Consider the following 112671-nt stretch of genomic DNA (forward strand, 5'->3'; position numbering starts at 1 on the left):
GGTTTTTTCATATCCAGACGCCCCAGTCTCGAGAGAGATCGGGGCTTCGCTATTACCAGAACCCCAGCTTCGAAAGAGGCTGGGGTTTCGTTGTTTTTGGGTCAGCCTCCTTGAGGCGGGCCTGGCGGCCGGATAGACTGCCTGCCTTCAACAGGAGGTGATCGTGATTCCCCAGCACTTGTTGCTCTACTGTCGTCCCGGCTTCGAGTCGGATCTGTGCGCCGAGATCCAGGACAAGGCGGGGCAGGCGGGCTGGGACGGCCACGCCGAGGCCGAAGCGGATAGCGGCTATGTGTGCTTCGTGGTGGCCGGTGACGAGGCCGTCAATGGCCTGCATCGCGATGTACCGCTGGCCTCGCTGGTATTTGCTCGTCAAAGCCTGGTGGCGCTGCCTCCACTCATGGGGATGGCGCGTGAGGATCGTCTGACGCCGATCGTCGAGCAGGTCGTGGCCAGCGGCTGGAACTTCGAGTCGCTGTGGCAGGAGACCCCGGACACCAATGACGGCAAGGCGCTGAGCGGATTGGCCAAGGCATTGGCGCGGCCACTTGAATCGGCGCTGAAGAAGCGTGGGGCGCTGCGTCGCAAGGCCGGTGGCAGGCGCCTGCACCTGTGGTGGACGGCCGGCGATAGCGTGCAGCTGGGGATGAGCTTTCCCAACAACCGCAGTGAGCATCCCGGCGGTATCCTGCGCTTGCGCTCCCCCCGAGAGGCGCCCAGCCGTTCGACACTGAAGCTCGAGGAGGCATGGCACGTCTTCGTGCCTCGCGACGAATGGGAGGCGCGCCTCAATGACAGCATGCAGGCGGCTGACCTCGGTGCGGCACCGGGTGGCTGGACCTATCAGCTGGTGCGCAAGGGCATGTACGTCTACGCCATCGACAACGGCCCGATGGACAAGGGGCTGATGGCCACCGGCCAGGTCGATCATCTGCGCGAGGATGGGTTCGTGTGGGAGCCGCCCAACCGTCTCGACTGGCTGGTCTGCGACATCGTCGACAAGCCGGTAAGGGTGACCGAGATGATCGAGCGCTGGCTGGTGCGACGCTGGTGTCGCGAAGCGGTGTTCAATCTCAAACTGCCGATGAAGCAGCGCTGGGCGGAAGTGCAGCGCTGCCTGGGGCGTTTGGCGGCCTCACTCGAGGAGGCCAACGTGACAGCTGAGATTCGCTGCCGACAGCTGTATCATGACCGGGAAGAGGTCACGGTGCATGTGCGGCTGCTGAACTGAGTCACTCAGCGATGCTCGTAGACGCGGATATGCTCCTCGTCGGCGAGTAACGGCTTAACGCGCTGCATGACGCGCTCACGCTCACTGCTATGCAACCAGTCTTTCCAGGCGCTGAGGTCGCGCCACTGGGTGATCAGCAGGCGCCGCTCGGGATGATGGCGTTCGCAGAGGCTTTCACCAGCGATGAAGCCGCGCGCACTGACCGATGCGCGCATGGCCTCCCGGGCCGCTTGCTCGTACTCCTCTTCGAGGCCGGGCATGATACGGCGCTCGATGACGATCTTGATCATGTAACTGCTCCATTCACCTGCTGACTCATCTACCCGAGAGGATACGAGAACGACCATGGCCGACCAAGTCGACGACCTGCCCAGCCACGACGTAGAACTGGATACCACCGGCCTGTATTGCCCCGAGCCGATCATGATGATGCATAACCGCGTGCGTGATATGCAGGCTGGGCAGGTCCTCAAGGTAATTGCCAGCGACCCCGCCACGACCCGCGACATTCCCAAGTTCTGTAGCTTCCTGGGGCATGAGCTGCTGGTTCAGCGTGAAGTGAGCGATGGCGATTTCCTCTATTACGTGCGGCTCGGTTAAGCGTCAGCACCAGGCGCTGCCGCCGGTTAGCGTGCCACCATCAGGGCCAAGGCCTCGAGGGTCGTGGGATCCTCGTCCTTGATGCGATTGGCAATGACGCGCTGAAAGAAATACACCATCCGATGTCGGCTATGCCCGGGGTATAGACAGGCATCGCCGGGCAGCACAGGGGTCGACTCGACCTTGTTCTCGTCGACCAGCAACGCCTCGACCTGACCGTCGCTATAGAGGCGCCAGCCGAATACCTGCTTGAGCTGCCACGGCTGGCCGTCTTCATCCATGCACAGCGCATGGGTGCCCTGGGTGTCCGGCAGCTGCTGAATCAGCGTCGAGGCATCGGTTTCTTCGTAGTCGAAGTAGGCCGCGGCATGCTCGAGCTCGTACTGCTTGTGCTCGGGTGGATGGGTGAAAATCTCTTCGGTTTCGGGATCGCGAAATCCGACGAAGTGCCCATATTCGGGGTCGTCCAGCTGATGGCAGGGCGTCAGCGCCTCCATCCACGGTACCAGTCCTACGACCTCGCCATCGTCTCGCAGGCCCCAGGCCAGCAGCGGCATGCCATACAGCGTGTCCGGATCGGAGGCGAGATGATAGAGCATCTCGAGGCCATCCAGTTCGGGCGCCAGGCGCACCAGGCGACGCTTGGCGTGCAGCCGTTGTCGCATGACCTCCAGGTCGATGACCTGGGCAGGACGGGGGGACAGTGGGATTCCCATGATTACCCTCCTTGAGCGCGTTATAACGGCAGTGGAACGGCCTGAATTCACTATTAGCACAGTCCTGTGCGTAAAGTTAACCCCGCGTGCCATCTTCCTGACGTTGCTGGGTCAACGCACACTGCGCCGACCAGCGCTCGAGCAGTGCTCGATGAGTCGCCAGTGCATGAGTATAACGCGGCCAGGGGGGCGTATCGTTACCATTGGCGGCGACGTCTGCAAGCCATGCCTCGCGGTAATGTTCGAGGGCCGGGCGCGATACGGGATGGATATCGAACAGGGCGTTGACCGCCGTCAACCAGCGCTCCGCCACGTCATCCAAGCGAGTCAGGTAGTCGCTGACGTCACTGCGCAGCGCGCTGCCGTGGAAGTCGTCGAGCTGGCGGCAGGTTGTCGGGTTCTCGAGGGCATCGGCGAGCAGGCGATTGCTCTCCTCGAGGCGCTGACTGGTGAGCATCAGGCTGCGCAGCACGCGGGCGGTGAGCGGTTCTCGGCTGAGTACCTGCAAGTGGTCGGCGAGCGTCGAGCCACTGGGCTGCCAGTCGGGGTCGAACTGGTGCTGGACCGACTCATGCAGATAGTCGAGGGCCGCCAGGTGGGCGTCGATATCGATCTCTGGCGTGACTGGCAGTGGGCGGCTGGCGCGCGAAAAGTTGCCGACCCATTCACTGGAGCCAAACAGGGCGTTCCAGGTGGCCCAGGGCAGATGCTCGGTCTTGGTCTCGGTGAGGCGGATCAGGCGCTCGCGGTCGGCCTCGGCGAGGTTGTCCGCCACCTCCGAGCCCGAGCAGGCATGCAGCAGACGCCATAGTTCCAGCTCATACAGCCAGCGCTGGCTGGGGACGGCGACCCGGCCCAGCTGATTGTTGCGCTCGGCGACCAGCGAGGTGATCTGACACTCACGCAGCGCGTAGACGTTGAGCAGGCTCTCGCGCAGGTCAGGGATGTCGAACAGACGTTGATCCTGGTCGGGGAAGGCACCGATATTGGCCGGCGGCTGCGGCTCGGGGGGCTCGACCTCGAGGGCCTCTGCCAGCCGCTGCTGATAGTCGCCGAGCAGGTCGTCGGCGTCGCTGCTGCCGCAGCCGGCAAGCATGATGCCGAGCCCTGCGATGAGTGCTCCTCGTCGCGCAAGGGGCAGGGCGTCAGCTGCGAGGAATCTGCCATCGTCCATCTTTCACCGCCTTGCTGATCCGATCCAGGCGCAGCCCCAGTAGCACTGCCGCCATCGTGAGGCCCAGCACCAACCCGATCCAGTAGCCGTAGATTCCCAGCGGATCGAGCCAGGCGCCGAGGCCGCGGGTACCCAGCCAGTGGCCACCCAGCAGGCCCACCAGCCAATATGACACCAGGGTGATGGCCATGATGATGCGGGTATCCTTGTAGCCGCGCAGCGCGCCGGCCATGTTGATCTGTAGCGCATCGGAGACCTGGTAGATCATCGCCAGCACGATCAGCGACAGCGCCAACTGCTGGACCTCGACATTGTGAGTGTAAAGCGCGATCACCGGTTCCGAGGCGAACCACAGAATCAGGTTATTGATACCGGCGATCAGTACGCACACCACGATACCGTTCCAGGCCACGAAGCGGGTCAGCTCTGGCTTGCCGGCGCCGAGGGTATTGCCGACCCGCACCGTCAGTGCCATGCCCAGCGAGAGTGGTAGCATGAACAGGATCGAGGTGAAGTTGAGTGCCACCTGGTGGCCGGCCACCACCACCTCGCCGAAGCTGGCGATGAACAGTGCGATCAGCGTGAACAGGGTGACCTCGACGAAGATCGCCACGCCGATCGGCACTCCGACGTAGAGTAGCTCGCCGATCATGGCACGGCGCGGCGGTGTTGGAGAGTGCCATAGCGTGACCGGCGCATAGGCCCGCGAACGCCGTGTATACAGCAGCATGGCCAGGCTCATCACCCACATCGACAGCCCGGTAGCGATGCCGCAGCCCAAGGCACCGAGAGCCGGGAAGCCGGCAAGCGGCCCCGCCAGGTTCGGGCCGAACAGCGACACCAGGCCATCGCCGCCGTAGATCAGCAGGTAGTTGGCGGGCACGTTGACGGCCAGGCCAACCAGGCTGATCCACAGCGAAGGGCGGGTATGGTTCATGCCATCGGAGAAGGCCCGCAGCGCCTGGAATAGCGCCACCCCGGGCATGCCGAAGGCGACTGCCGACAGGTAGGCGGCAGACAGCTCGGCGACGTTCTCGGGGACGTTCATCAGCCGGAAGATCGGCATCACCGTGAACCACAGCAGCAGCCCAGCCACCAGGCCGAGGGCCAGGGCCACCCACAGCGCCTGATGGACGTTGGGGCGAATGCGCTCGACGTTACCGCCGCCCAGCAGTTGGGCGACGATCGGCGTCAGCCCCATCAGGGTGCCGGTCATGAACAGCATCAGCGGCAACCACAGGCTTGATCCCACCGATACCGCCGCCAGGTCGGCGGCGCTCAGGCGACCGGTCATCATCACGTCGGTGACGCCCATGCCGGCCTGGGCCAGTTGGGCGCCGCAGATCGGTAGCGCCAGGCGCATCAGCAGGCGGGTTTCGGTGCGCGAGCGTGCCAGCAGCGAAGAGCGGGACTGCACCAAGGGGAAATACTCCTTCTCTAAGGTACCGGGCACCCGATCCCGGTGCCCGAATAAGGCCCAGGGCTATCGCAGATGGCAAGCACCGCTCGGGACTGATCCGTCGACAGGCCTGCGACCACCCTGGCGTGAGATCTGACTGCTTGGTCAGATTTGTCCGGGCCTGATAGTCTAGCAAGGCATAGGGATTTCCGCCCGCCTGCCGGAGCTTTATACTGCGCAACGTGAATAACCGAGCGGAGACCCTCGTGACCCACCGGTTGGACGATATCATTGCGCTGTTCGACGGGCTGTTCATGCCCGACTATCGTACTCGCCTGGTGCGTGGCGGCGACGAGCCGCTCTATCTGCCGGCGGATGAGCGCTGCGACTACCATCGGGTCATCTTTGCGCGCGGTTTTTATGCCAGTGCGCTGCATGAGATCAGCCACTGGTGCATTGCCGGGGCGCGGCGTCGCCGGCTGGAGGATTACGGCTACTGGTACCTGCCAGACGGCCGCGATGCCGACCAGCAGCAAGCCTTCGAGAATGCCGAGGTGGCGCCCCAGGCGCTGGAGCTGCTGTTGGCCGAGGCCTGTGGGCACCCTTTCAACGTCAGCGTCGACAACCTGGGCGAGCTGGAGGTGGACCGTGATGCCTTCCAGCGCCGTGTCGAGGCGCGCGCCGCGCGCTACCGCGAGGAGGGGTTGCCGTCACGAGCGGCTGCGCTGGTGGCTGCGTTGAGGGCCTATTATCACCACGGCTACTCGCTTGAGGCGGCCATCGATTTGGGTCTCACATCTGCGCCACTCCCTGTGTAGGAGCGACTTCAGTCGCGATGCAGCGCGCAGCGCTGCCGGGGTAGAGCAACCCCATCGTGACTAAAGTCACTCCCACATTGGCCTTGGCGCCACCTTCCTTTGTAGGAGCGACTTCAGTCGCGATGCAGCGCGCAGCGCTGCCATGCCGGAGCCACCCAACCCCAATCGTGACTGACGTCACGCCTACCTTAACTCTCTTCCGCCAGACGCTGATGCAGTGCCAGCATTACCTGCACCTCCTGCTCGGGGCGCATCGGCTCCATGCCCAGCTCGCCGAATAGCTCGCTGCGCGCGCGCGCCCACTCGCCGGGGCCGAGATCGACATACAGCGACTCGGCGGGGGCCAGCTCGACGAAGGGGTCGAGGCCGAAGACATCGAACAGACGCGACAGCGCGGCTTCGTCGTCGCTGACGCCGGCGGTGTAGAGGGTGGCGCTGAAGTGGTCGTTCTCCAGCTCGCGGATCACGTCCAGCGGGCTTACGCCGAGGTTTTCGAGCTCCTCGAGGCTGTAGTCGCCGAGCGAGATCAGCTCGTCGTTGAGCCAGTCGTCGTCGGGCTGGATCAGGGTGTGCTTGACCTGTCCATCGGCCAGGGCCCAGGCAATGGCCAGCGGCAGGCCGCCATCCTCACCGGTCTCGACGGCAATGAAGCCGGGAAAGTCGTCCATGTCAGGTCTCCTCGTGGAGCGCGTTAAGGCCAAAGAAACGTCGAGCCGTACTGCTGGTGGCTGCGGCCAGGCTGGCCTCGTCGTCGCCGCGCCAGTGAGCGATCTCGGCGGCAATCCAGGGTAGCAGAGCAGGCTCGTGGCGCCGTCCCTTGAGTTTGGCAGGTAAATGGCGCGGCAGCAGGTAGGGGCAGTCGGTTTCCAGCATCAGCCGGTTGGCGGGAATCTCGCCGACCAGCTCGCGCAGGTGGTGGCCGCGGCGCTCGTCGCAGATCCAGCCGGTCAGGCCGATATGCAGGTCGAGGTCCAGGTAGCCATAGAGCGTCGCGCGCTCGCCGGTGAAGCAGTGTACGACTGCCTGAGAAATATCGTCACGCCAGGCCTTGAGGATCTCCAGCATGCGGCTGCCGGCATCGCGCTCGTGGATGAACAGCGGCAGGCCGCTCTCCACGGCCAGGCCCAGCTGGGCCTCGAAGGCATGCTCCTGTTCGGCGGGGGTGGAGAAATTGCGGTTGAAGTCGAGGCCACATTCGCCCACCGCGACCACCTCGGGCTGACGGTGCAGCTCGCGCATGTCGGCCTCCAGGGCGCTGTCCCACTGGCTGGCATCGTGGGGGTGCACGCCGGCGGTAGCGTACAGGCTGGGCGCGCGGCCAAGGTGGCGACGGGCCAGCTCGACCGCCTGTATGGCGTGCTCGCGGTCGGTGCCGGTGAGAATCAGCTCGCCCACATTGGCCGCCCGGGCACGCCGCAGCACGGCGTCGAGGTCGTGGCTGAAGCTCGCATGAGTGAGGTTGGCGCCGATATCCACCAGCGGAGCGGGGCTGACCCGCTGCAGCGCCTCGGGCAGAACGTCGTCGAAGGTGTCGGTTGGCTCGGACACGCCAGGCTCCCTTGGTAAATCGAGGGCGCATTGTACCTGCAAGGCAGTAGTGGCGACCACGCCGAGGCGGGCATGCGTTACACTAGCCCCCTTAGCGCATGTAAACGAGGTGGTAAACGCGTGACCCTGCTACGACTGGAACAGCTGCAACTCGCCTATGGCAACCACGTACTGCTCGACGGCGCCGACCTGGTCCTGGAGAAAGGCGAGCGACTGGCGCTGGTAGGCCGCAACGGCACCGGCAAGTCGACCCTGCTCAAGCTGATCAACGGCGAGATCCAGGCCGACGGCGGCAGCATCTGGCGTGCGCCGGGGCTCAAGATCGGCGTGCTGGCCCAGGATCTGCCGAACGCTTCCGGCGAGACGATCTTCGATGTGGTCGCCCAGGGCCTGCCTGAGGCGGGTGGGCTGCTCGCCGAGTATCACCACCTGGTCGAGGACCCGGATCCCGACATGAAGCGCATGGCGACGCTACAGACCCAGCTCGAGGCGATCGACGGATGGTCCTTCCATCAGCGCATCGATACCGTGCTGACGCGTCTGGGGCTACCCGCCGACAGCCCGATGGAGGCGCTCTCCGGCGGCTGGCGGCGGCGCGTGGCGCTGGCCCGGGCGCTGGTCGCCGAGCCCGACCTGCTGCTGCTCGACGAGCCCACCAACCATCTCGACCTCGACACCATCGCCTGGCTCGAGGAGCAGCTCCTCGCCTTCGGCGGTGCGGTGCTGTTCATTACCCACGACCGTACCTTCCTGTCACGCTTGGCCACGGCGATCCTCGAACTCGACCGCGGCCGCCTGGGGCGCTATCCCGGCAACTATGCCGAGTACCAGGCACGCAAGCAGCACGAACTGGAGATCGAAGCGCGCGAAAACGCCGAGTTCGACAAGAAACTGGCCCAGGAAGAGTCGTGGATTCGCCAGGGGATCAAGGCACGACGCACCCGCAACGAGGGCCGGGTGCGGGCGCTGGAGCAGATGCGCCGCGAGCGCAGCCAGCGCCGCGAGCGCCAGGGCAACGCCTCGCTGACGGTGGACAGCGGCGAGCGCAGCGGCAAGCGGGTGGTCGAGCTCAAGGGCGTCAGCCAGCACTTCGGCGACGACTGGGTGATCCAGGATCTCAGCCTGGAGATCCAGCGCGGCGACCGCATCGGCCTGATCGGCCGCAACGGCGCCGGCAAGACCACGCTGCTCAAGATCTTGCTCGGTGAGCTTGCGCCCAGCCAGGGCGAGGTCAAGATGGGTACCAACATCAAGGTCGCCTATTTCGACCAGCTGCGCGCCGGGCTCGAGCCGAACAAGAGCGTCTACGACAACGTCGCCCAGGGTAGCGACCGGGTCAGCGTCGGCGGCAAGGACAAGCACGTCATCAGCTATCTGCAGGACTTCCTGTTCACCCCCGAGCGCGCTCGCCAGCCGGTCAAGGCGCTGTCCGGCGGCGAGTCCAACCGGCTGCTGCTGGCCAAGCTGTTCACACAGCCGGCCAACGTGCTGGTGCTCGACGAGCCGACCAACGACCTCGACGTCGAGACCCTCGAGCTGCTCGAGGAGCTGCTGCTCGACTTCGACGGCACCCTGCTGCTGGTCTCCCACGACCGGACCTTCATGGACAACGTGGTGACCGGAGTGCTGGCCTTCGAGGGTAACGGCATCGTGCGTGAATACGTCGGCGGCTACAGTGACTGGGTGCGCCAGGGCGGCAAGCTGCCGCCGGCGCCGTGGGATTTCGACGCTGCCAAGGGTAGCCATGAGGCCAAGCGCGAGGTTCAGGCGCCTGCCGCCGACGTGTCGCCGAGTCCTGCTTCCGGCAAGGCGGTCAAGCTCTCCTACAAGCTGCAGCGTGAGCTGGACAATCTTCCGGCCGAGATCGAGCGGCTGGAAGATGCCGTGGCGGCCTTCGAGGCCAAGGTGGGGGATCCGGCTTTCTACCAGGGCGAGGCCGCCGATGTCACTGCCACCCTGGAGGCGTTGGCGGCAACCCAGAATGAGCTGGATGCCGCCATGGAGCGGTGGATGGAGTTGGAGGCGATGGCGGCGGGGGAGTAAGCGGCGATCAACCTATCATCGCTCGTTACGCGTACTCTCAGCGTCCCCAATCGCTGAGTCGAGAGACATGCTGGTTCACTCGTCGGTTTCGCCATCCTTGCCGACGCGCACGGCCAGCACGTCGCACTTGGCGCCGTGCAGCACGCCGGTGGAGGTGGAGCCGAGCAGCAGCGCGAAGCCGTGACGACCGTGGGAGCCGACCACGATCAGGTCGACGTTGTGCTCCTCGGCGAAGCGATGGATCTCGGTATCCGGCATGCCCACCACCACGTGCTGGTTCTCGGCCGGCACGTTATGCGGGTCGGCGATTTCGGCCAGGCGATGCTTGGCGTGATCGTCGAGCTGGTCCTGAATGCTGGTCAGGTCCATGGGGATATCACCGCCATAGGCGAAACCCAGCGGTTCCAGGGTATGCATGATCGATAGCTTGGCGCCATTGCGCTCGGCGATGGGCAGCGCTCGTTCGAGCACCTTGTGGGAATCCTTGGTAAGGTCGACGGCGACCAGCACGTGACGATATTCGTTGCTCATGGGGCACCTCCCGTGGCGAGGTTGGTGGAATGCTCTGAAGTGGCAGAGTGACTTGTCATGCCTCCCACTCTAGGCCGGCTGGCGGCGTCTCACAACGATCTATATCAACGTTTTAGCATCTTTTGCAGGGGATGGGCGGCAGGCATGAACTGGTTGTTGATCGCGTTTATCGTGGCACTGATCGTATCGCCGGTGATGTGGCTCAAACCGAGCCCCAGACAGAAGCGGGTGGCGCGGCTGCGCGAGCATGCCCGTAAGGCCGGCGTCAGGGTCAAGCTGGCCGCGCCACCGCTGCACGCCGCCGGCAAGCAGATGCCCAGCTATCGCTGGGGGTATCCCAAGGAGCAGCCTGGGCCGCGCTTCGTGGCGGTGCGCGAGAGCGCCTCCAGCGGCGTGCTAAAGCCGGTGTGTCACGGCTGGCGCTGGCGAATCGAGCCGCTGCGCCCGCTGCCGGATGAGGTGTTCCAGCGGCTTGAGGCGCTGCTTACGCGCCTGCCCCAGGATGCCCTGGTGCTGGAGTCGGACGTGCACGGAGTGACGCTGTGGTGGTATGAGTCGCAGGGGCCCGAGCGCTTCGATAGCTATCTCGGCGACATGGCCGCACTGCGCGATAGCCTGGCGGGCCGGCCGGACAGGCCGAGCACCCTCAAGCCGCTGGTGTAGTGATCCGCCACGGCTGGAGTGAGCCGCGAGCGGTGGTTCAATCGTCGCTTTCGCGGGTCTGGATCGCCAGGCCGTTCTCCTCGATGCGGGTCAGGTAGTCGTCCAGGCGAGCGATGTCGCCGTCGCTGAGACCTGCCAGCATCTCCTCGCGGGCTTCCTTCACCACCGTATCGATCTGCTGCAGCAGCGGCATGGCAGCGGGTGTCAAGTGGATGCGCTTGGTGCGGCGATCCTGGTCGCAGGGGCAGCGCTCGACCAGCCCCTGCTCGGCGAGCTGGTCGAGGGTGCGCACCAGCGACGGCGCCTCGACGCCGATCACCCGCGCCAGGTCGCACTGCGGCTGGCCGTCGCCAAGGCGCCATAGGTGATAGAGCGTGATCCAGCGAGTCTGGGTCAGCTCGAGCGGGGCCAAGCGCTTGTCGATGATCGCGCGCCATAGGCGCGGCACGCGATTCAACTTGGTGCCGATGTTCTGGTGTAGAGAAAGATTGGACATAGTCAGGCCGGTTCGCAGGCGAATCAATGAATTGTCCGAACCGCGCGCCTGCAATGCAAGCCTTATGCGCTTCTGTGCTTATTCATTTCATCGTTAATACGCTTTTGCTTGGACCACTACCCGCCGGGCACCAGTCGGCGGAGGTCGAGTCCCGGGATACCCGGCGGCGACGTGATCTGCCCATCGGCCATGTCTGCACTTGCAGGTGAGTCGCTGACCGTGAAGCGCAGCACGCCAAGACGCTGGCCTGACGCGGTGACGATATCGATTCGCCAGCGGCCCTCGGCCTCGACGGGAAAGTTCTGCTTGCGGCTCCAGGCGCGGTAACCCTGCTGGCGGCCGCCGTGAATGGTCAACGGGATGCGGTCGATCAGTTCGCCGTCATGGCGCCATTCATGAAAGATCTCCTCCTGCAGCCCGCGCGGCGCGCGTATCGCGGTATAGGCGTACAGGCCGCTGATGGACAGCGCGTTGCGGGTCAATGCCACGCTGCCGCGGGGAGTCCGCGACTCGACGTCGAGACTCGGCGACAGCGCGCTGCCGGTCAGCCACAGGTTGACCGGCGGAACCCAGGCACGCCCCGCCCAGCCGGCGCCGGCCAACAGCAGTGCCAGGCCGAACAACGCCAGCCAGCTGCGCAGCCGCTTGGGCTGCACCAGATGCATCAGGCTGGGCAGGCTGAATATCACCATCAGTGCCAATGCATAGAACAGGCTCTCGCTGGTGGTGAGCTGCAGCATGAGCGGCAGGGTCACCAGCACCACCACGAATACGCACTGGGCATGAAAGGCGAAATAGACCCAGCGATAGCGCTCGGCGAGCTTGAAATAAAGCGGATCGAGGATGGAGAGTAAGGCCAGTCCCAGGATCAGCAGCGTGAACAGCGCCTGGCCGCTGGCCCAGACCGTCGTGGCAAGCAGGAACGGCAGGCTGAAGAACAGTGTCTCCTGGTGGATCAACTGGGCGATGAAGGTGGTCGCCCCGCGCGGCAGGGTGGGATAGCCGCGCCGCGACAGCGCGCGGCCGATCACGCTCTCCGAGAGCAGCAGTAGCCAGGCCAGCAGCATGCCCAGCGCCAGGGCGGCGCCCAGCCACTGCTGGCGGTCGACCAGGAAGAAGCTCGCCACGCCGGCGCAGAAGGCGATCGGCGGCCATATCCATAGATAGGGGCGAACGCGCTCGATCAGCCGCTCTACGCGGCGTTGGACACGGGCCAGGCGTGCCGCACGGGCCGGATTGCGTGGCGCTGACGTGCCGGGATCGGGCGTTTCGCAGGGTGTGGTCATGCCGTTGGCAATCTCCGGGAAAAGCGTAGAGGCTAGCAGCGTCACTATGACAGACGGAGTCGAGAAACGGCGACACCCGACGCATCAGGCACGACTTTGGTGGAGGGCGGCCGCCGCGGGCTTGACGCCGGCGCCAAGCTGGACCAAGCTGTCTGGCAATCAAACGGCCGTATGAAATCGTGGAGTTTCGCGGATGATCTACCAAGGCAATGCCATTACGGTGGCCAGCAACGGCGATAACATCGCCACTCTGACCTTCGACCTGAAGGACGAGTCCATCAACAAGCTCTCCAGCGCCGTGGTCACGGAGCTGGGCGAGGCGGTCCAGGCGCTGCAAGGCGCCAGCGACATCAAGGGCCTGGTCATTGCCAGCGCCAAGGACGTCTTCATCGTCGGTGCCGATATCACCGAGTTTCACGGCATGTTTGCCAAGGGCGAAGGCCAGATTGCCGAGATGCTCGAGCAGGTGCACGGCATCTTCAACGCCATCGAGGACCTGCCGTTCCCCACCGTCACCGCCATCAATGGCCTGGCGCTGGGCGGCGGCTGTGAGGTCACCCTGACCACCGACTTCCGGGTGATGGGCGACAAGGCCAAGATCGGCCTGCCCGAGACCAAGCTGGGCATCCTGCCAGGCTGGGGTGGCTGCGTGCGCCTGCCGCGTATCGTGGGTGCCGACAACGCCATCGAGTGGATCGCCGGCGGCACCGAGAACCGTGCCGATGCCGCGCTCAAGATAGGCGCGGTGGATGCCGTAGTATCCAACGAGCAGCTGCAAGCGGCGGCGCTGGACATCCTGGCCCGTGCAAACCGTGGCGAACTCGACTACCAGGCGCGCCGCGACGAGAAAACCGGCCCGCTCAAGCTCAACCCCATCGAGCAGATGATGGTCTTCGAGACCGCCAAGGGCTATGTCGCCGGCAAGGCGGGGCCGCACTATCCGGCGCCCATCGAGGCGATCAAGGTGATCCAGAAGGGCGCCGGCGAGGAGCGCGGCCGCGCCCAGGCGATCGAGGCCAAGGCCTTCGCCAAGCTGGCGCTGACCGATGTCTGCTACAACCTGGTGGGGCTGTTCCTCAACGATCAGGTGGTCAAGAAGAAGGCCGGCAAGTACGAAAAGCAGGCCCAGCCGGTCAAGCAGACCGCGGTGCTGGGGGCCGGCATCATGGGCGGCGGCATCGCCTACCAGAGCGCCTCCAAGGGCACGCCGATCCTGATGAAGGACATCAAGGAGGATGCCATCGAGCTGGGCCTCAAGGAGGCACGCAAGCTGTTCGGCAAGCAGGTCGAGCGCAACAAGCTGACCTCCGAGCAGATGGCCGAGAAGCTCTCCAATATCCGCCCGACACTCTCCTACGGCGATTTCGGCCACGTCGACCTGGTGGTCGAGGCGGTGGTCGAGAACCCCAAGGTCAAGGACGCGGTGCTCACCGAAGTCGAGGGGCTGGTGGACGACAAGGCGATCCTCACCTCCAACACCTCGACCATCTCGATCAACCGTCTGGCCGAGAACCTCAAGCGTCCCGAGAACTTCTGCGGCATGCACTTCTTCAACCCGGTGCATCGCATGCCGCTGGTCGAGGTGATCCGCGGCGAGAAGACGAGTGACGCCGCCGTGGCCGCCACCGTGGCCTACGCCCGTGCCATGGGCAAGACGCCGATCGTGGTCAACGACTGCCCGGGCTTCCTGGTCAACCGCGTGCTGTTCCCCTATTTCGGCGGCTTCAGCATGCTGGTCGAGCAGGGCGCCGACTTCCAGCACGTCGACAAGGTGATGGAGAAGTTCGGCTGGCCGATGGGCCCCGCCTACCTGCTCGACGTGGTCGGCATGGATACCGCGGTGCACGCCAACGAGGTGATGGCCGAGGGCTTCCCGGATCGCATGGCTCGCGATGCCAAGACCGCCATTCAGGTGATGTACGAGAATGAGCGCCTGGGCCAGAAGAACGACAAGGGCTTCTACGCCTACGAAGAGGACAAGAAGGGCAAGCCGAAGAAGGTCAGCGACGACGCGGCCTACGCCCTGGTCAAGCAAGTGGTGAAGGAAGACAAGGCGTTCAGCGACGAGGAGATCATCGCGCGCATGATGGTGCCGCTGTGCCTGGAGACGGTGCGCTGCCTGGAGGACGACATCGTCGCCACCCCGGCCGAGGCCGACATGGCGCTGATCTACGGCATCGGCTTCCCGCCGTTCCGCGGTGGCGCGCTGCGCTATATCGACGCCATGGGCGTGGCGGCCTTCGTCGAGCTGGCCGATGGCCTGGCCGCGGAGCTCGGCCCGCTCTACGCGCCCACCGATAAGCTGCGCGAGATGGCCAAGTCCGGCGACACCTTCTACGACAAGAGCGCCTGAGCTCACCACGAACAGGAGTAGTGAAAGATGAGTTTGAATCCGAGAGACATCGTGGTGGTCGACGGCGTACGCACCGCCATGGCCAAGGCCAAGAACGGCGCCTTCCGTCACGTGCGCGCCGAAAACCTGTCTGCCGCGGTGATGCAGGCGCTGTTCGATCGCAACGCCAACCTCGACCCGTCGGAAGTCGACGACGTGATCTGGGGCTGCGTCAACCAGACCCTCGAGCAGTCGATGAACATCGCCCGCAACGCGGCGATCATGACCGGCATCCCGCGTACGGTGCCGGCCCAGACCGTCAATCGCCTGTGTGGCTCATCGATGACCGCACTGCATATCGCGGCGGCCAATATCAAGGCCGGCATGGGTGACTTCTATCTCATCGGCGGCGTCGAGCATATGGAGCACGTGCCCATGGCCCACGGCGTCGACGTCAACCCGGCGGCCAGCAAGTATGCCGCCAAGGCGGCGATGATGATGGGCCTGACCGCCGAGCTGCTGGGCAAGATGCACGGCATCAGCCGCGAGGAGCAGGACAAGTTCGGCGTACGCTCCCACCAGCGCGCCCAGGCGGCGCTGGATGACGGCCGCTTCGACAACGAGATCATCGGCGTCGAGGGGCATGACGGCAACGGCTTCCGGGTGCGGGTCGACCGCGACGAAGTGATTCGCGCCGATGCCAGCCTCGAGTCGATGGCCGGCTTGAAGCCGGTCTTCGATCCGCGCAACGGTACCGTCACCGCGGGCACCTCCTCGGCGCTCTCGGTGGGTGCTTCGGCGATGGCAGTGATGAGCTATGAGCGCGCCCAGGCGCTGGGCCTCGAGCCGATCGCCAAGGTGCTCTCCACCGGCGTGGCCGGCTGCGACGCCTCGATCATGGGCTACGGCCCGGTGCCGGCCTCGCAGAAGGCGCTCAAGGCCGCCGGCCTGACCGCCGACGACATCCAGACCGTCGAGCTCAATGAGGCCTTCGCTGCTCAGGGCCTGCCGGTACTCAAGGACCTCGGTTTCCTCGATGCCATGGACGACAAGGTCAACCTCAACGGCGGCGCCATTGCCCTTGGCCATCCGCTGGGCTGCTCGGGGTCGCGGATCTGCACCACGCTGCTCAACGTCATGCAGCAGCAGCAGACCAGCCTCGGCCTGGCCACCATGTGTATCGGCATGGGGCAGGGCGTGGCGACGGTGTTTGAACGCCTACGCTAAGCGTAACCCACAATAAGCGCTTGAAACGGCACCCTACGGGGTGCCGTTTTGCGTGATGTGTCAGACGCTTGCGTGCTCAGTCTGCGGTGTTGTTGTCAGATTCAGCCTCGTCTTCATCCGCGATCCAGCCCTGCTCGCGGTAGTATCGCAGGGCGCCGTCGTGCAGTGGCGCGGAGAGTCCTTCGCTGATCATTTGCTCCGGGGTCAGTTCGTCAAAGGCTGGGTGATACGCCTTGAGCGTTTCGAGGTCATCGAACACAGCAGCCACCAACTGATAGATCAGCTCATTCTCTGTATTCGCTGAGGCGACCAGGGTGGCGCGCACGCCAAAGGTATGTATTTCCGGTTGATCATCGGCGTAGACCCCCGCTGCAATGGCGGCCGGCGTAAAGTAGGGAAGCGCATCGACCAGCCGATCGATCTCCTCGCCTTCGACATCGACCAGCATCGCATCACACAGGCGGATGGCCTGCGCCACCGAGTCGTTGGGGTGACCCACGGTGTACACCATGGCGTCGACGTTGCCATGGCATAGCTCCAACGACTGCTGGTCGGCCGGTAAGTCGTTGGCCAGGCTGAAGTCATCCAGCGACCAGCCCTTGGCCTCCAGTAGGGTCATCATGGTGCCGCGCTGACCGGAGCCTGGGTTCCCGACGTTGACAGCCCGCTGGTATAGATCGTCGAAGTGTTGGATACCGCTGTCTCTTCGGACGACTAGCGTAAAGGGCTCGCCGTGGAGCGAGAACAGTGAACGCAAGCTGTCATCGGCGCCGATCTCGGCAAAGCCCTGCTCGCCGGTAACGGCATAGTGCTGAAGGTCGGACTGGGCCAGTGCGACGTTGACGACACCCTCGCGCACGTTAGCGAGATTCTCGGCTGAGCCGTCGCTCGTCTGGGCGTCACACGGATTCGTCAGCATGCGGCACAGCGTGCGTCCGGCGAGGTGGTAGACGCCCGCTGGGCTGGCGGTGCCGATGGTGATTCGTGTCTCCTCGGCCTGGGCCACCGGGGGGAGGAGCGTAAAGGCGACCATGCTGGCAGCGATGCAACAGGAGGGTTTCCAGCGCGATGAGCATTTGTCATTCGATGGGCTCAGGACGATAGGCATGGTGAACTCCTGGAGCGGCCATCGGCCTGCCGATAGGCTAGGCGGGTCGAGGGCGAAGTCTTGACATCGTTGGCTGGCGAAGCGAGCGTCTATTCAGAGCATAGTGGGCTCTCGGCGTTTGGGGAAACGCCGTGTCGGCAGTGGTTGGGCTCACAGAATACCGGCATCGAGTCCGGCGGCCAGGCTCATGGCCAGTTCCTCGACCTGCTCGAGGAACGCCTCCTGCCACTCGCCGTGCAGGATCAGCGGCGCCTGCACCCATTTCCAGCCCATGCCGCCGACGATGCCCTCCACCGCGCGGTGGGTGCCGGTGCCGTCGAGGCCGGCGCGCACATAGAGGGCGCAGGGCAGGCCCCGCTTCTCCTCGAGTAGCGGGTAGTAGCTGCGGTCGAAGAAGTCCTTCAGCGCGCCGCTCATGTAGCCGAGGTTCTCGGTGGTGCCGAGCAAGATGGCATCGCAGGCCAGCACGTCCTCGGGACCTGCCTCCAGCGGCGGCTTGACCACGACCTCAACGGCCTCGATCTCGGGGTGGCGTGCACCGCGTTCGGCGGCCTCGCGCAACGCCAGGGTATTGGCGGAGGGGGTATGGGCGACGATCAGCAGGGTTTTCATCCCGCTAGCCTAGCAGCCACGCGGGAATGGCAAAACGCCACGGCGGTTTGCCGTGGCGTTGCGGGCCTGGGGGGCGCGACTCAGCGCTTGGGCCAGGCCTTGGGGTCGACCTTGTCGGCCAGCTTGGGGAAGCGGCTGGGATCGAACACCGGCTCCAGGCCGGCGCTGAGCTGGCGATCGTAGTCGCGCAGCAGGGCGAAGGCGATCGGCGATAGCAGCAGGATCGCTACCAGGTTGATCAGCGCCATCATGCCCATGGACAGGTCGGCGAAATTCCAGATCGCGCCGAGGCTCGCCACCGAGCCCACCATCACCATGGCCAGCACCGCCAGGCGGTAGATCAGCACCGCCAGCGGGGCGCGGCGCCCGGCCAGATACTCGATGTTGGACTCACCGTAGGAGTAGTTGGCGATCACCGAGGTGAAGGCGAACAGCAGGATCGCCACGGCAATGAACATGCTGCCCCACTCGCCGACGTGGCTAGACAGTGCGATCTGGGTCAGCTGGATGCCGTTGGCCTCGTCGCTGGCCATGACGTCCGGTCCGGCCATGATGATGATCGCCGCGGTGGCGGTGCAGATCACCAGGGTGTCGAGAAACACCCCGAGCATCTGGATGAAGCCCTGGGCGGCGGGGTGATTGGGCTTGGTGGTGGCGGTGGCCGCAGCGTTGGGCGCCGAGCCCATGCCCGCCTCGTTGGAGAACAGGCCGCGCTGGATGCCGTTGATGATCGCCTGTGAGACCGCATAGCCGATGGCGCCCCCGGCGGCTTGCTCGAGGCCGAAGGCGCTCCTGATGATGGTCATGAACGCCGCTGGCAGGTCGCTGACGTTGAGCGCCACCACCACCAGTGCCAGCAACAAATAGAGCAGCGCCATCAGCGGCACCACCAGCTCGGCGACGCGGGCGATCGATTTCAGGCCGCCGAAGATAATCGGCGCCACCACCGCCATCAGCATCAGGCCCATGGCCCAGGTCGGAATCGAGAAGGCTTGTTCCATGGCCTGGGCGATGGAGTTGGCCTGGACGCTGTTGAAGGCCAGGCCAAAGGCGATGATCAGGCACACCGAGAAGGCCACCGCCAGCCAGCGCAGCCCCAGGCCGCGCTCGATGTAGCGCGCCGGGCCCCCGCGGAAGGTATTGTCGCCGTGGTCGGTCTTGTAGGCCTGGGCCAGGGTCGACTCGACGAAGCTGGTGGCCATGCCGACCATTGCCGTCATCCACATCCAGAAGATCGCACCGGGACCGCCGAAGTAGATCGCCACCGCCACGCCGGCCAGGTTACCGGTGCCGACCCGCGCCGCCAGGCTGGTGGAGAGCGCCTGAAACGACGAGATACCGCCGCTGGCTTCGCGGGAGTGACGCAGCAGCTTGAACATATGGCCGAAGTAGCGGATCTGGATGCCGCGGGTCATGACCGTGAAATAGAGGCCGGTGCCGATCAGCAGATAGATCAGCACGCTGCCCCATAGCAGGCCATTGCCGGCGTCGACCCATCCGCTGAGAAACCCGGGTAGCGTGAAATTCATGACGCTCGCCTTCCTTTGCTAATGAATGAAAGGGCGACATTCTTCATGCTAGGCAAAAAATCGCAATAGCGTTGGTCTTGATGAGAAACATGAATTTTTTTACGAGGCGTCGCTCGTCACGTACTCCACGCACTCCAGCGACTCGGTGGCAGTGACGATCTGCTCCAGCTCGTCGCAGAAGGCGCTCAATGCTTCACTGGCATGGCCCGGTGTGCGGTGCAGCTCGATGTCGACATGCCCGAGTTCCGGCAGCCCTTCGTCGGCGCCGACGATACGACACCCGTGTGGCACGCTGCGCGGGGTCTTCACCGTCAGCGCCAGGCCGGCCTGCACCGGCAGGTTGATGCCAGTGGGGGACTGGCTCGAGTAGCGCACGTCCCAGCGGCGGTCCTCGCGGCCCAGGGCGGCGAAGGCGTGGGCGCGGAAGATGCAGCCCTCGGGGTTGAGCGCCAGGGGGAGCGTCTCCCAGGCATCGAGCCGCGTGTGCTCGGCGACCACCCACACCAGCGGCTCGCGGCCGAGCAGTTGGCCCGACTGGGTCGGCATATGGCGGATCGCCAATACCACGTCCAGCAGCCCCTCCTGAAAGGCGTGCACCTGGGCGGCGCTGATGTCGCACACCACCTCCAGGCGCACGTCCGGATAGCGCGCGGCGAAACGCGGCAATAGCTCCGGCAGGTAGGTGCTGGCCTGCTCCTCCGAGGTGCCCAGGCGTATCAGCTCGCCCTTGCGCTCGGCGCCCATTACCTGGATCGCTTCATCCTGCAGCTTGAGTATGTGCCGTGCATAGGGCAGCAGGCGGCCGCCGGCCGGGGTCAGGATCACGCTACGGCTGGTGCGCTCGAACAGCGCCTCGCCCATGCGGTCCTCGAGGCGCTTGATCTGCAGGCTTACCGCCGACTGGGTGCGGTGCAGCACCTTGCCGGCGGCACTGAATCCCTCGCATTCGGCGACGGTGACGAAGGCGCGCAGCAGGTCGGTGTCCATGATCTATGAGCTCCTGAAATGCGTTTTATCTTAACCATTCATTTCTATTATCGAACCTGCCTCTCTACCCTGTCCAATACGCTAGCCAATGGCAGGAGTCATCAACATGCACGCCACCGCCCCCCGCAACGACGACAGTTCATTTAACGGCCTCGACGGGCTGATCGACTTGGTCCGCTACCCCATCGAGGACCTCGACAGCGCTGCCGGCAAGGCATTGATCGAGGAGTGCCGCGCCCAGCTCGCCGACGATGGCTGCGTGGTACTCAAGAATTTTGTGCCCGCCGCGGCCCTGGAACGGCTCGAGCGTGAGACCGAACGGCTGTCGCCGGAGGCCCACTACAACCAGACCGAGACCAACCCCTACAACAGCGATGGCGACCCCGAGCTGCCGGCCACGCACCCCAAGAATCGCTTTGACGATCGCACCAACGGCTTCGTCGCCGGCGACCGCATCGGCAGCGAGACCATCATTCGCCAGGTCTACGAGCACGCCGGTTTCCAGCGCTTCATTGCCAGCGTGGTCGGCATGCAGGAGATCCATGAGTACGCCGATCCGCTCGCCGGCCTGGTGATCAACGTGCTGCGCGAGGGTTGCCAGCACCCCTGGCACTACGACACCAACGAATTCATCGTCACCATGATGACTCGTCAGTCCCACGGCGGCGGGCGCTTCGAATACGCGCCCGGCATTCGCAGCCCCGAGGGCGAGAACTTCGCCGCCGTCGAGCGAGTGCTCGACGGCGACCGCGCTCGGCTCACCTCGCTGGCGCTGGAGCCCGGCGACCTGCAGATCTTCTTCGGCCGCTACTCGCTGCACCGCGTGACCCCGGTGGAGGGCGACAAGGAGCGCCATACGGTGATCTTCGCCTATGCCAAGGAGCCCGGTTTCATCGGCCGCCCCGAGCGTGCCCAGCGTATCTTCGGGCGCATGGCGCCGATCCACGAACAGCTCCTGCGCGAAGGCATGACGCGCACCGACAACCTGGCCGATTGAACCCTCGTTTCGAGCCGATCGCACCGCATAGAGAGATTCCATGAGCATAGTAGAATTCGAGAACCTGTCCGATAACGAGCCCGACAAGATCCCGGTGGTGCCTTCGGCGCCGATGGCCAACGGCGACAGCATCCCCACCGCCTTCGACCCCAAGCGGCTGCGCGCCGGGCGCCTGGCGCGCCTGCGCGGCATGATGGCCGAGCAGGGCTATGCCGCGGTGGTGCTGTTCGACCCCTACAATCAGCGCTATGCCACCGGCTCGCGCAACATGTTCGGCTATTTCCTGCGCAACTCCTCGCGCTATATCTACGTGCCGCTGGACGGGCCGATCATCCTCTTCGAATATCCCGGCAGCGCCCACGTCTCCACCTGGCTCGAGACCATCGACGAGGCGCGCACCTCCAAGGTGGTGTGGTCGGCGGTCAACCAGCGCGACAACCTCTCCAGTGACCCCTTCGGCGTCGAGATCGCCGAGCTGATCGAGGCCCATGGTGGCGGCAACAAGAAGATCGGGCTCGACCGCTGCGCGCTCAACCTGGCGCGCTCGCTGGAGGCCCAGGGGCTCGACGTCTACGACTGCATGCAGGACACCCTGCACTGTCGGCGCATCAAGACGCCGGAGGAGATCGCCTGCCTGGCTCAGTCGATGGCCGGCAGCGAGGCCGCGGTGGCCGAGGTGGAAGCCGCCATCAAGCCGGGTATGCGCGAGAACGATCTGTTCGCGATCCTCTACGGCGAGGTAATCCGCCAGGGTGGCGAGTTCATCGAGACCCGGCTGCTGTCCTCGGGGCCGCGCACCAACCCCTGGTTCAATGAAGCCAGCGACCGGGTGATCCGCGCCGGCGAACTGGTCGCGCTGGACACCGACACCATCGGCTGCCACGGCTACTACTCGGACTTCTCGCGCACCTTCCACGTCGGCCCCGGCAGGCCCAGCGGCTATCAGCAGAGCCTCTACCAGATGGCCCATGAGCAGGTGCACCACAACATGGCGATCCTCAAGCCGGGCATGAGCTATCGCGAGATCGCCGAGAAAGCCTGGAAGATCCCCGAGCGCTTCCTCGACCGCCGCTACCCGTCGATCATCCACGGCGTGGGCATGCATGGCGAGACGCCGCTGGTTGCCCACCACATGGATTTCGACCGTTTCTCCAAGGACGGTATCCTCGAGCCCGGCATGGTGGTCTCGGTGGAGAGCTATATCGGTGAGGTCGACGCCGCCGACGGCGTCAAGCTTGAGGAGGAGGTGCTGGTCACCGAGACCGGCATCGAAAAGCTCAGCGGTTATCCCTTCGATGATGTGCTGCTCGGCCGCCACTTTTAATCAGGATTGACCGTTTCATGACTGCTGAATTGCCCGTTGTACCCCACCATATCGGCGGCGAAGCGCTCACCGGCGAGCGACTCATCGACGTGACCAATCCCGCCAGCGGGGCCGCCATTCGCCGTCTGAGCCTGGGGGACGCGACGCTGGTTGCCCGAGCCATCGACGCCGCGCGTGCCGCCCACCCGGCCTGGCGCGACACGCCGCCGGCCAAGCGCGCCCAGGTCATGTTCCGCTTCAAGATGCTGCTCGAACGCGATGCAGAGGCGATCTGCCGACTGATCAGCGAAGAGCACGGCAAGGTGCCGGAAGACGCCATGGGCGAGCTCAAGCGCGGCATCGAGAACGTCGACTACGCCTGCGGCGTGGCGGAGCTGCTCAAGGGCGAGTACTCCCACAATGCCGGGCCGGAGATCGATACCTGGTCGAACCACCAGCCGCTGGGTATCGTTGCTGGCATCACGCCGTTCAACTTCCCGGCCATGGTGCCGCTGTGGATGTATCCCATGGCTATTGCCTGTGGCAACGCCTTTATCCTCAAGCCCTCCGAGCAGGTGCCTTCGGCGGCGATCAAGATGGCCGAGCTGCTCGAGGAGGCCGGCCTGCCGGCGGGGATCTTCAACGTAGTCCATGGTGATCGGGAAGCCGTGGAGGCCCTGATCGATGCCCCGGAGGTGCGCGCGCTGTCGTTCGTCGGTTCTACCCCGGTGGCCAGGGCCATCTATCGCCGCGGCGCCGAGCAGGGCAAGCGCGTCCAGGCGCTGGGCGGTGCCAAGAACCACGCCGTGGTGCTGCCCGACGCCGACCTCGACAACGCCGCCAATACCCTGGTCGGCGCCGCCTTCGGCAGTGCCGGTGAGCGCTGCATGGCGATCTCGGTGGCGGTGTGCGTGGGCGATGCCACCGCCGATGCGCTGGTCGAGAAGCTCGCCGGCCAGGCTCGCGAGCTGAGAATCGGCACGGGCACCGAGCATGGCCTGGACATGGGCGCGCTGATCAACGCCAGCCACCGCGACAAGGTCGCCGGCTATCTCGAGCAGGGCGTAGCGTCTGGCGCCGAACTGCTGGTGGATGGCCGCGAGCATCCGCTGGTGGCAGCCTCGCCAGGCTATTTCCTGGGTGCCAGCCTGTTCGACCGGGTAACGCCGGAGATGAGCATCTACCGCGACGAGATCTTTGGCCCGGTGCTCTGCGTGGTGCGGGTAACGAGCTTCGACGACGCCATCGCGCTGATCAATGCCCATCAGTACGGCAACGGCACCTGCCTGTTCACCGGCGATGGTGAAGCCGCCCGGCGCTTTGCCGATAGCATCGAAGTGGGCATGGTCGGCATCAATGTGCCGCTGCCGGTACCAGTGGCGTTTCACAGCTTCGGCGGTTGGAAGGAGTCGCTGTTCGGCGACCTCCACGCCTACGGCCCCGACGCGGTGCGCTTCTACACTCGCCGCAAGGCGATCTCCCAGCGCTGGCCAAGGCCCCTGCAGCGTGACGGCGCCGATTTCTCCTTTCCCTCGAATTGACTGCTCGCCCCGTACGCTGACAAGCGTGCGGGGCGAACAGCGCCTTACCGATGGCGAGAGTTCCGGACAAGACGTTTCACACGCCGCGTGTTAGCTTTCGGTGTTCCACTGATTTGCCGGCAGGATGCTCATGTCCCTGGAAAGCGCGCTGTTCTATCTCTTTGCCATCTTCGTCTTCGCCGTGACCCCGGGACCCGGGATCTTCGCCTTGCTGGCGCGGGGAATGGCGTCTGGTGCGCGCTCCTGCGTCTCCCTGGCCCTGGGCATGACAGTGAGTGACCTGATCTACCTGCTGCTGGCCTTCTACGGCCTGGCCGCCATCGCCGAGAACTGGAGCGAGGCGTTTACGCTGGTCCGCTATCTCGGCGCTGCCTACCTGTTCTATCTGGGCTGGAAGATGTGGACCGCCCCGGTAAAGGCCGAACCGCTGGCCCCGGAACAGCGGCGCGTGGATGTCGTTAAAGGCTTCCTGCAGGGCTTTCTGATCTCTGCCTCCAATCCCAAGGTGATCCTCTTCTATATCGCTTTTCTGCCTACCTTTATCGATCTTACCGTGCTGGGCAGCGCCGACATGGGGCTGGTGGTCGGCCTCACCTTCATCGGGCTGATGACAGGGCTGATGCTGGTGGCGTCCGGCGCCTCCAGTGCACGCCGCTTTCTGCAGACCGAGCGCGCCATGAAAGGCGCCAATCGCTCCGCCGGCTCGCTGATGGTCGCCGCCGGGGCATTCCTGGTCGCCAAGGGCTGAGGTGGCTTACGCTTGCGTGATCCTTCCGGTGTTGACGAAAATGTGGGTTCAAGCGGATGCCTCACCAGAGGAGCAGCCATGGACGTTGACGAAGATAAGTTTGATGAGGCCGTACTGGCGCTACTGTACTTGACGTTGCACGATCCGGGACGTGCCTGGGAATCCTTCGATTGGGATGCGATGGGAAGGCTGCATGAGAAAAGACTGATCGAAAGCCCGGTAGGTAAAGCAAAGTCTGTGCTGCTCACCGATGAGGGCTTGAAGGAATCCGAACGTTTGTTTCACAAGCTATTCTCAAAAGATGCTTGAGCCTGAGCGTTTTAATGATTAGCGCCCACTGAGCACTCGTTCTTGGCTCGATACGTGCGCTCTACGATCTACCACTACGACATCTTGGTACAGGTACCTGACACGGTATGTGCTGCTAACCGGAAGGATAAGGCTGATATGAGCGACAAGGCGGTCACCGACCCTGCGCTGGTAGCCGAGCTTCGAGAGCTGATAGATGGTGCGCGCCAGCGTGCGGCGGTGGCAATCAATGCCGAGTTGACTCTGCTGTACTGGCAGTTAGGCAGCCGTATTTATCGCGAAATCCTGTGCCAGCAGCGGGCAGATTATGGCGAGGAAAGAGTCTCTGCGCTGCGGAGACAGTTGAGCTGGACCCATATCAAGATCCTGGTCTACCTGGAGGATCCGCTCAAGCGTGAGTTCTATCTGGAGCTGGCTCAGCTCGAGGGCTGGTCGTCTCGGCAGCTTCAGGAGCGTATCCAGTCGATGCTTTTCGAGCGTAGTGCCATCTCGAAGAAGCCCGAAGCGACTATCCGCCGAGAGCTCACTACCTTGCGGGAGGAAGGGCAGGCTTCGCCTGCGTTGCTGCTCAAGGACCCCTATTTGCTTGACTTCCTCGGCCTTAATGACCGCTATCTTGAACGCGATCTAGAAGATGCCATCCTGCGCGAGATCGAACAGTTCCTGCTGGAGTTAGGTGCCGGCTTCACTTTCGTAGGGCGCCAGCAGCGCATCCAGATCGACGACGAAGATTTTTACATCGACCTACTGTTCTACAACCGTAAGCTGAAGCGGTTAGTGGCCATCGATCTCAAGCTCGGGCGCTTCAAGGCCGAGTACAAGGGCCAGATGGAACTCTACCTGCGCTGGTTGGCCCGCCATGAACAGGAGGTCGGCGAGAACCCGCCGCTGGGAATCATTCTCTGTGCTGGCAAGCAGCGCGAGCAAATCGAACTATTGGAACTGGACAAGAGCGGCATCCATGTAGCCGAATACTTAACAGTACTGCCGTCTAGAGAGATCCTGGAGGCCAAACTGCATCAATCCATGGTCGCTGCCAGGGCGCGGCTGCTGGGAAGCGAGGGCGAACCAAGGAATTGACCTGGCAAATTGAGCAGTACCCACAATCTTTCTGCGAGTATTCTGTTGGGAGCAAAGAGTTGGATGATGCATGACCTTGGCGCCAGAAAGGTCTTACTCTGAGGATTACGAACCAGGGTTAAGAGCACCACGCCGTTTCACTGAGCGTGAGAGCCGCTGACGCACTCTCCTTCCGCCTGTACCTCCTCGATCCACGCCAGCCAGGCCTCAGTCAGTCGCTGGCCGAGTCTTAGTGTGTGCCAGGGCGCGCGCTCGGCTGGTGTTAGCCCCTGTGGGTCGCTGAACCACTCCTGTTCGATGGCCGCATAGGCCTGCATACGTTCTTCAAGCTGTTCCTGCAGAGCGACGAGCTCCTGCTGGCGGGCGTCGGCCGGCCAGGCGTCCCAGGCGAAGAACTTGGCGAACAGTGGCTGGCGTACGGGGCTGGGGCCGAGGGGGACAGCCAGCCAGGCATCGAGTTCGGCGCGCCCGCTGGCGGTGATGCAGTAGACCTTGCGGTCGGGGCGCTCGGCCTGGGGCACGGTCTCGCAGTCGAGCAGCCCTGCGCCGCGCATCTTGTCGAGTTCACGGTAGATCTGCTGGTGGCTGGCCTGCCAGACGTGGGCGAGGCCGGCCTTGAAGCGCTGCAGTACGTCGTAACCGGTTCCGGGTTCGCGTTGCAGGGTGATCAACAGAACGGCGCGTAGTGACATGCTTGCCTCTGGTTCGGCTTGATATGTGCATAGTTGCATATCAGGTCGGCGTTGACTAGCATTATGCAACTAGTTGCATTTATGCGGGCGGTCCGGAGGCAACATGACGCTGACGCTGCATCTCACTTCTTCTCTGCTTGCGCTGGGGGTGGGCGCCCTGGTGCTATGTCTGCGCAAGGGCACGCCGTGGCATCGTTCGTTGGGCGTGGTATGGGTCGCTGCCATGGCGCTATCAGCGCTCAGTTCATTCTGGCTGGGCGGTGGAGTGCTACCGCTGGTGGGGCACTTGGGGCCGATACACCTGCTCTCGGCATGGGTGCTGGTGGCGCTGACGGTGGCCGTCGCGACAATCGTTCGCGGCCAAGTGCAACGGCACCGCGAGTGGATGCTGGGCGCCTACCTGGGGCTGCTGGGTGCCTTCGCCGGCACCCTGATGCCTGGGCGATGGCTGTCGACGCAGTTGGGGCTGTGGTGATGGCATGCAGGCTTAACCTGGATTATCGAAGCGAGTTACCCATGTCGTGATAGCCTGACGGCAGTGCCTCAGTGCCGGCTATTCTCGCCGGCAGTGGTATGGATGGAGTCTCCCAATGAGCGATGCCTTTACCCTCGGTTGCCCCCACTGCCTGGCGATCAATCGCGTCAGTCCCGCCCGCCTGAGCGATGCGCCCAAGTGCGGCAAATGCAAGCAGCTGTTGCTGAGTCGCGAGCCGCTGGCGCTCACGGCGGCAAGCTTCTCGGCACTGGTCGAGCGCAGCAGCCTGCCGGTGGTCGTCGACTTCTGGGCCAGCTGGTGCGCCCCATGCAAGATGATGGAGCCGATTTTCGCCGAGGTTGCTCGCGACCTGACAGCCCACATACGCTTTGCCAAGCTGAATACCGAACAGGAGCGCTCGCTGGCCGGTCGCTTCGGCATCCGCAGCATTCCCACGCTGATCGTGTTCCGCGATGGCTACGAAGTGGCCCGTCAGCCTGGGCTGCTGAATGGTGCGCAGCTGCGTGAGTGGCTGCAGCCCCACCTGGTATGACGGCTGCCCCACGGGCATCGAGCAGGGAGAATATCGTGTCGCCAACAGGCTCGCTCAAGGTCTATTACGATGGCGTCTGCCCCGGTTGCCGCCGCGACCGAGCTCGCTATGAACGCTGGGCTGGTGAGGCGGGCGAGCAGGTCACCTGGTGCGATGTGACCACCTATCAGCAGACGCTGCGCGACAAGGGCATCGATCCCCAGGCGGCGCTGCTGTCGCTGCACGTGGAGGACCATACGGGGCGCATCGTCGACGGCATCGATGCCTATGTGCTGCTGATGCAGCGCGTGCCGCGCCTCAAACCGCTGGCCTGGTTGATGGGTCTGCCGGGCGTCAAGGCGCCGCTGACCTGGTGTTACGACCGCTGGGTGCGCAGACGCCTGGCCCGTGAGGGGCGACTGCCGGATTGATCGCGAAGCGCTTCGCACAGATACCCAACCCCGTGCTCATGCCGCGTTGTCAGATGCGGTATCCTGAGGGCTCTCGCTGCGGCGGGAGACGGCAATCACCAGGAGCACGAGCGTGAGCAAGACATTACGGATGATCGGGGCGTCGCTGCTGTTGGCGGGCCTGAGTGCCTGCGGTGGCGAGCAGGATGGCGAAACCCGAAACGCCACCGAGCAGCCCGACCTGAGCCGCGACTATGCGGCACTCGTGGGCGAATGGCGGCTGGTGGACTTCCATCAACCCGGCGTCAGTGCCATGAGCGAGGAACAGGCCGACAGCTGGCTGGGGGCCCGGCTGCGCATCAGCGACGACTGGTTCGCCCTCGGCGAGCACTACTGTGAGTCGCTGACCCATATCGGCGAGGTGCTGCCGGTCAACCAGGTTCGCGATGACTTCCGCCTCCAGGCGGGCGACCTGGCGCCTTTCGAAGGGCGGGAGCAGGTGGCGCGGCATCGCCTCGACTGTGAGGACGGCGAGTGGCCGACCCTGGGCGGCACGCTGCTGATGCTAGATGACACGCGTGCACTCGCTCCCTGGGATGGCGTGTTCTTCGAGCTGGAGCGTGACGACGGCTTCCGCGCCACCGGTACCGAGCCTGCCTGGAACCTGGCCATCAGCGCAGAGGGCATGCGTCTCTCGGTGCCGTTCGACGACCGCGATGTGCGCACTGCGCTGCCCGAGCCGGAGGACGGACCCCAAGAGGGATCGCGGGTCTATCACGCCACTACCGAGGGCAACTATCTGCGCGTCGTGATCAGCCCCGAGGCGTGTCGCGACAGCATGAGCGGCGCACCCTTCGAGACGTCGGTGCGGGTGACCCGCGATGGCGAGGTGTTCCGGGGCTGTGGCGGTGCCATGCCGACGCTGTCACCGTGAGGGTCAGCGTAGCGTCTCGAGGGTCTGGTGCAGCGAGCGAGGCAGGATGCCAAGGTCTTCGCAGCGCCCGGTGTCGGCGCCAACCACGTTGTCCTGCTGCATCAGCAGCACCTGGTCGCGGGTCAGCGGTGGATTGGGTAGCCAGCCGGTCACCGCGGCCAGCAGCCGCCAGGCGACGAAGGGGAGCGGTAGCAGCGTTCGATGCCGCCCCTGGCAGTGCATCACCCGCTCGAGGATCTCGCGGTAGCTGAGTACCTCGGGGCCGCCCAGCTCGAACAGCCGCCGCGCCGGTGGGGAGGATGAGAACAGCCGCCCCACGGCGCGGGCCAGATCGTCGACATGCAGCGGCTGCAGGCGTGTCTCGCCGCGGCCGAACAGGGGAATCAGCGGCAGTCGCGTCAGGCCCTGCAGGGCGGTGAGGAAGGCGTCATCCGGCCCGAACAGCACGCTGGGGCGCAGGATCGTCGCCTTGGGGAAGTGCTCGAGTACGGCATGCTCGCCGGCGGCGCGAGCGCGGACATAGGCCGAGGGGGAGTCGAGGCTGGCGCCGATCCCGGAGAGCTGCACCAGGGTGCTGATACCGCTCTGCTGCGCCAGGCATGCGAGTCGCGCCGCACCTTCGACATGTACCGACTGAAAGCTTGCGCCGCGGGATTCCACATAGCAGCTCACCGCATTTACTACACCCCTGGCACCCTCCAGCGCTGCGGCGAGGCTCACCTCATCGTGGATATCGGCGTGCACCAGCCCAAGCGGATCGCTCGCGTCGTGCCACTCGGGCAGCGCGGGGTGGCGCGCGGCAAGGCGGACGCGATGCCCGCGCTCGACCAGCTCGCGGACGATGGCGCGGCCGACAAAGCCGGTCCCGCCGAGCACGAGGATCGGACGCGGCGCCATGCTCAGCGCTGCTGGGCCAGGTCCAGCAGGCGCTCCACCGCCAGCAGCAGCTGTCGGCGCGGCTGGGCGCCTTCCAGGATGCCGGCGTGTTCGCCGTTCAAGGCGAAACGCAGGCCGGGCACCCCCTGAATCCCGAGCTCCCCTGCGGCATGCTGATCGTCGAGCACCTGTTGGCGATAGCGCCCCTCGTCCAGCGCCTGGCGCAGGCCGTCGCTATCGAGTCCCAGCGAACCGGCGGTTGCGCAGAGTGCTTCGCCATCGGCCAGGTCGAGGCTGTCTTCGAAGAAGCCGCGAAACAGCGCGTGGCGCAGCGTGGCGGCGGCCTCGCGCGACTGGTCGGCTGCCCAGGCGCTGGCTTCATGCGCCAGCCGCGAGCGCGGTTGCAGGCGCGGCAGGCGCAGCGTCATGCCACGCTCCTTGGCCATGGGGTAGACGGCGCGCGACCAGATATCGTGCAGGTAGTCGCCGTCGGGGTCGAGGGTCGGCGCCGGCGCGGGGCGCAGCTCGAAGGCGCGCCAGCGGATCGTCAACTGGTCGCCGAAGCGGGCGCTCAGGGCGTCGAGCTCGGGCTCTTCCAGGTAACAGAAGGGGCACACATAGTCGCTGAAGACATCAAGGGTAAGCGGTGTTGCGGTCATGACGGGCTCACACGAAAACGAGCCGCCGGCAGTACCGGGGCTCGAGGGGATGAACAGGCGTTGGGCGGGTCAGGCGATGGTGTTGATCAAGGTGCCGATGTGCCCTTCGCTGGCCAGCTGGGGGTCTGCCGAGGCCGACTCCATCAGCGCGGTGACCTGCTGCTGCTGTGTATCCAGAGCCTCACGAAACACCTGCATCTGCGCGTGCTGGGCGGCCTGGGCCTGCTGCAGCACCAGCGACTCGCTTACGACGCTATTGACGGCGGGATCCATCCGCTTACCTCCCATGCAATGAATATGCGTCCAACCTAGCAGCCCCGCCAGCCGCTTGCAAAGGCGGCAGTGGAGCCTTGCCCCTCGGCGGTGTAGGCTTGCGGGCTTTTGCCATCCCTATCATCAGGAGCCCGCATGAGCGATCTGCCCAACTGTCCGGCCTGTGCGTCGGAGTTTTCCTACCATGACGGCATCCAGTACGTGTGCCCCGAGTGCGGCCATGAATGGATGCCTGGCGATGACGCGGCGGCAGGCCAGGACGATGCGCTGGAAGCCCGCGATGCCCATGGCAATCCGCTGGCCGACGGCGACAGCGTGACGGTGATCAAGGACCTCAAGGTCAAGGGCTCCTCCTCGGTGATCAAGGTCGGCACCAAGGTCAAGAGCATCCGCCTGATCGAGGGTGACGCCGAGGGCGGCCACAACCTCGACTGCAAGGTAGAGGGGATCGGGGCGCTGAAGCTCACCTCGAAGTTCGTCAAGAAGGCCTGAACGGTCTGGCTACTCGCCCTGCAGCGTGGCGATGAGGCGCCGTGGCCCGCCCTGGTCACGGTGCTCGCCGAGCCAGATGCCCTGCCAGGTGCCGGTGGCCAGGCGCCCGCCGCGCACCGCCAGGGTCAGCTGGGTGCCGAACAGGCTGGCGGCAACGTGGGCGGGCATGTCGTCGGGGCCTTCGAGCGTATGCCGAAAGTAGGGCAGGTCGCCGGGCACCAGGCGCCGCAGGAAAGCGTCCATGTCGTGACGCACGTCGGGGTCGGCGTTCTCGTTGAGCGTCAAGGACGCCGAGGTGTGCAGCAGTTGCAGGTGCAGCAGCCCAACCTCGCAATCGCCCAGTGCCGGGATAGCGGCGACCACCTCGTCGCTGATCAGATGAAAGCCGCGAGCGCGTGGGTCCAGGCGAATCTCCGTTTGTTGCCACATGCTGGTTTCCTCCTGGGTGGGATGGAGCCTATGGTAATAGCACAGGCAACATCGCGTCAGGAGGACACCGATGGCAATGACGCCGATTCACCATGAAGTGGGCCACGCTGATTCCCTCGCCGAACGGATTCTGGTTGAGGCCCTCGAGATGGCCGAAGAGAAGGGCTGGGAGGGCGTCGAGCTGACCCGCGTGGCGGCAGCGCTGGAGATACCGGCCGCCGCAGTGCTCGACCACTACCGCGATCTCGACGCCGTGGCCGACGCCTGGTTCCTGGGCGGCTGGCGCGCCATGCTCGCCGAGAAGCCCGACGGGTTTGCCGATTGGGCGGCCCGCGAGCGTATCGAGCACTGCCTGCTGGCCTGGTTCGATGCACTGGCGGCGCATCGCCGCGTCAGCGTCGAGATGCTGCGCAGCAAGGCACACCCGCCACACCTGCATACCTGGGTGCCGATGGTTTTCGATCTCTCGCGAACCGTACAGTGGCTGCGCGAGGCGGCGATGCTCGAGGCGCCGTACGGTTCGCGCCGCGCCCAGGTCGAGGAGATCGGCCTGACGGCGCTGTTGGTTGCCACGCTGCGGATCTGGGCCAATGACGAGACGCCGGGCCAGCAGGAGACCCGCGACTACCTCGACAGGCGCCTGCGGCGCGCCGAGAGCGTGCTGCTGCGGTGCTGGGGTGTGTCCGCCAGCCGCCCCTCTGAGCGTTGACAGTCATCTAGGCTTCTTCGATGCTGAACCCCCATGATATTGATGCGATAGCAAGGAGGACGACCACGATGGCATTTGCACCCTCGACCATGCAGTTAGAGAGTTCGGCCTTTACCCATCATGGCAAGATTCCCAGCAAGTACACGGGTGAGAGCGACAACGTCTCGCCGGCACTGAGTTGGTCAGGCGCGCCGCAGGGCACACGGGGCTATGCGCTGATCTGCCACGATCCGGATGCGCCGCTGGTGAAGGAGGGGCAGTACGGCTTCGTGCACTGGGTGCTGTATAACCTGCCGGCCTCGGTGACCTCGCTGGAGGAAGCCACCGACAGCGGTACTGTCGGGGTCAACGACGGTGGGGGCGACGGCTACATGGGGCCGATGCCCCCGGAAGGGCATGGCCTGCATCTCTACTATTTCTGGGTGCTGGCGCTGGACGCCGAGCTCGAGCTGCCCGCCGGGCTGACGCTCAGCCAGCTGCTCGAGAAGGTCGAGCCGCACCTGCTGGGCATGAACCGCCTGGTCGGCACTTACCAGCGCGACTGAGTCATTTAGCCCCGGCCTCCCGGGCCGCTAGCTCCTGGGGCAGCAGCGCGGCGTGGATCACCCGGTTGACCGGGGTGGCCACGTCGAGCTCGATCCCCAGGCGCACCACCGCCCCGTTCTGCGACTCCAGCTCTGACGGCCGCCCGTCGACGATGTCGCGCTGCATGGAGGCGGTGCTCTTCTCTGGCAGGGCATCGATGAATTTCATCGCCCGCGCCACGGCGTCGTCGGGCAGCGCGACGCCCTTGGCCACTCCCACTCGATAGATCTCCTCGAGCACCGACTCGATCAGCGCGCGGCTGTCGGGCAGGCGGCGGGTCACGCCGATCGGTGCCCGGCTGATGCTGCCGATGCCGCTCATGGCACAGATGAACAGGAACTTGCTCCAGATCGCCACCTGGATGTCCTCGGCAACCTCGGCGGTGATGCCTTCCGCACCTGCCAGGCACTCGCGGATGGCGGCCACCCGCTCGCTCTTGCGGTTGTCGAGTTCGCCGAGGCGAATGAAGGGCTCGATGCCGGCGTGGCGGATCACCCCGGGGGCCTCGCGCCAGGCAAGGATGCCGCAGAGGCCGCCGATGACTCTATCGGCGCCAACCTCGCGGGCCAGATGGTCGGCGGCCTCGACGCCGTTCTCGAGGGGCAGCACGCAGGTATCCGGGCCGAGCAGCGGTGCCATGGCGGCTGCGGCGTCGGCCACCTGCCAGGCCTTTACGGCAACGATCACCAGGTCGACCGGTCCGACGCTCGCCGGATCTTCGCTGGCCTGGGCCGGGACGACGTGGAAATCGCCGTGGATACTGTGCACCTTGAGGCCATCACGCTGGATGGCGGCCAGATGCTCACCGCGGGCGATGAAGGTAACGTCTTCGCCTGCGGCGGCCAGGCGGCCGCCGAAGTAGCCGCCAACGCCGCCGGTGCCGTAGATCGCGATGCGCATGGGGGTCTCCTGAGTGGTGCGGCCGCTCGTCGGTGGCCGCGGGTGGTAGGGGTCAGTCGTTGAAACGGGTAAGCGCCTGCTCGGCGTCGTCCTGCCAGCGGCTGGGCAGGCTGGCGGCCTGCTGCAGCGCCCGATGCGCTTCGCTGCGCTGGCCGAGTCCCTCCAGGGTCAGCCCCAGGTTGAGCCAGGCCACGGCCAGGTCCGGCTGGCGCTCGGTGGCATGCTGGAAAGCATCGGCAGCGTCCTCCGGGCGGCCGGCGCCATACTCGGCATTGCCCAGCGCAAACCAGGCCATGGCGTCCTGTGGCCAGCGCTCGGTTACCGAGCGCCAGGCAGGCAGCGCCGCCTCGGCGTCGTTGGCCTGCTCGAACGAGGCGATGGCATCCATGGCGCGGCGCGGCCCTACGCTGACCGGCAGTTCACCGGGGGGCAGGGCGACCATCGCCCAGCGCTCGCTGCGCGCCCAGGTAGCATCGAAGCGGCGGAACGACTCCAGCCGGTTGGCTTCCTCGCCGCTGTGCAGCGTCAGCAGCTGTTCGTCGAGGTCGTAGCCGATTGCCACCGCGTAGTGCCACATCGGCCAAAGCGGCAGCGACAGGTTCTGCATTACCACCACCGGATGGCCAGCATCGAGCTCCTCGAGCAGTGACGTGAAGTTGCCGTCGAGCACGAAGCTTACGCGGTCGTAGCGGCGCACCGTCGACTGCATCTCGGGCTGCACGCTGCCGTCGCGATTGGGCAGGAAGACCTGGGGAATCAGGGTGTCGACGCTGACATCGACGTCGGAATAATTGAGCACCATGGCCAGTGACGCGGGGCCGCACTGATAGTCGCGCTGGGCGTGGAAGGGCACGCCATCGATATAGGTGTGCTCGGCGACCCCCATTTCGACGGGGCTGGCCAGGCGCGGCCCGGTGGCGCAGCCGCTGAGCAGCAGGAAGGCAGCCATCAACAGCAGAACGCCCGCAGTGCGGGCGTTCCATGCTTGCCGTTCCGACTGCTGTCGCGGCGCTTGCCGTTCAAGCAGATGAGACATGCGGCTGCCTCAGCGAGTGAACGGGAAGACGTTGGTCAGGCCGAGCAGATCGGTGACCAGCAGCAGTACGAAGATGAAGACCAGCGCTCCAACCACGCTGGCACCGGCCGGCAGGTCGTCGAGCTGTTCGGCCATCTGGCGCACTTCGGCGTCGGACAGGGCAGCCACGCGGGCTTCGACGTCGGCTGGATCGACTCCCTGGGCGACCAGCTGATCCTGCACATCCTGGCGGGAGAGCATTTCGTTGATGCGTTCGCGGTCAGCGCTGACCTGATCGGCGCTCAGGGCATCCTGAGTGGTGACCAGTGAGTTGGCCGGCGCGGCCTGCGGCGCAGCCGCAACCGGCAGGCTGCCGAGGACCAGGAAGGCGATCAACAGCGGGCTGAGGACTCGAGAGAGCTTCTTCATCATGGGTAGGTTCCTTTCTTTTGGGAGTGGCTTCCGGCTTCTTGATGATCCTTGAGTCTTGCGTCTATCCAAACGGCGATGCCGTATCAGTATAGGGTTAGATGCCGATGATTTTCATGCCTTTTTTGTCAACTCTTTGTCAAGCAGACGGCGAATCAGCGGGGTGTCGGCGTCACGGTGAGTAGGCAGCTCGAAGCGCGCCTCGGCAATCGCGCGCCGCGACAGCCGCGCCTGGAGCAAGGTGTCGCCGTCATCGGCCGCGGCAAGCGTCTCGCCGCGCGGGCCGAGAATCCGCGAACCGCCCCAGAAGCGGCTGCCCGCCTCGCAGCCGATGCGGTTGGCCATGACCACCGGGGTGCCATAGGTCATGGCGTAGAAATGCAGGTTGGTGGCCCAGTTGTGCTCGTTGGAGAATGCCTGGCTGACGATGCCGCTGGCCGAGTTGATCGGCGCACAGAGCACCTCCGGGCGCGCCAGCAGGGCGGCGTGCACCAGCGCCGGATTCCACAGGTCGGCGCAGATCAGCGTGCTGGCCGACCAGCCCCGGTCCAGCGCAATCTGGGTCACGTCGCTTCCGGGGGTGAACCACTTGCCCTCCTCGAGACCGCCGTAGCTGGGCAGGTTGATCTTGCGATGCACGGCCTTGACTTCACCGTGCTGGAGCAGCGCCATGGCGTTGTAGCACTCACCGGGACTGGCCTCCTCGACGAACCCTACCAGCGTACGCATGCTGCCACAGGCCCGGGCCAGCTCCGCCAGGCGCGGGTCGCCGGCGGGCATGGCCACGTCGAGCACGCGGCGGCCGAGACCGTAGCCGGTCAGCGATAGCTCGGGAAACACCAGCAAGTCGCAGCCGGCGTCACGTGCCGCCTCGATCAGCGGGCGGTGGTCGGCGAGGTTGGCGTCGATATCACCCAGCTGGCAGTCGAGCTGGGCGGCGGCGACGTGCAGATGATCGGCATCGGGCATGTGAGTTACGGCGGCCTCTCGAAGCGTAGGCTGGTGGCAGTGTGCCAGCCAGGGATGCCGAGCTGAAGAGTTACAGCAGGTCGTGCTCTTCAAGAAACGACTCGGCGACGCGCTCGATGGTCTCGCGCTCGACGTCGACGCGGGCGTTGAGCTCGGCCATGGTGGCATCGTCGAGCAGCGCCGACAGGGCGTTGAGCTGCTCCTCGAGCTCGGGGAACTCCTCGAGGGTCTCCGCGCGGATCACCGGCGTCAGGGCATAGGCCGGGAAGTACTCGAGATCATCTTCCAGCACGCGCAGGTCGAAGGCCGGGATGCGGCCGTCGGTGGCAAACACCACCGAGACATCGACTTGGCCATCGCGCAGCGCCGGATAGGTGAGGCCGGTATCCATGCGGCTGACGTTGCGGCGGCCGAACTCGAACTCATACATCTCCTGCAGCGGGCGCAGACCGTCGTCGCGGGCATAGAATTCGGCGTTGGAGGCCAGTGTCAGCTCCTCGCCGTCGTTGATCGCCTCGGCCAGGTCGGAGATGGTCGCGATGCCGCGCTCCTCGGCATCATCCTCGCGCATCGCCAGGGCATAGGTATTGTTGGCAGCAGATGGCTCGAGCCACACCAGGCCGACCTCGGCATCGAGCTCCTTGACCCGGGCGTAGGTTTCCTCGGGATCGAGGCGCTCGCTGATGTCGTTGTAGGTAATCAGCGAGGTGCCGGTGTACTCCCAGTAGAGGTCGATCTGGCCGTTCTCCTGGGCCTGGCGCAGCACCGCGGAGCCCATGCCGGCGCGGTTGTCGACGTCGTAGCCGAGCGCCTCCAGGTACTGGGTGGTCATGCTGGCGATGATCTGCTGCTCGGTGAAGTTCTTGCCACCCACCACCAGGTCGGCGCTGGCGGTGGTGCTCGCAGCAGTAAGGACGCCGGCCAGGGCTAGGCTAGTGAGTGCTGAGGTGAGATGTTTCATGGTCATTCTCCTTGCATCAGGGATGTTGTCGTTGGTGGTGATGTTGTCGTAGGCGACGTCGTCACTGGCGTGCCGGGTTGACACCCCGCGGGACGACGAAGAAGGCGATGGCGGCGATCAGCGCATCGACGAGAATCGCCAGCAGTGCCGTAGGAATGGCCCCGGCCAGCATCATGACCGGATCGTAGAGATCGATACCGGTGAAGATCAGCTCGCCGAGCCCGCCGGCACCAATCAGGAAGGCCAGCGGTACGGTGCCGATATTGATGGCGAGTGCCGTGCGGATACCGGCGAAGATCACGTACAGGGCGTTGGGCAGCTCGACCCGAAATAGCCGCTGGGCAGGCGACATGCCGATGCCCGCGGCTGCCTCCATCAACGCCGGCGAGACGCCCTTGAGCCCGGCGTAGGTATTGCGTGCGATGGGCAGCAGTGTGGCGACGAACAGCCCGAATATTGCCGGCACGGTGCCGATGCCCAGAAAGCTCATCGACAGGGCCAGCACCGCCAGGGTGGGGATGGTGGTGCCGACATTGAGCACCTGCATCAGGCTTTCTGCCCAGCGTGCCATCGACGGACGCGATAGCAGGATGCCCAGCGGAATCGCCACGCAGATCGCCAGGCTGCCGGACACGGCGGTCAGCCACAGGTGGCCAACCGCCAGGTACTGGACGTCGGGCAGGTGCCACAGGAAGTCATCGATGATGCCACTGGCGTGGCTCCATACCCCGGCGGCGAAGACCGCCAGCAGCAGCAGCGCGCGCAGCGCCCCTTTCATGCTCTGAATGGGCATCGGCTCACTCCTTCGCTGCGGCGTCGGCGGAACCCATGGCGGCCTGGTGGGCGCGATAGCGTGAGCCCAGGTGGCTGGTGATGGCACGCTGGGTGATCTGTCCGCATACCCGGCCGTCGTCATCCACGCAGGGCAGCCAGGTGATGTCGTGGGCGAACATCAGCGAGGCGACCTTGCGCAAGTCGTCGTCGAGATGCACCGCCGCAGGCACGTTCTGAAAGTGATCGCGGCAGTAGCCCTTGGTGGTGCGCGCCACCGAACGGCTGACGATGCCGGCGGGCTGGCGCTTGTCGTTGACCATCAGGATGGCGTTGGAGTAGCCGAAGTCGTCGATCCGCGCCAGGGCGGTTTCCAGGGTGTCGCCGGGGGTCACGCTGCCGATTTCATCGGAGACGATCTCGCGCACCTTGACCAGATTGAGACGCTTCAGCGCGCGGTCCTCGCCGAGGAAGGATTCGACGAAGGCGTCCTTGGGGGCAGTCAGCAGGTCATCCGGCGTGTCGTATTGCACCAGCCGGCCTTCACGGAAGATCGCGATGCGGTCGCCCATCTTGATCGCTTCGTCTATGTCGTGGCTGACGAACATGATGGTCTTGTTGAGTGCCTGCTGCATCTTGAGGAACTCGTCCTGAATCACCGCCCGGTTGATCGGGTCGATGGCCCCGAAGGGCTCGTCCATCAGCATCACCGGCGGGTCGGCGGCAAGTGCCCGGGCCACACCGATGCGTTGCTGCTGGCCGCCGGAAAGCTCGCTGGGGTAGCGTTTGAGGAAGGCGTCGGGCTCCATGGCGATCATCGCCATCAGCTCGCGGGCGCGCTCGCGATACTTGGCCTTGTCCCAGCCCAGCAGGCGCGGCACGGCGGTGATGTTCTCCTCGATGGTCATGTTGGGAAACAGCCCGATCTGCTGGATCACATAGCCGATGCCGCGGCGCAGGGTCTGGGTATCCATGCCGGTGGTGTCGTCGCCGTTGATGAACACCTTGCCCGAGGTCGGCCGCACGATGCGGTTGATCATCTTCAGGGTGGTGGTCTTTCCGCAGCCGGAAGGGCCGAGCAGCACGCAGATCTCGCCGGAGGGTACCTCCATGCTGATATGGTCGGCGGCGACCACCGCCCCCTTGGGCGTGTCGAAGACCTTGGTCAGGCTGTCGAGTCGAATCATGCGGTAATCCTTGTCTGGTGGCAGTGGCGCTGTGGGCTCAGGCGGTGGACGCGGCGCGTTCCATCCCCTTCGGCGTCAGGCGCTTCTGCAGCGCCAGCAGGGCGTAGTCGACGATGATCGCCAGCAGGCTCACGGCAATCGCGCCGACGATCAGCTGGCGCGGGTCGGACTGAGAGATGCCGCGGCTGATGAAGGTGCCGAGGCCACCGGCGCCGATGTAGGCGGCAATCGCCATCACGCCGATATTGAGAACCACGGCGGTGCGCACGCCGGCCATGATCACCGGCACTGCCAGCGGGATCTCGACCATGCGCAGGCGCTGGTTGGGACTCATGCCGATGCCGCGGGCGGCCTCACGCAGCGCCGGATTGACATTGTTGATGGCGGTGTAGGTGTTGCGGATGATCGGCAGCTGCGAGTAGAGCAGCACGGCGATTACTGCCGGCACGTAGCCGATGCCGTGACCGATCAGCGACAGGATCGGGATCATGATGCCGAACAGCGCAATGGACGGGATGGTGATGATGATCGAGGCCGCGTAGAGCACGCTGCGCGCCAGACGCTCGTTGCGAGTGATGGCGATGCCGATCGGCACCCCGGTCAGGGTGGCCAGGCCCACGGCTACGCCGACCAGAGCGATATGCTCGAGGCTACGACTGGCCAGCAGGTCGATATTGTCGAGCGCGTATTGAATCAGCTCCACGCGGCGATTCCTCCGTGTAGGTGCGATGCTGGTCGCTGGCAGTGCACGACCCGGACGACAGCGCACGCAATACGGGCAGCGGCGCGTGGACGAGTCGTTGAACTCGAGGTAGGGCGGGTCGCGTTGGAACGACCTTAGTCTAGCAAAGGCGGGTATCTATTTGTTTTGAAAATGAATAACGATTTCAAATTGCAATCATGAATAATGCTGCTAGACCGTTGGGGTGGGCGGAGGCGAGAGCGGTGCAGGGCCAGCCAGCAGGCGAGCAAAGGCGTCGGCCGGCAGCGGACGGCTGATCAGGTAGCCCTGTATCTCATCGCAGCCCTCGGCGGACATGAAGCCGAGCTGCTCGGGGGTCTCGACGCCCTCGGCGGTCACCGTCAGTCCCAGGCTGTGGCCGAGGGCGATGATCGCGCGGGCGATGGCGGCATCGTTGGCGCCGCCGGGGATGTCGCGGACGAAGCAGCGGTCTATCTTGAGCTTGTGAATCGGCAGCTGCTTGAGGTGGCTGAGCGACGAATAGCCGGTGCCGAAGTCGTCGATTGCCAGGCTGATGCCCTTCTCCTTGAGCAGGTCGAGGGCCTCGATGGCACGCTTGGCGTGCTGCATGATAAAGGTCTCGGTGACCTCGAGTTCTAGCTTATCTGGGCTGAGTCCGCTGACCTTCAGCGCATGCTCGATCGAGGCCACCAGCTCGCCGCCATCGATCTGGGCACCGGCCAGGTTGACCGCCAGTCGCTCCAGGGACAGGCCCTGGTCGAGCCAGTAGGCGACCTGGGTGCAGGCCCGTTCCAGCACCCACTGGCTGATTTCGCCAATCAGGCCGCCACTCTCGGCGGCATCCAGGAACAGCCCCGGGGCGACAAGGCCGCGAACAGGGTGCTGCCAGCGCACCAGCGCCTCGGCACCAGTGATGTGTCCACTGGCGGTGGCCACGATCGGCTGGTAGTGAACCACGAACTCGCCGCGCTCCAGGGCGTAGCGCAGCTCGGTCTCGAGTAACAGCTGGGCCTGGGCGGCCGCGGTCAATTCGGTGGTATAGAAGTCGTAGCAGTTGCGGCCGCGGGCCTTGGCGCGGTACATCGCGGCCTCGGCGTATTCGAGCAGCTCGACGATATCGTCTGCGTCGCTGGGGTAGACGCTGATACCCAGGCTGGTGGTGACGAAGAGTGGCTGGTCGCCAAGCATGAAGGGCTGCTTGAAGTGCTCGAGCAGCTTGCCTGCAATGATCATGGCGTCCTGGGGAATCATCAGATCCTCGAGCAGGATCACGAACTCGTCGCCGCCCAAGCGGGCCACGGTATCGACGGCACGAAGGCCATGCAGCAGGCGCTGGCTGACTTGGCGCAGCAGCTCATCGCCTAGCCGGTGGCCGAGGGTCTCGTTGATGACCTTGAAGCGGTCGAGGTCGAGCAGCAGCACCGCCAGGTTGCGGCCGAAGCGCTTGGCACGGCGCTGGGCGTGGCGCGCACGCTCCACGAACAGGGTGCGATTGGCCAGGCCTGTCAGGGCGTCGTAGTAGGCCAGCTCGTTGAGTTGCCGGCGCACGCGGTGGGTGGCCATGCTGGCGCCGAGCACGTCGCCGACCATCTGCAGGGCGTCGAGCTCGATGCCCGACCACTCGCGCTCTTCATCGGTATCGTCGAAGCCAATAAAGCCCCACAGGATGTCATCCACCTGGATCGGCATTACCGCCAGCGACAGGATGCCCTGGGGTGAGAGAAAGTCTTGCTCCAGCGCCGGCATGTCGCGAACCCGCCCGGTGATCGCCATGCCTCGCTCGAGCTGCCGCGTCCAGCGGCCGTTGCCAATTGCGTCGAGGGGCATGTGCTGAAGACTAGGGTTATCGATCTGAGCGATGACGCCGGCCCGCACCCACTCCAGCCGCTGGCTGGCCAGCAAGCCGCGATGTTCATCACGGTATAGCTGGAAGACGTACACCCGGCTGACGTCCATGGTCTCGCCGAGGCGGGCCAACACCGCTTGCTGAGCGTCGCTATCGTCACCGGCGCGCAGCAGCCGGGTGGCGGCAAAGTGCATCGCCTGGATGATCCTGCCACGTCGTGTGACTTCCTGATCCGTTGCGTTAGCGCTCATCGACGCCGGCTCTCCCTGCTCTGTTATTTTCGCTATTGCCCAAGTTTATGAGCGTTTCGTTATTTCAACAGTAGCAGTTTTGTCACCGGCCGAGGTTCAACCGGCCGTCGCCGGTTGGGCGTGGCGCCCACGGCGGCGCAGCACCCATTTCTCGCCCTCGACGATCAGGAACAGCGCCACGCTGGCGGCTACGATCATCAGCCAGTGGTTCACGCCCAGCGCGGCGCTGGCGAAGATGACTTGCATGAACGGCAGGTAGGTCCAGGCCAGCTGCAGCAGCATCACCAGGCCGATGGCGATCCATACCGGCCGGCTGCCGAAGACGCCTTGCCAGGACAGCGAGCTGTTGATCAGGTAGCGGCTGTTGATCAAGTAGGCGGCGCTGCCGGTAACCAGCATGTTTACCGCGCCGCTGCGCGCCAGCTCCTCGCTGCCGCCCTGGGCCATGATCCAGCTGAACATGCCGAATACTCCGGCAAGCAGCAGCATTGATACGAACACCACCCGCCACAGCAGGAACATATCGAGCAGCGCGGCGTCCGCATCGCGCGGCTGGCGGGCCATGATGTCGGGTTCGGCGTCCTCGAAGGCCAGCGCCAGGCCGAGGGTCACCGCCACCACCATATTGACCCACAGCGCCTGCAGCGGGGTCACCGGCAGTAGGGTGCCGGCCAGCACTGCAAGCATGATCGCCAGGCCCTGGCCGCCGTTGGTCGGCAGCAGGAAGGTGATGGTCTTGCGGATATTGTCGTAGACCTTGCGGCCCTCCTCGATCGCGCCGGCAATGGTGGCGAAGTTGTCGTCGGCGAGCACCATCTCGGCGGCCTCCTTGGCCGCCTCGGTGCCCTGGATACCCATCGCCACGCCGACGTCGGCACGCTTCAGTGCCGGGCCGTCGTTGACCCCGTCGCCGGTCATGGCGCAGATCCCGCCGCGGGCCTGCATCGCCTTGACCAGGCGCAGCTTGTGTTCGGGGGCGGCGCGGGCGAAGACGTCGACCTCGAGGATGCAGTCTTCCAGCTCGGCGTCCGACATCGCCTCGACCTCGCGCCCGGTCAGCGCTCGCTCGGTGTGGGCGAAGCCCAGCTGCTGGGCGATGGCGCGGGCGGTCACGGCGTGATCACCGGTGACCATCACCGGGCGGATGCCGGCCGCCAGACACTGCTTGACGGCGCGAATCGCCTCGTCGCGGGGCGGGTCGAGCAGCCCCACCAGCCCCAGCAGCACCAGCTCCTCCTCGGCGTGCTCATCGGCCAGTTCATCGACGTCGTGGAGTGTCTTTTCGGCCAGCGCCAGTACCCGCAGGCCGCGGGCGGAGAGGTCGTGGATGCGCGCTTCCCACGCCTGCGCGTCGAGTTCGACACTGTCACCGTCAGCACCGCGCTGGCGGTGGCACATCTCCAGCAGGCGGTCCGGCGCGCCCTTGACCAGCAGGCGCGGCTCGCCGTCGAGCTGGTGCAGGGTGGCCATGTACTTGCGTTCCGACTCGAAGGGGATGGCGTCCTGGCGCTGGTGGTCGCCGCGCAGGTCGCGGGCCTCGATGCCGGCCTTGGCCGCGGCCACCACCAGCGCGCCTTCGGTGGGGTCGCCGTGGATCAGCCAGCGGCCCTCCTCCTCGGCGAGCTCGGCGTCGTTGCACAGCACCCCGACCTTGAGGAAATGCTTGAGCGCCGGCTGCTGATCGAGGTCCAGCGCGTCCTCCATTTGCCGGTCGTCGACCACGCCATGGAAGTCTCCTTCTGGCGCGAAGCCGACGCCCTCGATACCGATCTCGCCGTCGGGTAGCCAGATCGCCTGGGCGGTCATCTCGTTGCGGGTCAGGGTGCCGGTCTTGTCGGAGAAGATCGTCGAGATCGAGCCCAGCGTCTCCACTGCCGGCAGCCGGCGGATGATGGCGTTGCGCTTGGCCATGGCCTGTACGCCGAGCGCCAGGCCGATGGTGACGATTGCCGGCAGGCCTTCGGGGATCGCTGCGACGGCCAGGCCCACCGCGGCCATGAACATGTCGCCGAGGGGCTGACCGTGGACCAGCATGCCGAACAGCCCGGTGAACAGCGCGGCGGCGAGGATGAACAGCGCCAGCACTCGGCCGGCGCGGTCGATCTGGCGCAGCAGCGGGGTCTTGAGCTGTTCGACGCCGCGCAGCATCTCGGAGATACGGCCGATCTCCGAGCGCGTGCCGGTCTCCACCACCAGCCCGCGGGCGGTGCCCTGCACGACGATGGTACTGGCATAGGCCATGGCGGTGCGGTCGCCGAGCTCGCTGTCGGCGTCGACCGGCTCGAGCTGCTTGTCGACCGGGGTCGACTCACCGGTCAGCGCGGCCTCTTCGGTGCGCAGCCGCTTGGCCTCGATCAGGCGCAGGTCGGCGGGCACCCGGTCGCCGCTCTCGACCATCACGATGTCACCCGGCACCAGCGCCTCGGCGTCGATGGTCTGGCGCTGGCCGCCGCGCAGTACCTTGGCCTGGGGCGAGAGCATGTTGCGTATGCTGTCCAGCGCCTGCTCGGCCTTGCCTTCCTGGACGAAGCCGATCAGCGCGATGATCACCACTACGCCGACGATGGCCGCGGCGTCGAGGGTATGACCCAGGCCCAGGCTGGCCACTGCCGCCACCAGCAGGATCATCATCAGGATATTGTTGAACTGCTCCAGCAGGCGCCGCCACCAGGGGCGGCCCTCGGCCTGCTGGAGCTGGTTGGAACCATAGTGTTCGAGGCGTTGCTTGGCCTCGGCGTCGCTGAGCCCCTCGGCCTGGCTGTCGAGCTCGGACAGGGCATCCTCCGCGGAAAGGGCATGCCAGGCAGTACTGGTAACGTTGGCAGAGCGAGTCGACGGCTGGTCAGGCATCCTGGCCTCCTTGTCGGGAATCGATGATAAGCAGGTGTAGCATAGACAATGCTGCGCTGCAGTGATCCATATCAAGCCATGCCAAGGTGATCCAGGCATGGCAGACTGCGGCTTTTCAAGCGTAGAACAGCGAGGAGAGTGGCAAATGGCCGAGCAACGCCCCTGTCCGTGTGGTGATGGCCAGGACTATCAGGGCTGCTGTGGGCGCTACCATGCGGGCACGCCGGCGCCCACTCCCGAGGCGCTGATGCGCTCGCGCTTCAGCGCCTTCGTGCTGAAGCGCGACGACTACCTGCTCGAGACCTGGCACCCCGACACGCGGCCGGCGAGCCTGCCCGACGACGACACGACCCGATGGGTGCGGCTCGAGGTGCTGGAGAGCGGGGCCTCGGGTGAGCAGGGGCATGTGCACTTCCGCGCGACCTTCCGCGAGGGGCGGCGCTGGGCGGTGCTGGAGGAGGCGTCGCGCTTCGTTCGCGAGGATGGTCGCTGGTACTACCTGGACGGGCGTCCCGGGGTGACCCGCTTGAAGCCCGGCCGCAACGACCGCTGCCTGTGCGGCAGCGGTCGCAAGTTCAAGGCCTGCTGTGGGATGGGTTAAGGCCAGCCTCGAATCACAGGATCATGGCGGCGACCCAGCCGAAGGCGATCAGCGGGATATTGTAGTGCAGGAAGGTCGGCACCACGGTGTCCCAGATATGGTCGTGCTGGCCGTCGGCGTTGAGGCCAGCGGTGGGGCCCAGGGTCGAGTCCGAGGCCGGCGAGCCGGCGTCACCCAGCGCCGCGGCGGTGCCGACCAGGGCGATGGTGGCCATCGGCGAGAAGCCGAAGCCCAGTGCCAGCGGCACGTAGAGCGAGGCGATGATGGGGATGGTCGAGAACGACGAGCCGATGCCCATGGTGATGAACAGCCCCACCAGCAGCATGACCAGCGCGGCCAGGCCCTTGTTGTCGCCGATCAGCTCGGCGGAGCCGGCGACCAGGCCCTCCACTTCGCCGCTGGCCTGCATCACGCTGGCAAAGCCCGCTGCGGTGATCATGATGAACCCCACCAGTGCCATCATGCGCATGCCTTCGGTGAAGATGCCGTCCTGCTCGTGCCAGCGGAACACCCCGCTTACCGACAGCAGCGCAAAGCCGAAGATACCGCCCAGCACCATCGAGCCGGTCACCAGCTGCACCGCCACCGTGCCCACCAGCGAGGCCGCCAGCACGGCTTTCTGCCAGGGCGCCAGATGGCGTGCCGCCTCGGCGGGTGTCTCGTCGCCGTGGGCCAGGTCACGGTCCTCGTAGCGGCGCCCCTTGCGATAGCTGAACAGCACCGCCACGGCCAGGCCCAGCGCCATGCCGCCGATCGGAATCAGCATCGCCATGGGCACCATGCCGCGGGTCACCTCGAGGCCCAGCGCGGCACCGCTCTCGTTGAGGTTGGCGAGCAGGATATCGTTGAGGAAGATCGCCCCGAAGCCCACCGGCAGCAGCATATAGGGGGCGGTAATACCGAAGGTGATCACGCAGGCCGCCACCCGGCGGTCGAGGTTGAGGTGATTCATCAGCTTGAGCAGCGGCGGCACCAGCACCGGAATGAAGGCGATATGCACCGGGATCAGGTTCTGGGAACTGACCGCGGCGGCCAGCAGCGCGGCGAGCAGGGTGTAGGCCACCAGGCGGCGATTGCCGCCGTCGCTGTCGAGGTTGAGGCCGGCGATGGCGCGGTTGGCCAGCAGCTCGGTGATGCCCGAGCGCGACAGCGCCACGGCGAAGGCGCCCAGCACGGCGTAGGAGAGCGCGATGGTGGCGCCGTTGCCGAGCCCGTCGTTGAAGGCGTCGAGGATCTCGCCCAGCGGCATGCCGGCGACCAGGCCGCCGACCAGGGTGGCGACGATCAGCGCGAAGACCACGGAAACCCGGGCAAGACTCAGGGAGACCATCACCAGGATGGCCAGAACGATGGCATTCATGAAGCACTCTTGTGGTTGGATTGAGCAGGGATGACGAGCCCCGCGGCCAGGCACCGCGGGGGTAAATCACGGCGGCTCAGCGAGCGCTGGGCAGCATACCGGCGGGCACTAGCGTGCTCAAGCTGCGCGCTGCCAGCAGCTCGCTGGCGGCTTCGATATCGGGGCCGAAGAAGCGGTCCTTGGCGTAGTAGCTGACGCGCTCGCGCAGTGCGCTGCGGGCCTGCTCCAGCGCCGCGGTGCTGGTCAGCCGCTCGCCGTCCTGAATCCGAAAGTCGAGGCCCTGGCAGGCCGCCAGCCACTCGATGGCGAGTATCCCGCGCACGTTGTCGGCCATCTCCCACAGCCGCTTGCCGGCGGCCGGCGCCATGGAGACGTGGTCCTCCTGGTTGGCCGAGGTGGGCAGGCTGTCAACGCTGTGCGGGTGCGCCAGCGCCTTGTTCTCGCTGGCCAGGGCCGCCGCCGTCACCTGGGCGATCATGAAGCCGGAGTTGACCCCGCCGTTCTCGACCAGGAAGGGCGGCAGCTGGGACATGTGCTTGTCCATCATCAGAGAGACGCGCCGCTCGGTGAGCGAGCCGATCTCGGCGATGGCCAGCGCCAGGTTGTCGGCGGCCATGGCCACCGGCTCGGCGTGGAAGTTGCCGCCGGAGATGATGTCACCCTGCTCGGCGAACACCAGCGGGTTGTCGGATACCGCGTTGACCTCCACCGCCAGCACCTCGGCGGCCTGGCGCAGCTGGGTCAGGCAGGCGCCCATCACCTGGGGCTGGCAGCGCAGCGAGTAGGGGTCCTGGACCTTGCCGCAGTCGACGTGGGAGTCGCTCAGTGCGCTGCGCTCGCCGAGCAGGTGACGGTAGGCCGCGGCGGCATCGATCTGGCCCTGCTGGCCGCGCACGTCGTGGATGCGCGGGTCGAAGGGCGAGCGTGAGCTGAGCGTGGCCTCGACGGTCAGCGCGCCGCAGACCGTGGCGGCGGCGTAGAGGTCTTCGGCGTCGAATAGTCCCTTAAGCGCATAAGCGCTGGAGACCTGGGTACCGTTGAGCAGCGCCAGACCCTCCTTGGGGGCCAGGGCGATGGGCTGCAGGCCGGCGATCTCCAGTGCCTGGCGGGCGGGCAGCCATTCGCCCCGGTAGCGGGCCTTGCCTTCGCCGAGCAGTACCACGCTCATATGGGCGAGCGGCGCCAGGTCGCCGGAGGCGCCTACCGAGCCCTTGAGCGGGATATGCGGGTAGACCTCGGCGTTGGCCAGGGCGATCAGCGCGTCGAGCACCTCACGGCGAATGCCGGAGTAGCCCCGCGCCAGGCTGTTGACCTTGAGCACCATGATCAGCCGCACCAGGGCGTCGTCGATGGCCGGGCCGACGCCGGTGGCATGCGACAGCACCAGCGAGCGCTGCAGGTCTTCGAGGTGCTCGTGCTCGATGCGGGTCTGGGCCAGCAGGCCGAAGCCGGTGTTGATGCCGTAGACGGTGCGGTCTTCGGCGACGACCTGGTTGACGCAGTCGACGCCTTGCTGGATGGCGGCATTGGCGCTGTCGGGCAGGCTCACCTGGATGGGCGCCTCGAAGACCTGGCGCGCCTGGGCCAGGGTCATCTTGCCGGGGTGGATCTCGAGATGTGGCATGCGGTGAATCTCTTTTTAAGGTGCGTTCTTTGCTGACTGGTTAGGAGCTGTTCCGGCGCTCAGCGCATCAGGCGTTGGCAGCTGAAGCGATGAGCTTTGCCGGCAACAAGCCTCCGCGAGGGCGCTGTAAACCCATCCCTGGGCGCTACTTTTGCCATCCATGGCAAAAAACCCTCGCTTCGCCTTGTCCCCGGCGCTCATCGCGCCGCACGTCGAGGCGCGCTTACTTATCCAGCATCGGCAGGTCGAGGCCGTTGTCGCGGGCGGACTGCTTGGCGATATCGTAGCCGGCGTCGGCGTGGCGCATCACCCCGGTGCCCGGGTCGTTGCGCAGCACCCGGCCGAGGCGGGCGTGGGCGTCATCGCTGCCGTCGGCGACGATCACCACCCCGGCGTGCTGTGAATAGCCCATGCCGACGCCGCCGCCGTGGTGCAGCGAGACCCAGGTGGCGCCGCCGGCGGTGTTGAGCAGGGCGTTGAGCAGCGGCCAGTCGGAAACGGCGTCGCTGCCGTCCATCATCGCCTCGGTCTCGCGATTGGGGCTAGCCACCGAACCGGAGTCGAGGTGGTCGCGGCCGATCACGATGGGCGCCTTGAGTTCGCCATTGGCGACCATCTCGTTGAAGGCCTGGCCCAGGCGGGCGCGATCCTTGAGGCCGACCCAGCAGATCCGCGCGGGGAGGCCCTGGAAGGAGATTCTCTCACGGGCCATATCCAGCCAGTTGTGCAGGTGCGGGTCGTCGGGGATCAGCTCCTTGACCTTCTGGTCGGTCTTGTAGATGTCTTCCGGGTCGCCGGACAGCGCCACCCAGCGGAACGGTCCGATGCCCTGGCAGAACAGCGGGCGGATATAGGCCGGCACGAAGCCGGGGAAGTCGAAGGCGTTCTCCACGCCCTCTTCCTGGGCCATCTGGCGGATATTGTTGCCGTAGTCGAAGGTCGGCACGCCCATCTGCTGGAAGTCGAGCATGGCCTGTACGTGCACCGCCATGGACTGCTTGGCGGCCTTGACCACCGCGGTGGGCTCGCGCTTGCCGCGGGCCACATACTCGTCCCAGGTCCAGCCGGCGGGCAGGTAGCCGTGCAGCGGGTCGTGGGCGCTGGTCTGGTCGGTGACCATGTCAGGCTTCACGCCGCGCTTGACCAGCTCGGGCAGGACATTGGCGGCGTTGGCGCACAGGCCGATGGAGACCGCCTTGCCCTCGGCGGTGTAGCGCTCGATGCGCGCCAGGGCGTCGTCAAGATCGTCGGCCTGCTCGTCCAGGTAGCGGGTGCGCAGGCGGAAGTCGATGCTGGTCTGCTGGCACTCGATATTCAGCGAGCAGGCCCCGGCCAGGGTCGCCGCCAGCGGCTGGGCGCCACCCATGCCGCCGAGGCCGGCGGTGAGGATCCAGCGCCCGCTGAGCTTGCCGTCGTAGTGCTGGCGTCCGGCTTCCACGAAGGTCTCGTAGGTGCCCTGGACGATGCCCTGGGAGCCGATGTAGATCCACGAGCCGGCGGTCATCTGGCCGTACATCATCAGGCCCTGCTTATCCAGCTCGTTGAAGTGCTCCCAGTTGGCCCAGGCCGGCACCAGGTTGGAGTTGGCGATCAGCACCCGCGGGGCGTCCTTGTGGGTCTCGAACACGCCCACCGGCTTGCCCGACTGGATCAGCAGCGACTGGTTGTCCTCGAGGCGCTTGAGGGTCTCGACGATGGTATCGAAGCACTGCCAGTCGCGGGCGGCGCGACCGATGCCGCCGTAGACCACCAGGTCCTCGGGGCGCTCGGCGACGTCCGGGTGAAGGTTGTTCATCAGCATGCGCATGGGGGCTTCGGTGAGCCAGCTCTTGCAGCTGAGTTCGCTGCCGGTGGGGGCGGCGATCCGGCGGCTGGCGTCGTGGCGCGGGTCAAAGGTCTGGTGGCTGTTCATGGCGGTCTCCTCTGAGGTCAATCCAGGGTCAGTTGATGGATCAGGCGCGCCGCCGAACGGGCGGTGCGCTGGTCGATGTCGTGGTCGGGGTTGAGCTCGGCGAGGTCGGCGAGGCGCAGCTTGCCGCTGTCGCGTACCGCCTCGATAAGCGGTTCGAGCTGCGCCAGCGTCACGCCGCGGGCCGCTGGCGCACTGACCCCGGGGGCCTCGGCGGCGGGCAGCACGTCGAGGTCGATGGTCAGGTAGAGGTGGTCGCAGCGCGCCATGAAGCGCTCCAGGTCGCGCTGGATGGCCTCGAGCCTAGTTGGCTGGAAGTCGCGATCCTCGCGCACCAGCACGCCCAGTTCCCGGGCGCGGTTGAACAGCGCGCGGGTATTGGCGGCACGGCTCACCCCCAGGCAGGCGTAGCGGAACGGCCAGCCGCGGGCCTCGCAGGCCTCGGCGATCTGCGCGAAGGGCGTGCCGGAGGAGCGCACATGCGCCGGGTCGCGCAGGTCGAGGTGGGCATCGAGATTGATGATGCCGACCCGCGGCTTGTCTTCGCCGCTGGCGTCGAGGTGGCGGGCCAGCCCGGACCAGCTGGCAAAGGCGATCTCATGGCCGCCGCCGAGGGCGATGGGGCGCTGGCCCGACGCCATCAGGGCAGCCAGCCGCTCGGCGAGGCGCGCCTGGGCGGCTTCCATGTCGGTATCGCCGTGGCAGGTCACGTCGCCAGCGTCATAGGCCGGCGCCTGGCGGTGCCAGGCCAGCGGTGCCAGGGCGCGACGTAGCGCACGAGGCCCCTTGGCGGCGCCGATACGCCCCTTGTTGCGTGCCACGCCGGCATCGCAGGCGAAACCCAGCAGGGCTACGCCAGGTGGGCTGTCCGGCATCAGTGGCTGGATCGCTTGATGCCAGCGCAGGCTGTCGGCCTCGGGGTCCTCGCGGCCGGCCCAAGCCGACATATCGATGGCGTTAGCCATGGGTCACCTCGCCGTTAAAGACTCGCTGGCGCAGCCGGCCGGGCTGCACGGCATAGGCGAGGGCCGCCGGGGTGTCGGCGCTCCACAGGCAGAGGTCCGCCGGGGCGCCGGCTTGGATGCGGCCGAGGCCTTGTTCGGCGAGTCCGAGCGCCTGTGCGCCGTGGGCGGTCATGCCGGCCAGGGCTTCCTGAGGCGTAAGGCGGAACAGGGTGCAGGCGAAGTTGAGCATCAGCGTCGGGTCGAAGATCGGTGAGCTGCCGGGGTTGGCGTCGGTGGCCACGGCCATCGGCACGCCTGCGCGGCGCAGGGCGTCGATGGGCGGCAGCTGGGTCTCGCGCAGGGTGTGGAAGGCACCGGGCAGCAGCACGGCGACGCTGCCGGCATCGCGGAGGGCGGTCACGCCGGCCTCGTCGAGGTATTCGATATGGTCGGCGGATAGGGCGCCGAAGCGCGCCGCGGCGGCGCTGCCGCCGAGGTTGGAGAGCTGCTCGGCGTGGGCCTTGAGGGCCAGGCCGTGCTCTTTGGCGGCGGCGAAGACCTGCTCGCACTGGGCCACCGAGAAGGCGATCTTCTCGCAGAACACGTCGACGGCGTCGGCCAGGCCGTCGGCGGCCGCGGCGGGGATCATCTCCTCGCAGACCAGGCGGATATAGCCGTCGCTATCGTTCTTGAACTCGGGTGGCAGGGCGTGGGCGCCGAGCAGGGTGGTGATAACTCGCACCGGCAGCGCCTCGCCCAGGCGACGCGCCACGCGCAGCATCTTGAGCTCGTCGCTGACCGTCAGGCCGTAGCCGGACTTGATCTCCACCGTGGTCACGCCCTCGGCCATCAGTGCTTCGAGGCGCGGCCGCGCGGCGGCGAAGAGTTCATCCTCGCTGGCCGCGCGGGTGGCGTTGACGGTGCTGAGGATGCCGCCGCCGCGGCGGGCGATCTCCTCGTAGCTGACGCCTTCGAGGCGCTGCTCGAATTCATCGGCCCGCGAGCCGCCAAACACCAGATGGGTATGGCAGTCCACCAGGCCGGGGGTCATCACGCCGCCGCGGGCCATTTCGCGGTACGCGGCAAGCCGTGCGTCGTCCGCCTGGGCCATTGGCATCACCTGGGCGATACGCTTGCCCTCGACGATCACCGCCATCGGCTCGGGGTGGCTGCGATGGCCGTCGAAGAGCGTGACGTCGCGCCATAGCATGGCGGTTGGCTGGGTGCCTGGCATGGGGCCTCCTGCTTGAGTGGCGTATTTGTATATACATTTAGCCGGACGCGCTGGCGACGTCAAGGCCGATGTCGGCATGTCGTTGGTGCGTCTTGCACATGAGATGATCAATATATTTTTATATTATTGATATTAAAGTTTTTTATTTCTTTTCGTTGCGCCCCATCAACGCGCCTACGCGGGCTTGGTAAGACCAAAGTATAGTCGCTTGAGAGGCGACGGGATTGGCGCGAAGCGACGGCGTATTGTATATACATATTGTCGGCGTCCTTGCCGTCCGTGCGATTTCCGCTACTGCCAATCAGACAACCAGAGGGAGCCACTCCCCATGTCAGACCATCACACCGCGACCGATGAGGGCCGTCCCAGGGCAACCGCCCGGCCCGCCACCGTGCTCAAGCTGTTTCTGCCCAGTGCGCTGGGCATCCTGATCTTCTTCGTGCCGGTGACCATTGCCGGCAATACCACCATCCTGCTCGACCATATGGTCACCGGGGCGCGTAGCCTGCTAGGCGACCTGAGCGGCTTCTACGCTCTGGCGCTGATCGTGGCCGGTGCCGCCTATCCGCTGGTCAAGGGCTACTGGAATCGCAGTCTTACCGAGCGCATTTTCAGCGTGTTGAAGATTGCCGGGGTAGCCGCGGCGCTGATGGCGATGACCGGCTGGGGGCCAGGCTTCCTGCACGAACCCGACATGCTGCCGTTCCTGTTCGAGCGGCTGGTGATCCCGGTCGGGCTGATCGTACCGATCGGCGCGGTGTTTCTGGCCTTGCTGATCAGCTACGGACTGCTGGAGCTGATTGGCGTGCTGCTGCAGCCGATCATGCGCCCGGTGTGGCGGACCCCGGGGCGCAGCGCCATCGATGCGGTGGCGTCCTTCGTCGGCAGCTATTCGATTGGCCTGCTGATCACTAACCGGGTCTATCAGGCGGGGCAGTATTCGGCGCGGGAGGCGGCGATCATCGCTACCGGCTTCTCCACGGTCTCGGCGACCTTCATGATCATCGTCGCCCGCACCCTCGACCTGATGAGCGTATGGAATCTCTACTTCTGGCTGACCCTGGCGATTACTTTCATCGTCACCGCGGTGACCGTGCGCCTGCCGCCGCTGTCGCGGATGGACGATAGAAAGTCGGACGGCGAGCCCGAGGCGCTGCCCGGCAAGCGGCTTTCCACCGCCTGGCAGACTGGGCTCGGGGTTGCCGAGCAGGCACCGGGCCTGCACCGCAGCGTGGCGCTCAACGTGCGCGAAGGACTGGTGATGGCGATCAGCATTCTGCCGTCGATCATGTCGGTGGGGTTGCTGGGCCTGCTGCTGGCCAAGTACACGCCGCTGTTCGAGTGGCTGGGCTGGCTGTTCTATCCGTTCGTGGCGATCTGGGGGCTCGATGACGGTGCGGCCCTGGCCCAGGCCTCGGCGGCGGGGCTCGCCGAGATGTTCCTGCCGGCGCTACTGATGGCGGAGGCCGAGTTCGTGGCACGCTTTGCCGCCGGGGTAGTGTCGGTATCCGGGGTGCTGTTCTTCTCGGCGTCGATCCCCTGCATCCTCTCCACCAGTATTCCGCTATCGGTGGCGCGCATCGTGGCGGTGTGGTTCATGCGCGTGGCGCTGAGCCTGCTGCTGGCGGTGCCGGCGGGGTATCTGGCCCTGGCGCTCTCCGGGGGGTGAGACGTCCCGCCCTTGTCGCTTGACTGCGGCCGGGCCTGATCTCGGCCGCAGTGCCTCGCACGGCGCAGGGTCAGCTGCCGTTGCGGTGCACCGAGGAGCGCAGCTTGTAGCGCTCGCCGGGGTGAATCAGCCGGGCATAGCTGATCAGATGCTCGCCGGACCAGGTGCGGCGGATCATGCTCAGGCAGGGGCGGCTGGTCTCGGTGTCGAGATGGCCGGCGGTGGCGGCATCCACCAGCACCGCTTCGACCACGTGCTCGATATCGGTGATCGGGCAGGCCGCCACCAGCACCTCGTTGGGGGTATGCCGCGAGAAGTCGTTGGCCAGGTAGTCGGGCACCCAGCGCGGGTTGACGTAGCGGTCCTCGAGCTGGATCGGTATCGCGTTCTCGCAGTGCACGATCAGGGTATGGAAGACCTGGGTGCCGAGACGCACGCCGAGGCGCAGGGCGACCTCATCGTCGGCGGCGATGGCGTCGCTGGCGAGCACCTGATTGGTGTAGGCGTGGCCGCGGCTGCGCACCTCCTCGGCGATGTTATGCACTTCGACCAGCGATGACTCCGCCTTGCGGTCGGTGACGAAGGTGCCGAGGCCCGGCTGCCGGGTCAGGTAGCCCTGCTGCACCAGGTCGCGAATCGCCTTGTTGGCGGTCATGCGGCTGACGCCGAAGTCGCGGGCCAGCTGCTCCTCTGGGGGGATCTGATGATGAGCCGGCCAGATGCCGCCATGAATGTTCTCCAGCAGGTGCTGCTGGATCTGCAGATAGAGCGGAGGGGAGCTGCCCATGGTCGGCGCCGGGTCCTGTGTCGAGTGGTGGTCGATCGGCTATCGGTGATCGGCAGTTTACCCGTCAGTGGCGGCGTTTTCATCCTGATGCATCAGCGATGAGCTTGCTTAGTCATAATCGACATAAAAGAAACTTGCTCGAATGTAATATATAGACAACCTTGATAAAGACAAATCCAACTAAGCGGGTCATATATGACGCCGTGATGGTTTAGGGATGAATTATCAAGTAAGCGACTGCACTAGTTCACGGTGCGCCAGGTCGCGTTGCGTCGCCCGCACCCGATCAAGGAGGGCACGTCATGCAGCGCCTCTATTTTCTTACCCCCGACCTGGATACTACGGTCAATATCGCCCATGAGTTGGAAGAACTGGGATTGTCCCAGAATGAAGTGCACGTTACCGGGCGCGACTGGGTGCACCTCAAGGAGCGCGGCGTCAACAATGCCACCCTGCGCCAGACCTCCGATGTGGGGCACGCTGCCCTGCGTGGTTTGCTGTTCGGCATTCCGCTGGGCTGTGCGCTCGGGGTGCTGGTCTATTACGTGCTGGGCGAGGGGTTCGGTGACATCGGCATCAGCGTGGTGATCGCCGGCATGGGTGTCTTCGGCGGCCTGTTCGGGGTCTGGACCAGCACCATGATCGGCGTTTCGGTTCACGACGTGAAGGTCGACAAGTACGAGGAGGAGATCGAACGCGGCGCCTTTCTGATGATGGTGGACGTCTCCAACGAGCGCGAGTCGAAGGTCTACTCGGCGATTCATCGCCACCACCCCGAGGTGATCATCGATAAGGTGACAGCGGAAGAGCGACGCCATCACTGTGGTACCGGGGTTTAAGATTAATGTCGCTATTATTACTTTCCGCGACTTGCTAGTAGCGAATTAGTATATTGCCCGGGTAGATATATAGAAAAGGTAACTAATGCCAGTCGTTACATAAATAAGTCTGATGGCTGGCTGACAATATAGTCAGGCGTAGGCAAGGGGGCAGCCGATGGCAATTGCGATTGCAGTCATCGTATTGGCGGTGGGTTCGGTGCTGTTCTTCTTTTTCAGTCCCTGGTATCTCACCCCGCTGGCCTCCAACTGGGGAGCGATCGACGACACTATCCAGATCACCCTGTGGGTCACAGGCGCGGTGTTCCTGGCGGTGAACCTGTTCCTGGCCTATGTGATCGTGCGCTACCGCTTCAACAAGCGCCGCCGTTCCCAGTACGACCCGGAGAACAAGTCGCTGGAGATATGGTTGACCGGCCTCACCACGCTGGGCATTGCCGGCCTGCTGGCACCCGGCCTGGTGGTCTGGGCATCCTTCGTGGCCCCTCCTGAGGATGCCCATCAGGTCGAGGTGGTGGGCCAGCAGTGGCACTGGAGTTTCCGCTTCCCGGGGGAAGATGGCCGTTTCGGCTCGGCCCACAATCGCTTTATCGATGAGCGCAACCCCTTCGGTCTGATCGATGATCCGGTGGGCCAGGACGACATCCTGATTACCGCGCCACACCTGCTGCTGCCGGTGGACCGGCCGGTGAAGATGGTGCTGCGCTCCAAGGACGTGCTGCACAACGTCAAGGTGGCCAACTTCCGCGCCAAGATGGACATGGTGCCGGGGCAGACCTCCTACTTCTGGTTCACGCCCACCGAGCTCGGCGAGTACGAGATCGTCTGTGCCCAGCTGTGCGGTATTGCCCATTTCGCCATGCGTGGGCGCATCGAAGTGGTCGAACAGCAGACCTTCGACGCCTGGCTCGCCGAGCAGCCCACCTATGCCGAACTCGCCGAACGCGCGCCGGGGTCCCCCGAGGCAGGCGAGGCGCGCTACACCAGCTGTGCCGCCTGTCATGGCGCCGAAGGGCAGGGCAATCAGGCCCTCAATGCACCCAAGCTGGCGGGGCTCGACGCCTGGTACCTGGAGCGTCAGCTCGAGCTGTTCCGCAGCGGGGCTCGCGGTACCCACGAAGAGGACATCTACGGCATCCAGATGCGTCCCTTCGCCAGCATGCTGCCCGACCGCCAGGCGATTGCCGACGTGGCGGCCTATATCGAAACCCTGCCCGAGCGGCCGCTTCAGGCCAGCCTGGACGCCGGCGACCCCGAGCGCGGCGCACGCCGCTATCGCACCTGCGCCAACTGCCATGGCCAGCAGGGGCAGGGCATCCGCGCCACCAACGGCCCGCGGCTGGCGGGCATGCCGGACTGGTACCTGGAGCGCCAGCTGCAGAACTTCCGGCAAGGGATTCGCGGGCGGCATCGCGAGGATCCCTACGGCAACCAGATGATCGAGATGGCCCAGGTGCTGGTCGACGAGCAGGCGGTCAGCGACGTGGTGGCCTACATCATGACCCTGCCGCAGCCCGGCGGCGAGATGGCGGCGGTGACATCAGCGGCTAGGGAGGAGTGAGCGATGGCAGACCACGGACAGCACAGCGTGCCCCACGCCCCGGCGGGCGAGTTCGACGACATGGAGCTGGTGCACCCCAAGACGTTTCTCGGCAAGTACGTGTGGAGCCAGGATGCCAAGGTGATCGCCATTCAGTACGGCGTGACCGCCATCGCCATCGGGCTGGTGGCGCTGGTGCTATCGATCCTGATGCGCCTGCAGTTGGGGTTTCCCAACACCTTTGCGCTGATCGACCCGGCCAGCTACCTGCAGTACGTCACCATGCACGGCATGATCATGGTGGTCTACCTGCTCACCGCACTGTTCCTGGGTGCCTTCGGCAACTACCTGATCCCGCTGATGTGTGGCGCCCGGGACATGGCCTTTCCCTACCTCAACATGCTCAGCTACTGGTTCTACCTGGCCGCGGTGCTGATCCTGATGGCCAGCTTCTTCGTGCCGGGGGGCGCCACCGGTGCCGGCTGGACGCTCTATCCGCCCCAGGCGATCAGCCCCGGGACGCCGGGCATCGACGGCGGCATCCTGCTGATGTTCGCATCGCTGTCGGTGTTCATCGCCGGCTTCACCATGGGCGGGCTCAACTACGTGGTCACGGTGCTCCAGGCGCGCACCCGGGGCATGACGCTGATGCGCCTGCCGCTGACCATCTGGGGGATCTTCATGGCCACGGTGATGGCGCTGCTGGCCTTCCCGGCGCTGCTGGTGGCGATCCTGATGATGCTCTGCGACATGCTGCTGGGCACCAGCTTCTTCATGCCCGAGATGCTCAATCTGGGCGAGCAGTCCGGCCATGAGGGCGGCAGCCCCTTGCTCTACCAGCATCTGTTCTGGTTCTTCGGCCATCCCGAGGTGTATATCGTCGCGCTGCCGGCGTTCGGCATCGTCTCCGACATTCTCGCCACCCATGCGCGCAAGAACATCTTCGGCTACCGCATGATGGTGTGGGCGATCATCATCATCGGTGTGCTCAGCTTCGTGGTCTGGGCTCACCACATGTTCGTCAGCGGCATGAACCCCTACTTCGGCTTCCTGTTCGCCACCACCACCCTGATCATCGCCGTGCCCACCGCGATCAAGGTCTACAACTGGGTGCTGACGCTGTGGCGGGGTAACATCCGCATGACGGTGCCGATGCTGTTTGCCATCGGCTTCATCTTCACCTTCGTCAACGGCGGGCTCAGCGGGCTGTTCCTGGGCAACGTCACCGTCGACGTGCCGCTGGCGGATACCTACTTCGTGGTCGGCCACTTCCATATGGTGATGGCGGTGGCACCGGTGCTGGTGGTGTTCGGCGCGATCTACCACTGGTACCCCAAGATCACCGGTCGGATGATGGATGACACCCTGGGCAAGGTGCACTTCTGGGTCACCTTCCTCGGCACCTACGCGATCTTCTACCCGATGCACTTCATGGGCTTCGCCGGCGTGCCGCGCCGCTACTACGGCTATGGCGAGACCGCCTACATCCCCGATTCGATCCAGACCCTCAACGCCTTCATGAGCGTGGCGGCGATCATCGTCGCGCTGGTGCAGCTGGTGTTCTTCTACAACCTGGTGCGCAGCTACTTCCACGGCCGCCAGGCGGGGCCCAATCCCTGGCAGGCCACCACCCTGGAGTGGCAGACCGAGCACACCCCGCCGCGCCACGGCAACTTCGGCGCCGAGCTGCCGGTGGTCTACCGCTGGGCCTACGACTACAGCGTGCCCGGCGCCAAGCAGGATTTCCTGCCCCAGAACATGCCTCCCGAGGCTGTCGAGGCCGATGACGCAGCGCCAAGGAGGTCGCCATGAGCATGACCGTCTCACTGGTGTTCCTGGCGGTGCTGATGGCCGTGTTCGGTGGCTGGCTGTTCAGCTATTCGTTCAGGGTGCGCCCCTGGGAGGCCCAGGCCGCGGGTAGCCGCCAGGTCCAGGGGCTGGGCGGCGGCCAGGTGCCGCCGGCGGCGACCGCACCGCGGGTGGGGTTGGCGGTATTTCTGGCGGTGGTCACCTCGCTGTTCGCGCTGACCATCAGCGCCTACCTGATGCGCCAGGAGATGGCCCACGACTGGCATCCACTGGCGGTGCCCGGCGTGCTGTGGTGGAACACGGTCTGCCTGGTGCTGGGCAGCGTGGCGCTGCAGCTGGCCTGGCGGGCCGCCCGGCACGAGCAGCCGACATGGCTGTTGCGCGGGCTGCTGGCCGGAGGTGGCTTGACCATCGCCTTCATTCTCGGCCAGGCGCTGGCCTGGAGGCAGCTGCAGGCCGCTGGCCACTACCTGGCGGCCAATCCGGCCAATGCGTTCTTCTTCCTGCTCACGGCGCTGCACGCCGCGCACCTGCTCGGCGGGCTGTTTGTCTGGTCGCGCTGCCTGTTCCGCCTGCAGCAGGGCGCCACACCCGGCGCCATGCGCCAGAGCGTCGAGCTGTGCGCGCTGTACTGGCACTTCCTGCTGCTGGTGTGGGCCATTCTGTTCGTTCTGTTGCTGAGGACATGAGCATGGCGAATCCCGATTCCAACGCCTCGCCGCCTTCCCAGGGCTCGTTCGGCTTGATCCGCGACTGGTCGGCGGAGCGGCGCGTGTTCGACGTGCCCTGGGGCAAGGCGATGATGTGGCTGTTCATCCTCAGCGACGTGTTCATCTTCGCCTGCTTCCTGGTCGGCTACATGGTGCTGCGCATGTCCACCGTGGAGCCCTGGCCGGATGCCAGCGAGGTGTTCGCGCTGACTGTCGCCGGGCAGTCGATCCCGCTGCTGCTGATCGCCATCATGACCTTCATCCTGATCTCGAGCAGCGGCACCATGGCCCTGGCGGTGAAGTACGGCTATGCCAACGACCGTCGCAAGACAGCCGCGCTGCTGCTGGTCACGGCACTGCTCGGGGCCTGCTTCGTGGGTATGCAGGCCTTCGAGTGGGCGATCCTGATCGGCGAGGGCGTGCGGCCCTGGGAGAACCCCTGGGGAGCGGCTCAGTTTGGCGCGGTGTTCTTCCTGATCACCGGCTTTCATGGCACCCATGTCACCATCGGCGTGATCTTCATCGTGATCATGGCGGTCAAGGTGATGCGCGGTTCGCTGGATGGCGGGCGGCCGGGGTTTCTAACCGGGCGCCGGGGCAACTACGGCATGGTCGAGAGCCTGGGACTTTACTGGCACTTCGTCGACCTGGTGTGGGTGTTTATCTTCGCATTCTTCTATCTGTGGTAGGAGGCCGTCATGGCGCATGACAGCGATCAACACCAGCCCGAGCTACGCGTCTACCTGCGCGTATGGATCTGGCTGTTCGTGCTCAGCGTACTCTCTTACCTGGTGGATATATCGGGGCTCGAAGGGTATCCCAAGTGGGGCCTGATCACCCTGTTCATGCTGCTCAAGGCCGGCCTGATCGTGGCGTTCTTCATGCACATGGCGTGGGAGCGCCTGTCGCTCATCTACACCGTGCTGCTGCCGCCGGCGGTGCTGCTGTTCCTTGTCGCGCTGATGGCCATGGAAGCCAACTACACGCTGCTCTCGCGGCTCGCCAACCTGGCCGGTTGACAGCGACACGACGCCGTCATCGAAGCATGCGACACTGGCCATCGGTCAACCAGCCAGAGAGACAGCGATGATTCGCTCCATCGAGGAACTGCGCGCGCTCTACCCGCCTGCCAAGCCGCGTGCCCTGCAGAAGCAGCTCAGCCACCTGGATCAGCACTGCCGACGCTTCATCGCGCTGTCGCCGTTCGTGGTCCTGGCCAGTGGCGATGGCGCTCAGCAGGATGCCTCGCCACGCGGTGGCGCGCCCGGCTTCGTCAAGGTAGTCGATGACACCACGTTGCTGATTCCCGATTCACCGGGCAACAACCGTCTCGACTCGCTGAGCAATATCATCGCCAGCGGGCGTCTCGGGCTGCTGTTTCTGATCCCCGGCGTCGATGAGAGCCTGCGCATCAACGGCGCGGCCGAGGTGTCGGTGGACGAGGCGCTGCTGGCGCAGCTGACAGACGAGCGCCGCACGCCTCGGGTGGTGATTCGGGTAACGGTAGAGGAGGCCTACCTGCACTGCGCCAAGGCACTGATGCGCTCGCGGCTTTGGGCCGACGACAGTCGCCGCGAACGCGCGGTGCTGCCGAGCATGGGCAAGATGATCCAGGACCAGACCGGCGGCAGCGGCGAACCCGAGAGCCAGGCGGCGATGCTGGCGCGCTATCGGGACGAGCTATAAGCGGTCAATTCAGCCCACCTTGTACGATAGTGGCGACTCCGCCAGCAGGCCGCGGCCGCCGGCCAGGGTCAGGGCCAGGTCGTGGATGCCGTCCCACAGCGGCAGCGGGGCGGCGCCCTTGATCGCCAGGTCGAGGCGCTGGGCGAACAGCAGCAGCTTATGCAGGCGCTTGAGGGGCAGGCGATTGAGGGCCTGCTGGTAGGCGGGGCGGCGCTTGTCGAAGATCGGCGGCTTCTGCGCCTTGCAGGCGTGCTCGAAGCTCTGGCCCTGGTCGAGGTGCTGGTAGAGCGACAGCAGGATGCGCAGCTCGCGGGTCAGCGCCCAGAGCATGATCGGCGCCTCGACGCCTTCCTGGCGCAGGCCGCGCACGATCCGCGAGACCCGCTCGCGCTCGCCGCGCAGGCACGCCTCGGCCAGGGTGAAGACATCGTAGCGCGCGCTGTCGTCGACGCCACTGGCAATCGCCTCGGCGTTGAGGCGCGCGCCGGGGGGCATCAGCAGCGCAAGTTTCTGCAGCTCCTGGTCGGCGGCCAGCAGGTTGCCCTCGGTGCGCTCGCCGAGCAGCTTGGCCGCCTCCATGTCGAGCTGCAGTCCGTGGCGGCTGGCGCGGTCGCGCATCCAGAAGCCCAGCCGCTGATGGTCCACCGGCCACACCGGAACGAACAGCCCGATCTTGTCCAGCGCCTTGAACCACTTGCTCTGCTGCTGCTTGCGGTCGAGCTTGCCGGCGCTGAGCAGCAGCACGTTGTCGCTGCCCTTGGCCTGCTCGGCGTAAGCCTCCAGCGCTCGGCCGCCCTCCTGGCCGGCGGCCTGGCTGCCGAGGCGCAGCTCGATCAACTTGCGCGTGGCGAACAGCGACATGCTGGCGGCGGACTCGGTGAGCCGCCCCCATTGAAAGCCGCTCTCGACGTGCAGTACCTCGCGCTCCTCGATGCCCTGCTGGCGGGCCGCGGCGCGAACCGCATCGCAGGCCTCGATATGAATCAGCGGCTCGTCGCCGGTGACCATCACCACCGGCGGCAGCTTGTTGGCAATGGCGTCGGGCAGCTTGTCGGGGAATATCTTCACGCAGAAAGCCTATGAACGCGTTGCATCACGACGCTGGCTGGTTGTCGAGGGCGCGCAGGCGATCGAGCAGGCGGCGCGCCGCTTCCTCGCGCAGCTCCTGGCGCGCTCCCTGACGAATGTCGTCCTGGGCCAGAAGGTTGTCGTCGCTGATGCTGAAATTGGTGCTCACCTCTAGCTGCTGCTGGTCGAGCAGGTAGGCGTTGTCGCGCTGGCGCTGCACCGAGAAGGGCGCGCGCAGGGTCATCTCGATCTCGCGGCTGGCGGCGCTGCCGAAGGTGCGGCGGCTCTCGCTGAACGACTCGCTGCCGAGGTTGAGGCGCAGCGGGGCGTCGTCGCGAATCACGGTGTCGGCACGTTCCAGCGCCGCCTGCACCGCCGGGGTCAGGTCGCTGTCGGCGGCGACAAGGGCGATGCTGTCGAGTGACAGCACCGGGGTCTCCAGCCCGCGCAGGCGAAAGCCGCAGCCGGCCAACGCCATGCCGGCGCCGGCGGCCAGGGTCAGGTGAAGAAAGCGGCGACGCTGCATGGAACGCTCCTTGTGTGGTTGACGATCGTGGGAGTCAGCCGACCACGATATTGACCAGTTTGCCCGGCACCACGATCACCTTGCGTACTGTCTTGCCTTCGGTATGGCGCTGCACGTTCTCGGCAGCCAGCGCCTGGGCCTCGATGGCGGCCTTGTCGGCGTCTGCCGGCACGTCTAGGCGCGCGCGCAGCTTGCCGTTGACCTGTACCACCAGCTCGATGCTATCGCGGGCCAGGGCGGACTCATCGAGGCGCGGCCAGGCGGCGTCGATGGCCGGCTCGGCATGGCCCAGCGCTGCCCACAGCGCATGGCAGATGTGCGGCGTGATTGGCGCCAGCAGCAGCACGCTGGTCTCCACCGCTTCACGCGCCACGGCCAGGTCCTGGGGGCTTGGCTTCTCACCCTCGCCGTGGAAGCGGCCCAGCGCATTGGTCAGCTCCATCACCGCGGCAATGGCGGTATTGAAGGTGGTGCGCCGGCCGATGTCGTCGCTGGCCTTCTTGATCGTCTCGTGGGTCTTGCGGCGCAGGTCGCGCTGGGCGTCGTTGAGGGCGCCGGTGTCCAGCGCGCCCGGCGTGCCGGCAGCGAGGTGTTCATTGACCAGGCGCCACAGCCGCTTGAGGAAGCGGTTGGCGCCCTCGACCCCGGAGTCCGACCACTCCAGCGACTGCTCCGGCGGGGCGGCGAACATCATGAACAGGCGCACGGTGTCGGCGCCGAAGCGGTCGATCATCGACTGCGGGTCGACGCCGTTGTTCTTCGACTTGGACATCTTCTCGATGCCACCCATCTCCACCGGCTGGCCGTCCTCGATCAGCAGCGCGCTGATCGGGCGGCCCTTGTCGTCGCGCTTGACCTCGACGTCGGCGGGGTTGAACCAGTTCTTGGCGCCGTTGGACTCGAGGCGGTAGTAGGTCTCGGCGATCACCATGCCCTGGGTCAGCAGCTGCTGGAAGGGCTCGTCGCTGTCGACCAGGCCGAAGTCGCGCATCAGCTTGTGGAAGAAACGCGCATAGAGCAGGTGCAGGATGGCGTGCTCGATGCCACCGATATAGAGGTCGACGGGCAGCCAGTAGTTGGCGCGCTCGTCGAGCATCGCCTCGTGGTTGTCGGCGCAGCAGAAGCGCGCGTAGTACCACGATGACTCCATGAAGGTATCGAAGGTGTCGGTCTCGCGCACCCAGCCGTCGCCAAGATCGGAGAATGCTGGCATCTTCTTGAGCGGCGAGCCCGAGGCGTCGACGGTCACTTCCATCGGCAGTGCCACCGGCAGCTCGTCGTCGGTGAGCGGCACGGTCTGGCCTTCGGGGCCGTACTTGACAGGGATCGGTGCGCCCCAGTAGCGCTGGCGGGCCACGCCCCAGTCGCGCAGGCGGAAGTTGGTCTTGACCTCGCCACGGCCGAGGGACTCGAGCCTGGTGGCGATGGCATCGAAGGCCGCCTCGAAGTCGAGGCCGTCGAATTCGCCGGAGTTGATCACTCGGCCATATTCCACATAGGCACCCTCGGAGAGATCCGGTGCCTGGCCATGCTGGTCGGCGATCACCGCCTCGATGGGCAGCGCGTACTTGGTGGCGAACTCCCAGTCGCGCTGGTCGTGGCCGGGCACCGCCATCACCGCCCCGGTGCCGAACTCCATGAGCACGAAGTTGGCCACATAGACCGGCACTTCGCGGCCGCTCAGCGGGTGCACGGCAACATGCCCGGTGGGCATGCCTTTCTTCTCCTTGGTGGCCAGCGCTGCCTCCGAGGTGCCGCCCTGGGCGCACTCCTCGCAGAACGCCGCCAGCTCGGCATTGCTCGCCGAGGCGGTCTTGGCCAGCGGGTGGCCGGCGGCTACCGCCAGGTAGGTCACGCCCATCAGGGTGTCGGGGCGGGTGGTGTAGACGCTGACCGGCTCGTCCGGGCTGCCATCGGCCTGCTTGATGTCGAAGGACATCTCGACGCCGCGCGACTTGCCGATCCAGTTGCGCTGCATGGTCTTGACCTGCTCGGGCCACTCGACCTTGTCGAGGTCGGCGAGCAGCTCATCGGCGTAGTCGGTGATCTTGAGGAACCACAGCGGGATCTCCTTGCGCTCAACCGGCGCGCCGGAGCGCCAGCCGCAGCCGTCGATCACCTGCTCGTTGGCCAGCACGGTCTGGTCGACCGGATCCCAGTTGACCGTCGACATCTTCTTGTAGACCAGCCCCTTGTCGAGCAGCTTGGTGAAGAACCACTGCTCCCAGCGGTAGTAGTCGCTGTCGCAGGTGGCGAACTCGCGGTTCCAGTCGTAGGCGAAACCCAGCGCCTTGAGCTGGTTGCGCATGTAGTCGATGTTTTCGTAGGTCCACTTGGCGGGCGGCACGCGATTGTTGATCGCGGCATTCTCCGCCGGCATGCCGAAGGCATCCCAGCCCATCGGCTGCATGACGTTCTTGCCCTGCATGCGCTGGAAGCGCGACACCACGTCGCCGATGGTGTAGTTGCGCACATGCCCCATGTGCAGCTTGCCGCTGGGGTAGGGGAACATCGACAGGCAGTAGAATTTTTCGCGATTGGCGTCTTCTATTGCCTTGAAGCACTGGTTCTTGTCCCAGTACTGCTGGGCGTCGCGTTCGATCTCAAAGGGCGTGTACTGTGCGTCCATCGGTCTCAACAGGCACCTTGCGTTTAATGTAGCAACATGTGGGAGCGTCGCCGGCCAACTTAGTCTATGTTTGACCTTGGTTACATGCTCGGGTCGGGGCGCGGCGCGTCATGGCGATTGGTGCATAAGCATACCCCACTAGCATGCTGGCGGCCACGCTCGTGCCCGAGCGTGTGTCCGGCCACCTAGTTTGACCACATGCTTCATTAGTGTCAGTACCACGTTGCTAGCGCTTTTCTTGCTCGCGATGCTGGATACTTAATGTTACACTGGTCGATGTGAGATGTTACATTGATGGGCGCTAGCGCCTTACAGGGGTTTGGGATGACCCTGGCGCAGCGGGTCTTGCTCAGCAAAGGGACACAGTATGACTCAACTGCTAAAAAGGCTGTTCAACCTGCCGCGTCGCCGCAAGCAGGCCATTCAGCTTATGGCCGATTCCCTCCTGGTAGTTGTCAGTTTCTTTACCGCCATGCTGCTGCGTCTCGACTCACCACGTTTTCTGCTCGACCCCGCGGTGTGGATGGCCCTGCCGGTGGTGGTGCCAGTAAGCCTGATCATCTTCGTCAAGCTGGGCTTCTATCGCTCCATCATTCGTTACATGGGGCTCAAGGCGTTTCAAGCCATCATGGCCGGTGTGCTGGGGTCGGCAATGACGCTGGCCGTTGTCAGCAGCGTATTCAACCTGCCGGTGCCACGCTCCGTTCCCTTCATCTACATCATGCTGGCCTTGATGACCATTGGTGGCGTCAGGCTTGCGCTGCGCTTGCTATATCAGCGTGGCCAGCAGCGGCTCAAGACGCGTGTGCTGATCTACGGTGCCGGTGCCGCCGGCCGGCAGCTGGTGATGTCGCTGCGCCACGGTCGAGACTACGAACCGGTGGGCTTCGTCGATTTTGCTCCCCGGCTGCAAGGTACCCATGTGCAGGGTCTCAGGGTCCACTCCCCCGAAGACACCACCCGCATCATCAACAACTATGGTGTAGAGAAGCTCCTGCTTGCCGTGCCCGAGGCCACGCGCTCGCGCCGCCAGGAGATCATCGAATCGCTCGAACCGCTCTCGATCCCCGTGCAGACCATTCCCGACATGGCGGACGTGGTGTCAGGCAAGGCCAAGTTCAACGAGCTGCGCGACGTGGCCGTAGAAGACCTGCTGGGGCGCGACCCTGTGCCGCCCGTGCAATCCCTGATGGGCGCCAACATTACCGGCAAGGTGGTCATGGTAACCGGCGCCGGCGGCTCGATTGGCAGCGAGCTGTGTCGCCAGATTCTGAGGCAGCAGCCCAGCAAGCTGCTGCTGGTGGATGTCTCTGAATATTCGCTTTATCGCATCGAGCTGGATCTAAAGCGTATCGCTGAAGCGGATTCGCTGAAGGGGACCGTGGTGCCGATTCTCGCGTCGGTACGTGACGGCCAGCGGATCGAGCAGCTCCTGGAAACCTTCGATGTTCGCACCATCTACCATGCGGCGGCTTATAAGCATGTGCCCATGGTGGAGTACAACCCCTGTGAAGGCGTGCTGAACAACGTCTTCGGCACGCTGGCCGTGGCCAAGGCCGCGGTTGCCACGGGGGTTGACGACATGGTGCTGGTTTCCACTGATAAGGCCGTCCGACCGACCAATGTGATGGGGGCCAGCAAGCGTATGGCGGAGCTGGTCTGCCAGGCACTTGCCGCCTCACAGCAGAAGACGCGCTTTACGATGGTGCGATTCGGCAATGTACTTGGCTCCTCTGGCTCCGTCGTGCCGCTGTTTCGTAAGCAGATCGAGAGTGGTGGCCCGATCACCGTCACGCATCCTGAAATCACCCGCTATTTCATGACCATTCCCGAAGCCGCTCAGCTGGTAATACAAGCTGGAGGGATGGCCAAGGGCGGAGACGTCTTCGTACTCGACATGGGCAAGCCGGTACGCATTGCCGAGCTGGCGACGCGCATGGTGCGACTGACCGGCCTGGAGCCGTATTTCCCCCAGTCGAGCGGGACTCCGCACCCTCAGTTATCGAAAAAGCGGCGCAGCCAATTGAATGAGTTGGCAGAGGGGGGGCGCCAGGGCGACATCTCCATCGTCTTTACCGGCTTGCGCCCCGGCGAAAAGCTCTACGAAGAGCTTCTGGTGACCGAAGCCGTCGGCAAGACCGGACACCCGCGCATCATGACGGCCAGTGAGGCGGCGCTGAGCTGGGATGAGCTGGAGCCGATCCTGCTCTCCCTTCACGCTGCCTGCGTCAACCAGGAGGGCGATGGGGTGCGCCAGGTCTTGATGGAAGCACCTACCGAGTACCACCCCCAGAGCGATATCGTCGACCACGGCACGAAAGCAGCCAGTGACGAGCCGAAAGCGCGTTCTGCACCCGCTGTCGACGCTGTGCCAAGCCATCAAGGCGCTGAATCACCCGCCGATATCCCCCCTAGCTGGCAGACACTGAGTGAAACGCCCAGTGAGGCTGCTGGCCCACGCGAGGAGCCCTTGGCAGCCAGCGTTGCCTATTATTCACCAAAGCACCGCTAGGATGGCGGATCTGCCAGGCGCAAAGGGCGCCGGGTGTGAAAAGAGAGTGATCGACAAGGACGTATCGCGGCGGCTGTGGTAACAACCGCCAACCGTGGGCTTTCAGGCCGCGAGCAGCGGAAGATTACGGATACGTCTTGAAGAGAAAAACCAGCAATGCGTCGACGCGACTCCCTGTGAGTCGGCTATTGGCCATTGAGACAATCAATATATGCAAGCGTACTAACGCTTCAGGCCTCGGGGATGTGCCGTACACCTCGGGGCGGTAGCGTGCCTGGAAGAGTTCGCCAGGGATAGGGCGCAAAACGACAATTGAAAGGATCGGGGGAACGGCCAATGCGTACTTTAACCGCTTCACGCCATATCATGACGCTATTTGCAGCACTCGCGCTGGGGGGCTGCGTGATCGCCCCTGGGGGGCACATGAGCTATGACACGGAAGATGCCCCTGATCTCTCGCATCTGGTCGATATCGAACCCATCACGCCGGAACTCATAGGTTCCCTCGAGCGTGCAGAGCGGCGCGTAAGCCCCATGCCGGATGAGTTGCGCGGGCAACTATCCGACTATGAGTACAACGTGGGCCCGGGGGATGTGCTCAGCATCGTGGTGTATGACCATCCGGAGTTGACGATTCCGGCGGGGGCCGAGCGCAGCGCGGCAGAGGCCGGTAATCAGGTGCGCGGCGATGGCACCATCTTCTACCCCTTCCTGGGCCGCATCAATGTGGCGGGCAAGACCTCCGATGAGATCCGCCTGCAGTTGACGCGTGGGCTCTCCGAATACCTCACCGACCCTCAGGTCGATGTATTCGTGGCGGCCTTCAACTCACAGAAAGTCTATGTAACCGGGGCGGTTGACGACCCGGGCATCGTGCCGATCACCAACGTCCCCATGACCATCATCGATGCCATCAGCGAGGTGGGCGGACCCACATCTGCAGCGTTCTGGCACGACCTGACCTTTATTCGCGACGGCCAGGAGGAGCGGCTTTCGCTCTACGCGCTACTCAGCGAAGGCGACCAGCGCCAGAATCGCCTGCTACGTGATGGTGATATTATTCATGTGCCTACCGCCGAGAACCAAGGCATCGCCATGATGGGCCAGGTACGCTCGCCGGGTAACCTGGCAATGAACCGGGAGCGCCTGTCGCTTTCAGACGCCATTTCGCGAGCTGGCGGTATCAATGAAGTGACCGCCGACCCCTCGGGTATCTTCGTGCTGCGTCGTCAGCCCGAGACCAGTGGGAAACTGGCAACGGTCTACCAGCTTGATGTCAACGATGCCACGGCATTTGCCCTTGCCGGCGGTTTCCCGCTCGAGCCAAGCGACATCGTGTACGTCACCACGGCGCCGCTGGCGCGCTGGAACCGCGTGATCAGCCTGCTGCTGCCCTCCATCGGGCTGCCGGGTAACATCCGTGGCTCTAGCCAGAACCTCGAGGATTTACTCTAAGCATGTTCGACCACGTACTGGTGGTATGCACCGGCAACATCTGCCGCAGCCCGGTGGCTGCGGCCATGTTGCGCAGGCACCGTCCCGAGCTTCGCGTCGATTCCGCCGGGCTCGGGGCCATGGTCGGGCAGGGGGTGGAACCCAACGCGCTGCAGCTGGCGCTGGCCGAGGGGCTTGACCTCGAGAGCCATCAAGCACGCCAGCTGGATAGTGCAATGCTGACCAGCGCCGACCTGGTATTGGTGATGAGCGATGGGCAGCGGCGTGAGATTGCCAGCCGCTGGCCTGAAACACTGGGCAAGACCATGCGTCTTGGCCAGTGGCTCGATGCCGGCAAGGGGCGTGACATTCCCGACCCATACCGCAAGAGTCGCGAAGTCTTCACGCATGTTCACCAACTTTTGGTCGATGCTACAGAGGGATGGGCGTCGCGGTTATGAAACAGTTGCCCAATATTTTCCTTTCCACTTTTCGAAGTAGAGCCCAATGTCTGATAAACCTGTGACGCAAGCCCCACCCGAGGAAACGATCGACCTGGGCCGTATGGTCGGCGTGCTGTTCGATCATAAGTGGTTGATCATTTTTGTCACCGGCTTATTCGCCGCGGTCGGTATCGTTCACGGCATGCTGGCCACACCAATCTATCAATCCGATGCCCTGGTACAGGTCGAGCGGCGCTCGACGGTGAGCCCGCTGGGAGATATTGGCAACGTCATCGGGGCAGAAGGACTGAATACGCCAGCGGAGCTGCAGATACTGCAATCCCGCATGGTGCTTGGCCAAGTCGTCGACCGCCTGAGCCAGGACATCATCATCAGGCCGGTGGAAATCCCCGTCATCGGTGATTTTGTGTTGCGCCGCAATATTCCTCGTCCTCCCTTCATGGAGGGGCAGCCGCATATATGGGGTGACGAGAGCATTGATGTGCCGCGTTTCGAACTGGCCGAAGGGCGGCGCGGCCAGCAGATTCTGGTGGAACGCATCATCGACGACCGCTATCGCGTACTGGTCAACGGTGAAGCGGTAGGCAATGGCAACATCGGTGAGCCTGCGGTCTTCCTCGATGGCGACCTGGAATTGACCATTGAGCGTTTCGATGCCGCCGTTGGGGGGCGCTTTCAACTGCTGAGGCAGCACCGCAACTCGGCCATTCGCTCCATCGGCGGCCGCCTGCAGGTCGTCGAAGCTGGAGGCCGAGGCTCGCCGACCGGCATGCTACGCATGACCATGGTGGGGCCGGATAGGCAGGAAATCACTCGTACCCTGGATGCCGTGGCGGAAACCTTCCTGACCCAGAACGTCGAGCGCCAGTCGGCCCAGGCACAGCAGAGCCTGGAGTTTCTCGAGCAGCAGGCACCGGAGCTGCGCGAGCAGTTGGTCAGCGCCGAGCAGAACCTCAACGAGTACCGGGCCAACCTGGATAGCGTGGACCTGAGCAGCGAGGCTCAGGCCGCCATCCAGCGCTATATCGAGCTCGACACTCGCCTCAACGAGCTGGAGTTCCAGGAAGCCGAGCTGGCCCAGCGCTATACCCCCAGCCACCCCAGCTACCAGGCACTGCTGCGCCAGAAGCGCCAGATCGAACAGGATCGCACCGAACTCAATGCCCGCGTCAACGAGCTGCCGGCCGCCCAGCAGGAAGTTGTGCGACGCACCCGCGACGTTGAGGTTACCCAGGCAATTTACGTCAACGTGCTCAACAAGATGCAGGAACTGCAGGTTGCCAGGGCGGGTACCATCGGCAACATCCGCATCATCGATAATGCCGTCATCTCGGGGCAGGTGGCACCCAACAGGGCAAAAACTACCGTTCTTGCCACGCTGCTGGGCTTTATCCTCGCGGTTGGCGGTGTGCTGCTGCGTGAACTGCTGCGCCGCGGCGTGGACTCACCCGAGCAGATCGAGTCGGCTGGCCTGCCGGTATATGCCACCATCCCGCTCTCCACTGCGCAGAACAAGCTGGCTCGACGGGTCAAACGCAAGCGCCGCAAGCCCGCTCAAGACATTGTGGTCGGGGTGCTGGCGGAGCGCGAGCCGGCGGATCTGGCACTCGAAGCGCTGCGCGGGCTGCGTACCAGCCTGCACTTTGCCATGCTCGAAGGGCGCAATAATCGCCTGATGATTACCGGCCCAAGCCCCGGTGTCGGCAAGAGTTTCGTCAGCATCAACCTGGGGGCCGTCAGTGCTCAGGCAGGCAAGCGGGTGCTGATTGTCGATGCCGACCTGCGCAAAGGTCATATCCACCACGCCTTCGGCAAGAAGAGCGAGAACGGCCTGGCAGACTTCCTGGCCGGGCAGATTCCGCTGACTGAGATTATCCAGCCGACGGGGATCGACAACTACTGGGTAGTCACGCGGGGCACGGCGCCGCCCAACCCCTCCGAGCTGCTGATGCAGCCGCGCTTTGCCGAGGCGATGGAAACGCTGAGCCATCAGTTTGATCTGATCATCGTCGACACCCCGCCGGTGCTCGCGGTGACCGATGCCAGCGTGGTCGGCAAGCAGTGCGACACCACCCTGCTGGTGGCGCGCTTCGAGACCAACCCGGTGCGTGAGATCATGGCCGCCAAGCGGCGCCTGGAAAGCAATGGCCTGGTGGTACAGGGCGCGATCCTGAACGCCATGGAGCGCAAGGCGTCGACGGCCTCGGGGCATTACGGCTATTACTTCTATAACTACCGCTAGTTCTATATTCAGGTTGTGAATTCATGAAAATCTTAGTAACAGGTAATGCCGGTTTTATCGGTTTCCACACCGCCAAGCGCCTGCTTGAGCGGGGCGATAGTGTGGTCGGCTTCGATAGCGTCAATGACTATTACGACCCGGCCATCAAGGAAGCGCGGCTGGCGATACTCGAAGAAACCGCCAAGCGTACTGGCAGTGACTACCACTTCGTGCGCGATAACCTCGCCAACCAGCCGGCGGTGAACGCCTGCTTCAATGAGCACGGCATCGAGCGCGTCATCCATCTGGCGGCTCAGGCCGGCGTGCGCTACTCACTGGAGAACCCGCACAGCTACGTCGAGAGCAATGTCGTGGCGTTTACCAATATCCTGGAGGCCTGCCGCTACGCCAAGGTGCAGCACCTTACCTACGCCAGCACCAGCAGCGTCTACGGGGCCAACACCAAGATGCCGTTCTCCGAGCATGAAGGTGCCAACCACCCCCTGCAGTTCTACGCCGCGACCAAGAAGGCCAACGAGATGATGGCGCACAGCTACAGCCATCTCTTCGGCCTGCCGACTACCGGGCTGCGCTTCTTCACGGTGTATGGGCCCTGGGGCCGGCCAGACATGGCGCTGTTCAAGTTCACCAAGAATATCCTGGCCGATGAGCCGATCCCGGTGTTCAACCATGGCAACCACACCCGCGACTTTACCTACGTGGATGACATCGTCGAAGGCGTGATTCGAGCCAGTGACCAGGTTGCCACGGCGAACCCCGACTGGGACAGTGATGCCCCCGATCCCGCGACCAGCAATGCGCCGTATCGGCTGTTCAATATCGGCAACAACGATCCGGTGAAGCTGAGCGCCTACATCGAGGCGATCGAGGCGGCGCTCGACAAGCCGGCCAAGAAAGACCTGCTGCCACTGCAGCCCGGCGATGTGCCCGATACCTTCGCCGACAGCAGCGAGCTCGAAAAGGCCGTCGACTACAAGCCGGCCACCCCCGTCAAGCAGGGCGTGGCGAATTTCGTTGCCTGGTACCGCGACTACTACCAGGTGTGAGGCTTGGCACTCGCGATGCTCCCTGAGCGTGCGCGGTGGAGCCGCGTCATCTAGAACATGGAAGGAGTGGCATGAACGTCACGGTTTTTGGAACAGGTTATGTTGGGTTGGTGCAGGGCGCGATTCTCGCCGATGTAGGCCATCATGTGGTGTGCGTGGATGTGGATGCGTCGAAGGTCGAGCGGCTGACCCAGGGCCAGATCCCGATCTATGAGCCGGGGCTGGAACCGTTGGTGCGCGAGAACCATGCCGCGGGCCGGCTAGAGTTCACCACAGATGCCGAGGCGGGGGTCAAGCACGGCCAGGTGCAGTTCATCGCCGTTGGAACCCCGCCCGACGAAGATGGCTCTGCAGACCTCAAGTATGTGCTGGCGGTGGCGCAAACCATCGCCGAGCACATGCAGTGCGACCAGATCATCATCGACAAGTCGACGGTTCCCGTTGGCACCGCCGACAAGGTGAAAGCCAAGGTGTCAGAAGTGCTCGCCAAGCGAGGCCGGACTGACTTGGGATTTGATGTCGTCTCCAACCCGGAGTTTCTCAAAGAGGGCAGCGCCGTCGCCGACTGCCAGAAGCCCGACCGCATCATCATCGGCACCGAGGACGCATCCACCATCGAGGTGATGCGTGAGCTCTACGCGCCGTTCAACCGCAACCACGACAAGATCATCGTCATGGATGTGCGTAGCGCTGAGCTCACCAAGTATGCCGCCAACTGTATGCTTGCCACCAAGATCAGCTTCATGAACGAGATGGCTAACCTGGCCGAACGCCTGGGAGCGGACATCGAGATGGTGCGCCAGGGCATTGGCTCCGATCCGCGGATTGGCTACCACTTCATCTACCCCGGAGTTGGCTACGGCGGCTCATGCTTCCCCAAGGACGTGCAGGCACTCATCCGCACGGCCGGTGACATCGACTTCGATGCCAAGGTGCTCAAGGCCGTCGAGGCCCGCAACCAGGAGCAGAAAACCACGCTGTTTGCCAAGATCCATCGTCATTTCGATGGGCAGCTCGACGGCAAGACCTTTGCCGTGTGGGGGCTGGCCTTCAAGCCCAACACCGACGATATGCGTGAAGCGCCCAGCCGGGTGCTGATGGAAGCGCTATGGCAGGCTGGTGCCAAGGTGCAGGCATACGACCCTGAAGCCATGGAAGAGACCCAGCGTATCTACGGTACGCGTGACGACCTGACGCTGTGTGGCACGAAAGAAGCGGCCCTCAAGGGCGCCGATGCACTGGTGATCGTCACCGAATGGCAGAGCTTCCGCGCGCCGGATTTTGACCTTATCAAGTCTCAGCTCAGCCAGGCGACCCTGTTTGACGGGCGCAACATGTTCCAGCCGGCACGCATGCGCAACAAAGGCTTTACCTACTACTCTGTCGGCCGCCACATCACATCGGCGTAACCGTCAACGTAAGCAATTTCAGGATGACAGAAGGGCTGTTATGAAACTCTTGATTACCGGTGGCGCTGGCTTTATTGGCTCGGCGGTTATTCGGCATGTGATTAATGACACCGATGACCAGGTGGTGAACGTCGACAAGCTCACCTACGCGGGTAACCTCGAGTCGCTGCAGTCCGTTGCCGATAACCCCCGCTACGCCTTCGAGCAACTCGATGTGTGCGATCAGTCAGCCCTGGCTGACGTTTTCAAGCGCCACCAGCCCGATGCCGTCATGCACTTGGCGGCTGAAAGCCACGTAGATCGTTCCATCGATGGGCCGGCAGCCTTCATCGAGACCAACATCGTCGGCACCTACACGCTGCTGGAGGTCGTCAGGCACTACTGGCAGGGGCTGGATGAAGGGCGCCGAGCTGCGTTTCGCTTTCATCATATTTCCACCGACGAGGTGTACGGCGACCTGGAAGGCCCGCAAGGGCTATTTACCGAGCAGACACCCTATGCTCCCAGCTCACCCTATTCGGCGAGCAAGGCGAGCTCGGACCACCTGGTGCGCGCCTGGTCACGTACCTATGGCCTTCCTGCCATCGTCACCAACTGTTCGAATAACTACGGGCCCTATCACTTTCCTGAAAAGCTGATACCGCTGGTGATCCTCAATGCCCTGGAGGGCAAGGCGCTGCCCGTCTATGGCAAAGGCGAGCAGATTCGCGACTGGCTATACGTTGAAGACCACGCCCGCGCCCTCTACCGGGTGGTGACCCAGGGAGCGCCGGGGGAGACCTACAATATCGGTGGCCACAACGAGAAGCGTAATATCGATGTGGTGCACACCCTGTGCGCGCTGCTCGACGAGCTGGCACCCTCTGCTCATTCGCCCTACCACTCGTTGATCACGTATGTGCCGGATCGCCCCGGGCATGACCTGCGCTACGCTATCGACGCCAGCAAGATAGAGCGTGAGCTTGGCTGGACGCCTGCAGAGACCTTCGAGAGTGGAATTCGCAAGACGGTTGAGTGGTACCTGAAGAACCTGGAGTGGTGCCGTCGAGTACAGGATGGCAGCTACCAGCGTGAAAGGTTGGGTATTGCTTCCTCCGAGCTTAGCGCGAAGTGAGATAAGGAGGTACACATGCAACTTACTTCGCTACTGAACAAGTTGTTGCTCACGAATGGCGTTCAGCTAAGTAAAGTCCCAAAAGATTTAACAGCTGATAAACGTCAACGCCCTTCTGTAGGCCATGTTGTCGAGCTAATTGGGCCTTCGGGTGTCGGGAAAACTTATTTTTATAACTATCTCCGGCCTGTGTTAGAAGAGGGGTGGTTCTTTAGAAACGAAGTTAAAAAAATAAGTAACTATAAAGGTAGTAGTTTTTCTCTTCTTCAAGAACATGATGCGCTATTCATTGAGGCCCTATTGAAGAAAAAGCACGAGAATGTTTTTTCAGGTAAAGGGGCGCTACAGCGTAAAGTGTCACTCTATGACTTTTTTATTAGAGAAATCTCCGCAGATGTGTATTCTCGGCACACTAAGCTAGCGCGGGGACTTTTTTCTGATGAAGGCGTAACTCACAATTTTTCCAGGGAAATTCTCTGGTACCATGAACAGTTGAATGAAGGCGTGGAAAAAAACCAACATGATGCACTACAGCGTTTTTTCGACAACCGCTCAGTAATTCTTTATGACGCGCCCATAGCTCAGATTATCAAGAACTTGAAAAAAAGAAGCTCTCAGAAGCCTGGGGCTGCAAATGATTGGTTTCATTATGCCGGTGAACAAGAAGTAACCGAGTTCATTGAAAGATCGAAAGCTAGTAAAAGAAAAATACTTTCCGTATTACAGCAATATGGCGTTGCCGTCCTTGCGTTGGATGCCACCAAAGATATCGATGGTAATAAGGAAAAAGTTCTTGAATTTTGTTCCTCTGTTATATTTGGAAATAAGGAATAGGGCATATTATGAAAGGTATTATTCTTGCTGGTGGTAGCGGAACACGCCTTTACCCTATTACCATGGGGGTCTCCAAGCAGTTGCTGCCAATTTATGACAAGCCCATGATCTATTATCCGCTATCAGTGTTAATGCTGGCGGGTATTCGTGATGTGCTGGTAATCACTACGCCTGAAGAAAACGAGAGCTTCCGGCGTCTGTTAGGTGATGGCCATCAGTTTGGTATTAACATAGCCTATGCAGAGCAGCCGAGCCCCGATGGGTTGGCACAGGCATTTATCATTGGCGAAAAGTTTATTGGCGAAGATAATGTCTGTTTGGTGCTGGGGGATAATATTTTCTATGGTCAAGGCTTCAGCCCTAAGCTAAAAAATGCCGCAGCCCGGGAGTCGGGAGCAACGGTATTTGGCTACCAGGTAAAAGACCCAGAGCGCTTTGGTGTAGTTCAGTTTGATAAGCAGAAACGTGCGCTCTCAATTGAAGAGAAACCTGACAAGCCCAAGTCAAACTACGCGGTGACAGGTCTCTACTTCTATGATAATGATGTCATCGAGATTGCCAAGCAGGTGAAGCCCTCGCATCGTGGCGAGCTTGAGATTACCAGCGTGAACCAAGCGTATCTTGAGCGAGGCGACTTAAGCGTCCAGCAGCTGGGGCGTGGCTTTGCATGGCTCGATACTGGCACGCATGAGAGCCTTCTTGAGGCTGCTCAGTTCGTAGAAACCATCGAGAAGCGCCAAGGTTACAAGATCGCATGTCTGGAAGAAATTGCCTGGCGTAATGGTTGGCTGAGCACCGAGGCGGTTATCGAAGCCGGAGAACGGCTATCTAAGAACGGCTATGGCCAGTATTTACTGGATGTTGTTGAAGTATGATTCCCGTAACCAAACCCTACCTACCCAGCCGAGAAGCCCTCGACCGATACTTAGATGGTATCTATGAGCGTGGGTGGTTGACCAATAATGGCCCGTTGGTGCAGGAGCTGACTGCCCGACTCGAAACTTACCTTGGTGTAGACAATCTGCTATTGGTCAGCAACGGTACTTTGGCCCTACAGGTAGCCTATCGGGCGCTGGGCATTACCGGCCGGTTAGAGCCCACTGAGGCGATCACCACACCGTTTACATTCGTTGCCACTGCTAGTTCGCTGAAGTGGGATGGCGTGTCGCCAGTTTTCGTGGATATTGACCCCTACACCTGGTGTCTCGACCCAGCGCAGATCGTAGCTGCCATCACACCTCGTACCCGTGCCGTAGTGCCGGTACATGTATTCGGTAACGCCTGTGAGGTTGAAGCAATCGACTCCGTGGCTCAATTGCATGGGATAAAAGTGGTCTACGATGCCTCCCACGCCTTTGGGGTGACCTATAAAGGCGAAAGCCTGCTCAAGCATGGCGACGCTGCCACGCTTAGTTTCCACGCCACCAAGCTTTTTCACACCGTGGAGGGAGGCGCCATCGTTTTCAAGTGCAAGGAAGACCTGGAGCGCGCCCGGCAGATGATCAACTTTGGTATCACTGGTCCTGAAAGCATCGATGAGATCGGCATCAATGCCAAGATGAACGAGTTCCAAGCTGCCATGGGGCTGTGTGTGCTCGACGAAATTGAGCGGAATCTCGCGGCTCGCAAAGCAGTATGGGATCAGTACATGACTGCGTTGGGCAACAAGATGGTGTTTCAGAAGCGCACGTTGGGGGCAACAAATAACTATGCCTACTTTCCTGTGCTGCTAGAAAGTGAGACGCATGTAAAAAAAGTCATCGCCCGGCTAAATGAGCAGGGTGTACTACCGCGTCGCTACTTTTCTCCGTCGCTTGATTGTACAAGCCTATATGGTCCAGCAAATAGCCCTGTATCACAGGACATTGCAACTCGCATTCTATGTCTTCCGATTTATTCTGAGGCTCCTGCTGACCATGTGGCCAATGCTTTGGAGATAGAGTATGAGTGAGCAAAAAAGGCTGCTGGTACTGGGTGGGTCTCCGTTTCAAGTACCACTGATCGAAAAAGCCAAGGAACTTGGCCTGTATGTGATCACATGTGACTATCTGCCGGACAATCCTGGTCATGCATTGTCAGATGAATATTACGATGCTAGTACCACTGATAAGGAGGCGGTACTCGAAGTTGCTAAACGTTGTCGAGCCGATGCTATTACCAGCTTTTGTTCAGATCCCGCGGTACCTACCGTTGCTTATGTGGCAGAGGTGTTAGGTTTGCCTGGTCCAAGCTTGCTTTCTGTCGAGTTGTTGACGGAGAAAGATAAGTTTCGTGATTTGATGAGAAGGGTAGGTCTTAACGTACCTATTTGCTACACAGTTAAAGCGGGCGAGTTGCCCAGCAGCATCGAGTCGACACAGAACTATATAGTTAAGCCGGTCGATTCCTCTGGAAGCAAAGGTATCACTAAGAGTTCTGGAGAGACAGCTCCTCTTAAGCAAGCAGTTGACTATGCACTGCAATTTTCTCGCGCTGGACGCTGTATTATCGAGGAATTTATTGACGGCAAGCAAGTGCATGGTGATGCCTTCGTTAAAGATGGAAAGCTGATTTACTACTATCTGGGTGATCATTATTTTTTTACTGGCACCAATAGTTTTATACCAATTTCTACGCGCTGGCCTGCGAATATTTCTGAAAAGGCAATGCATTCAGTAGTAGAACAAACCGAAAAGCTAGTTCAGGCAGCCGGTTATCTCCAGGGCCCTGTCAACATTGAGGCGCGGATAGGTAACGACGATAAAGCCTATATTATAGAAATTGGACCCCGAAATGGTGGTAACTTTGTGCCAATTATACAGCAGCGGCTTAGCGGTTTTGATTTCACAAAGTCTGTCATAGATCTTGCGCTAGGCAAGCAAGAAATTCCCACAAGCTTCACGGTTTTTGCCGCAGGAGCACATTATATTCTGCACGCAGAAAAAGAGGGTAAGTTCTCTGGGGTAATAGTCGGTGACTTGCTGGAGAAGTGTTTATTCTTTAAGAAACTTTTCAAGGATAAAGGTGACGAAGTAAAGGCTTACACGGGATCTAATCAAACAATAGGAGTCCTTTTGTTTGATTTCGGAGGTTCAGAGTTTAGTGACATGGCGACCTGTGAGATATTTGACTTGATTAACGTTACGGCGGACTACTATGGATAAGGTTGTTTTTTTAGTCGCCGGAGAGCAGCAGACTGAGGGGATAAAGTATGCATTGTCAAAGGGCTTGGAAGTTCATACTTTTGATAACAACCCTAACCACCCGGGGCACAAATTAGCCAGTTTTTCGCATAATATTGACGTTTATGATGAAGACAAAATTTTAGAAATTTCAAAAGCGATTAACCCTAGTGCAGTTGTGAACTTTGTTTCCTCTCATGGTATTCTTACGGGCATTAGATTGCGAGAAGAACTAGGACTGAAAGGGCTTAATAGGACTGCATATTATACAGTGTCAAGTAAGAAAGTATTCCGGGATTTTCTTGTTAAGCACGAAATGCCATCGCCTAAAGTATATGCTTCTGAAGAGGCCGTTTCGGCATTAGACGGACATGAACTTATAGCAAAGCCGATAAACGGCGGTGGAAGTAGGGGGGTTGTACACATAAGCAGTAGAACAGCAATGCTGTCTTTTTTCAAAAGTACCCCAGGAAAAGAAAATTATATAATCGAAGAATATATTAACTACAGTCATAGATTGAATGGTGATTGTTTAGTAGTTGATAACGAAATTTATTTCATGATAGTGGGGGATTACTATTATGATTCTTTCAATAGCCTCGTTTCTTATGCCACAGCATTTCCATCAACTTATGATTATCATACTGTTGAGCGCTTTCTATCCTCTTTAGTTAAAAAAATAAACTACGGCACGGGACCTATGAACTTTGAGTTCATAGTAAGAGACGATAAGCTGTATTGTATTGAGATCAACCCTAGGCATAGTGGAAACTTTATACATGAAGTTATGTCTGAAATATACGGTTTTAGATCGGCAAAAATGAATGTTGATATTTCGCTAAATAGAATAAAGCATGCAGAGCTACATGAAAGAAACCAGTTTGGTTTAAAAAACAATACGAAGTTTTATGCTACAGCTATATTGTTCAGCGAGGTAGATGGAATTTATGAAGGTATAACAGTAGATAGTAGTCTTGATCCTTTAATTTTGCGCTTAATCAAATTTAAAGATAAAGGCGATAAGGTCAGCCGTTTTGAAACATTATACGATCGAGTTGCTTTAGCGGTTATGCAATTTGATAGCAAATTGCAAATGGATAGAGTTCTGAGTTCTTTTAGAGAATTTTACGAAATTGAATTAAGATAAGTGGTGATATATGAAAATATTACCCGTGGAATTATACGGCCTGTCGTTACGCCTTATTGATATTTCTGATGCCAAAGATATAGCATCTCTTAGATCTAGTCCTGAGCTGACGAAGTATATGATAACTTTGGAGGAGGATGTTGAAAAGCAAAAAGAATGGATAAGGGCTTATAAAGAAAGAGAGTCTTTAGAGGTCGATTATTACTTCGCCTATGAAAATGAAAATGGTTTGATTGGATATAATAGGATTTCAAAAATAAACTGGCAAGACATGACCGGATTTGCTGCTAGCTGGATAAAAAAGCCAGCTGTAAAAGGCTTCGCTAAGGAAATGTTTTTAGCTAGATGTGATGTTGCTTTTCATATGCTTGGTTTGAAAGTGTTGTTCACTGAGATTCATGAAAAAAATCAACGTGCAATAAAATACTGGGTTGCGTATGGTGCGGAAGCTATTTTACATAGAAATGAATTTATAACTTTCAAGTTGCCTTCTGATATTTATGAAACATATAAGTATGGCCAGTCATAATTTAACTGTAATTTTCATCATGCGGGAATCTTAAATGCTGAAAAATCGTACAATGGCTGGAGTCTTATGGAATTTCTTGGAGCAGCTCAGTAAGAGAGGGATCAGTATTGCTGTTACCTTACTTCTTGCTCGGCTTCTACTTCCGGAAGATTTTGGCCTCTTGGCGATGATGTCGGTATTTGTTACCATTGCCTCAGTCCTAATGGATTCTGGACTAAAACAGGCGGTAATCAGGAAAAAAAATGCTCAGCAAGCTGATTACAACACTGCATTTTATGCCAATATATTAGTTGGCATACTGTCTTACTCTATTTTGTATATCTCGGCCCCATGGATATCCAGTTTCTATGATGAGCCTCGGCTTGTGTTGCTCATCCGAGTAGCTGGTTTGTTAGTTATAATAAATTCTTTTCAGATTGTTCAGAGTGCAATACTCAGCCGAAAGTTGAACTTTAAAGCGCAGCTTCAAGCATCAGTGCCAGCAAGCATATTATCAGGCAGCTTCGCTGTTTTTCTCGCCTACAATGGAGCTGGAGTCTGGGCGCTTGTGGCTCAGATGATGCTAAGTGGCTTGCTGCTAACAATATTCCTTTGGCGCTTGCAGTCGTGGAGGCCATCGCTGACCTTTAGTTGGTCTTCATTTAAAGAAATGTACTCGTTTGGCTATAAGCTTTTTCTGGCTAGTCTTTTAAGCCACTTCACTAAAAATATATACGTACTCACTATTGGTAGCGTTTTTGGAACTGCGGTTGCTGGCTTGTATTATTTTGCTTACCGTCTAAAAGAGCTGGTGGTGAGTCAGTTAGTCAGTGCTGTTCAAAAAGTAACATTTCCTGCTCTCGCTACTATGCAGGATGACAATGTAAGGTTAAAGAAAAGCTATAGGAAAGTTCTTCGAGCGACCACTTTTGTTTTATTCCCTTGTATTTTGCTAACTGCATCGTTGGCTGAACCTCTATTTGAGTTTGCTCTTCCTGAGCGCTGGCTAGATGCCTCTATCTATTTGCAAATTATGTTTCTTGCGAGCATGCTTTATCCTTTGCATGCCATTAACTTAAATATACTCAAGGTGAAGGGACGTACTGATATTTATCTTGGTATCTCAGTATTCAGGAAATTTTTCACATTCTTTGTGCTTTTTATAAGCTATCGATATGGCGTGGTGGGTATACTGGTAGGGCAGATCTTTCTCTCAATCTTTGCATATATTCCCAATAGTTACTATTCACATAAGCTAATTGGCTATAGTGTTAGAGAGCAACTCGCGGATTGTGCTAGTTCATTTATATTGTCGGCAGTGATTTTCTCCGGAATTTATTTTTCCGTACAGCACTTGGTTTGGTCTCCTCTCGTTAAACTTCTCTTTTTCGCGCCTTTAGGGGTGATGCTGTATATTGGCCTTGCCAAAATTTTTAAGGTGAAGGCTTACAAGCAAATTGAAGAATTGGTTCGTTCGCGCCTAAAAATTCGTGGGATAGGAAGAAAATATGTCTAAGCTACGGGACGAAGATGAAATTCTTAGTCATTGGCAAGGTTGTCCTGACGATCCTCACATAAGTATTTGCTGCATGGCTTTCAATCATGAGCCATTTATTCGGGACGCTCTCGACGGATTTTTATCTCAGCTAACCAATGTGCCATTTGAGATATTGATTCATGATGATGCTTCTAGCGATGGCACTGATGATATTATTCGCGAATACCAACATCGCTATCCCAGTATAATAAAACCAATTTTCCAAGAGGTTAATCAGTATTCTCAGGGTAATCGTCCAGCGAGATTAAATAACAAGCGAGCCAAAGGGAAGTATATAGCTATTTGTGAAGGAGACGATTTTTGGATAGATGAAAATAAGCTGCAGCAGCAGTTTGATGTGCTCGAAAAGCATGATGGTATAGACATGTGTGTTCACAGTGGCTATCAAATCAATATGCTCGATGGTAAAAAAAGTGAGATTGGAAAATACCTTGATCAAAGTGGTTTGATGCCGGTAGGCGATATTGTTTTAAAGAGGCATGGTCAAATACCGACCGCTTCGACATTTGTCAGGAAACATATTACTGATGAAATAGCCAATTTCCGTGATACTCATCCCTATTTAACTGCTGGCGATATATACCTTCATTTTTTTGGTGCTAAACGAGGCGGGGCTTTCTATATTAATAAGCCGATGTCCGTGTATCGTGCATTCGTGCCTGGGTCATGGACGCAAAAAAATCGTAATGATTATACAAAGCGTCTTGACAACATTAGTGCCAGGGTGAACTCCTATGTTGAACTGGACAAGCTTACCGACCATAAGCATCACGCGGTCTTTTCTGAAGTCAACCGGACATGGGTGTTAAGAGTCTTAAAAGACTATCGGGTACCTTATAAGCCGAAGCTCGACTTTTACCGCCAGCACTCTCATTGCTTGTCATTTAAAGATAAGTTGGCATTTCTGCCAATTGTCTCAGTTCCTGGTGCCTTTGCTCTATCCAAAGCTGTTAGAAAGAAGGTGCCTTCATAACTGAATCGTTAAGGCGCTTAGACAGCATCATCATTACGTTATTTTTGATGGCCTTTACCGCGGTTAGCACCGCTCCAATACTTCTATTCGGCTTTATCTATGGAAATTACCCCTGAACGTCAAACCCACCTCAAGCAGCTCGAGGCGGAATCGATCCACATCATCCGTGAGGTGGCCGCCGAGTTCCGTCATCCGGTGATGATGTACTCCATCGGCAAGGACTCCTCGGTGATGCTGCACCTGGCGCGCAAGGCCTTCTACCCGGGCACGCCGCCGTTTCCCTTGATGCATATCGACACCACCTGGAAGTTCAAGGAGATGATCGCCTTCCGCAACCGCATGGCGGCGGAGGCGGGCATGGAGCTGATCGTGCATACCAACGAGGAGGGGCGCGCGGCCAACATCAACCCCTTCGACCACGGCAGCGCCAAGTACACCGACGTGATGAAGACCCAGGCGCTCAAGCAGGCGCTCACCGAGCATGGCTTCGATGCCGCCTTCGGCGGCGCGCGCCGCGACGAGGAAGCCAGCCGCGCCAAGGAGCGGGTCTACTCGTTTCGCGACAAGTACCACCGCTGGGACCCCAAGAACCAGCGCCCCGAGCTGTGGAGCATCTACAACGCCAAGGTCAACAAGGGCGAATCGATCCGCGTCTTCCCGCTCTCCAACTGGACCGAGCTGGACATCTGGCAGTACATCTACCTCGAGCAGATCCCCATCGTGCCGCTCTACTACGCCGCGCCGCGGCCGATCGTCGAGCGCGACGGCATGCAGATCATGGTCGACGACGAGCGCCTGCCGCTGGCGCCCGGTGAAGTGCCCGAGGAGAAGTGGGTGCGCTTCCGCACCCTGGGCTGCTACCCGCTCACCGGCGCGGTGGAGTCGCATGCCGCGACCCTGCCCGAAATCATCCAGGAGATGCTGCTGACCAAGACCAGCGAACGCAGCGGCCGGGCCATCGACCACGACCAGGCCGGCTCCATGGAGAAGAAGAAGCGCGAGGGATACTTCTAATGTCACACCAGTCCGCACTCATCGCCGACGACATCGAGTCCTACCTCAAGGAACACGAGAACAAGGACCTGCTGCGCTTCATCACCTGCGGCAGCGTCGACGACGGCAAGTCGACCCTGATCGGGCGCCTGCTGCACGACTCCAAGATGATCTACGAGGACCAGCTGGCGGCAATCACCCAGGCCTCGAAGACCAGCGGCACCACCGGCGACGCCGTCGACCTGGCGCTGCTGGTCGACGGCCTGCAGTCGGAGCGCGAGCAGGGCATCACCATCGATGTGGCCTATCGCTTCTTCTCCACCGACAAGCGCAAGTTCATCATCGCCGACACCCCGGGCCACGAGCAGTACACCCGCAACATGGCCACCGGCGCCTCCACGGCGAGCCTGGCGGTGATTCTGATCGACGCCCGCTACGGCGTGCAGACCCAGACCCGCCGGCACAGCTTCATCGCCGACCTGCTGGGCATCCAGCACCTGGTGATCGCCATCAACAAGATGGACCTGGTCGAGTTCTCCGAAGCGCGCTACGACGAGATCGTCGCGCAGTACCAGGAGGTCGCCGCCAAGCTGCACGCCCCGGACATCCGCTTCATCCCGCTCTCGGCGCTGAACGGCGACAACGTCGTCGACGCCAGCCAGCACACCCCCTGGTACCGCGACGCCAGCGGCGCCCCCGGCGCCACGCTGCTGCAGCTGCTCGAAAGCGTCGAGATCACCCACGACCAGAATCTCAGCGACCTGCGCTTCCCGGTGCAGTACGTCAACCGCCCCAACCTCGACTTCCGCGGCTACTGCGGCACCCTGGCCGCCGGCATCCTGCGCCCCGGGCAAGCGGTCAAGGCACTGCCCTCGGGCAAGACCAGCAGCGTCGAGCGCATCGTCACCTACGACGGCGATCTTGACGTCGCCTATCCCGGCCAGGCCATCACCCTCACGCTCAAGGATGAGATCGACATCTCCCGCGGCGACTGGCTGGTGGGCGGCGATGCCGAAGTCCCGCTGGTGGTCGGCTTCGAGGCCGACATCGTCTGGATGCACGACACCGCGCTTGAGCCCGGCAAGCTCTACGACCTCAAGCTTGCCACCCGCGACCTGGCCGGCAAGGTCACCGCCATTGACTACCAGATCGACGTCAACACCCTCGAGCACCGCCACGCCGAGCACCTCGACCTCAACAGCATCGCCCGCTGCAGCGTCGAGCTCACCGCCCCCGTGCCGGTGGACGACTACCGCAAGAGCCCCGGCACCGGCAGCTTCATCGTCATCGACCGACTGACCAACGTCACCGTCGGCGCCGGCATGATCCACCAACCCACCGACAGCGAAACGCCCTACGAGTACCGCGCCCACGACAGCAAGGCCAACGTTGTCTGGAACCGCACCAGCGTCACCCAGGCCATGCGCGAGCAGCTCAACGGCCACGCCGGCAAGTGCATCTGGTTCACCGGGCTCTCCGGCTCCGGCAAGTCCACCCTCGCCAACGCCCTGGAGATCGAACTCAACCGCCGCGGCTACCACACCATGCTGCTGGACGGCGACAACGTCCGCCACGGCCTGTGCAAGGACCTCGGCATGGGCGAAGAGGACCGCGGCGAAAACATTCGCCGGGTGGGCGAGGTCGCGCGGCTATTCGCCGAAGCCGGCATCATCGTCATCACCGCCTTTATCTCGCCGTTCCGCAAAGACCGCGACGCGGTGCGCGCCCTGTTCGACCAGGACGCCTTCATCGAAGTGCACGTCGACACCCCGCTGGACGTCTGCGAGCAGCGCGACCCCAAGGGCCTGTACCAGAAGGCGCGGGAAGGTAAGATCAAGGACTTTACCGGGATTGATAGTCCGTATGAGCCGCCGGTACACGGTGAAATAGTACTCAAAACAATGTCCGACAATGAACAAGCATTAATTTCTAAAGTCGTTAAGCACGTGTTGTGAGCGTCGCGATCACCTTAGCTAGTGGAAATCATGCTATGTTTTCAGTGATAATTCCCGTACATAATAAGAAAGAGCATGTCGTTGCTGCGATTGAGTCTGTACTCGCACAAACCTACGATGGCTATGAACTGATTTTGATTGATGATTGCTCTACCGACGGTAGTGCCGAGCTGCTGCGTCCTTATGAATCGGATAGGGTAAGAATATTTAAGCGCGACACACCAGGTCCTGGGGGGTACGCAGCGAGAAATTTGGGTGTAGAAAAATCAAATAATAAGTGGGTAACTTTCCTCGATGCGGATGATGTTTGGTACTCTAATCATCTGCAAGCAGCTCATGATCTCATTGAAAAATATGAAGAAGTGGATTTTTTTAGTTTCTCGAGAGATAAGATATTCCGGGGTGAGAAAAGTGGTTTCTTCCATCCCCGGGAAGAGCAAATAGACCGTGATACAGCATTGGCAAGATTTTCCCGTAGAGATATATTTCACACCAATGCGGTTGCCATTAAAAGAGAGCTCTTCATAGAAGCGGGAGGGTTTCCAGCAGGCCAATGTAAGCGAGGCGGAGATAGTGACCTTTGGCTAAGGCTTTTACTGAAATGTGGCTCCATCGTTGTATCACCGGTGGTGACGTCATGCTATGCACTGGATAATAGTGGGGTTATATACGGCAAGTCAAAGGTGGAAAGGCAGCATCCGGTCCAGAAGACTGTCATTGATTTCATAAAAAACAATCCCGACAGCAAAGTCAAGAGCCGGCTTAAAAAGCTCTCTAATAGAAAGAATATTTCCTGGCTAGCTGCACGAAAGCGAAGTGGCGATTTTTCTCTTTCCGAATTGAGTGTTATCTATTATTCATGTCTAGACTTGGCCGGGGTTAAGCAATTGTTGAAGCTTATCGTGCCGCTTCCTGTCACGAAGTTCACGGCCAGCATCAGGAAGACGCCAACATGAAGATAATGTTTGTGTGCTCCTCGTTTGGCGGTGGCGGTGCCGAGAAAGTAGCGGTTAAATTATCGAGTGCTCTTGCAGATTTAGGTCACGATATTGTTTATCTATATTGGCGGTCTAAAAAAGGGCAGGAGTACGAGGTAGATGACGCTGTTTCGTTAAAAAAGATTTCAGCTAGTAATCCAGTGTCACGCGCGTGGGCTGTTAGCAGGGCGATTAAAGCAGAGCGTCCGGATGCTGTGCTCTCCTTTACTGATATACCTAATATAATCACATATTTTGGATGCCTGCTGTCACGGCCTTATAAGTGCCTACGTGTGCCTAATGTAAGAATCGACGTGTCGGAGAAATACCGTAATTTAAAAATGACACCGTTGATCAGAGTGCTTTCTTTTCTGCATGGTTTATCATGCAAGAGCGCGCCGATGGTGCTTGTGAATTCGGAGGACTCAGGTGCGTCGCTTTGCAAGTACTATCAGATCAATGAAAAGAAAGTGCACTGTATTTACAATCCCGTGTTCGATAAGCTTCCTGTTTCCCCCACTGGGTTGGAATATTCAAACAGTGCAGGCAAACAGCGCATCAAGGCGGTCAACATAGGAAGGCTGACAAAAGCTAAAGACCAACGGATGCTGGTGCTGACAATCGATCATGCTGTTCGTGAGCTGGGTATCGATATAGAGCTGGATATATATGGCGAAGGTGATCTTGAGAATGAGCTTAAGAGCGAAATAGCGAGTCGGGACCTGACAGGTCGTGTCTTTTTGAAAGCTTTTGATCCAGATATAGAAAAGAAAATAAAAAATTATCATCTATTCCTTTTTTCGTCACGCTGGGAGGGGTTACCTAATGCGCTGATTGAGGCCTTGGGTAGCGGTGTGGAAGTGGTTTCGACAGACTGTCCCAGCGGCCCGAGGGAGATACTCGGCGATGGTAAGTTTGGCAACCTCGTAGACATCGGCAACTATCAACAAATGGCTGAGGCGATCGCGCGTATTTTTCCGGAAGGCAGTTATATTGCATCCAATGACACAAGTGCCAGAAAAATGAGTGATGATCTTAGCAAACACCTTGAGAAATTCACTATACCATTTGTGACAGCGCAGTATGCCCAGCTGGTTTCAAGGAAGATAAATGAACAGTAAAGACATCAAGCACAAGATAAACCTGTATAGACGCTACTCGTACTGGAAAAAGAATGGTTGTATTTACATACACATTCCCAAAGCTGCCGGTACTAGCTTGAACAAGGCTATATATGGACGAACGTTAGGCCACTATACCGCTAGTGAGATCCAATCGCACTTTCCCAAGCTATTTGGTAAATCGTTTGTTTTTTCGTTTGTCAGAAATCCATGGGATCGTGTTCTATCGGCTTACCGTTTTGCAAAAGTAGGCAAAACTAATAGCATGGGGATGTATCGCCCAGAGCAGTATAAGATTCCCGAGTTTGACAGCTTCGAGCGTTTTCTTTTTGAGTGGCTGGCTAAGCAGGAACTGCCCAAGGTGGATTTTGTTTTTCAGCCGCAGAGCAAATTCATCGTTGATATGCATGGCCGGCTTTTGACCGATTATGTAGGCAAGGTTGAGTATCTTGACGCGGACATAAAGCATGTCGAAGGTAAGCTTGATAAAAAAATCAATGTCGGCCGCGAGAATACCACATCAGATCGTGCCGATTATCGTGATGACTATGTCAACAATGATATGATCGAGCTGGTCAGGTCTCTTTATCAGGACGATGCAGATCGGTTCGAATATGACTTCGACAAGAGTTGATTTATGAGAATTCTTCACATTATCTCTTCTGCAGCTGCGGGTGGAGCTGAAATTTATGTTAGAGATCTTTCGGTTGAGATGGTCAAGGCTGGACATGAGGTGTTTATTCTTTTTCTAGACAGAGCCTCGGAAGCAGGAAGGGATGGTGGTTTTGAAGCTGGCTTTTTAAATGAAATTGAAAGCCATGGCATCGAGTATGACTTTATTGGCAAGGATGCTCGAAAGAGGCCGTGGCGCGGTGTCAGGAAAATCAATCAGGTGGCTGATAGATTTTCCCCGGATGTTGTGCACTGTCACTTGTATTATGCTGCCATTTTTTCGCTCTTCGTGAAAAATGCAAAAGTCGTTTACACCCATCACAATATTCGCCTTGGTGCTAAATCGATAATTTACAAGCTGCTGGACATGAAAGTTTCCAGGTATATAGGTATCTGTCTAGCTTGCAAGAAGCTTCTAGAAGGTGTTTCTCGTAAGAAGGTCGAAAGAATCGATAATGGCGTGACACCGGAGCGCATTCAAAGACGTATACGAGGTGGTGAGCACTCGGCTGATGATATAGTGCAGTTAATCAGTGTCGGAAGATTGTCTGATCAAAAAAACCTGTCGCTGATGATATCTTCACTAGCCAAATTAACCGACGCCCGTTATCACTTGAAAATAGCCGGTGAAGGCGGGCTACGCGAAAGTTTGGAGCAGTTGGTGCGGGAAAAAGGGCTATCAGACCGTGTGGAGTTTCTGGGTAATGTTAGCAATGTAGATGAGCTGCTTTACGATGCCGATGTCTTTGTCATGTCATCTGCCTGGGAGGGGCTACCGATTGCCCAGATAGAAGCGACTCTCAGTGGGCTTCCGGTTGTAGTGACCAACGTCGGAGGGTGTGCTGAAATCGTGCACAAAGCATGTAATGGCATTGTTGTCGACGAGTTGGATGAAGAGGGGTATGCTGCAGCATTACAAAAAATGCTGACGAATAGTGAGTTGCGCCATTTGCTCTCCCGCAACGCGCTTGATTACTCGGGTGATTACTTGATTAAAACTTCTGCCGATAAGCATATTGCCTTATACCAAGAAGCTATAACGGTCTGACACTGGCCCTTTGACGAGACATATATGATACCGGCACTTTTTGTTGTTGTGATGCTTGCGCTGTCATTCGTTTTTTGCTTGATGGTGTCCATGAAGCATCGTTGGCTGCTATGGCCTATCATGGTTGGCTTTGCGTTTCGGGCTTTATTGATGGTGCTTGACTACTACGGTATCTTTTCTCCTCCTGGGGCGGAGGGCGATGCTGTCGTTTTCACCAGAACAGCATATCAATGGTCTTTGCTGGACTGGGATCGTCTGTTTAACACTTTCAACTATAGTGCTTCTTACGTATACAGTACTATTGGCGCGGTTTTTCTAAAGGCATTTGGTTATAATCACTTCGTATTGCCTGTGCTGAATTTCCTGGCAGGCTTGATAGGGATATTTCTCACCGGCATCATGGCGTACCGCTTGTGGGGTAGGAAGCCCGCAATCATCAGTGCCTATATCATGGCACTGTTTCCTTTTGCAGCATTCAACTCGGTGATAGCACTACGCGAAGAGTTTTCCATCGTCGTTTTTCTACTGGGCGTATATTTCTTCCTTAACTGGGTGTCTGGTAAAGGGACTATCTGGATATTTGCAGCCTTCTCCATGTTTGCCGTGGCGCTGATGATTCACCCGGGATGGATTGGGGCCATGGTGGGTATTGCCTTGTACTTGGGATACTTTTCGTTCAGAACACTGGTGTCGTCGATCAAGGGCGGGGCGACGACTCGTCAAGTGGCCAGCAAGTTCTTCTCTGCTGTGGCGCTTTTCGCCGTGGCCATGCTGATTGTCGTAGGTAGCGGTGGTATCAACTTGGCTAAAGGGATCACCATCGGAGGGGATGATGACGACGGGGGCGTAGAGGAGCTCATCGAGTCTCGTTTCCAGAGGGAGGGCCGTGGTGGTTCGGCGTATCCTAGCTTTGTTGCACGAGGTAATCCCTATGCCCAGCCGTGGCTGATCCCCATGCGGGTGGCCTACTTCACGTTCTCACCCTTTCCTTGGGATTTACGTAGCCCGCGTCAATTGATGGGTGTCTTGGCCTCGGGCATGTACATGTTTCTTGCTTGGCGCCTATATAAGGGCTGGCATCGAGTCAGGCGCAAGGAGGAGTGTCTTGCGCTGATGTTCATGGCGGGCGCATTGATCTTCGTATTCGCTATCGGGGTGACCAATATCGGCACGGCTATTAGGCATCGGACGAAATTCCTGGCTCTCTGCACGCTGCTGGCCGCTTCGTCCTTCGATAGATTATCCATCCGTTTGAGAAGGCATTGATTCGTGGATTTATTGATCATCGCAGGGAATGCGCGCTCCCTGATCGCCAACCGTGGGGACCTGGTAAAAGAGATGCAGGCACGAGGGCTGGTCGTGGCGGCGGCGGTGCCCACCGCCGACTACCTGCCTGAGGTCGAGGCGTTGGGCATCGAGATCCACCCGATCGAAATGGGGCGTACCGGCATCAATCCGCTACATGATATCAAGACGCTGTGGTCGCTTTATCGCCTGATCCGCCGGCTCAAGCCCAAGGCGGTATTCGGCTATACCATCAAGCCGGTTGTATACGGCAGCCTGGCGGCCAAGGCTGCGGGAGTGCCGCGCATCTACTCGATGATTACCGGTTTGGGCCATGTGTTCACGACTGACAGCCCCAAGAATCGTCGCTTGCAGAAAGTAGTGTCGTGGCTGTATCGAGCCGGCCTTGCCTGCAACCGCAAGGTGTTTTTCCAGAATCCCGATGACCTCCAGGAATTTACCGAGCGCGGCATCCTGCGCGATCCCGGCAAGGCCGTGCGCACCTACGGGTCAGGGGTGGATATGCAGCGCTTTACCGCCACCCCACTGCCGGAAGGGGATTTGACGTTCCTGTTCATCGGGCGGCTGTTGACCGAGAAAGGCGTGGCAGAGTTCTGCGAGGCAGCTGGCCAGTTGCGTACCGAATACCCCGCGACGCGTTTTATTGCGGTCGGCCCGCACGACCCCAACCTGCCACACTCCTGCTCTGTCGAAGACCTCGAACGCTGGAAGCAGGAGGCGTGCGTGGAGTTCATCGGCGGCGTGTCAGACGTTCGGCCGTGGATAGCGCAGTGCTCCGTGTTCGTGCTGCCCTCGTATCGCGAGGGGACGCCACGCTCGGTGCTCGAGGCGATGAGCATGCGGCGGCCAATCATCACCAGCGATGCGCCGGGCTGTCGGGAGACGGTGGAAGATGGTGTAAACGGCTTTCTGGTCGCGCCACGCACCAGTGGGCCCTTGCTGGAGGCGATGCGACGCTTCGTCGAGGAGCCAGCGCTGGTGCCGCAGATGGCCGAGGCGTCCTGGACACTGGTCGAGCGTCACTACGACGTTCGCAAGGTGAATAAAGTGATTCTAGAGGCAATGGAGTTGGCATGAGGGAAGGCATCAAACGACTTTTCGATGTGATTGCCAGCGGAGCGGGCTTGATCGTGCTGGCACCGCTGCTGCTGCTGGTCGCGGTGTGGATCAAGCTGGATAGCGCGGGGCCGGTGTTTTTCATGCAGCAGCGCGCCGGGCGCAATGAACGGCCGTTCAGCATCTTCAAGTTTCGTACCATGCAGCATCGTGCGCCGGAGAGCATCGACCAGCATCAGGAGCAGGTGGTAAGCGCAGGGCACGACCCGCGAATTACCCGGGCCGGCCGTATCATTCGCGCCACCAGCCTCGATGAACTGCCGCAGCTTATCAATATCTTCAAGGGTGACATGAGCGTGGTCGGGCCTCGGCCGGTGCTGATGGAGCAGACCGAGGTGGTGCCGCCGGGATACAAATCGCGCTTCAGCGTGCGGCCAGGGCTGACCGGCCTTGCCCAGGTCAGAGGTCGGCGCAGCCTGGGCTGGCTGGAGCAGCTGGCCCACGATGCCGAGTACGTCGAGAAGCAGAGCCTGGCACTGGATCTCAAGATCCTGTTGCTGACGGTCAAGGTGGTGGTGATGGGCAGTGGAATCTATGGTGAGCCGGGGCTCAATTGGCGCACCTATCGTGACCGGTTGAATGGGCAGCCGCCCAAGGACAGCGACGTTGAGGAGGCCATGCGATGAGCCAGCTCAACTTCATGATGATTACGGCAAGCCCGGATGTGGCCGCGTTCATCGAGCAGCATGACGTGGCGCGCATCTTCATGGATCAGGAGGTGCTGGGGAAGGCCGAGCGTCAGGGGCACCTGGACACCCACAAGGCGGCGCACTCCCTCGAAGAGATTGCTGCGGTCGCGGCGGTGCTGAAACGCGCGGAGCTGATGGTGCGGCTGAATCCGCTCAATGCATCGACCCGCGAAGAAGTGGAGGGTGCGCTAGACCACGGCGCGCAGCGTTTGATGTTGCCGATGTTCTCCACTCGCGAGGAGGTTGGCAGGTTCCTGGACATGGTCAATGGGCGCGTCCCCGTGACGTTTCTGGCCGAGACGGCCGCCTCGCTGGTGCGGTTACCCGACTGGATCGGCTTGCTGACGCCGGGGCATGATGAAGTGCACATCGGCCTCAACGATCTCTCCTTGAGCATGGGCCTGGGCTTTCTGTTCGAGCCCATGGCGGCACGCTTGCTGGACCCTGCTGCGGCACAACTCAACCAGGCTGGGGTGGCGTGGGGCGTCGGTGGCGTCGCGCGGATTGGGCAGGGCGAGCTACCCGCCGAAACCGTGCTTGGCGAGCACGTGCGGCTTGGCTCGCAGTGGATCATCCTGTCGCGGGCATTCCACGCCGGAGCCGCGACATCGGCAGGCCTGCTTGAAACGCTCGACTTCCCCGCCGAGATCGCCAAGCTGCGCCAGGCCGAGGCGCACTGGCGCAGCGCCGACGAATCCTCACTACTGGAGAATCAGCGCCAACTCGCCGAGTGTGCCTACCGCTTGGGTAGCCGGGGAGCTGCATGATGCCGCCACCCATCCAGCGCGTACTCTACCTCCAGAAAGCCGAGGTGCTTGCACAGCAGCGCGTCCTGGTGACCGACACCCTGCGGGCAGCGCTACCCGAGGCGGAGCTCCTTTTTGCCGACAGCGTTGAGGCCGTGCCGGCCCATGCCGAGGTAGATGTGGTGATTACCCCGACGCTGCCGTGGCTGCCCGATGCGTTGGCAAGGCTCGGCACGTATCGCTGGCTGCACTTTCTCTCCGCCGGCGTGGAAAAGATCTGGTCGATGGATTTCGACAAGTCCTCGATCTGGATGACCAAGAGCAGCGGCGTACACGGGGCGCCGATGAGCGAGTACGCCATCGGTGCCATGCTCTACTTCACCAAGCAGTTCGGCCGCTTTCACGATCAGGCCAGGCAGGCGCTATGGCAGCGCAGCTGGCTGGGCGAGCTGACCGGTAGCCAGCTCACCGTGCTGGGGCTTGGCCATATCGGCCAGAGCCTTGCACGGCGCGCCAAGGCGTTCGATATGCAGGTGGTGGGCACTCAGCGCACACCTCGCGCCATCGCCGGCGTCGACAGGGTGGTGACGCTGGAGGAGATCGGGCCGGAACTGGCGCGCACCGATTTTCTGGTCGTCTGCCTGCCACTGACTCAGGCCACCTATGGGGTGGTGAGCGATGCGCTGTTGGCTCAGCTCAAGCCTGGCGCGGTGCTCGTCGATATCTCGCGTGGTGGGGTGGTAAACGGCGAGGCGCTATTGCGGGCCTTGGACAGCGGCACGCTCAAGGGCGCCGCCCTGGATGTCTTCGAGCAGCAGCCATTGCCTGCCGAGTCGCCACTATGGAAACGCAGCGACCTGCTGATCACGCCGCACGTGTCGGGCACCACGCCGTTCTACCTCGAGAGAGCGATTGGGGTGTTCACCGATAACCTGCGTGCCTACCAGCAGGGCAAACCCTTTACTACGGCGGTGAGCATCGATGCCGGATACTGATATGCAGCAAGGCAAGATTCTTGTCACGGGGGGCGCGGGATATATTGGCTCGCACACCGCGCTGGCCCTTCTCGAGGCGGGATACGAGGTGGTGGTGCTGGACAGCCTCGTCAATGCATCGCGGGAGGCGCTGCGCCGCGTCGAGCAGATTACCGGCCGCGCCTTGACCTTCATCGAGGGCGACGTGCGCGATCGCGCATGCCTGGACACGCTCTTCAGCGAGCACGCGATTCATGCGGTGATTCATTTCGCGGGTCTGAAAGCCGTCGGCGAAAGTGTCGCGCAGCCGCTGGCCTATTACGACACCAACGTCAACGGCTCCTTGACGCTGTGCCAAGCGATGCAGCAGGCCGGGGTTTTCCGCCTGGTGTTCAGCTCCTCGGCCACGGTCTATGGGCCCGACGCGCCGGTGCCGTACCACGAGAGCATGCCACGTGGCCGTACCTCGAACCCCTATGGCACGTCCAAGGCGATGGTGGAACAGGCCCTCGAGGATCTGGTGCTGAGTGACGGGCGCTGGTGCGTGGCGCTGCTACGCTACTTCAACCCTATCGGCGCGCACCCGTCGGGCAAGCTGGGGGAGGACCCGCAGGGCATTCCCAATAACCTGATGCCCTACATCGCCCAGGTGGCGGTTGGGCGCCGGCCCTCGTTGACGGTGTTTGGCAACGACTATGCCACCGCAGATGGCACCTGTGTGAGGGATTACCTGCACGTGATGGATCTAGCGGAGGGGCATGTCAGTGCGCTGGGGCGCCTGCACGAGCCCGGCACGCATGTCTATAACCTGGGGACCGGCCAGGGGCTTTCCGTACTGGAGGTCGTCGAGGCGTTCGCGCGTATCAGCGAGCGGCCGATTCCCTACCACTTTGCACCGCGCCGCGAAGGGGACCTGGCGGCGTTCTGGGCGGACCCGCACAAGGCCCACCGAGAGATGGGCTGGCAGGCGCTTCGCGGCCTCGACGAGATGATGGCCGACACCTGGCGCTGGCAGCGCCATAACCCCAACGGGTATCGCACCGAGATCAACACACCATCACAAGGGACATCGCAATGCTGAGCATGGATAACGTTCGTTTGGGAGTCATCGGCCTGGGTTACGTGGGGCTACCACTCGCCGTAGAGTTCGGCAAGGTGATGCCTACCGTGGGCTTCGATATCAACGCCAACCGCATCAGTGAACTGCGCGACGGCATCGACCAGACCCTCGAGGTCGAGCCGGAGCTGCTGGCGCAGTCGACGCAGCTCAGCTTCGAGGGCGAGCTCGAGGCTCTGCGCGACTGCAACGTTTATATCGTCACCGTGCCGACGCCAATCGATAGCAGCCGGCGCCCCGACCTGACACCGCTGATCAAGGCCAGTGAAAGCCTGGGCCAGGTGGTGGCCAAGGGCGACATCGTCATCTATGAGTCAACGGTCTACCCAGGGGCCACCGAAGAGGATTGCGTGCCGGTCATCGAGCGCATCTCCGGGCTTGTCTACAACCGTGACTTCTTTGCTGGCTATAGCCCCGAGCGCATCAACCCGGGCGACAAGGAGCACCGCGTCACCACCATCAAGAAGGTGACCGCGGGCTCTACCCCGGAGGTGGCCGACTTCGTCGATGCCCTGTATCGGCGGGTGATCACGGCCGGCACCCACAAGGCCAGTTCGATCGCGGTCGCCGAGGCGGCCAAGGTGATCGAGAATACCCAGCGTGACGTCAACATCGCCTTGATCAATGAGCTGTCGATGATTTTCAACCGACTGGGGCTGGACACCGAGGAGGTGCTCGAGGCGGCTGGCACCAAATGGAATTTCCTGCCGTTTCGGCCGGGGCTGGTGGGTGGGCACTGCATCGGCGTGGACCCCTACTACCTGACGCACAAGGCTCAGCAGGTAGGCTACCACCCCGAGGTGATCCTCTCCGGGCGACGCATCAATGACGGCATGGGCGCCTACGTGGCGTCGCAGCTGATCAAGCAGATGATCAAGAGCCGCATTCACGTCGAGAAGGCGCGCGTGCTGGTGATGGGGCTGACCTTCAAGGAGAACTGCCCCGACCTGCGCAATACTCGGGTCGTCGATATTCTCAAGGAGCTGGGTGAGTACGATATTCAGGTCGACGTCTTTGACCCGCATGTCAGCAAGGACGAAGCTGAACGTGAGTACGGTATACGGCCCATCGAGTCGCCCGAGGACGGCGCCTATGACGCCGTGATTCTCGCCGTGGCGCACCGCGAGTTCCGTGATCTCGGGGCATCGGTCATGCGCGCCTGGGGCAAGCCGGAACACGTGCTGTACGACCTGAAGTATCTGCTACCCAAGGGGCAGGCAGACCTGCGTCTGTGAGGCCACGCTACCACTATCACACCTATGGGTTTGATATTGCCTCCCAGATACCGCTGCCAGAGCTCACCGAGACCCCACCCTGCGCTTCACCGGATGTCGAGATAGTGGTCGGCGAGGTCGAGGATGTATTGGAGGGGGGCAGGGCGGTCAACCAGTGGCTGCAGCTGGGTGAGCGTCAATGCCAGGTGCGGGTCGATGGCATCGCCCGCTATCGCATTGAAGACGGCCGGCGGATCGTCGTCGACCGGCGTGACTCAGGCAGTGGCGACGAGCCGGCTGCGCCCTCCGATATCCGCGTCTACTTGTTGGGTACCGCCTTTGGCGTGCTGGCGCACCAGCGTGGCTGGCTGCCGCTGCATGTCAGCGCCATCAAGGCACCCGGCGGCGTATGGGCCTTTACCGGCGAATCCGGTGCTGGCAAGTCCACCCTCAGCGCCTGGCTGCATCACTATCATGGGTGTGAGCTGGTCACCGATGATGTGGCCGTCGTAAAGCCTGCCGATGCCGAGCCGCTGCTCTACCCTGGCCCGCGCAAGGTCAAGCTGTGGAAGCAGACGCTGGCAGCGCTTGAGTGGGATACCCAGGGCGCGCAGCGCGATCTGACGCGCGTCGACAAGTTCCACCTGACGCTCGAGGCAAGCCAGGCATCACGGCCTGAGCCCCTCAGGGCGTTGGTGGTGCTGGAACGGGGAGGCGGCGATGAGCCCGTGCAACTGACGGAAGTGCAGGGACCCGAAGCTCTGTTTCTGCTGCTCGAAGCGCTCTATCGACCCGAACTGGGTCGCCCGTATAACCCGCCAGAGGCGATGATGCGGGATTGCCAGGCGCTGGCCGAGCGCATACGCGTCTACCGCTACCGACGCCCCTGGGATCTGCAGGAGGTATCTCGCTCTCTCGAGCCACTTTTGCATCAGATGGATTTGACTATTGCTTAGGACGATTTATAGTGTAACCGCAGGTTATTTTTTGTTAATAAAAACACTGTTTGTTATCCGCAATCAGGAGAAAAGATCATGCAGGGTTCCGAAAGCCGTAAGGCATACGAGTCACCCGCTGTGGTAGCCATCGGCTCCATGGCAGAAAAAACTGAATTTTGGGGCTGGAAGCACTATCTGTGGCAGAGAAAGCTGGATCATTGGCGTTCCAAGAAGCCAAGCTATCCGGATGAGCCCGAGTACTCATGATGCAAGGGCACTAGCCACTCACGGCCTGCGGCGCCTCGGCGCCGCAGGCTTGTTTCTGCGGTGGCGGTGGCGTAGGGGGCAGTGCTTACGAGCACGATAGAATAAGGGAGTTTGGATAGTGGCCAGTCAAGGAAAAGAGCCGGTGTCAGGTCGTGCCGCATCCATGCAGGATGAGCGACGCGGCAATGTGCCTGCCAGCGATGCGCGTTACTACTACCACACCTATGGTTTGAAGATAGAGTCCCGCTTGGAACTGCCCGAGCTGCCGGTCATTGCGCCCTGCGACCAACCCGATGTCGTGATAGAGACGCCCGGCGTTGCGGATCAGTTGGACGACGCCACCTTTCGCAAGGGCTGGTTGGAGATGGGTGATGATCGCTGCCAGATCACCATCGAGGGCATTGCCCGCTACCGGGTCGAACATGGCCAGCGGATCCTGCTCGACCGTCGGGTGCCCCGCGGCGTCGACCCTGTCGCCGACCCAGGCGATATTCGCCTGTTCCTGCTAGGCAGTGCGCTTGGCGGGCTGCTGCATCAACGGCACTGGTTGCCGCTGCATGTCAGTGCCTTGAAAACTCCCGGGGGCGTATGGGCGTTTACCGGCCACTCCGGCGCTGGCAAGTCGACGATCGGCGCTTGGTTGCACTATACCCAGGGCTGGCCGCTGGTGACCGACGATGTTGCCGTGATCAAGCCCCATGAGGAGGTTCCCTACCTCCACCCCGGGCCACCCAGGGTTAAATTGTGGAAGGATGCCCTGGCTGCGCTGGGCATTCAGACCGAAGGCCTGGTCCGCGATCTTACGCGGGAAGACAAGTATCACCTGATGCTCAACAAAGGCTTCCAGGACCATCCCTATCCGCTCAAGGCGCTGGTCATGCTCGAGCGTGCGGAGGAGGGCGAAGCAGCGAGCCTCCAGCGCATCACGGGGGTCGAAGCCTTCAAGTCGGTGATGGCCACCCTCTACCGGCCCGAGATGGGCACTGAGTTCCACAGTCCGCAAGGGCTGATGCGTGAATGCACCAAGCTGGCGGGCAAGATTGAGGTCTATCGTTTCCGTCGCCCCTGGTCGCTGGAGGATATGAATACCAGCATTGAACCTTTACTGGAAAGGATCATGCAGAGCCAGGACCCCGGGGAGCGCTAGCGGTGAGTATTGCCGGTCTCGCAGTGTTCGACATGGCACGCTGATGGCAGCGTCAGCTATCAAGCGCCTCGTCAAGCAGGCAGCTCTGCGCGTGCAGCGCGAGCGCTGCCATGCCCAGCACGCCAGGATGGCACAGCGGTTACTTGCCAACATCGAGCAGTACAACGGAGCGCTTGATTCATCTATTCGGCGGCAGGCGCGTGACTATGCCCACGAGGTATTAGGTAGCGCGAAATACGCCCCCTGGCTGAAGGTATATTCTGCCGTTCATGGTGCATTCGTGGAGGGATGGATCCCTGGCGATTACTATCAGTTAGTTGTGTTGCCATGCAAGAACGGCCAAATCGGCCAAGCGACCAATACCAAGACCCTGACCAAGCGTTTGCTGAACTCAACCGCTTTGCCGGATATCGCCTATCTCATCGATGGGATAGGTTATGCTGCGGACTATTCCGTGGTGAGAGCCCCTGCCTTGATTGATCTGCTGTTCGCGGCAGACGAACGTGTCTTCTTCAAGCCCGATCGCTCCTTTCAGGGCCAGGGCATTCGCATTCTTGGAAGAGGCGATATCAGTCCTGAGACACTGGCGAGATTACCCGATGGGGTTTTCCAGCGTCCGGTGATTCAACATCAGATATTCGACGCACTGACGCCCAATTCCACCGCTACGCTAAGACTTACCACCGCCAAAATGCCGGATGGCAGTGTCGAGCTGCGAGCAGCCGATCTCAGGTTGGGAAGGGCGCATGATCGCTATGTCAGGGCGGTAAGTGAAATCAGAGTGCCTGTCGAGATGGCAACGGGGGTACTTTGGCCACGCGGCTTCATGCCTGACTGGCGCCAAGTCGAGTCACATCCCGATACGGGGACTTCGTTCAGCAATATTCAAATTCCCGCCTTTCATCAAGCAGCAGCAGTGTGTCGCCGCCTTCACCAGGACTTTCCGCATCTGGGCTGTATTGGCTGGGATATTGCGATAGATCGCGAAGAGGGAGCCAAAATCATGGAGTGGAATGCGCGGCATAACAGCATTGTGTTTTCCGAAGCGACTACAGGCCCTAGTTTCTTGGGCCTTAATTGGGAAACGCTATGGCAACAACATACTGGTAGCGTATAGCCTTCTTGAAGAACAAGCTGCTATTCGCAGAAAGCATTGTGCGTACTACACAATGATTGATTAGCCTGCTGGTGATAATTTTCCGTCCTTGGGAAGTTGTATTGTGTAGTACGCAATGTTTTAGACGGCTACTACATCAGGAGCCGGGCTTATTAGCCGTATTGTTCAAGCCTCCAGGTGTGTCTGCGTTTGGCAGGTCGCCGGATTGGGTAATTTCAGAAGGCGAACCCAGCGAGACTATTACCGGTGAAACATACTTTTCTTTCTTATCAGTTTTCATGCGACTACTCCATGGTGCTATTGAGACGTATACCTTGATGGACACTTCACCCCTGCTGCTCTGTTAGAATGCTCTTGATGTATCGCCACTCCCTGGATACATCTGATTACATTCTTGTCAAATCTTAGCCGCTGGCCACCCTGCCATCAAGCACATCATTCGCAGTTTACTCAATGCAATCTTCTACAAGCTGTTGATTTTTAATGTTATTTTTTGGTGTTAGGAAAAATCACAATTAGGTGTGAGCTTCACCGTCAGGTTGCGTATCAAAATGTTACATTTAAGGTGGGGTAGTGGTGGTACCTTCTTGAGCATTTAATGTTAGTCGTCGGTAAAGAGCGCCATGCATGATGATGACGCACAAAGCAAATTACACCTTGGGTGATTGATCGAGCCGAGTGGTTTTCAGGACACCACCCGGCTGTTCTGGGAGGAACATATCAGGGGGGCTTGTTCGGGCTGGGCAAGCGGAGGCCGAGTTGGGCCTTACGCGTTCTGTGAGAGAGAGGTGTAGCACCCAACGACAGTGAAAAGGTTAAAGCCGTATCCCCCGGTGACCGCCACACGGCCGGCGGCTACCCAGGCATGGGCCTTGAACTCACCAGTGCTGGGGTCGCGCATGACGCCGAAGTACAGCGAGTAGGGAATGCCATACAAGCCGAGAAGCAGTCGAGCGGTAACTGCTTGAGGGAAACAGTTGGAGACCCATGGCGTATAGCGTGCGGCAAGCCTGATCGCTTGGCCAATTTGGGCTGCTTTGTTTTCTTGCTGAGGAGTTAGCAGGGGAATACACGCGGAGATGCCCACTGGATTGCCGAGATGGGGAGCCAGGCGACGAAACGAGAAAACCAGAATCGTCATTCTGCTCAATCCAAGCAGTATCCAAAGTAAGGGGAGCCAGCGTTTGGCAAAGCCAGGTTGGCGCAAGAAGCTAGTCGCCTTACGCCTGACCTTCTTCATAAACCCCATCTTCTGGGTTTGAAAGTAAGTTCCCACGCAGTAGACGCCCTATTCTACGACTTCTATCAAGTCGATCTTCACTAGCTCGTTGACGAATTTCGACATATCGTCATGGCATGTCGCCGAGTCGGTCTCATATTCTCGACAGATAACTTCCGTGATGCCGTCGATAGAGATCGGTTCCTCGAGCAGTTCCCAGACGCGCGATCCAACGCCTGAGATGCCATAGTACTGCCCTTGATCCACTCCCATCATCACGACGTCACCGTCGATGTTGGCTGCTACCATGTCTGGGTTGCGCTTGAGTAGGGTAGTAGAAGAGATCGTAGAGGATGACATTTTTTCATACTCAGCTAGATATGGTTAATGTATATGACTGGGGTCTTACGGCCATCTTTTGCATTTATGAGCGATGACTTTTCAATAAGAGCCGCATATTGCCACGAAGTGGCAATATGCGGCTAGTTTGCTAGACATCAACGCAAGCTGAGCTTAGGAGCCCGGCTTGTTGGCGGTGCCGTCTGAACCCCCAGGGGTGTCTGCGAGCGGCAGGCCACCTGACTCGGTGATGTCTTTCAGAGCGCCCAGCTCCTGAACGGAAGGGCTAGCATAGGGCTTGCGATCCATCTGGGTCATAATGTTCATCCTTTAGTTGCGTTGCCGGATTGAATGGCAACCCCTCCAGTATAGCGAGTGGTTGGATACTCATCTACTTATTTTTTTACACAAAGTTACTCATTTTCTTCGTCCGCATAGCGGATGAAGGTTCCCACCGACAGCCCTCTCAGCAGCTTGTAACGGTAGCGCCTCTCTATCTCTGGGGAGGCCCATCCCCCCTTTGGCCACTCATCCAGGGCCTGTTGCAGCGCGTCAAGGTCCAAAAAGTGGCTAGCACTGCCATGCGCCTTGAGCCGCTCGAGTTCTGCACGCAGTTCGGGAATGGCTTGCTCGGTTTGCTCGTACCAGTCGGCGGCCTGCAGGCCGCGTGTCTTGGCATGCAGAATCTCGTCAGGAAGCACGTCTGCCATCAGCTTCTTGAGGAGCGACTGTGGCTCGCCGTCTTTCAGATACTGGGAATCGGGCACTGCCAGACAAAACTCCATGAGACGCACGTCGGCGGTGGGGTCGCGATACTCGACGCCGTCAACGTTGGCGGCAGCATTGTACTCACCGGTGTCGGTGAGGTAGAGCACGTCGATGCGGTGCTGTCGGCCATTGGCGGGAGGCTGGTAGGTCAGGTCAAAATCCAGCTCACTGGCACGCTTGCGTGTATTCAGGTTGCGCGACAGTCGGGGACTGACGGCAGAGTGGTTGCTGAGCTCCCACGCCCGATTGCGATACTTTTCGAATGCCTGCCACAGCGGGCGGGGGAGTAGCGGGGCAGTGGAGAACTTAACCATCTGGCGCCATGTCATGGTGGGGTACTGGCGCTTCATCTCCTTGTAGACCCGCCATAGGGTCGGCCAACGGCCAGTGCGTAGCAGCTGCGGTAGATAGGGCATGCCGTCATAGGAGATGCCCATATTGCCCTTGTCGCCGCACAACAGCGCTTTGACACCGCGCCTGGCGGCGTCCTCCCGAATGGCTGCCGCCCAGGCCACGTTACAGGCGTTGAGTGGCGCTCGATCCAGCATCTCTGTGGTCTCGTGGAGGTTATCCAGTGGGGAGGTGCCGTCGGTACGGATCAAGACATGTTCGACGTTGCTGAATCGATCGGCGACCTTGCGTGCCGCTGGGCCTTCATCGGCATGGCGGCCGCTGGGCACTGGGCCGTCGAAGTTTTCACGCGGTACGGCGGTGTAGGCGATGAGCGGCTTGTGCTGCTGGGCTAATTGCTGGGCGGCGAAGGCAGTGACGGTCGTACTGTCTTTCCCAGAGCTCAGGTGTGTGGCAACGGGTCCAACGGCACGCAGTCGACAGGCCACCGCGCGATTCAAGTGTTCACGCAGGGCGTCCACATACGCCTCATCGCTCTCGAGGTGAATCTCGTAGTCGGGATCGAACTGGTGATAGCGCTGTGCGCTGAGGCGCTCATCTTCGAGCAGCACGGTATGCCCAGGCTCAACGCGATACACGTCCTTGAAGAAGGAGGCCGGTCCTGTCATGGGCAGCATGCACAGGTAATCATGCAGCTGCTCTTCACAGATCGCCTTGCTTAGCCCGGGGATGGCGAAGAGTGCCTTGGGCATGGTGGCGAAGGCGAACAGGTCGTGCCGCTTATACCAGAACAGCGGGCGGTTACCCAGTGGGTCGCGTGCCAGCCACAGTCGCTTGCGCTTGGGCTGCCAGCATGCCAGAGCAAAGTCTCCGAGCAGGTGCTTCGGGGTGTCCATGCCCCAGTGCCGACAAGCGTGCAGGGCCAGATCGCTGTCGGCCATCAAGGCGAGTTCCGAGGTTGCTATTTCAAGTGCCGTGGCAAGCTCGTCGCGGTTGTCCAGACGACCGTCGAACACCACCACCATGTCCGATGCAGCATCCACCAGCGGCTGGTGGTCCAGGCTATCCTCCGGCGTCGTGCGAAGCAGGGTGCGCAGCATGCCGCTGGCGCCTTGCTGCCATGCATGCTGGGCATCCCGCCCGTAAGGTGTCAGCAGTACCTGCATCCGATGCAGTGTGTCGCGGTCGATGGCTTGACCGTCGAGTTGTAGCAGGCCTGCTATGGCACTCATGAGCGTGTCTCATCTTGCACAGCGTGGGTAAGAAGATCGCCGAGCCGCTCGAACAGCGATTCGGCGACCGCTTCCGGCCGGCGCACGGTCAGCGCCTGACGATAGAAGCGTGCGACATCCTGGCCGGTGCCGATGGCCGCCAGGCTGATCGCGCTCTGGTCGATCTCCTGGATGACGCGCCTGAGGTGTTGCTCGAGGAACTCTCGGCCATTGGCCTGAGCCGTTGCCTTGTCGTAGGGCGCGCCGTCGGAGAGTACGATCAGCACCTTGCGCGGTTGTGGCTGACGAATCAGGCGTTTGGCTGCCCAGTAGAGAGCTTCACCGTCGATGTTCTCGTGACCCAGCTCATCGCGTAGCAACAGCCCCAGGTGCTGGCGGGCGCGACGCCATGGCTGCTCTGGCGTTTTATAGATGATATGGCGAACGGCATTCAGCCGCCCCGGTATCTCCAAGCTTGGGCCGGCCTGCCACTGCTGGGCCAGGGGATTGTCGGCACTGAAGCGCGTCGTGAACCCCAGTACTTCGCAACGTATCTTGCACAGCTCCAGGGTATGCACCGCGAGGTCGATCGCGATCGCCGCGATGCGTCTGCGTTCGCCCCGCATGGAGCCGGATTGATCTACCAGCAGCGTCACGCAGGCCTCGGGCACTGGGGCTTGCTGTTCGACGCGAAACACCCGTCGGCTTGGGTTGTCGCCAATCAGCCTGGCCAGGCGGCGGCTGTCGAGCCGTCCCTCATCCTGATCGAACGACCAGTGGCGTAGACGTGCCGCCATCAGGCGTCGCTGCAGGCGATGCGCCAACTGGCGGAGCCGCCTGCGGTCTGGCATGTCCAGCTGCTTCAGGGCGATGGCATCATCACTGCGATACCAGAAGCTCGCTGGCTGTTGCTCGTCCCAGGCACGCGAGTACACCGCATAGCCTTGCTGGCGGTCGTCGCGTTCGTTTTGCTCGTCCTCCATCGTTTGAACATCGTGGGGGCGACCCGCAGCGGTGAGTTCGGCGTCAGGGTCCTCCTCTGCAGAGCCATGCCGAGAATTGCCGTGTAGCGTTAGCTGGGGTGGGTGGCTGTCAGCGTAGTAACGGGCAAGACGCTTCACGATGGGCGTGACAGACTCACTGAAGGCGCGGCTGTCCTCCAGGTGGTGCGAGGCCGCACTAAGCGCATGCAAGATATCGCTATCCTGCAAATTCTCCAGCGGCGAACCTTGTTGGTTGCCCGCCGCGCCGGGCGCAAGCAGTTTTTTCAGCCACGAGGGGCGAGAGACTGGCTGGACTGGAGGGGCTTGAAGAATCGTTGGGGGATGCTGGGGTTGCCCAGCAAGGAGAGTGCGTGAGGCCCGGTAGAGGGCGGCCATGGCGCTGTCGTCGGGTGCCGTTAGTTCGGCATGCATCAGGTTACTGGCCATGCCGGGGAGGTGGCGTGAGGCTAGCGTCTCGACTCGCGCTCGCTCGATTAGGGCGTACCAGCCCCACTCCTGCTCGCTGAACGCGTTGTCCTGGTCGGGATCGTGCCAGCGACGCCATGCTGCCAGGGCATCTGCTTCGCCACGACTGAGGGTGTTGCAAGGAGAGGCTACGCCCAGTGGCTGAACGGACGAGTGACCAGCAGCGTAGGTGCGCGTCCACGCAGTGATCAGCTCTGAAGCACGACTGGGATCAATAGATGCCTGAGACATGGGCCGTGCCCTGCAGTAACTCAGCGTCGAAACAGCGCTGGTAGAGTTCAGCGACCAGCGGGCGCTCGGTGTCGTCGCAGCGGTTAACGAAGGCCAGTCGCAGCGCTTCTTCTGTGTCGTCGATGAGCGTGATATTTTCTCCCCAGGAGACCAGTGTGCGCAGCGAAAGCAGCGAAGAAAGATCGCCCTGTTGGAAGGCCCTGCGAGTCAGCCCGGCGAAGGTCACCATGCGCTCGACGATGGTCGCCTCAAGATCGGGTAGTCGGGCCTTGAGTATTTCCTGCTCTTGGGCGGGGGGCATATAGCCGAGCTCCGACACCACATGCCAACGATCCATCTGTGCCTGGTTGAGAGCCTGGGTGCCGGCATAGAGGCCCGTGGCGTCGCCTTGCCCAGCCGTATTGGCCGTGGCAAACAGGCGAAATGCCGGATGCGGGGTAATCACCCGATTCTGGTCGAGCAGGGTGAGGCGCCCGTGGCTTTCGAGCAGGCGCTGTATGACGAACATGACGTCGGGGCGGCCGGCATCGTATTCATCGAAGACGATCGCAACGGGCCTCTCCAGGGCCCAGACCAGGATGCCCGGGACGAACTCGGTGACCTGCTTGCCGTCGCGGATCACAACCATGTCACGGCCAATCAGGTCGGCACGGGTGATGTGTCCATCGAGATTGATGCGGATACAGGGCCAATTGAGTCGCGCGGCTACCTGTTCGATATGCGATGACTTGCCGCTCCCGTGGGGGCCATGCAGGTATACGCGTCGATTGTGGGTAAAGCCCATGAGTATGGCTTTCGTGACGTCTGGCATGAAGCGGAACGCAGGGTCGAGTTCCGGCACGTGTTCGTCGGGGTCACTGAATGCGGGAACGGGCCACGGCAAGTGCAGCTGGAACGTATGCTCGGTATCGCAGAATGAGTCTGGGCTCGAAGGGGCGTCGTTCATGGCCGCGCAAAGCATTCCTTGTTTGAGAACGTGAGTATCGTGCCATCCAATGGCACGCCAGGCGTTCGGTTGACGATGAATCTAACCTAGCAGAATGGCTGACATGGGAGCAATGCTGTCAGCGAAAAATGTGTTTTTATGTTAATGATGGCGGGGCGAAGTCTGCTCGCGGCAATCGGTGTGAAAGCAGTTCCTACCCGTGAGCCCGGTGATGATGCGGGATGTGGCGGCCATGGGGAGCTGTCCGTCGCATGACTGGCGGGCTGTTATTTTGTCACTAGACTGTTAATATTACTGCCGTAGGCAGCCCCCGCTGGCATCGTTTGTCGCACGTGGGCAGCATTCCTGCAATACGCAGGAACGCTAGGCGCGTCTAGCTTGCGACGCGATGAGATCTCGTACCAGGGAAGCACGAAAAATAATGCAAGTCTTTGATAAAAAGGCGCAAATATGGCTGAAAGTTGGCGCCAAAGTCAGTAAGGGACGCTCGTCATGACAGTTACGCTCAACGCGCCGACTCAGTTGGATCCTTGTTTACGGTTGTTGATACTCCTCGCACGGCTGCAGCTCACGGAGGCCCAGCGCCTTGCTGCGCTCGCGCTCTGTGAGGAAATCGAGGACTGGGAGCAGTTTACACACCGGGCCCAGGAGCGATTCGTGCTGCCGCTGGTGTATCGCCACCTGCGCAAGCTCACGCCACCGTCGCTGCCCGAAGCACAGCTCGATCTGATGAAGCTGCACTCCCTCAGCGTTCTGCAATACAACATGAATGTGACGGCGGCGCTGCGTGACCTGGTCAAGGACCTGCTGCAGCCCCTGGAGCTCCAGCATGTGTTCTTCAAGGGACCGACGCTGGCCGAGCGGTATTATGACGAGCCGGCCATGCGCTTCTGCCAGGATATCGATGTGCTGGTGCCTCGCGAGCGCATGGCCGAGTTACTGGAGCATGCGTTGAGTCAGGGGTATTCCCCGCTCGACCCTGCGGCGCTGGAGAGTGATGCGACCAGCCTGGCATTCGTCTCGCGGGTGCAGAAGGTCATTACGCTGGTGTCACCGCGGCGGATCGCCATCGAGTTTCATCAGCGCATCGACAACATCGGCTCGATCTACGATTCTCGCCAGGTGTTGGCCATGGCCGAGCCGATGCGCCTTGGTAGCCGCTACATATCGGTGATGCCGACCGCAGAGCTGTTCGTCTATATCTGCTGGCATCACACCAAGCACTACTGGTCCCACTTGCACTGGCTGGTCGACATGGACGCCATCCAGCGCCACCCCAGTTTCGATCTCAAGGCCGTCATGGCGTGTGCAGACCGACGTAACCTTCGCGCCACCGTGGAGGCCTCCCTGGAGCTGTTCAATACCCTGGCAGACCCCGAGCTATGGGAAGGCAAGGCGCTATCGGACAATGGCAGGGAGATGCTGGCCATGTCATTGAAAGCCATGCAGGGCGACCACCAGGTCGAGCTTGCCATGCGCCGCCAGAAGGCCACGCCAGACTTCTCGTTCAGCTGGCAAACCAACGCACGGCAATGGTTGCGCTGGAAACTGCTGGGTTGGACGCGCCTGTTCCGGCCTAGCTATGCTGACTACCAGAGTTGGCCGTTACCCCAAGGGTGGCAGTGGCTCTATCGAGTCACCCGCCCGTTTCGCGAATCCTATGTGCGCATCACCTCCGGAAGCACCCATAAATGAACCTGTCTGATGGCGGCCAACCATGATCCAGACCGATAAGCTGCTTGCTCCTGTGCTGACCTTGCGGCGCATCCTGCCCATGCTGTGGAAGAGCAGCCGCAAGTGGACGGTGCTTAGTACCTTGCTGATGGCGCTGGAGGTGGTGTTTGGTCTGGCGGTGCTGTATCTCCTCAAGCAGCTGGTAGACGTCGTTACCCAGATGCTCGGCAGTGAGGGTGAACCCGGCGGGCTGTCGCATGTACTGCTCTATGTCGCGTTGACCGGTGCGAGCACTGTCGCTTTCATCGCTGCGCGAAGCCTGTCGGGGTTGGCCCGTGAAGCCCAGGGCATGATGGTAGCTGACTACGTCGACCGCGAAGTGCATTCACGCGCTGTGCGAGCCGACCTGGCATTCTACGAAAGCCCGCGCTATCACGATACGCTGGAGCGGGCACGTCAGTCCGGCAACCAGCGGCCGGCCCAGGTGGCCAGTAACCTCATGATGCTGGGCAAGAACAGCCTGATGCTGGCGGCCGTGGTGGTGCTGATCATGACCATCAACTGGCTGCTGCTGCCGGTCCTGTTGATTGCCATCGTGCCGGCCTTGCTAGTGCGCATCTACTTTACGCGCTACCTGTATGAGTGGCAGCGGCGGCGCACGCAGATGGAACGTCGCGCAGCCTACCTTGACTGGCTGATGACCTCCGACATCAACGCCAAGGAGCTGCGTCTCAATCAGCTGGGCGACTACCTTCGCGACCAGTACTCCAAGCTGCGCGGTACCATTCGCGGCGAGAAGCTTGCGATCACCAAGCGGCGCACCAGTGTCGAGATGGTGGTGGCCAGCATTGCCTCGGTGGCTTTTTTCGGCTCGCTGGGCTTCCTTGCCTGGCAAACCGCCGAAGGGCGCAACAGCGTTGGCGACCTGGTGCTGTTCCTGCTGATCTTCCAGCGCGCACAGTCGATGGGACAGGAGCTGGTTCAGCAGCTCTCCAAGCTTTACGAGGACCATCTCTACGTCGGCTTGCTGTTCGAGTTTCTGGATATCCGGCCTGCCATTGCCGAGCCTGAAGTGCCACGCGAGGTCCCCGCTGAGCCCCGTGAAGGGGTGTGCTTCGAGAACGTGGGATTCTGCTACCCCGGCACCGATAGCCAGGTACTGCACAATATCGACCTGACCATTCGCCCAGGGCAGATCGTGGCGTTGGTCGGCGCCAACGGGTCGGGCAAGACGTCGCTGATCAAGCTGCTATGTCGGCTTTACGATCCGACCTCGGGACGCATTACACTCGATGGCATCGATGTGCGTGAGTTTGGTATCGAAGATTATCGCCGTGTTTTCAGTGTGATTTTTCAAGACTACACACACTATGCGACCAGCGTGCGTGACAATATCCGCTTTGGCGATATTCGCGAGCCGGAAGACACGCCCGCCGTAAGAGCCGCGGCCATCAATGCCGGAGCGGCGCCCTTCATCGAGAACCTCAAGCGGCAGTACGATACCCCGCTGACCCGAATGTTCGATGACGGCCAGGAACTGAGCATCGGCCAGTGGCAGAAAATCGCCTTGGCCCGGGCGTTCATGCACCGCTCAAACGTCATCATCCTCGATGAGCCCACCAGCGCGCTGGACCCGGGGGCAGAATTCGAACTGTTCGAGAACTTCCGCGAGCGGATCGACCACCGTGCGGCACTGGTCATCAGCCACCGCCTCTCGACCGTCAGAATGGCCGACTACATCTATGTGATGGACAAGGGGGTGATCTGTGAAGCCGGCACCCACGATGAACTGATCAAGCGTCAAGGTATCTACTGTGAGCTGTTCAGGCGTCAGGCGCACCACTACCGAGAGGTCGATGCTGAAGAGACCCCCTGATCGATTTAGGCTGACGTGCCGATGAAGCTTGGCCAGGCGATTGGTCATGCCAACAGCGCATTGATGCTGGCCTTCGTTGCCCTGCTGGTGCTGATTCCTGACGCCCATAGAATTGTTGCGCTCGCGGGGCTCGGGCTGTGTCTACTGATCGCTGCGGCGGCACGTGGCGGGCAGTACGCAAGGCTCGATCGGGATGACGCCTGGTTCTGCGCTGCACTGATGCTCTACGGTGCTGTCTGGTTGCTTGATGTATGGCGTTCGGGGCACTGGCCAGTCATCGAGAGGGCGGGCATTCGCGCGCTGCCGATCTGGCCACTGTTGGCGGTGCCGCTGCTGATCGCTTTGCGGTGCTACCCGCCCAATCCACGCATGCTGTGGTGGGGCGCCTGCTTGGGCGCCTCAGGGGCGGGGCTGATTGCGCTCTATGAGCGACTGGTGCTTGGGGCTGAGCGGGCCAGCAACGGTATCAATGCCATTCCCTTCGGTAATCTCTCTCTGCTGCTGGGCTCGCTGGCGCTGATGGCAGTGCTATGGCGCCTGCGCTATCGCTCGGCCCGGCATATTTCCTTACTGGTGCTTGCGCTGTTGGCCGCTGCCCTGGGGCTATTGGGCTCGGTGCTGTCTGGCA

108 protein-coding genes (1 of these 108 only partly in view) are annotated in these 112671 nt (G+C 61.6%); 64 read left to right on the forward strand and 44 right to left on the reverse strand.

From position 1 onward, the window contains the following. The first annotated feature begins 157 nt into the window (after window positions 1–157). A complete protein-coding gene (gene rlmM, locus QC821_RS15845) occupies window positions 158–1231 on the forward strand; it encodes a 23S rRNA (cytidine(2498)-2'-O)-methyltransferase RlmM (protein ID WP_422720122.1) in 1074 nt (357 codons plus the stop codon). Between the two features lie 5 nt (window positions 1232–1236). On the opposite strand, the gene QC821_RS15850 is transcribed toward rlmM, so the two are convergent. After that, window positions 1237–1521, reverse strand: a complete 285-nt coding sequence (locus QC821_RS15850) for an antibiotic biosynthesis monooxygenase family protein (protein WP_076747345.1) — start codon at window positions 1519–1521, stop codon at window positions 1237–1239. A 55-nt stretch (window positions 1522–1576) separates the two neighbouring features. On the opposite strand from QC821_RS15850, the gene tusA reads away from it, so the two are divergent. Beyond that, a complete protein-coding gene (gene tusA / locus QC821_RS15855) occupies window positions 1577–1831 on the forward strand; it encodes a sulfurtransferase TusA (RefSeq protein WP_095623554.1) in 255 nt (84 codons plus the stop codon). Window positions 1832–1857: 26 nt separating this feature from the next. On the opposite strand, the gene QC821_RS15860 is transcribed toward tusA, so the two are convergent. From QC821_RS15860 to QC821_RS15870, 3 genes are all read right to left on the reverse strand, one after another. After that, window positions 1858–2547, reverse strand: coding sequence for a hypothetical protein (locus QC821_RS15860; RefSeq protein WP_309723624.1), 690 nt, complete (start codon window positions 2545–2547; stop codon window positions 1858–1860). Window positions 2548–2623: 76 nt separating this feature from the next. Next, window positions 2624–3721, reverse strand: coding sequence for a DUF3080 family protein (locus QC821_RS15865; RefSeq protein WP_309723626.1), 1098 nt, complete (start codon window positions 3719–3721; stop codon window positions 2624–2626). Further along, window positions 3693–5084: an MATE family efflux transporter gene (locus QC821_RS15870; protein ID WP_309723833.1), complete on the reverse strand. Its 1392-nt coding sequence runs from the start codon at window positions 5082–5084 to the stop codon at window positions 3693–3695. Before QC821_RS15870 ends, QC821_RS15865 begins: the two co-directional genes overlap by 29 nt. A gap of 302 nt (window positions 5085–5386) precedes the next feature. On the opposite strand from QC821_RS15870, the gene QC821_RS15875 reads away from it, so the two are divergent. Then, on the forward strand, window positions 5387–5938 hold the full coding sequence (locus QC821_RS15875) for an elongation factor P hydroxylase (protein ID WP_309723627.1): 552 nt from the start codon (window positions 5387–5389) through the stop codon (window positions 5936–5938). Between the two features lie 188 nt (window positions 5939–6126). Here QC821_RS15875 and QC821_RS15880 read toward each other — a convergent pair whose 3' ends face one another. Next, window positions 6127–6606, reverse strand: coding sequence for a hypothetical protein (locus QC821_RS15880; protein ID WP_309723629.1), 480 nt, complete (start codon window positions 6604–6606; stop codon window positions 6127–6129). 1 nt (window position 6607) lies between these two features. Beyond that, window positions 6608–7486: a TatD family hydrolase gene (locus QC821_RS15885; RefSeq protein WP_309723631.1), complete on the reverse strand. Its 879-nt coding sequence runs from the start codon at window positions 7484–7486 to the stop codon at window positions 6608–6610. Window positions 7487–7606: 120 nt separating this feature from the next. Here QC821_RS15885 and QC821_RS15890 point away from each other — a divergent pair, with 120 nt between their 5' ends. Further along, on the forward strand, window positions 7607–9529 hold the full coding sequence (locus QC821_RS15890; protein ID WP_309723633.1) for an ATP-binding cassette domain-containing protein: 1923 nt from the start codon (window positions 7607–7609) through the stop codon (window positions 9527–9529). Window positions 9530–9604: 75 nt separating this feature from the next. Here the strand turns inward: QC821_RS15890 and QC821_RS15895 are convergent, their stop codons facing one another. Next, the gene (locus QC821_RS15895) at window positions 9605–10060 is read right to left on the reverse strand and encodes a universal stress protein (protein WP_309723635.1); all 456 of its coding nucleotides are present in this window, start codon (window positions 10058–10060) and stop codon (window positions 9605–9607) included. Between the two features lie 144 nt (window positions 10061–10204). Here QC821_RS15895 and QC821_RS15900 point away from each other — a divergent pair, with 144 nt between their 5' ends. After that, the gene (locus tag QC821_RS15900) at window positions 10205–10723 is read left to right on the forward strand and encodes a preprotein translocase subunit YajC (RefSeq protein WP_309723636.1); all 519 of its coding nucleotides are present in this window, start codon (window positions 10205–10207) and stop codon (window positions 10721–10723) included. 37 nt (window positions 10724–10760) lie between these two features. Here QC821_RS15900 and slyA read toward each other — a convergent pair whose 3' ends face one another. Both slyA and QC821_RS15910 read right to left on the reverse strand, forming a co-directional pair. Continuing rightward, window positions 10761–11219, reverse strand: coding sequence for a transcriptional regulator SlyA (gene slyA / locus QC821_RS15905; RefSeq protein WP_309723638.1), 459 nt, complete (start codon window positions 11217–11219; stop codon window positions 10761–10763). 116 nt (window positions 11220–11335) lie between these two features. Continuing rightward, entirely contained in the window at window positions 11336–12505 is a 1170-nt protein-coding gene (locus QC821_RS15910; protein ID WP_309723640.1) for a DUF5924 family protein, read from the reverse strand. A gap of 193 nt (window positions 12506–12698) precedes the next feature. On the opposite strand from QC821_RS15910, the gene fadB reads away from it, so the two are divergent. Continuing rightward, window positions 12699–14858: a fatty acid oxidation complex subunit alpha FadB gene (gene fadB / locus QC821_RS15915; protein WP_309723641.1), complete on the forward strand. Its 2160-nt coding sequence runs from the start codon at window positions 12699–12701 to the stop codon at window positions 14856–14858. Window positions 14859–14885: 27 nt separating this feature from the next. Continuing rightward, complete coding sequence (fadA, locus tag QC821_RS15920; protein WP_309723643.1) at window positions 14886–16064, forward strand: acetyl-CoA C-acyltransferase FadA; 1179 nt, start codon at window positions 14886–14888, stop codon at window positions 16062–16064. A 76-nt stretch (window positions 16065–16140) separates the two neighbouring features. Here the strand turns inward: fadA and QC821_RS15925 are convergent, their stop codons facing one another. From QC821_RS15925 to QC821_RS15940, 4 genes are all read right to left on the reverse strand, one after another. After that, window positions 16141–17172, reverse strand: a complete 1032-nt coding sequence (locus QC821_RS15925) for a TAXI family TRAP transporter solute-binding subunit (protein WP_309723645.1) — start codon at window positions 17170–17172, stop codon at window positions 16141–16143. Window positions 17173–17322: 150 nt separating this feature from the next. Next, the gene (locus QC821_RS15930) at window positions 17323–17784 is read right to left on the reverse strand and encodes a flavodoxin family protein (RefSeq protein ID WP_309723646.1); all 462 of its coding nucleotides are present in this window, start codon (window positions 17782–17784) and stop codon (window positions 17323–17325) included. Window positions 17785–17864: 80 nt separating this feature from the next. Beyond that, window positions 17865–19313, reverse strand: a complete 1449-nt coding sequence (locus QC821_RS15935) for an alanine/glycine:cation symporter family protein (RefSeq protein WP_309723647.1) — start codon at window positions 19311–19313, stop codon at window positions 17865–17867. A 99-nt stretch (window positions 19314–19412) separates the two neighbouring features. Then, complete coding sequence (locus QC821_RS15940) at window positions 19413–20300, reverse strand: LysR family transcriptional regulator (RefSeq protein ID WP_309723649.1); 888 nt, start codon at window positions 20298–20300, stop codon at window positions 19413–19415. A gap of 106 nt (window positions 20301–20406) precedes the next feature. Between QC821_RS15940 and QC821_RS15945 the strand changes: the two genes are divergently transcribed. From QC821_RS15945 to QC821_RS15970, 6 genes are all read left to right on the forward strand, one after another. Next, window positions 20407–21297, forward strand: coding sequence for a HalD/BesD family halogenase (locus QC821_RS15945; protein WP_309723651.1), 891 nt, complete (start codon window positions 20407–20409; stop codon window positions 21295–21297). 40 nt (window positions 21298–21337) lie between these two features. Further along, window positions 21338–22621: a M24 family metallopeptidase gene (locus tag QC821_RS15950; protein ID WP_309723652.1), complete on the forward strand. Its 1284-nt coding sequence runs from the start codon at window positions 21338–21340 to the stop codon at window positions 22619–22621. 17 nt (window positions 22622–22638) lie between these two features. Next, a complete protein-coding gene (locus tag QC821_RS15955) occupies window positions 22639–24141 on the forward strand; it encodes a CoA-acylating methylmalonate-semialdehyde dehydrogenase (RefSeq protein ID WP_309723654.1) in 1503 nt (500 codons plus the stop codon). Window positions 24142–24271: 130 nt separating this feature from the next. Beyond that, a complete protein-coding gene (locus tag QC821_RS15960) occupies window positions 24272–24889 on the forward strand; it encodes a LysE family translocator (RefSeq protein ID WP_309723656.1) in 618 nt (205 codons plus the stop codon). Between the two features lie 78 nt (window positions 24890–24967). Then, window positions 24968–25198 (forward strand): DUF6429 family protein, encoded by a 231-nt coding sequence (locus QC821_RS15965; RefSeq protein ID WP_309723658.1) that lies wholly within the window; start codon window positions 24968–24970, stop codon window positions 25196–25198. A gap of 138 nt (window positions 25199–25336) precedes the next feature. Continuing rightward, complete coding sequence (locus QC821_RS15970; protein WP_309723660.1) at window positions 25337–26278, forward strand: PDDEXK nuclease domain-containing protein; 942 nt, start codon at window positions 25337–25339, stop codon at window positions 26276–26278. A 137-nt stretch (window positions 26279–26415) separates the two neighbouring features. Here the strand turns inward: QC821_RS15970 and QC821_RS15975 are convergent, their stop codons facing one another. Further along, window positions 26416–26970: a PadR family transcriptional regulator gene (locus QC821_RS15975; RefSeq protein WP_309723662.1), complete on the reverse strand. Its 555-nt coding sequence runs from the start codon at window positions 26968–26970 to the stop codon at window positions 26416–26418. 103 nt (window positions 26971–27073) lie between these two features. Between QC821_RS15975 and QC821_RS15980 the strand changes: the two genes are divergently transcribed. From QC821_RS15980 to QC821_RS15995, 4 genes are all read left to right on the forward strand, one after another. Then, window positions 27074–27445 (forward strand): DUF2306 domain-containing protein, encoded by a 372-nt coding sequence (locus tag QC821_RS15980; RefSeq protein WP_309723664.1) that lies wholly within the window; start codon window positions 27074–27076, stop codon window positions 27443–27445. Between the two features lie 115 nt (window positions 27446–27560). Next, complete coding sequence (trxC, locus tag QC821_RS15985) at window positions 27561–27998, forward strand: thioredoxin TrxC (RefSeq protein ID WP_309723665.1); 438 nt, start codon at window positions 27561–27563, stop codon at window positions 27996–27998. Window positions 27999–28033: 35 nt separating this feature from the next. After that, a complete protein-coding gene (locus tag QC821_RS15990; RefSeq protein ID WP_309723668.1) occupies window positions 28034–28408 on the forward strand; it encodes a thiol-disulfide oxidoreductase DCC family protein in 375 nt (124 codons plus the stop codon). A gap of 112 nt (window positions 28409–28520) precedes the next feature. Continuing rightward, window positions 28521–29321, forward strand: coding sequence for a COG3650 family protein (locus QC821_RS15995; protein WP_309723670.1), 801 nt, complete (start codon window positions 28521–28523; stop codon window positions 29319–29321). 3 nt (window positions 29322–29324) lie between these two features. Here QC821_RS15995 and QC821_RS16000 read toward each other — a convergent pair whose 3' ends face one another. The 3 genes from QC821_RS16000 to QC821_RS16010 all read right to left on the reverse strand — a co-directional run bounded on the left by QC821_RS16000 (window position 29325) and on the right by QC821_RS16010 (window position 31129). Continuing rightward, window positions 29325–30218 (reverse strand): complex I NDUFA9 subunit family protein, encoded by an 894-nt coding sequence (locus QC821_RS16000; protein WP_309723672.1) that lies wholly within the window; start codon window positions 30216–30218, stop codon window positions 29325–29327. 2 nt (window positions 30219–30220) lie between these two features. Further along, the gene (locus QC821_RS16005) at window positions 30221–30856 is read right to left on the reverse strand and encodes a DsbA family oxidoreductase (RefSeq protein WP_309723674.1); all 636 of its coding nucleotides are present in this window, start codon (window positions 30854–30856) and stop codon (window positions 30221–30223) included. Between the two features lie 69 nt (window positions 30857–30925). Then, window positions 30926–31129, reverse strand: a complete 204-nt coding sequence (locus tag QC821_RS16010; RefSeq protein ID WP_309723676.1) for a putative motility protein — start codon at window positions 31127–31129, stop codon at window positions 30926–30928. A gap of 135 nt (window positions 31130–31264) precedes the next feature. Here QC821_RS16010 and QC821_RS16015 point away from each other — a divergent pair, with 135 nt between their 5' ends. Then, a complete protein-coding gene (locus QC821_RS16015) occupies window positions 31265–31621 on the forward strand; it encodes a zinc ribbon domain-containing protein YjdM (RefSeq protein ID WP_309723678.1) in 357 nt (118 codons plus the stop codon). Between the two features lie 9 nt (window positions 31622–31630). Here QC821_RS16015 and QC821_RS16020 read toward each other — a convergent pair whose 3' ends face one another. Continuing rightward, window positions 31631–32050, reverse strand: a complete 420-nt coding sequence (locus tag QC821_RS16020; protein WP_309723679.1) for a secondary thiamine-phosphate synthase enzyme YjbQ — start codon at window positions 32048–32050, stop codon at window positions 31631–31633. A gap of 70 nt (window positions 32051–32120) precedes the next feature. Here QC821_RS16020 and QC821_RS16025 point away from each other — a divergent pair, with 70 nt between their 5' ends. Together QC821_RS16025 and QC821_RS16030 are read left to right on the forward strand one after the other, a co-directional pair. Further along, window positions 32121–32759 carry a hypothetical protein gene (locus QC821_RS16025; RefSeq protein WP_309723681.1) on the forward strand — a complete coding sequence of 213 codons (639 nt, stop codon included), beginning with the start codon at window positions 32121–32123 and terminating at the stop codon, window positions 32757–32759. Window positions 32760–32827: 68 nt separating this feature from the next. Beyond that, window positions 32828–33304: a YbhB/YbcL family Raf kinase inhibitor-like protein gene (locus QC821_RS16030; protein WP_309723683.1), complete on the forward strand. Its 477-nt coding sequence runs from the start codon at window positions 32828–32830 to the stop codon at window positions 33302–33304. Between the two features lies 1 nt (window position 33305). On the opposite strand, the gene QC821_RS16035 is transcribed toward QC821_RS16030, so the two are convergent. The 10 genes from QC821_RS16035 to QC821_RS16080 form a co-directional block, all read right to left on the reverse strand. After that, entirely contained in the window at window positions 33306–34244 is a 939-nt protein-coding gene (locus QC821_RS16035) for a 2-dehydropantoate 2-reductase (RefSeq protein WP_309723685.1), read from the reverse strand. A gap of 52 nt (window positions 34245–34296) precedes the next feature. Continuing rightward, a complete protein-coding gene (locus QC821_RS16040; RefSeq protein ID WP_309723686.1) occupies window positions 34297–35280 on the reverse strand; it encodes a PA2778 family cysteine peptidase in 984 nt (327 codons plus the stop codon). A 9-nt stretch (window positions 35281–35289) separates the two neighbouring features. Beyond that, complete coding sequence (locus QC821_RS16045; protein ID WP_095623354.1) at window positions 35290–35688, reverse strand: PA2779 family protein; 399 nt, start codon at window positions 35686–35688, stop codon at window positions 35290–35292. Window positions 35689–35802: 114 nt separating this feature from the next. After that, complete coding sequence (locus QC821_RS16050; protein ID WP_309723688.1) at window positions 35803–36657, reverse strand: nitrilase-related carbon-nitrogen hydrolase; 855 nt, start codon at window positions 36655–36657, stop codon at window positions 35803–35805. Window positions 36658–36727: 70 nt separating this feature from the next. Beyond that, window positions 36728–37618 carry a glycine betaine ABC transporter substrate-binding protein gene (locus tag QC821_RS16055; RefSeq protein ID WP_309723690.1) on the reverse strand — a complete coding sequence of 297 codons (891 nt, stop codon included), beginning with the start codon at window positions 37616–37618 and terminating at the stop codon, window positions 36728–36730. Window positions 37619–37679: 61 nt separating this feature from the next. Next, window positions 37680–38411 (reverse strand): ABC transporter permease, encoded by a 732-nt coding sequence (locus QC821_RS16060; RefSeq protein ID WP_309723691.1) that lies wholly within the window; start codon window positions 38409–38411, stop codon window positions 37680–37682. A gap of 4 nt (window positions 38412–38415) precedes the next feature. Next, window positions 38416–39576, reverse strand: coding sequence for an ABC transporter ATP-binding protein (locus QC821_RS16065; RefSeq protein WP_309723692.1), 1161 nt, complete (start codon window positions 39574–39576; stop codon window positions 38416–38418). A 37-nt stretch (window positions 39577–39613) separates the two neighbouring features. Then, entirely contained in the window at window positions 39614–40279 is a 666-nt protein-coding gene (locus QC821_RS16070) for an ABC transporter permease (RefSeq protein ID WP_309723694.1), read from the reverse strand. 210 nt (window positions 40280–40489) lie between these two features. Beyond that, complete coding sequence (locus QC821_RS16075) at window positions 40490–42376, reverse strand: putative bifunctional diguanylate cyclase/phosphodiesterase (RefSeq protein ID WP_309723696.1); 1887 nt, start codon at window positions 42374–42376, stop codon at window positions 40490–40492. A gap of 96 nt (window positions 42377–42472) precedes the next feature. After that, window positions 42473–45226, reverse strand: coding sequence for a cation-translocating P-type ATPase (locus QC821_RS16080; protein ID WP_309723698.1), 2754 nt, complete (start codon window positions 45224–45226; stop codon window positions 42473–42475). 145 nt (window positions 45227–45371) lie between these two features. Between QC821_RS16080 and QC821_RS16085 the strand changes: the two genes are divergently transcribed. Then, window positions 45372–45827 carry a YchJ family protein gene (locus QC821_RS16085; protein WP_309723700.1) on the forward strand — a complete coding sequence of 152 codons (456 nt, stop codon included), beginning with the start codon at window positions 45372–45374 and terminating at the stop codon, window positions 45825–45827. Window positions 45828–45840: 13 nt separating this feature from the next. On the opposite strand, the gene QC821_RS16090 is transcribed toward QC821_RS16085, so the two are convergent. The 5 genes from QC821_RS16090 to hutI all read right to left on the reverse strand — a co-directional run bounded on the left by QC821_RS16090 (window position 45841) and on the right by hutI (window position 52898). After that, complete coding sequence (locus tag QC821_RS16090) at window positions 45841–47187, reverse strand: Na+/H+ antiporter family protein (protein WP_309723702.1); 1347 nt, start codon at window positions 47185–47187, stop codon at window positions 45841–45843. A 76-nt stretch (window positions 47188–47263) separates the two neighbouring features. Beyond that, the gene (hutH, locus tag QC821_RS16095) at window positions 47264–48811 is read right to left on the reverse strand and encodes a histidine ammonia-lyase (protein ID WP_309723703.1); all 1548 of its coding nucleotides are present in this window, start codon (window positions 48809–48811) and stop codon (window positions 47264–47266) included. Between the two features lie 223 nt (window positions 48812–49034). Continuing rightward, window positions 49035–50723 carry a urocanate hydratase gene (hutU, locus tag QC821_RS16100; RefSeq protein WP_309723704.1) on the reverse strand — a complete coding sequence of 563 codons (1689 nt, stop codon included), beginning with the start codon at window positions 50721–50723 and terminating at the stop codon, window positions 49035–49037. A 17-nt stretch (window positions 50724–50740) separates the two neighbouring features. After that, window positions 50741–51685 carry a formimidoylglutamase gene (hutG, locus tag QC821_RS16105; protein ID WP_309723706.1) on the reverse strand — a complete coding sequence of 315 codons (945 nt, stop codon included), beginning with the start codon at window positions 51683–51685 and terminating at the stop codon, window positions 50741–50743. Continuing rightward, a complete protein-coding gene (gene hutI / locus QC821_RS16110; RefSeq protein WP_309723707.1) occupies window positions 51678–52898 on the reverse strand; it encodes an imidazolonepropionase in 1221 nt (406 codons plus the stop codon). The genes hutG and hutI overlap by 8 nt, the downstream gene beginning before the upstream one ends. A 328-nt stretch (window positions 52899–53226) precedes the next feature. Here hutI and QC821_RS16115 point away from each other — a divergent pair, with 328 nt between their 5' ends. Further along, on the forward strand, window positions 53227–54567 hold the full coding sequence (locus tag QC821_RS16115) for a YjiH family protein (protein ID WP_309723709.1): 1341 nt from the start codon (window positions 53227–53229) through the stop codon (window positions 54565–54567). 70 nt (window positions 54568–54637) lie between these two features. Here QC821_RS16115 and hutC read toward each other — a convergent pair whose 3' ends face one another. Then, entirely contained in the window at window positions 54638–55354 is a 717-nt protein-coding gene (gene hutC, locus QC821_RS16120) for a histidine utilization repressor (protein WP_309723710.1), read from the reverse strand. A gap of 302 nt (window positions 55355–55656) precedes the next feature. Between hutC and QC821_RS16125 the strand changes: the two genes are divergently transcribed. The 7 genes from QC821_RS16125 (at window position 55657) to QC821_RS16155 (ending at window position 61938) form a co-directional block, all read left to right on the forward strand. Continuing rightward, entirely contained in the window at window positions 55657–56193 is a 537-nt protein-coding gene (locus QC821_RS16125; RefSeq protein ID WP_309723712.1) for a cytidylyltransferase family protein, read from the forward strand. A 157-nt stretch (window positions 56194–56350) separates the two neighbouring features. Further along, window positions 56351–57754: a c-type cytochrome gene (locus QC821_RS16130; RefSeq protein ID WP_309723713.1), complete on the forward strand. Its 1404-nt coding sequence runs from the start codon at window positions 56351–56353 to the stop codon at window positions 57752–57754. Window positions 57755–57757: 3 nt separating this feature from the next. Continuing rightward, window positions 57758–59545, forward strand: coding sequence for a cytochrome c oxidase subunit I (locus QC821_RS16135; protein ID WP_309723715.1), 1788 nt, complete (start codon window positions 57758–57760; stop codon window positions 59543–59545). Further along, window positions 59542–60231 carry a cytochrome c oxidase subunit 3 gene (locus QC821_RS16140; RefSeq protein ID WP_309723716.1) on the forward strand — a complete coding sequence of 230 codons (690 nt, stop codon included), beginning with the start codon at window positions 59542–59544 and terminating at the stop codon, window positions 60229–60231. The genes QC821_RS16135 and QC821_RS16140 overlap by 4 nt, the downstream gene beginning before the upstream one ends. A gap of 2 nt (window positions 60232–60233) precedes the next feature. Continuing rightward, window positions 60234–60941, forward strand: a complete 708-nt coding sequence (locus QC821_RS16145; protein WP_309723718.1) for a cytochrome c oxidase subunit 3 — start codon at window positions 60234–60236, stop codon at window positions 60939–60941. A 9-nt stretch (window positions 60942–60950) separates the two neighbouring features. After that, window positions 60951–61271, forward strand: coding sequence for a cytochrome C oxidase subunit IV family protein (locus tag QC821_RS16150; RefSeq protein ID WP_076747398.1), 321 nt, complete (start codon window positions 60951–60953; stop codon window positions 61269–61271). A 67-nt stretch (window positions 61272–61338) separates the two neighbouring features. Then, window positions 61339–61938, forward strand: a complete 600-nt coding sequence (locus QC821_RS16155; protein WP_076747399.1) for a pyridoxamine 5'-phosphate oxidase family protein — start codon at window positions 61339–61341, stop codon at window positions 61936–61938. A 9-nt stretch (window positions 61939–61947) separates the two neighbouring features. Here QC821_RS16155 and holA read toward each other — a convergent pair whose 3' ends face one another. The 3 genes from holA to leuS are packed head-to-tail and all read right to left on the reverse strand — an operon-like array spanning window position 61948 to window position 66161. After that, complete coding sequence (gene holA / locus QC821_RS16160; RefSeq protein ID WP_309723722.1) at window positions 61948–63006, reverse strand: DNA polymerase III subunit delta; 1059 nt, start codon at window positions 63004–63006, stop codon at window positions 61948–61950. 25 nt (window positions 63007–63031) lie between these two features. Then, window positions 63032–63532, reverse strand: a complete 501-nt coding sequence (locus QC821_RS16165; protein ID WP_309723723.1) for an LPS-assembly lipoprotein LptE — start codon at window positions 63530–63532, stop codon at window positions 63032–63034. A gap of 34 nt (window positions 63533–63566) precedes the next feature. After that, window positions 63567–66161, reverse strand: coding sequence for a leucine--tRNA ligase (gene leuS, locus QC821_RS16170; protein WP_309723726.1), 2595 nt, complete (start codon window positions 66159–66161; stop codon window positions 63567–63569). A 367-nt stretch (window positions 66162–66528) separates the two neighbouring features. Between leuS and QC821_RS16175 the strand changes: the two genes are divergently transcribed. The 32 genes from QC821_RS16175 (at window position 66529) to QC821_RS16330 (ending at window position 101959) form a co-directional block, all read left to right on the forward strand. Then, on the forward strand, window positions 66529–68673 hold the full coding sequence (locus QC821_RS16175) for a polysaccharide biosynthesis protein (protein ID WP_309723728.1): 2145 nt from the start codon (window positions 66529–66531) through the stop codon (window positions 68671–68673). Between the two features lie 336 nt (window positions 68674–69009). Beyond that, window positions 69010–70128, forward strand: coding sequence for a polysaccharide export protein (locus tag QC821_RS16180; protein WP_309723729.1), 1119 nt, complete (start codon window positions 69010–69012; stop codon window positions 70126–70128). A gap of 2 nt (window positions 70129–70130) precedes the next feature. Continuing rightward, a complete protein-coding gene (locus tag QC821_RS16185) occupies window positions 70131–70568 on the forward strand; it encodes a low molecular weight protein-tyrosine-phosphatase (RefSeq protein ID WP_309723731.1) in 438 nt (145 codons plus the stop codon). A 46-nt stretch (window positions 70569–70614) separates the two neighbouring features. Then, window positions 70615–72813, forward strand: coding sequence for a polysaccharide biosynthesis tyrosine autokinase (locus tag QC821_RS16190; RefSeq protein WP_309723732.1), 2199 nt, complete (start codon window positions 70615–70617; stop codon window positions 72811–72813). Between the two features lie 23 nt (window positions 72814–72836). Then, window positions 72837–73859 (forward strand): NAD-dependent epimerase, encoded by a 1023-nt coding sequence (locus QC821_RS16195; protein ID WP_309723733.1) that lies wholly within the window; start codon window positions 72837–72839, stop codon window positions 73857–73859. A 71-nt stretch (window positions 73860–73930) separates the two neighbouring features. Continuing rightward, window positions 73931–75268 (forward strand): UDP-glucose dehydrogenase family protein, encoded by a 1338-nt coding sequence (locus tag QC821_RS16200; protein ID WP_309723834.1) that lies wholly within the window; start codon window positions 73931–73933, stop codon window positions 75266–75268. A gap of 40 nt (window positions 75269–75308) precedes the next feature. Then, the gene (gene rfbB / locus QC821_RS16205) at window positions 75309–76382 is read left to right on the forward strand and encodes a dTDP-glucose 4,6-dehydratase (protein WP_309723735.1); all 1074 of its coding nucleotides are present in this window, start codon (window positions 75309–75311) and stop codon (window positions 76380–76382) included. A 15-nt stretch (window positions 76383–76397) separates the two neighbouring features. Then, a complete protein-coding gene (locus QC821_RS16210; RefSeq protein ID WP_309723737.1) occupies window positions 76398–77216 on the forward strand; it encodes a hypothetical protein in 819 nt (272 codons plus the stop codon). Between the two features lie 8 nt (window positions 77217–77224). Beyond that, window positions 77225–78091 (forward strand): glucose-1-phosphate thymidylyltransferase RfbA, encoded by an 867-nt coding sequence (gene rfbA / locus QC821_RS16215; protein WP_309723739.1) that lies wholly within the window; start codon window positions 77225–77227, stop codon window positions 78089–78091. Then, window positions 78088–79167, forward strand: coding sequence for a DegT/DnrJ/EryC1/StrS family aminotransferase (locus tag QC821_RS16220; RefSeq protein ID WP_309723740.1), 1080 nt, complete (start codon window positions 78088–78090; stop codon window positions 79165–79167). The genes rfbA and QC821_RS16220 overlap by 4 nt, the downstream gene beginning before the upstream one ends. Further along, window positions 79160–80359 (forward strand): ATP-grasp domain-containing protein, encoded by a 1200-nt coding sequence (locus QC821_RS16225; protein WP_309723741.1) that lies wholly within the window; start codon window positions 79160–79162, stop codon window positions 80357–80359. Before QC821_RS16220 ends, QC821_RS16225 begins: the two co-directional genes overlap by 8 nt. Then, window positions 80352–81524 (forward strand): ATP-grasp domain-containing protein, encoded by a 1173-nt coding sequence (locus QC821_RS16230; protein ID WP_309723743.1) that lies wholly within the window; start codon window positions 80352–80354, stop codon window positions 81522–81524. Before QC821_RS16225 ends, QC821_RS16230 begins: the two co-directional genes overlap by 8 nt. 10 nt (window positions 81525–81534) lie before the next feature. Beyond that, on the forward strand, window positions 81535–82053 hold the full coding sequence (locus tag QC821_RS16235) for a GNAT family N-acetyltransferase (RefSeq protein WP_309723745.1): 519 nt from the start codon (window positions 81535–81537) through the stop codon (window positions 82051–82053). Window positions 82054–82087: 34 nt separating this feature from the next. Further along, window positions 82088–83548 (forward strand): lipopolysaccharide biosynthesis protein, encoded by a 1461-nt coding sequence (locus QC821_RS16240; protein WP_309723747.1) that lies wholly within the window; start codon window positions 82088–82090, stop codon window positions 83546–83548. Beyond that, entirely contained in the window at window positions 83541–84563 is a 1023-nt protein-coding gene (locus QC821_RS16245) for a glycosyltransferase (protein ID WP_309723749.1), read from the forward strand. The genes QC821_RS16240 and QC821_RS16245 overlap by 8 nt, the downstream gene beginning before the upstream one ends. A gap of 99 nt (window positions 84564–84662) precedes the next feature. Continuing rightward, window positions 84663–85577 (forward strand): sulfate adenylyltransferase subunit CysD, encoded by a 915-nt coding sequence (gene cysD / locus QC821_RS16250; RefSeq protein ID WP_309723751.1) that lies wholly within the window; start codon window positions 84663–84665, stop codon window positions 85575–85577. Next, complete coding sequence (gene cysN, locus QC821_RS16255) at window positions 85577–87511, forward strand: sulfate adenylyltransferase subunit CysN (RefSeq protein WP_309723752.1); 1935 nt, start codon at window positions 85577–85579, stop codon at window positions 87509–87511. Before cysD ends, cysN begins: the two co-directional genes overlap by 1 nt. After that, window positions 87508–88467 (forward strand): glycosyltransferase family 2 protein, encoded by a 960-nt coding sequence (locus tag QC821_RS16260; protein ID WP_309723753.1) that lies wholly within the window; start codon window positions 87508–87510, stop codon window positions 88465–88467. Before cysN ends, QC821_RS16260 begins: the two co-directional genes overlap by 4 nt. Then, entirely contained in the window at window positions 88464–89609 is a 1146-nt protein-coding gene (locus QC821_RS16265) for a glycosyltransferase (protein ID WP_309723755.1), read from the forward strand. The genes QC821_RS16260 and QC821_RS16265 overlap by 4 nt, the downstream gene beginning before the upstream one ends. Next, the gene (locus tag QC821_RS16270) at window positions 89599–90243 is read left to right on the forward strand and encodes a sulfotransferase family 2 domain-containing protein (protein WP_309723757.1); all 645 of its coding nucleotides are present in this window, start codon (window positions 89599–89601) and stop codon (window positions 90241–90243) included. The genes QC821_RS16265 and QC821_RS16270 overlap by 11 nt, the downstream gene beginning before the upstream one ends. A 3-nt stretch (window positions 90244–90246) precedes the next feature. Beyond that, window positions 90247–91329 (forward strand): glycosyltransferase family 4 protein, encoded by a 1083-nt coding sequence (locus QC821_RS16275; protein ID WP_309723759.1) that lies wholly within the window; start codon window positions 90247–90249, stop codon window positions 91327–91329. 24 nt (window positions 91330–91353) lie between these two features. Then, the gene (locus tag QC821_RS16280; RefSeq protein ID WP_309723760.1) at window positions 91354–92595 is read left to right on the forward strand and encodes a hypothetical protein; all 1242 of its coding nucleotides are present in this window, start codon (window positions 91354–91356) and stop codon (window positions 92593–92595) included. 3 nt (window positions 92596–92598) lie between these two features. Then, window positions 92599–93711 (forward strand): glycosyltransferase family 4 protein, encoded by a 1113-nt coding sequence (locus tag QC821_RS16285; RefSeq protein ID WP_309723761.1) that lies wholly within the window; start codon window positions 92599–92601, stop codon window positions 93709–93711. Continuing rightward, window positions 93708–94376 (forward strand): sugar transferase, encoded by a 669-nt coding sequence (locus QC821_RS16290; protein WP_309723762.1) that lies wholly within the window; start codon window positions 93708–93710, stop codon window positions 94374–94376. The genes QC821_RS16285 and QC821_RS16290 overlap by 4 nt, the downstream gene beginning before the upstream one ends. Continuing rightward, entirely contained in the window at window positions 94373–95206 is an 834-nt protein-coding gene (locus tag QC821_RS16295) for an aldolase/citrate lyase family protein (protein ID WP_309723765.1), read from the forward strand. Before QC821_RS16290 ends, QC821_RS16295 begins: the two co-directional genes overlap by 4 nt. Further along, on the forward strand, window positions 95206–96180 hold the full coding sequence (locus QC821_RS16300) for a D-2-hydroxyacid dehydrogenase (RefSeq protein ID WP_309723766.1): 975 nt from the start codon (window positions 95206–95208) through the stop codon (window positions 96178–96180). The genes QC821_RS16295 and QC821_RS16300 overlap by 1 nt, the downstream gene beginning before the upstream one ends. A gap of 1 nt (window position 96181) precedes the next feature. Next, a complete protein-coding gene (gene galE, locus QC821_RS16305; protein WP_309723768.1) occupies window positions 96182–97240 on the forward strand; it encodes a UDP-glucose 4-epimerase GalE in 1059 nt (352 codons plus the stop codon). Next, the gene (tviB, locus tag QC821_RS16310) at window positions 97234–98511 is read left to right on the forward strand and encodes a Vi polysaccharide biosynthesis UDP-N-acetylglucosamine C-6 dehydrogenase TviB (protein ID WP_309723770.1); all 1278 of its coding nucleotides are present in this window, start codon (window positions 97234–97236) and stop codon (window positions 98509–98511) included. Before galE ends, tviB begins: the two co-directional genes overlap by 7 nt. Next, window positions 98508–99446 carry a hypothetical protein gene (locus tag QC821_RS16315; protein WP_309723772.1) on the forward strand — a complete coding sequence of 313 codons (939 nt, stop codon included), beginning with the start codon at window positions 98508–98510 and terminating at the stop codon, window positions 99444–99446. The genes tviB and QC821_RS16315 overlap by 4 nt, the downstream gene beginning before the upstream one ends. A gap of 78 nt (window positions 99447–99524) precedes the next feature. Continuing rightward, window positions 99525–99695, forward strand: a complete 171-nt coding sequence (locus tag QC821_RS16320; RefSeq protein WP_309723773.1) for a hypothetical protein — start codon at window positions 99525–99527, stop codon at window positions 99693–99695. Between the two features lie 142 nt (window positions 99696–99837). Beyond that, on the forward strand, window positions 99838–100842 hold the full coding sequence (locus QC821_RS16325; RefSeq protein ID WP_309723775.1) for a P-loop NTPase family protein: 1005 nt from the start codon (window positions 99838–99840) through the stop codon (window positions 100840–100842). 43 nt (window positions 100843–100885) lie between these two features. Then, window positions 100886–101959, forward strand: coding sequence for a sugar-transfer associated ATP-grasp domain-containing protein (locus QC821_RS16330; protein WP_309723776.1), 1074 nt, complete (start codon window positions 100886–100888; stop codon window positions 101957–101959). A gap of 136 nt (window positions 101960–102095) precedes the next feature. On the opposite strand, the gene QC821_RS16335 is transcribed toward QC821_RS16330, so the two are convergent. From QC821_RS16335 to QC821_RS16365, 7 genes are all read right to left on the reverse strand, one after another. Further along, window positions 102096–102239 carry a hypothetical protein gene (locus QC821_RS16335; RefSeq protein WP_309723777.1) on the reverse strand — a complete coding sequence of 48 codons (144 nt, stop codon included), beginning with the start codon at window positions 102237–102239 and terminating at the stop codon, window positions 102096–102098. 486 nt (window positions 102240–102725) lie between these two features. After that, window positions 102726–103208, reverse strand: coding sequence for a lasso peptide biosynthesis B2 protein (locus QC821_RS16340; RefSeq protein ID WP_309723836.1), 483 nt, complete (start codon window positions 103206–103208; stop codon window positions 102726–102728). A 39-nt stretch (window positions 103209–103247) separates the two neighbouring features. Continuing rightward, window positions 103248–103487, reverse strand: a complete 240-nt coding sequence (locus QC821_RS16345; RefSeq protein ID WP_309723779.1) for a PqqD family peptide modification chaperone — start codon at window positions 103485–103487, stop codon at window positions 103248–103250. A 204-nt stretch (window positions 103488–103691) separates the two neighbouring features. Next, window positions 103692–103835: a hypothetical protein gene (locus QC821_RS16350; RefSeq protein ID WP_309723780.1), complete on the reverse strand. Its 144-nt coding sequence runs from the start codon at window positions 103833–103835 to the stop codon at window positions 103692–103694. A 95-nt stretch (window positions 103836–103930) separates the two neighbouring features. Then, window positions 103931–105868 carry an asparagine synthetase B family protein gene (locus QC821_RS16355; RefSeq protein ID WP_309723782.1) on the reverse strand — a complete coding sequence of 646 codons (1938 nt, stop codon included), beginning with the start codon at window positions 105866–105868 and terminating at the stop codon, window positions 103931–103933. Beyond that, window positions 105865–107547 (reverse strand): cobaltochelatase CobT-related protein, encoded by a 1683-nt coding sequence (locus QC821_RS16360; RefSeq protein WP_309723784.1) that lies wholly within the window; start codon window positions 107545–107547, stop codon window positions 105865–105867. Before QC821_RS16360 ends, QC821_RS16355 begins: the two co-directional genes overlap by 4 nt. Continuing rightward, window positions 107528–108493: a MoxR family ATPase gene (locus tag QC821_RS16365; protein WP_309723785.1), complete on the reverse strand. Its 966-nt coding sequence runs from the start codon at window positions 108491–108493 to the stop codon at window positions 107528–107530. Before QC821_RS16365 ends, QC821_RS16360 begins: the two co-directional genes overlap by 20 nt. A 492-nt stretch (window positions 108494–108985) precedes the next feature. Here QC821_RS16365 and QC821_RS16370 point away from each other — a divergent pair, with 492 nt between their 5' ends. The 3 genes in view from QC821_RS16370 to QC821_RS16380 are tightly spaced (at most 22 nt apart) and all read left to right on the forward strand, a layout consistent with a single transcriptional unit that may run on beyond the window. Then, window positions 108986–110188, forward strand: a complete 1203-nt coding sequence (locus tag QC821_RS16370; RefSeq protein ID WP_309723786.1) for a nucleotidyltransferase family protein — start codon at window positions 108986–108988, stop codon at window positions 110186–110188. A gap of 22 nt (window positions 110189–110210) precedes the next feature. Next, window positions 110211–112043: an ABC transporter ATP-binding protein gene (locus QC821_RS16375; RefSeq protein WP_309723787.1), complete on the forward strand. Its 1833-nt coding sequence runs from the start codon at window positions 110211–110213 to the stop codon at window positions 112041–112043. A 21-nt stretch (window positions 112044–112064) separates the two neighbouring features. Next, window positions 112065–112671, forward strand: partial view of an O-antigen ligase family protein gene (locus QC821_RS16380; protein WP_309723789.1) — the beginning only. The gene runs 752 nt beyond the window's last position; 607 of the gene's 1359 nt are visible here — the first part of the coding sequence; it begins with the start codon at window positions 112065–112067; the stop codon falls past the right edge of the window.

Origin of the sequence: Franzmannia qiaohouensis (genome assembly GCF_031451695.1) — a bacterium.
GTDB classification, from domain to species: domain Bacteria; phylum Pseudomonadota; class Gammaproteobacteria; order Pseudomonadales; family Halomonadaceae; genus Franzmannia; species Franzmannia qiaohouensis.

Excerpts from the sequence above, each read along its gene's own strand:
- QC821_RS16040 (WP_309723686.1), bottom strand. The coding sequence starts at position 35,280 with ATGTCTCATCTGCTTGAACGGCAAGCGCCGCGACAGCAGTCGGAACGG.
- QC821_RS16245 (WP_309723749.1), top strand. The coding sequence starts at position 83,541 with ATGTCTAAGCTACGGGACGAAGATGAAATTCTTAGTCATTGGCAAGGT.
- rfbB (WP_309723735.1), top strand. The coding sequence starts at position 75,309 with ATGAAACTCTTGATTACCGGTGGCGCTGGCTTTATTGGCTCGGCGGTT.
- QC821_RS15955 (WP_309723654.1), top strand. The coding sequence starts at position 22,639 with ATGACTGCTGAATTGCCCGTTGTACCCCACCATATCGGCGGCGAAGCG.
- QC821_RS16280 (WP_309723760.1), top strand. The coding sequence starts at position 91,354 with ATGATACCGGCACTTTTTGTTGTTGTGATGCTTGCGCTGTCATTCGTT.
- hutH (WP_309723703.1), bottom strand. The coding sequence starts at position 48,811 with ATGCCACATCTCGAGATCCACCCCGGCAAGATGACCCTGGCCCAGGCG.
- tviB (WP_309723770.1), top strand. The coding sequence starts at position 97,234 with ATGCTGAGCATGGATAACGTTCGTTTGGGAGTCATCGGCCTGGGTTAC.
- QC821_RS16225 (WP_309723741.1), top strand. The coding sequence starts at position 79,160 with ATGAGTGAGCAAAAAAGGCTGCTGGTACTGGGTGGGTCTCCGTTTCAA.
- QC821_RS16300 (WP_309723766.1), top strand. The coding sequence starts at position 95,206 with ATGCCGCCACCCATCCAGCGCGTACTCTACCTCCAGAAAGCCGAGGTG.
- QC821_RS16290 (WP_309723762.1), top strand. The coding sequence starts at position 93,708 with ATGAGGGAAGGCATCAAACGACTTTTCGATGTGATTGCCAGCGGAGCG.
- QC821_RS16130 (WP_309723713.1), top strand. The coding sequence starts at position 56,351 with ATGGCAATTGCGATTGCAGTCATCGTATTGGCGGTGGGTTCGGTGCTG.
- QC821_RS15935 (WP_309723647.1), bottom strand. The coding sequence starts at position 19,313 with ATGAATTTCACGCTACCCGGGTTTCTCAGCGGATGGGTCGACGCCGGC.
- QC821_RS16365 (WP_309723785.1), bottom strand. The coding sequence starts at position 108,493 with ATGAACGACGCCCCTTCGAGCCCAGACTCATTCTGCGATACCGAGCAT.
- QC821_RS16090 (WP_309723702.1), bottom strand. The coding sequence starts at position 47,187 with ATGAATGCCATCGTTCTGGCCATCCTGGTGATGGTCTCCCTGAGTCTT.
- QC821_RS16085 (WP_309723700.1), top strand. The coding sequence starts at position 45,372 with ATGGCCGAGCAACGCCCCTGTCCGTGTGGTGATGGCCAGGACTATCAG.
- QC821_RS15975 (WP_309723662.1), bottom strand. The coding sequence starts at position 26,970 with ATGTCACTACGCGCCGTTCTGTTGATCACCCTGCAACGCGAACCCGGA.
- QC821_RS15865 (WP_309723626.1), bottom strand. The coding sequence starts at position 3,721 with ATGGACGATGGCAGATTCCTCGCAGCTGACGCCCTGCCCCTTGCGCGA.
- QC821_RS16150 (WP_076747398.1), top strand. The coding sequence starts at position 60,951 with ATGGCGCATGACAGCGATCAACACCAGCCCGAGCTACGCGTCTACCTG.
- QC821_RS16050 (WP_309723688.1), bottom strand. The coding sequence starts at position 36,657 with ATGCCCGATGCCGATCATCTGCACGTCGCCGCCGCCCAGCTCGACTGC.
- hutU (WP_309723704.1), bottom strand. The coding sequence starts at position 50,723 with ATGAACAGCCACCAGACCTTTGACCCGCGCCACGACGCCAGCCGCCGG.
- QC821_RS16295 (WP_309723765.1), top strand. The coding sequence starts at position 94,373 with ATGAGCCAGCTCAACTTCATGATGATTACGGCAAGCCCGGATGTGGCC.
- QC821_RS16165 (WP_309723723.1), bottom strand. The coding sequence starts at position 63,532 with ATGCAGCGTCGCCGCTTTCTTCACCTGACCCTGGCCGCCGGCGCCGGC.
- QC821_RS16335 (WP_309723777.1), bottom strand. The coding sequence starts at position 102,239 with ATGAAAACTGATAAGAAAGAAAAGTATGTTTCACCGGTAATAGTCTCG.
- QC821_RS15930 (WP_309723646.1), bottom strand. The coding sequence starts at position 17,784 with ATGAAAACCCTGCTGATCGTCGCCCATACCCCCTCCGCCAATACCCTG.
- QC821_RS16275 (WP_309723759.1), top strand. The coding sequence starts at position 90,247 with ATGAGAATTCTTCACATTATCTCTTCTGCAGCTGCGGGTGGAGCTGAA.
- rfbA (WP_309723739.1), top strand. The coding sequence starts at position 77,225 with ATGAAAGGTATTATTCTTGCTGGTGGTAGCGGAACACGCCTTTACCCT.
- QC821_RS16330 (WP_309723776.1), top strand. The coding sequence starts at position 100,886 with ATGGCAGCGTCAGCTATCAAGCGCCTCGTCAAGCAGGCAGCTCTGCGC.
- QC821_RS16185 (WP_309723731.1), top strand. The coding sequence starts at position 70,131 with ATGTTCGACCACGTACTGGTGGTATGCACCGGCAACATCTGCCGCAGC.
- QC821_RS16200 (WP_309723834.1), top strand. The coding sequence starts at position 73,931 with ATGAACGTCACGGTTTTTGGAACAGGTTATGTTGGGTTGGTGCAGGGC.
- QC821_RS16125 (WP_309723712.1), top strand. The coding sequence starts at position 55,657 with ATGCAGCGCCTCTATTTTCTTACCCCCGACCTGGATACTACGGTCAAT.
- QC821_RS15925 (WP_309723645.1), bottom strand. The coding sequence starts at position 17,172 with ATGCCTATCGTCCTGAGCCCATCGAATGACAAATGCTCATCGCGCTGG.
- QC821_RS16350 (WP_309723780.1), bottom strand. The coding sequence starts at position 103,835 with ATGACCCAGATGGATCGCAAGCCCTATGCTAGCCCTTCCGTTCAGGAG.
- QC821_RS16270 (WP_309723757.1), top strand. The coding sequence starts at position 89,599 with ATGAACAGTAAAGACATCAAGCACAAGATAAACCTGTATAGACGCTAC.
- QC821_RS16020 (WP_309723679.1), bottom strand. The coding sequence starts at position 32,050 with ATGTGGCAACAAACGGAGATTCGCCTGGACCCACGCGCTCGCGGCTTT.
- QC821_RS16175 (WP_309723728.1), top strand. The coding sequence starts at position 66,529 with ATGACTCAACTGCTAAAAAGGCTGTTCAACCTGCCGCGTCGCCGCAAG.
- QC821_RS16180 (WP_309723729.1), top strand. The coding sequence starts at position 69,010 with ATGCGTACTTTAACCGCTTCACGCCATATCATGACGCTATTTGCAGCA.
- QC821_RS15970 (WP_309723660.1), top strand. The coding sequence starts at position 25,337 with ATGAGCGACAAGGCGGTCACCGACCCTGCGCTGGTAGCCGAGCTTCGA.
- QC821_RS16005 (WP_309723674.1), bottom strand. The coding sequence starts at position 30,856 with ATGACCGCAACACCGCTTACCCTTGATGTCTTCAGCGACTATGTGTGC.
- tusA (WP_095623554.1), top strand. The coding sequence starts at position 1,577 with ATGGCCGACCAAGTCGACGACCTGCCCAGCCACGACGTAGAACTGGAT.
- QC821_RS16265 (WP_309723755.1), top strand. The coding sequence starts at position 88,464 with ATGAAGATAATGTTTGTGTGCTCCTCGTTTGGCGGTGGCGGTGCCGAG.
- cysN (WP_309723752.1), top strand. The coding sequence starts at position 85,577 with ATGTCACACCAGTCCGCACTCATCGCCGACGACATCGAGTCCTACCTC.
- QC821_RS16320 (WP_309723773.1), top strand. The coding sequence starts at position 99,525 with ATGCAGGGTTCCGAAAGCCGTAAGGCATACGAGTCACCCGCTGTGGTA.
- hutI (WP_309723707.1), bottom strand. The coding sequence starts at position 52,898 with ATGCCAGGCACCCAGCCAACCGCCATGCTATGGCGCGACGTCACGCTC.
- QC821_RS15980 (WP_309723664.1), top strand. The coding sequence starts at position 27,074 with ATGACGCTGACGCTGCATCTCACTTCTTCTCTGCTTGCGCTGGGGGTG.
- QC821_RS16240 (WP_309723747.1), top strand. The coding sequence starts at position 82,088 with ATGCTGAAAAATCGTACAATGGCTGGAGTCTTATGGAATTTCTTGGAG.
- QC821_RS16010 (WP_309723676.1), bottom strand. The coding sequence starts at position 31,129 with ATGGATCCCGCCGTCAATAGCGTCGTAAGCGAGTCGCTGGTGCTGCAG.
- QC821_RS16235 (WP_309723745.1), top strand. The coding sequence starts at position 81,535 with ATGAAAATATTACCCGTGGAATTATACGGCCTGTCGTTACGCCTTATT.
- QC821_RS16035 (WP_309723685.1), bottom strand. The coding sequence starts at position 34,244 with ATGCGCATCGCGATCTACGGCACCGGCGGCGTTGGCGGCTACTTCGGC.
- QC821_RS15960 (WP_309723656.1), top strand. The coding sequence starts at position 24,272 with ATGTCCCTGGAAAGCGCGCTGTTCTATCTCTTTGCCATCTTCGTCTTC.
- QC821_RS16030 (WP_309723683.1), top strand. The coding sequence starts at position 32,828 with ATGGCATTTGCACCCTCGACCATGCAGTTAGAGAGTTCGGCCTTTACC.
- QC821_RS15950 (WP_309723652.1), top strand. The coding sequence starts at position 21,338 with ATGAGCATAGTAGAATTCGAGAACCTGTCCGATAACGAGCCCGACAAG.
- QC821_RS16080 (WP_309723698.1), bottom strand. The coding sequence starts at position 45,226 with ATGCCTGACCAGCCGTCGACTCGCTCTGCCAACGTTACCAGTACTGCC.
- QC821_RS16195 (WP_309723733.1), top strand. The coding sequence starts at position 72,837 with ATGAAAATCTTAGTAACAGGTAATGCCGGTTTTATCGGTTTCCACACC.
- QC821_RS15940 (WP_309723649.1), bottom strand. The coding sequence starts at position 20,300 with ATGGACACCGACCTGCTGCGCGCCTTCGTCACCGTCGCCGAATGCGAG.
- QC821_RS16135 (WP_309723715.1), top strand. The coding sequence starts at position 57,758 with ATGGCAGACCACGGACAGCACAGCGTGCCCCACGCCCCGGCGGGCGAG.
- QC821_RS16065 (WP_309723692.1), bottom strand. The coding sequence starts at position 39,576 with ATGATTCGACTCGACAGCCTGACCAAGGTCTTCGACACGCCCAAGGGG.
- QC821_RS16375 (WP_309723787.1), top strand. The coding sequence starts at position 110,211 with ATGATCCAGACCGATAAGCTGCTTGCTCCTGTGCTGACCTTGCGGCGC.
- QC821_RS15945 (WP_309723651.1), top strand. The coding sequence starts at position 20,407 with ATGCACGCCACCGCCCCCCGCAACGACGACAGTTCATTTAACGGCCTC.
- QC821_RS15860 (WP_309723624.1), bottom strand. The coding sequence starts at position 2,547 with ATGGGAATCCCACTGTCCCCCCGTCCTGCCCAGGTCATCGACCTGGAG.
- QC821_RS16115 (WP_309723709.1), top strand. The coding sequence starts at position 53,227 with ATGTCAGACCATCACACCGCGACCGATGAGGGCCGTCCCAGGGCAACC.
- slyA (WP_309723638.1), bottom strand. The coding sequence starts at position 11,219 with ATGTCCAATCTTTCTCTACACCAGAACATCGGCACCAAGTTGAATCGC.
- QC821_RS15850 (WP_076747345.1), bottom strand. The coding sequence starts at position 1,521 with ATGATCAAGATCGTCATCGAGCGCCGTATCATGCCCGGCCTCGAAGAG.
- QC821_RS16230 (WP_309723743.1), top strand. The coding sequence starts at position 80,352 with ATGGATAAGGTTGTTTTTTTAGTCGCCGGAGAGCAGCAGACTGAGGGG.
- hutC (WP_309723710.1), bottom strand. The coding sequence starts at position 55,354 with ATGGGCAGCTCCCCTCCGCTCTATCTGCAGATCCAGCAGCACCTGCTG.
- QC821_RS16190 (WP_309723732.1), top strand. The coding sequence starts at position 70,615 with ATGTCTGATAAACCTGTGACGCAAGCCCCACCCGAGGAAACGATCGAC.
- QC821_RS16145 (WP_309723718.1), top strand. The coding sequence starts at position 60,234 with ATGGCGAATCCCGATTCCAACGCCTCGCCGCCTTCCCAGGGCTCGTTC.
- QC821_RS16210 (WP_309723737.1), top strand. The coding sequence starts at position 76,398 with ATGCAACTTACTTCGCTACTGAACAAGTTGTTGCTCACGAATGGCGTT.
- QC821_RS16045 (WP_095623354.1), bottom strand. The coding sequence starts at position 35,688 with ATGAAGAAGCTCTCTCGAGTCCTCAGCCCGCTGTTGATCGCCTTCCTG.
- QC821_RS15870 (WP_309723833.1), bottom strand. The coding sequence starts at position 5,084 with ATGCGCCTGGCGCTACCGATCTGCGGCGCCCAACTGGCCCAGGCCGGC.
- QC821_RS16370 (WP_309723786.1), top strand. The coding sequence starts at position 108,986 with ATGACAGTTACGCTCAACGCGCCGACTCAGTTGGATCCTTGTTTACGG.
- QC821_RS15895 (WP_309723635.1), bottom strand. The coding sequence starts at position 10,060 with ATGAGCAACGAATATCGTCACGTGCTGGTCGCCGTCGACCTTACCAAG.
- QC821_RS15965 (WP_309723658.1), top strand. The coding sequence starts at position 24,968 with ATGGACGTTGACGAAGATAAGTTTGATGAGGCCGTACTGGCGCTACTG.
- trxC (WP_309723665.1), top strand. The coding sequence starts at position 27,561 with ATGAGCGATGCCTTTACCCTCGGTTGCCCCCACTGCCTGGCGATCAAT.
- QC821_RS16140 (WP_309723716.1), top strand. The coding sequence starts at position 59,542 with ATGAGCATGACCGTCTCACTGGTGTTCCTGGCGGTGCTGATGGCCGTG.
- QC821_RS16355 (WP_309723782.1), bottom strand. The coding sequence starts at position 105,868 with ATGAGTGCCATAGCAGGCCTGCTACAACTCGACGGTCAAGCCATCGAC.
- galE (WP_309723768.1), top strand. The coding sequence starts at position 96,182 with ATGCAGCAAGGCAAGATTCTTGTCACGGGGGGCGCGGGATATATTGGC.
- QC821_RS15900 (WP_309723636.1), top strand. The coding sequence starts at position 10,205 with ATGAACTGGTTGTTGATCGCGTTTATCGTGGCACTGATCGTATCGCCG.
- QC821_RS16345 (WP_309723779.1), bottom strand. The coding sequence starts at position 103,487 with ATGGTAGCAGCCAACATCGACGGTGACGTCGTGATGATGGGAGTGGAT.
- QC821_RS16000 (WP_309723672.1), bottom strand. The coding sequence starts at position 30,218 with ATGGCGCCGCGTCCGATCCTCGTGCTCGGCGGGACCGGCTTTGTCGGC.
- leuS (WP_309723726.1), bottom strand. The coding sequence starts at position 66,161 with ATGGACGCACAGTACACGCCCTTTGAGATCGAACGCGACGCCCAGCAG.
- QC821_RS15880 (WP_309723629.1), bottom strand. The coding sequence starts at position 6,606 with ATGGACGACTTTCCCGGCTTCATTGCCGTCGAGACCGGTGAGGATGGC.
- QC821_RS15910 (WP_309723640.1), bottom strand. The coding sequence starts at position 12,505 with ATGACCACACCCTGCGAAACGCCCGATCCCGGCACGTCAGCGCCACGC.
- QC821_RS16360 (WP_309723784.1), bottom strand. The coding sequence starts at position 107,547 with ATGTCTCAGGCATCTATTGATCCCAGTCGTGCTTCAGAGCTGATCACT.
- fadA (WP_309723643.1), top strand. The coding sequence starts at position 14,886 with ATGAGTTTGAATCCGAGAGACATCGTGGTGGTCGACGGCGTACGCACC.
- QC821_RS16060 (WP_309723691.1), bottom strand. The coding sequence starts at position 38,411 with ATGCCCATTCAGAGCATGAAAGGGGCGCTGCGCGCGCTGCTGCTGCTG.
- QC821_RS16055 (WP_309723690.1), bottom strand. The coding sequence starts at position 37,618 with ATGAAACATCTCACCTCAGCACTCACTAGCCTAGCCCTGGCCGGCGTC.
- QC821_RS16015 (WP_309723678.1), top strand. The coding sequence starts at position 31,265 with ATGAGCGATCTGCCCAACTGTCCGGCCTGTGCGTCGGAGTTTTCCTAC.
- QC821_RS16340 (WP_309723836.1), bottom strand. The coding sequence starts at position 103,208 with ATGGGGTTTATGAAGAAGGTCAGGCGTAAGGCGACTAGCTTCTTGCGC.
- hutG (WP_309723706.1), bottom strand. The coding sequence starts at position 51,685 with ATGGCTAACGCCATCGATATGTCGGCTTGGGCCGGCCGCGAGGACCCC.
- cysD (WP_309723751.1), top strand. The coding sequence starts at position 84,663 with ATGGAAATTACCCCTGAACGTCAAACCCACCTCAAGCAGCTCGAGGCG.
- QC821_RS16220 (WP_309723740.1), top strand. The coding sequence starts at position 78,088 with ATGATTCCCGTAACCAAACCCTACCTACCCAGCCGAGAAGCCCTCGAC.
- fadB (WP_309723641.1), top strand. The coding sequence starts at position 12,699 with ATGATCTACCAAGGCAATGCCATTACGGTGGCCAGCAACGGCGATAAC.
- QC821_RS16155 (WP_076747399.1), top strand. The coding sequence starts at position 61,339 with ATGATTCGCTCCATCGAGGAACTGCGCGCGCTCTACCCGCCTGCCAAG.
- QC821_RS16025 (WP_309723681.1), top strand. The coding sequence starts at position 32,121 with ATGGCAATGACGCCGATTCACCATGAAGTGGGCCACGCTGATTCCCTC.
- QC821_RS16075 (WP_309723696.1), bottom strand. The coding sequence starts at position 42,376 with ATGAGCGCTAACGCAACGGATCAGGAAGTCACACGACGTGGCAGGATC.